The organism is Streptococcus salivarius (genome assembly GCF_002094975.1).
GTDB lineage: Bacteria > Bacillota > Bacilli > Lactobacillales > Streptococcaceae > Streptococcus > Streptococcus salivarius_D.
Window position 1 is genome coordinate 1,128,874 of record NZ_CP015283.1, and the last position, 115,343, is coordinate 1,244,216.

Below are 115,343 nucleotides of genomic sequence, written 5' to 3' on the forward strand. Positions count from 1 at the left end.
AGTTTAACAATACGGTGAAACCACCTGAAGAACCTAAGTTCAACCCAGAAAAATACGTTGTTTCTAAAGAAAAATTCGATATCACAGGCGACAAATTGCTTGATGATGATTCTGAATTGGCAGACAAGTATGGTGATACAAAAGTCAACCCATATGCGGATGGTACAGCTAACAATGAACCAGAAAACTTGAATACGAAGACAGTGAAACCAGGCTCTAAATTGGTTTACCAAGTATGGTTGGATACAACACAATTTAGCGCAACGAACACTGAGAATATTCAAACAGTCGGCATCACAGATAACTATGATGAAGATAAATTGGATGTGAACTCAATCAAGGTTTACGATAGCGTAACTGGTGCAGACGTTACTTCTAAGTTTGATATCGCAAACACTGGTGGCGTGATCACAGCGACCCTTAAAGCTGGCTTCACGAAATCACTAGGAGATGCCAACAACACTCAAATCATTGATACAACTAAGTTTGAGTTTGGCCGTTACTATAAAGTTGATATCGTAACAACTGTGAAAACAACTGTTGAGCCAGGTAAGGATATCGAAAATACAGCTGGTCAAATCGTACACTACTACAACCCAAGAACAAACAAGGTTGAGAAACCAGAAAAACCAACTCAAAAACGTGTAAACAGCGTTCCAGTTCCACTTGAGTTGAAATTCACGAAAGCTCTTGCTGGTCGTCAACTCAAAGCTAACGAATTTGAATTTGTTCTTGAAAAAGACGGCGTTGAAGTCGAACGTGTGAAGAACGACGCAGCTGGTAAAATCAACTTCAAGAAACTTGAGTTTGGTAACGATGATCTAGGTAAGACTTACAACTACACTGTACACGAAGTTACAGGTTCAGACGCAACGGTGACATACGATACCATGGTTGCGACTGTAAGGGTTTCAATCTCTCATGATGGTACAGCGAAAGCAATCGTGAAGAATGTTGTAGACGCACCAGATAAAGAGTTTAACAATAAGGTGAAACCACCTGAAGAACCTAAGTTCAATCCAGAAAAATACGTTGTTTCTACAGAAAAATTCGATATCACAGGCGACAAGTTGCTTGACGATGATTCTGAATTGACAGACAAGTATGGTGATACAAACGCCAACCCATATGTGGATGGTACAGCTAACAATGAACCAGAAAACTTGAATACGAAGACAGTGAAACCAGGCTCTAAATTGGTTTACCAAGTATGGTTGGATACAAAACAATTTAGCGCAACCAACACTGAAAATATTCAAACAGTCGGCATCACAGATAACTATGATGAAGCCAAGTTGGATGTGAACTCAATCAAGGTTTACGATAGTGTGACAGGTTCAGACGTTACTTCTAAGTTTGATATCGCAAACACTGGTGGCGTGATTACAGCGACCCTTAAAGCTGGCTTCACGAAATCACTTGGCGATGCCAACAACACTCAAATCATTGATACAACTAAGTTTGCATTTGGTCGTTACTATAAATTTGATATTGTGACAACCGTGAAAACGGATGCCCCAGCAGGAAAAGATATCGAAAATACAGCTGGTCAAATTGTTCACTACTACAACCCAAGAACCAACACAGTTGAAAAACCAGAAAAACCAACTGAAAAACGTGTAAATAGCGTTCCAGTTCCACTTGAGTTGAATTTCACTAAGAAACTTGATGGTCGTCAACTTAAAGCTAACGAATTTACATTTGTTCTTAAGAAAGATGGCGTTGAAGTAGAACGTGCGAAAAATGGTGCTCCTGATGCAACTACTGGTATCGCTAAGATTAACTTCACGAAACTTGAATTTGGTAAGGATGATATTGGCAAAACTTACAATTATACAGTGGAAGAAGTTAAAGGAACAGATTCAACAGTGTCTTACGATGGCATGGTTGCAACAGTAAGGGTTTCAATTTCTCATGATGGTACGGCAAAAGCAATCGTGAAGAATGTTGTAGACGCACCAGACAAAGAGTTCGATAACCGTGTGACACCACCAGAAGAACCTAAGTTTAACCCAGAGAAATATGTTGTTAGAGATGAAGACTTTGATTTAACTGGTAAGAAACTTTTGGATGATGATTCTGAGTTAGCTGATAAATACGGCGATACTAAGATTAATCCTTACGCAGATAAATCTAATAATAATGAAAAAGTTACTGTCCGTAATGATAAGGGCGAGTTGGAAGAAGTCTTTGAGAACCTCAATACTCAGCCTGTTAAACGTGGTCAGAAATTCTACTATCAAGTATGGCTTGATACAACTCAATTTAGTGCTAACAATAAGGAAAATATCCAAACTGTTGGTATCACAGACAATTATGATGAATCAAAATTGATTGTGACTAAAAACACTATTAAGGTTTATGATGGTGAGACTGGTGCAGATGTGACATCTAAGTTTGACGTTGCTGTTACTAACGGTATTATCACTGCAAACTTGAAATCAGGCTTTACGAAGTCACTAGGTGATGCAAATAATACTCAAGTTATTGATACAACTAAGTTTGAATTTGGTCGTTACTACAAAGTAGTTATACCTGCTACAGTTAGTCAAGATGCTTACGATGGTTCTGAAATCGAAAATACTGCGACACAAACGGTTCATTATTATAACCCAAGAACGCATAAAGTTGAGACTCCAGATAAGCCAACACAAAAACGTGTTAATAACATTCCAACAGCTATTCAGCTAATCTTTGGTAAGACACTCAATGGTCGCAAATTGCAAGCAGACGAATTTAGCTTTGTCTTGAAAGATAAAGAAACTAATAAGATTCTTGAGAAGGCTAAGAATGATGCAGATGGTAAAGTTACCTTCAAGACAATCAACTATTCAAAAGCTGATATTGGTCATACATTTAACTATATTGTTGAAGAAGAGAAAGGTGACAAACCAGGTATTACTTATGATGATATGAAGGTTAACGTGACTGTTCAAGTTATTCAGCCTTCTTCTGGTGATCAGTTGTCAACAGTTATCTCTTATGCTACTGAAGGTGGAGATGCCTTTACTGCGGATGATACAGTATTTGACAATAACGTAACACCAAACTTCAAACCAGAGAAGTATGTTGTTTCTAAAGAAAAATTTGATCTTAAGGGCACAAAACTTCTCGATGATGATGCGCCTAACGGTAAGGTTGAAGCTGAAAACTTGAATCACCATACACTTACTCGTGGTCAGAAATTCTACTACCAAGTATGGCTTGATACTCGTGAATTTACAGCTGAAAGCAATATCCAATCAGTAGGAATCACAGATGACTATGATGAAGCTAAACTTGATATTGATGAGTCAGCAATCAAGGTTTACGATGGTGAAACAGATGTTACTGATAAATTTGATATTTCAATCAAAAACGGTGTCATCTACGCAACTTCTAAACCAAGTTTGACTAAACCTATTAGTGCAACTGATGCGACTCCAGTTATTGATACGACTAAGTTTGCCTTTGGACGTTACTATAAATTTGATATCCCAGCAACTGTTAAAAATATTAAAGACAATGACGGTGTTGAGTTTAGTAATACGGCCAATGAAATTGTTCATCAATACAACCCTTACAATAAGCAAGTTACAACTCCTAAAAAACCAACTCAAACACGTGAAAATAACGTTCCAGTTCCACTTGAGTTTAACTATACTAAGAAACTTGAAGGACGTGAGTTGACTGCAGGTGAGTTCAGCTTCTTATTGAAAGACCAAGATGGAAAAGTCCTTCAAACTGTATCAAATGATAAAGACGGACATATCAAGTTTGAACAACTCTTGTTCAGCAAGGCTGATCTTGGTAAGACATTTACTTATACTGTAGAAGAAGTCAATGACAATAAACCTGGTATTTCTTACGATGCTATGAAAGCAACGGTGACAGTACAAGTAACTAAGGATGGTAAAATTCTTAAGACTGTCGTTAATCATGCTTCAGCAGGTGGAAATGCTACAGATGCTAACGACAAAGAGTTCAACAACAAGGTGGTTCCACCAGAAAAACCTAAGTTCCAACCAGAGAAATATGTTGTAAACCAAGAGAAATTTGACATTACTGGTGATAAACTCGTTGATGATGATAAAGAGTTGGCAGACAAGTATGCGGATACTAATGCGAACCCATACGTAGACAAGACAGACAACAACGAGAAAGAAAACTTGAATACTAAGACTGTGAAACGTGGCGATAAATTGGTTTACCAAGTATGGCTTGATACAACTAAATTTGACGCAAACAACAAGGATTATATTCAAACCGTTGGTATCACTGATAACTACGATGAGAAGAAACTTAATGTTAAGCAATCAGATATCAAAGCATACGATGGTAAAACTGGTAAAGATGTTACAGCAATGTTCGATATCAAGGTTGAAAACGGTGTGATTACAGCCAACCTTAAAGATGGCTTCACTAAGTCACTTGGTGATAAAGATAATACCCAAATTATCGATACAACTAAGTTTGCCTTTGGTCGTTACTATAAGTTTGACATTCCGGCAATTGTTAAAGACAGTAAGAATGAAAAAGGTGAGTTTGACGTACCTTCTGGTTCAGATATTGAAAACACAGCGGGACAAACAGTTCACTACTACGACCCAACAGTTAAGAAGGTCGTGAAAACACCTGAAAAACCAACTGAAAAACGTGTTGTTAACATTTCAGCTAGTGTTACGTTTGAATTCACTAAAAAACTAGAAGGTCGTGACCTTAAGGCTGGTGAGTTTAGCTTTGTACTTAAGGATAGAAAAGGTAAAGTGATTGAAACTGTAAGCAATGATGCTGACGGTAAGATTAAGTTCTCAGCACTTGAGTACAAACATGGTGAAGAAGGTATCCACTTCTACACGGTTGAAGAAGTGAAAGGTAATGATACTACAGTAACTTACGATAAGATGGTAGCTAAAGTTACTGTTTTGGTAGCTAAGGGTGGTAACGTTATGACAGTAACTTCTAAATTGCCAGAAGATACTGAGTTCAACAACATTGTAACGCCACCGACACCACCAACTCCAGTGGTGCCACCAGTTACACCACCGACACCACCAACTCCAGTGGTGCCACCAGTTACACCACCAACACCACCAACTCCAGTGGTGCCACCAGTTACACCGCCAACACCACCAACTCCAGTGGTACCACCGGTTACACCGCCAACACCACCAACTCCAGTGGTGCCACCGGTTACACCACCGACACCACCAACTCCAGTAGTACCACCAGTTACACCACCGACATCTCCAGAAGTATCTAGAGAACAGGGTCTTCCTAAGACTGGTGAGAACAAGTCTGTAGTAGCAATGGCATTCGGAGGACTCCTTGCGGCAGCTGGACTTGGTTTGGCAGGAAAACGAAAAAAAGAAGACTAAGATAATAATAGGCGTAAAAATAAGATAGTTAGTAAGATTATTTCAGTTTTCAAAAAGAGAGGCTTGACCGAATAAGGTCAGGCTTCTTTTTGTTCGGCACTTAAAAATATCGTAAGTGACCAATAATGAAGTCAATTAAGAAGTTCCAAAGTCTTTATGGGCTGTGGAACTTTTTTTATAATTAGCTAACTTATTACATGGACATGTGTGAGGAGGGTGATCTGATTGTTTCTCTCACAAGAGATGAGCAGATTCAAATTGATATTAACTTCTTCATGACAGTAGATTAGTACTTTCAAATAAAATATATTATGAATGATGTGGGTAATGGTAGAAGCTGATAAAAGACTTTGAGCTATTGTCTATTTAGTTATGGTGAATTTGATAATCTTGCAGTCACAATAGAAGCATCTTATCTAGGGGCTACACCATCATTTTTTGATTGAGAAATCAGAAAAAATCAAAGTTTAAGTTCTCTTATGAACTTTCAATAGACTATCATTACTCATTTTATGATTAAGATGATGGGAGGTAGAAGTTTCATAGAAGCAATAGGGAGCGACATTAAAGATAACATCTAGTAGTCCGATTAGTTAACAGTATTGGAAAGGGAGGAGACTTTCTGATAGTTGTTTTGTAATTGGGTACTCAAAGATCTCTTATAAGATAGAAATGTATTACTTGTACTATTTGAGTATTGAAATTATTTCGTAATATCGTTGGTTATTCTTTCATTTGTATTTGAATAAGATACTAGTAGGCATAATTTTTCTCACAGGTTTTGTTATCTTTTGATTTTTTGAAGTTAGAAAATACTAGGACTCACTCTCTATTAATCCTAACTTATGAGACTCTTTTTTAAGTTGAATATTAGTATGCTAAACAGGTGAGAGCAATTATGGATGTTGGATTGTTGCAAACTTTCTTTAAGATTTTACTAGTGTTAATGAAGAAATACTGTTAAACGAAGAAGATGTTAGTATTATTTTAGACGGATAAAGTTATTCTAAGGTTAGGACTAGATGTATATGCCATTTTCATTAAAGATAAAAATATCTATATGAGTGTAAAAGGGAAAGAAATGAGAGGTTGTGTGCGTATATTGCCATTATTATGGATCAAAGTGAGAATAATATAGTGTATATTATAAGATGTTAATTTATTTTTATAATATTATTTCTTTCGGATTATAGGTTTAAATTACTATTTTTAGAACTTACTTCTGTTTATATATGGTGATTCAAGTATTTATGGAACATGAGATGGGTTTGGAATCTTTGACGCTTTTATTAGAAAATAACAAATGTAATCCGAGTTAATTTATTTTAGAAAAGCGTAATTTATATAATGAAATATTAGAAAATAGTAGTTGTCGTCTTATTTTAGAAAACGCTTAACATATTATAAATAAAAGGTTTCTAACGTTTTTATGTTTTTTTGTAAATAACGTTACTCTTACAATTGTCAGACAACTAACTTTTTTTAAAAAACATTGTTTAATCACTTGACTCTAAATTGTCAGAATGTTAGAATGAAAAAGAATCATGGATATGAGGGGAATTAACTTATAATCATGTATCTATAACTAACTATTTTTTTAGAGGGAGACTTAAACATGAAAGACATTTTCAACAGGCGCCAGCGCTTTTCATTGCGTAAATATTCATTTGGTGTCGCTTCAGTCTTGTTGGGAACGGCACTCTTTGCTGCTCACACTGCACAGGCTGATGAAGTCGTAGCATCTGATGCTTCTTCATCAAACCCTGGTTCATCAGTTGAGGGCGAAAGTTCTTCAGAACTGGTTGAGACGAATACAGCATCAACAGCTCAAGCAGATCCTACTGCAGCTGTATCTTCAACTGAGGCAACTGCGTCAACATTTAACTTGACGCCAGAAGCTTCAACAACAGATAAGGTTGCCGCAGAGACAACTGACAAACAAGCTACAGAAACTGCGAAACCAGAAGCTTCTAAACCAGCTTCAGAGGCTGCAAAGCCAACAGAAAAAGCTACTTCAGAAGCAGCTAAGCCAGCTACAGTAGCATCAACAGCTACGGCCAGCAACAATGTTGAAACACCAGCTTCAACAAGAACAGCTTCAAACACTTCAGCTACAGCATCAACAACTGCTCCAGCAACTGAAAATACTGAATCAGCTGAAACCGCAGCAGAAGCTACAAGTGTTAGCCCACGTGTTACAGCAAATACTTACTCTGTAAGATCTGCTGCAGACCGTAGTGCAACACTTGACCGTGCTGCTAGTGATATCACAAATGCTGGTGCTTTGGCAACAGGTCGTAGCCGTCGTCGTAATACACGTGCTTTGACAGATCACAACTATGAGGCGGTCTCTGTAGAAACTCACCTTAAAGATGGTGAAAAAGCTACTCCAGACATGACGGATCCTAATGGTGCAACTGTTCGTTCTCAAACAGTGCCATCGGGCTACCAAGCTAAAGAAGGTGACTACTATACTTATAGTATCGTAGATCTTACTAATTTCAACAAACGTTACCATACAAATTACTATACACGTGCTTACAAGAGATTTGATGCTTCAACAGATACTACTGTTGAATTGGTTGACAAGAACACTGGTAATGTATTAGAAACAAGAACCGTATCAGCTTCTAGTGGTATTCAAAAATTTACGACTACAAAAGCAGCCTCTAATGGGGAGTTAACTTGGCAAGTAGATTACGATAAAGGTTTAGGTGCTGGACCAGGGAAGACAGATTCACCGTTTATCCAACTTGGATATGAAGTTGGTGCAAGTATCAAGGCTTTAGTTGCTCCAGGACACAATCTAACTCCTACAGAACAAGCTTTATATGATGCAGTTTATGCTGCGCGTAATTCAACGGATATCATCAACGTTGTAGAACCAGCATATAATGGTCGTACTATTACAGATACGAATGCTAAAATTCCATTATTTGTTCAAAAATCAACTTACTATAGAGTAGTCGATAGAAATAATGCTTCATTTAATGCGAATAAAACAGATAAAACTGTTCAAGATTATGTACCAAATGGTAATGAAGTAACATTAGCCAACTACACGCTGAAAGCGATGGAAGGACAACACTTTACAGCATCTGGTGAACGTCAATTTGATGGTTACAAACTTTATCAAACAGCTACTCCAGATTCAACAACTGGTTATGTTAGCCGTCCTTATACAGTTGGTACCAAGTTTATGGATGCTGATCGTGCTGGAATAAAACGTATCAAAGAAATTGTTGGAGAAGATGGATCTGTTGTCATTCGTGTTTACTTATTAGATCCAAGACAACAAAACAAACGTTCTGATGGTACATTGAACACTGATGGCTATATGTTGCTAGCAGAAACCAAGCCTATTAAACCAGGTGATTATAACAAAGAAGAGTTGGTTGTTAAGAAAACACCACTTAAAACGATTGCACACACTGTAACTGATCCAAGAACAGGGGCAAAAACGAACTATCCAAATGGTAAGGATGTTCCATTTGATTTCCAAAGAGATGCTTCTTACACTCCGTATAAGACAGTATTTGTACCATTCTTGGGAGATAATATCGGTCACCTTTCTCCAAACGCACAATTAGAGCGTGGAGTAGGAGGTATTGGTACTAACGTTGACTTGCTCAACTCTTTGACGCCATACAAGCCAACAGTCTACTACTATGTGAAGTCAGAACCTGTAACAGTGACTCCAGAAGTTGAAAAACAACTTGAAGGACGCACACTTGTTAATGGTGAATTTAGCTTTAAGATTAAAGAAGAGCAAGCTAACAAATCAGTTCCTTCATATGAAGAAACAGTAACTAACCAAAATGGTAAAGCTACATTTAGTAAATTAACATTTAACAAAGCTGGAGTATACACTTACACAATTACTGAGGTTAAAGGCTCAGATACAAACGTCGATTATGATGCAATGACTGTTACAATGACAGTTACTGTAACTGAGAAAAATGCTGCTGGTGATTTGCAAGCTTCAGTTAAATACAGTGCTGAAGGTGGATTCAAATCAAGTGCAGATGATAAAATTTTCAATAACTACGTTGTAGCTCCAGTTAAGACTAAGTTCGACTTTAGTAAGGCTCTTGCAGGTCGTACTCTTAAAGAAGGCGAATTTACATTTGCTCTTAAAGATTCAACTGGTAATGTTCTTCAGACCAAGAAAAACAGCGCTAATGGTGTTATTGCCTTTGATGACTTGACATTTGATAATACTCAAGTTGGTACTCACAAGTATACTGTAGAAGAAGTTATCCCAGATAATAAAGAAGCTGGTATGACTTACGATACAATGAAAGCTGAAGTAACAATCACTGTTACTAAGGAAGGCCACGTTCTTAAAGCAACTAACATTCTTCCAGCAGATACAGAATTCAATAACACATTCACACCAGGTGCGGTTAAAGTTAACCTTGACTTTGATAAATCACTTTCAAATGGTACTTTGAACGCAGGTGACTTTAGCTTCACGTTGACTGGTGATAACAATGTTAATGAAACTGTAACCAACAAAGCTAACGGTAAGATTAACTTTAGCGAATTGTCATTTGACCATGAAGGTGTCTACAACTACACTGTTAAAGAAGTGAAAGGCAACAATGCCGATGTAGACTACGATGAAATGACTATCGCAGTTAAAGTAACGGTTACTAAAGATGCTACTACAGGTCTTTTGGCTACTAAGACTGAAATGACTTCAACAGGTGGTGAAGCAACTGGTACTGATGACAAGATCTTCAACAACCACGTTGTAGCTCCTGTAACTGCTCAATTTGACTTCAGCAAAGCTCTTGCAGGTCGTAACTTGAAAGCTGGCGAATTTAGCTTCGTATTGAAAGACAAAGATGGTAAAGTCCTTCAAACAAAACAAAATGATGCCAACGGTAAAGTTAAATTTGATGCCTTGACATTTACAAATGCTCAAGTTGGTAACCATAAGTACACTGTAGAAGAAGTTCGAGGAACTGAAGCAGGTATGACTTATGACCCAATGAAAGCTAACGTAACAGTTACGGTTACTAAGTCAGGTCATGCGCTTACTGCTGTTGCAACTCTTCCAACTGATACAGAATTCAACAATACCTTCACATCAGCTCCTACTCAAGCTCAATTCAAGTTCACTAAACGTCTTGAAGGTAAAGCGCTTACAGCAGGTGCCTTCGAGTTTGAATTGCTTGAAAACGGCAACGTTATTCAAACTAAGAAAAATGCAGCAGATGGTTCAATCACATTTGATGCTATTGAATACAGTGCTGAAGGTGAACACACTTACACTGTGCGTGAAAAAGCTGGTAACGATACAAACATCGATTACGATACTATGAACGCAGAAGTGAAAGTTAAAGTTACTAAAGATGCTGCTACAGGTCTCTTGAGTACTGCTGTTACAATGCCTGAAGACACAGAGTTCAACAACTATGTAGTTTCTCCAGTTGTAACTAAGTTTGACTTCACTAAGAAATTGGCTGGTCGTGAACTTAAAGCTGGTGAATTTAGCTTCGTATTGAAAGATGCTGCTGGTAATGTCGTTGAAACAGTTAAAAATGATGCTGCTGGTAACGTAACCTTCTCAGAATTGTCATTCGACAATACTAAAGTTGGTACACACACTTACACTGTAGAAGAAGTGATTCCTGAAAACAAAGAATTCGGAATGACTTACGATAAGATGAAAGCTACAGTGACAGTTGAAGTTGCTAAGAACGGTCACACATTGACTACTGTTACAAACGTTACATCAACTGGTGGTGTAGACGCTAATGGTAACGCTACTGACGGTACTGCAGATAAAGAATTCAACAACAAAGTCACTCCTCCAGAAACTCCTGAATTCCAACCAGAAAAATTTGTCGTTTCTAAAGAGAAATTCGACATCACTGGTAACAAGTTGATGGATGACGACGATGATGTACCTGGTAACGAGTACACAGCAACAAATGCGAATCCATATGTTGATGGTGTTGCAAACAACGAACCAGAAAACTTGAATACTAAGACTGTTAAACGCGGTTCTAAATTGGTATACCAAGTATGGCTTGATACTACTAAATTCACAGAAGCTAACAACATCCAATACGTTGGTGTATCTGATACATACGACGCAGATAAATTGAACGTTAACGCATCTGATATCAAAGCCTACGATTCAGTAACTGGTGCAGATGTGACTGCTAAATTCGACATCAAAGTTGAAAACGGCACAATCACTGCAACTTCTAAAGAAGCATTTATCAAAGATAAAGTAAACAACCCTGTTATCGATACTACTAAGTTCGCCTTTGGACGTTACTATAAATTTGATATTCCAGCAACTGTGAAAGAATCTGTTAAAGCTGGTGCTGATATTGAAAATACAGCCAACCAAACAGTTCACGTTTACAACCCAGTGAGCAAGACAGTTGAAAAACCTGAAAAACCAACACAAAAACGTGTTAACAGCGTTCCAGTTCCAGTGGAAATGAACTTCACTAAACGTTTGGAAGGTCGTGAACTTCAAGCAAACGAATTCGAATTCGTATTGAAGAAAGACGGCGTTGAAGTTGAACGCGTGAAGAATGATGCTGCTGGTAAGATTGTCTTCAAGACTCTCGGGTTCGGTCGCGATGATCTTGGTAAGACTTACAACTACACAGTAGAAGAAACTCCTGGTACAGATGCAACTGTCAAATACGACACAATGGTTGCTACTGTTAAAGTTGTGGTTTCACATGACGGTACAGCTAAAGCAATCGTTGCCAACGTAACAGACGCTGCGGATAAAGAATTTAACAACCGTGTAACACCTCCTGAAGAACCTAAGTTCCAACCAGAGAAATACGTTGTTTCTAAAGCGAAATTCGATATCACTGGTACTAAGCTCGTTGATGATGATTCTGAATTGACAGATAAATATGGTGAAACAAATACAAACCCATATGTCGATAATACAAACAACAACGAAGAAGAAAACTTAAATACTAAATCAGTTGAACGTGGATCTAAACTTTACTACCAAGTTTGGTTGGATACAACTAAATTTGATGCAGCTAACAAAGACAATATCCAAACAGTAGGAATCACAGATAACTACGATAAGGATAAATTGATTGTTAATGCTTCAGAAATCAAGGTTTATGATTCAGTAACTGGTGCAGATGTTACTAACAAGTTCGAAATCACTGATAACAACGGTGTTCTTACAGCTAACCTTAAAGCTGGCTTCACTAAGTCACTTGGCGACGCTGAAAATACTCAAATCATTGATACAACTAAGTTCGAATTTGGACGCTACTATAAATTTGATATTCCAGCAACAGTGAAAGACGATGTCGTAGCTGGTGCAGATATCGAAAACAAAGCAGCTCAAGTTGTTAACTACTACAACCCAACAACTAAGAAAGTTGAAAAACCAGAAAAACCAACTGAAAAACGTGTTAACAGTGTTCCAATCTCAGTAGAATTTAACTTCACTAAGAAATTGGAAGGTCGTGACCTTAAAGCTGGCGAATTCACATTCGAGTTGAAAGATAGCGACAATGTTGTGATTGCAACTGCAACCAACGATGCAGCTGGTAAGATTAAATTCTCTCCAGTAGAGTACACAAATAAAGCTGGTGAAAAAGTTACAGCCCTTAAATACAAGAAGGGTCAAGAAGGTACTTACAAGTACACTGTAACAGAGGTTAAGGGTACAGACGCGACTGTCACTTACGATGAAATGGCTGCTGTTGTAACCGTTACTGTTTCTCATGATGGTACAGCTAAAGCATTGATCACAAACGTGACAGAACCTGCGGATAAAGAATTTAACAACCGTGTAACACCACCAGAAGAACCTAAGTTCCAACCAGAGAAATACGTTGTTTCTGAAGAGAAATACGATATCACAGGTGACAAGCTCGTTGATGATGATAAAGAGTTGGCAGACAAGTACGCAGATACCAATGCGAACCCATATGCGGACGATGCCTCAAACAACGAAGCAGAAAACTTGAATACTAAGACTGTTAAACGTGGTCAAAAATTGGTTTACCAAGTATGGTTGGATACAACTAAATTCGATGCAGCTAACAAGGACAACATCCAATCAGTAGGAATCTCAGATGACTACGATGAAACTAAATTGAATCTTGATGCTACTAAGATCAAAGCCTACGATTCAGTAACAGGTGCAGAAGTCACAGACAAATTTGATATCACAGTTAACAACGGTGTGATCACTGCAACCCTTAAAGCTGGCTTCACTAAGTCACTTGGCGACGCAGAAAACACTCAAGTTATCGATACAACTAAATTCGCCTTTGGACGTTACTACAAGTTCGACATCCCAACAACAGTGAAAGCTGATGTTGCAGGTGGTGTAGACATCGAAAACACTGCGGCTCAAGTAGTAAACTACTACAACCCAACTACTAAGAAAGTTGAAAAACCATCTAAACCAACTGAAAAACGTGTAAACAACGTTCCAGTTGAAGTGGAATTCAACTTCACTAAACGTTTGGAAGGTCGTGAGCTTAAAGCTAACGAATTCAGCTTTGTTCTTAAAGATTCAACAGGTAAAACTCTTGAAACTGTGAAGAACGATGCGGCTGGTAACGTTAAGTTCAAAGCTCTTGAATTCAAGAAAGGCCAAGAAGGCGTACACAACTACACAGTAGAAGAAGTTAAAGGAAGCGACGCAACCGTTACATACGACACAATGAAAGCGAATGTAACAGTCACAGTGAAACACGATGGTACAGCTAAAGTACTTATCGCGACTGTAGGCGACATTGCGGATAAAGAATTTAACAACCGTGTGACTCCTCCAGAAGAGCCTAAGTTCCAACCAGAGAAATACGTTGTTTCTGAAGAGAAATACGATATCACAGGTGACAAGCTCGTTGATGATGATAAAGAGTTGGCAGACAAGTACGCAGATACCAATGCGAACCCATATGCGGACGATGCCTCAAACAACGAAGCAGAAAACTTGAATACTAAGACTGTTAAACGTGGTCAAAAATTGGTTTACCAAGTATGGTTGGATACAACTAAATTCGATGCAGCTAACAAGGACAACATCCAATCAGTAGGAATCTCAGATGACTACGATGAAACTAACTTGAATCTTGATGCTACTAAGATCAAAGCCTACGATTCAGTAACAGGCGCAGAAGTCACAGATAAATTCAATATCACAGTTAACAACGGTGTGATCACTGCAACCCTTAAAGCTGGCTTCACTAAGTCACTTGGCGATGCAGAAAACACACAAGTTATCGACACAACTAAATTCGCCTTTGGACGTTACTACAAGTTCGACATCCCAACAACAGTGAAAGCTGATGTACCTGGTGGTGTAGACATCGAAAACACTGCGGCTCAAGTAGTAAACTACTACAACCCAACAACTAAGAAAGTTGAAAAACCAACTAAACCAACTGAAAAACGTGTAAACAACGTTCCAGTTGAAGTGGAATTCAACTTCACTAAACGTTTGGAAGGTCGTGAGCTTAAAGCTAACGAATTCAGCTTCGTCCTTAAAGATTCAGAAGGTAAAACTCTTGAAACTGTGAAGAACGATGCTTCTGGTAACGTTAAGTTCAAAGCTCTTGAATTCAAGAAAGGCCAAGAAGGCGTTCATAACTACACAGTAGAAGAAGTTAAAGGCACAGACGCAACCGTTACATACGACACAATGAAAGCGAATGTAACAGTTACAGTTAAACACGATGGAACAGCTAAAGTTCTTATCGCGACTGTAGGTGCAATTGCGGACAAAGAATTTAACAACCGTGTGACTCCTCCAGAAGAACCTAAGTTCCAACCAGAGAAATATGTTCTTAGCGATGGTAACGGTAAGTTTGATATCACTGGTACTAAGCTTCTTGATGATGATGCAGAGTTGACAGATAAGTACGCAGACACAAATGCGAACCCATACGCTGATAAAGCTGATAACAACGAAGCAGAAAACATCAATACGAAAGCCGTGAAACGTGGCGAAACTATTAACTACCAAGTATGGCTTGATACAACTAAATTTGATGCAAACAATAAGGATAACATCCAAACTGTTGGTATTACTGACAACTATGATGAAGCTAAATTGGATGTTAAGGTATCTGATATCAAGGCTTACGATGGTAAGACTGGTAAAGATGTTACTGATAAATTCAACATCTCAATTGCTAATGGTGTAATCACAGCTAACCTTAAAGATGGCTTCACTAAGTCACTTGGCGATGCAGAAAACACTCAAATCATCGATACTACTAAGTTCGAATTTGGACGTTACTACAAGTTTGTCATCCCAGCTAAAGTTTCTGACGGTGCTTACGATGGTGCTGAAATTGAAAATACAGCAGCTCAAGTAGTTAACTACTACAACCCAACTACTAAGAAGACCGAAAAACCAGAGAAACCAACTGAAAAGCGTGTCAACAATGTTCCAATGGCTATTCAGTTAATCTTCGGTAAGACACTTAATGGTCGTCAATTGAAAGATAAGGAATTTAACTTTGTCTTGAAAGACGAAGCAGGAAAAGTTCTTGAAACTGTTCAGAATGATGCTAAAGGCAAAGTAACTTTCTCTACTATTAATTATGGAAGAGACGATCTTGGTAAGACCTTTAACTACACTGTAGAAGAAGTTAAAGGAACTGATACAACAGTTACTTATGACAATATGAAAGTCAACGTTACTGTTAAAGTTATTCAACCTTCAGCAGGTAATCAATTATCAACAGTTATCTCTTATGCTACAGTTGGTGGAAATTCTTATGAATCAGACGACAGAATTTTCGATAACAACGTAACTCCTAACTTCAAACCAGAGAAATACGTTGTTTCAGAACCAAGCTTCGACATCATTGGCAACAAACTTGCTGATGACGACGATTCAGCTGATAAAGTTGAAATCCAAAACTTGAATGGTAAGACCCTCAAACGTGGTCAAAAGATCTACTATCAAGTATGGCTTGATACTCGTGACTTCACAGCAGAAAGCAATCTTCAAACAGTTGGTATCACAGATAACTACGAAGAAGATAAGCTTGACATCAACGCTGCTGATATCAAGGTTTACGATGGTATCACTGGTGCTGATGTTACTGATAAGTTCGACATCAAGGTTGAAAATGGTGTTCTCTACGGTACATCTAAAGCAAGCTTGACTAAAGCTATTAGTGCAACAGATGCTACTCCAGTCATCGATACAACTAAATTTGAGTTTGGTCGTTACTATAAATTTGATATCCCAGCTGTTGTTAAAGACATTGATGCTAACGACGGTGTAGATATTGAAAATACAGCCAACCAAACAATTCACCAATACAACCCATTCAATAAGAAAGTTACAACTCCTGAAAAGCCAACTCAAACACGTGAAAACAACGTTCCAGTTCCACTCGAGTTCAACTATACTAAACGACTTGAAGGACGTGAGTTGACTGCAGGTGAGTTCAGCTTCGTATTGAAAGACAAAGACAACAAAGTTCTTCAAACAGTAACCAACGATAAAGATGGTCACATCAAGTTTGAAAAACTCTTGTTCAATAAAGATGATCTTGGTAAGACATTCACTTACACAGTTGAAGAAGTAGCTGGTAAAGACGCTTCAATCACTTACGATGCTATGAAAGCGACTGTAACAGTGAAAGTTACTAAGGAAGGCAAAGTTCTTACAACTGTCGTTAACCACGCTTCAACAGGCGGATTTGCTTCAAGCGCTAACGATAAAGAGTTCAACAACAAAGTTCGTCCACCAGAAACACCAGAATTCAATCCAGAGAAATACATTCTTAATGAAACTAAGTTCGATTTGAAGGGAGTATCTCTTCTTGATGATGACAAAGAGTTGAAAGATAAGGTTGCAGAAACTAATGCAAATCCTTATGTTGATGGTGCTTCTAATAATGAAAAAGCTAACATCAATACTAAGACCGTATATCCTGGACAAAAAGTTGTTTACCAAGTATGGTTGGATACTACTAAATTCACTGAAAAGAATAATATCCAAACTGTTGGTGTATCAGATGACTATGAAGAAGATAAAGTTGATATCAATGTAGCTGATATTAAAGCATATGATGGCATCACAGGTGATGATGTAACAGCTAAGTTCGATATCAAGGTTGAAAATGGTGTGATTACAGCCAACCTCAAAGATGGCTTCACTAAGTCACTTGGCGATGCAGAAAACACTCAAGTTATCGACACAACTAAATTTGCCTTTGGACGTTACTACAAGTTTGATATTGTTGGTAAAGTCAAAGACGACGTTAAGGGTGGTGTAGACATTGAAAACACAGCTTCTCAAATCGTTCATTACTACAACCCAACAACTAAGTCTGTTGAAAAACCAAATAAACCAACAGAAAAACGTGTTGTTAACGTTCCAGTTAAAGTAGAATTCAACTTCACTAAACGTTTGGAAGGTCGTGAGCTTAAAGCTAACGAATTCAGCTTCCAATTGAAGGATGAAGCAGGAAATGTCATCGAAACTGTTAAGAACGATGCCAAAGGTAACGTTAAGTTCAAAGCTATTGAGTACAAGAAAGGCCAAGAAGGCGTTCACAAGTTTACAGTAGAAGAAGTTAAAGGAACAGACGCAACTGTTACATACGATACAATGAAAGCGAATGTAACAATCACTGTTTCTCATGATGGTACTGCTAAAGCTCTTGTAGCAACTGTCGGTCAAATTGCGGATAAAGAATTCAACAATGCGGTTCGTCCACCAGAAAAACCTAAGTTCCAACCAGAAAAATATGTTGTTTCTGAAGCGAAATTCGATGTAACAGGTACTAAACTCGTTGATGATGATAAAGAATTGGCTAACAAGGTTTCAGACACCAATGCAAACCCTTATGCTGATGACGCATCAAACAACGAATTGGAAAACTTGAATACGAAGTCAGTTAAACCTGGTCAAACACTTTACTACCAAGTATGGCTTGATACAACTCAATTTGACGCTAACAACAAGGATCATATCCAAACTGTTGGTATCACAGATGACTTTGATGAAACTAAGTTGGATGTAGATGCATCAGCAATCAAGGTTTACGATTCAGTAACTGGTAAAGATGTTACAGATAAATTCGACATCTCACTTGCTAACGGTGTGATTACAGCTAACCTTAAAGATGGATTCACTAAGTCACTTGGCGATGCAGAAAACACTCAAGTCATTGACACTACTAAGTTCGAGTTTGGTCGTTACTATAAATTTGATATTCCTGCAACAGTTAAGAAGGATATTAAAGCTGGTGTAGATATCGAAAATACAGCTACTCAAGTTGTTAACTACTACAACCCAACAACTAAGAAAGTTGAAAAACCAAACGTACCAACTGAAAAACGTGTTAACAGTGTTCCAGTTTCAGTAGAGTTTAACTTCACTAAGCGTTTGGAAGGCCGTGAACTTAAAGCGAACGAATTCACATTCGTACTTAAGGATTCTACAGGGAAAGAAATCGAAACTGTTAAGAACGATGCCAAAGGTAACGTTAAGTTCAAAGCTATTGAGTACAAGAAAGGCCAAGAAGGTACTTACAAGTACACAGTAGAAGAAGTTAAAGGTACTGACAGCACAGTTCAATACGACGGTATGAAAGCTCTTGTCACTGTTGAAGTATCACACGATGGTAAAGCGAAAGCTCTTATCACTAAGGTTACTGACCCAGCTGATAAAGAATTCAACAATACTGTTCGTCCACCAGAAAAACCTAAGTTCCAACCAGAGAAATACGTTGTTTCTAAAGAGAAATTCGATATCACTGGTATGAAACTTGTTGACGATGATGCTGAGTTGAAAGATAAAGTAGGCGATACTAACAAGGATCCTTACGCTGACAGCACAGCTAACAACGAAGCTGAAAATATCAATACTAAGACACTCAAGAAAGGTGATAAGTTTGTCTACCAAGTATGGCTTGACACAAACAACTTCACTGACGCTCACAATATCCAATCTGTTGGTGTTACAGATAAATATGACAGCGAAAACTTGAACATCAATGTTGCAGATATTAAAGCATACGACTCTGTAACAGGGGAAGATGTGACAGCTAAGTTTGATATCAAGGTTGAAAACGGTGTAATCACTGCAACGTCTAAGTCTGACCTTACTAAGTCACTTGGTGATGCAGAAAATACACAAGTGATTGATACTGCCAAATTGGCATTCGGACGCTACTACAAGTTCGATATTCCTGCAACTATCAAAGGCACTGCCAAAGATGGTGTAGATATCGAAAATACTGCGTCACAAATCGTTCACCAATACGACCCAACTAAGAAATCTGTTGAAAAACCAGAAAAACCAACAGAAAAACGTGTAGTCAATATCCCAACTAAGGTTGAGTTTGAATTCACTAAGAAACTTGAAGGTCGTCAACTTAAAGCTGGTGAGTTTAGCTTTGTACTTAAGGATAGCAAGGGTAATGTTATCGAAACTGTAAGCAACGATGCTAACGGTAAGATCAAGTTCTCTGCCCTTGAGTACAAACGTGGTGAAGAAGGTAATCACGTCTATACAGTAGAAGAAGTAAAAGGTAACGATGCAACTGTTACTTATGATAAGATGGTAGCCACAGTTGTTGTTTCTGTAACTAAAGATGGTAAAGTCTTGACAGCGATTTCTCAATTGCCAGAAGATACTGAGTTCAACAACACTGTTATCCCACCATATACACCACCAACAACTCCACCAAACACACCTCCTACTACACCACCAACTACGCCTCCAACACCACCGACTCCTCCAACTCCAGTGGTTCCACCAGTGACACCACCAACTACACCAGAAGCTCCTAAAGGACCAGCACTTCCTGAAACAGGTGATGATGCGTCTATGGCAGCTATGGCTCTTGGAGGAATCCTTGCGGCAGCTGGACTAGGTTTGGCAGGAAAACGCAAAAAAGAAGACTAAGATAGTTCATAGGTTAAATCCCTCAATATAGTTAGTTAGACTATTTCAGTTTTCGAAAAAGAGACTCATCCCGATAGGGGTGGGTCTCTTTTGTATCTATCTTAAAGATGATTTGGTGTTTTATTAAAATATTAGATATAAGGTTAAGTAATAGAGATTTTAGGATTTATTTTATGCAAAACAGATCAGTGGTTTAAATTTCAGGAAAAGATTATTATAAATATTGATATGTACTAAAATACTTATGTGAAAAGGTTTATTGGTTGTCATGAAGTCCTAGCTGCAAATCACAACTCGTTTTTTATATTGATTAAAAATTAGAGAAAATACTTGCTTAATGATTAAAAAAAAGATACGATAGACTTTGGAAGAAGGTTAATAAATGTATAGAGTGCGTATTTTTTCAATAATGTCTTTGTTTTTGACGCCCATTTGGGGTACAAGGATTAACTTATAGGAAGATTTTGAATGAAACAAGCAAATCATGTTTTTGAAAAAGTGACAAAATACGGCATTCGTAAGTTGTCGGTAGGTGTAGGACCAGTTGCTATCGGGACATTCTTGTTAGCAGGTGGTTTTTTCGTGTCTAAACCAGTCTCTGCAGATCAGGTTACTAAGGATGCAACGGTACACATGGCCTATGTCGCTGAAAATGAATTAACAGCTGAAGAGCAACAGCAAGTGGTCCATGCTATTCCTGAGGACTACCAGAATGAAGATACTTTTTATTTGGTCTACAAACGTAAGGGTGCTACGCAAACTAGTCTTCCTCAGACAGGAAGTTCTGACTGGGTAGCGTCAGGTTTAGGACTAGCAACGGCGACCATGGCTGTGTTGCTGTTTTCAAAAAAACATCGTAAAAAAATTATTGGTTTGGTCTTGATTGGGGCCGCAGGGCAAAGTCTCCTTGTGCCAATAGAGGTTCTTGCCTTGCAAAACAAGGAGTTGCAGGCCTATAATCAGACCCTTGCTGTTGTAGACGAGGCGGACCTAGCTAAAGGTGTTATTGCAATTGATGGTTATGAGTATGTTGGTTATCTGCGTTACTCAGCTAAGCCAGAGCTTGAACAACCTTTGGAGAATACTTTGCAGGGGCTTGAGTCTTCAATAAAAGAAGAGACTACAGTAAATCAGGGTACAGCTGATAAGGATAGTGAGGGAATCAGTTGGAAAAAGGGAACTCAGGAGTCAGGTCATGAGGGCGAAGCTCTAGTTCAACCTGCTAATCCAGAGTATACCGAACCAATTAGTGCTAAAGGCACACAAGAAGTTGGTCACGAAGGCGAAGCCCTTGTTCAACCAGTGGCTCCAGAATATACCGGCCCAATCAGTGCTAACGGCACACAAGAAGTTGGCAATGAAGGAGAGGCTGTGGTTCAACCAGCCAATCCAGCATATACTGGTTCAATCAGTAGCGATACTACAAGTGCCAATGGTACGCAAGAAGTTGGTCACGAAGGTGAAGCTGTGGTTCAGCCTGTCAATCCAGCGTACACTGGTTCAATCAATAGCGACACTACCAGTGCCAAAGGCACACAAGAATCAGGCCACGAAGGTGAGGCCCTTGTTCAACCTGTCGCCCCAGAATATACCGGCCCAATCAGTGCCAATGGTACGCAAGAATCAGGTCACGAAGGTGAAGCTATTGTTCAACCCGTAGCCCCAGAGTATACAGGTCCAATCAGTGCCAATGGCACCCAGGAAGCTGGTCACGAGGGTGAAGCTGTAGTTCAGCCTGTCAATCCAGCGTACACTGGTTCAATCAATAGCGACACTACCAGTGCCAAAGGCACACAAGAATCAGGCCACGAAGGTGAGGCCCTTGTTCAACCTGAGAATCCTGTTCATACCCCAGTTGTCGGTAGTATCACAGAGACTGAAACACAAGCCATCGATTATCCTATTGAAGTGATTACGGATGATAACAAATATGTGGATGAAGAAGTTGTCGAACAAGAGGGTAAAAAAGGTAGCCAAGAAATCCAGAAAATTTACCAAACCATTGATGGTGTCAAGGTTGGTGAGCCGACTATTGTGTCAGGTAAGGTTATTGAGGTGCCACAACCTAGAAAAATCCGTCGTGGAAGCAAGCCTCTAGATGGCACAACGACCGAAGAATCTATTGTAGAGCTTCCATTTAAAGAAATTGTCCAAGAAGATGACACACTTGAGAAAGGCACTTTACAGGTTGTCCAAGAAGGTCAAAAAGGCCAAAATAAAATCACCAAGGTTTATAAGACCTATAAGGGAAACAAGACTGCTGAAGAACCAACTGTTACTGAAACAGTGCTAGTGCCTGTCCAAGATCGTATCGTTCGCAAAGGAACTAAGGTATCTGAAAAACCAGTGCTTACGCTGACACAGATTGACAAGGATGACTTGGGTCGAAGTGCTAAACTTAGCTACAACTTGACTAATCCAGGTTCAGCAACTATCACGACTATTAAAGCGGTCCTTAAGCAAGATGGACAGGTTGTTCAAACGCTTGATATTCCTAGCACGACCTTGACTGCTGACCTAACCAACTTAGACTATTACAAGCCTTATACTCTTACAACAACCATGACCTTTGATCGTGGCAATGGTGAGGAGAGTCAGGTTTTGGCAGACCAAACTCTCCAACTGGATCTCAAGAAGGTTGAGCTTAAAGATTTTGCACGTACAGATTTGATCAAGTATGACAATCAAACAGAAGTGGATGAGACTCGTCTGACAGCTGTGCCTCAAGATCTCACGAATTACTACTTGAAACTGACTTCTGCGGATCAAAAGACGACTTACTTGGCAGTGAAAGCCATCGAAGAAACAACAGTTGATGGCAAGGCGGTTTATAAGGTAACTGCAGAAGCGGACAATTTGGTACAACGTGATGCCCAAAACCATTTTGCACAAACCTATAGCTATTACATTGAGAAACCTAAGGCTAGCCAAGCCAATGTCTACTATGATTTTGCTGACTTGGTCAATGCCATTCAAGCAAATCCATCTGGTGAATTTAGACTGGGCCAAAGCATGAGTGCTCGTCACGTCATTCCAAACGGCAAGTCATACATTACTTCAGAATTTACTGGTAAGTTGCTAAGTGATGGTGACAAACGCTATGCCATCTATGATTTAGAGCATCCATTGTTTAATGTTATCAATGGCGGAACTATCAAAAACATCAACTTTGAAAATGTAGATATCAATCGCCCTGGCCAAAATCAAATCGCGACGGTTGGATTTAACCTTAAAAATAAAGGTCTGATTGAAGATGTTAAGGTGACTGGTTCAGTTACTGGTAACAATGACGTGGCTGGTATCGTCAATAAGATTGATGAAGATGGCAAGATTGAGAATGTCGCCTTTGTCGGTAAGATTGACTCTGTCGGTAATAACTCGACAGTTGGTGGAATTGCTGGTTCAAACTACATGGGATTCGTTAACAGAGCCTATGTCGATGCGACTATTACAGCTCAAAATGCCAATGCAAGTATGTTAGTGCCATTTGTTACTTACATGCTTAACAGTTGGAAGTCAGGAACTAAGGCCAAGGTGACCAATTCAGTAGCCAAGGGTGTTCTTGATGTCAAAAACACACGAAATGTCGGTGGGATTGTTGCTAAGACATGGCCATACGGTGCTGTTCAAGACAACGTGACCTATGCCAAGGTTATTAAAGGTCAAGAAATCTTTGCTTCGAATGATGTCAATGATGAAGATGGTGGTCCTCATATCAAAGACCTCTTTGGTGTTGTTGGTTATAGCTCGGCCGAAGATGGCACGGGTAAAGATACCAAGAGTCCTAAAAAACTCAAACATTTGACTAAGGAAGAAGCCGACAAGCGTGTTGAAGGTTACAAGATCACAGCTGATACATTTGTCAGCGAGCCTTACGCGTTGAACACCCTTAACAACGTTTCTAGTCAAGCAGATTTTGCCAATATTCAAGACTATAATCCAGAATACAAACAGGCTTACAAGAATATTGAGAAATTCCAGCCATTCTATAACAAGGATTATATTGTCAACCAAGCCAACAAACTGGCTAAAGACCATAACTTGAATACCAAAGAGGTGCTCTCAGTGACACCAATGAAAGACAGTAATTTTGTTACTGACCTAAGCGCTGCTAACAAGATTATTGTTCACTACGCTGATGGTACCAAAGACTACTTCAAGCTTTCAGAGAGTTCAGAAGGGTTGAGCAATGTTAAGGAATATACTGTCACTGATTTGGGTATCAAGTATACTCCGAACATCGTTCAAAAAGACCATTCAAGCCTTATCAATGGAATCGTTGATATCTTGAAACCGATTGAGTTGCAGTCTGACCCAATTTACCAAAAACTTGGTCGTACAGGTCCAAATAAGGTCAATGCTATCAAGAACCTTTTCTTGGAAGAGAGCTTTGAGGCTGTTAAAACTAATTTGATCAACCTTGTGACTAAGCTGGTTCAAAATGAAGACCACCAGCTTAACCAATCACCAGCTGCTCAACAAATGATTCTTGACAAGGTTGAGAAGAATAAAGCAGCCCTCTTGCTAGGCTTGACCTACTTGAATCGTTATTACGGTGTGAAGTTTGATGATCTTAACATCAAAGAAATCATGCTCTTCAAACCAGATTTCTATGGTAAAAATGTGGATGTCCTTGACCGTTTGATTGAGATTGGCTCTAAGGAAAATAATATCAGTGGTTCAAGAACCTACGATGCTTTCGGTGAAGTTCTCGCTAAGAGTACCCTTTCTAGTGATCTTACCGACTTCCTCAACTACAACCGAAAACTCTTTACCACTATCGACAATATGAATGATTGGTTCATTGATGCCGCTAAGGATAAGGTTTACGTTGTAGAGAAGGCGTCTCAAAATGAAGGTGTTGGTGAGCACAAGTATCGTGTTTATGACAACCTCAGTCGTGGTCTCCACCGCAAGATGATTTTGCCATTGTTGAACCTTGATAAGACAGAAATGTTCCTGATTTCTACTTATGACACCATGTCTTATGGTACAGCTAACAAGTACAACACAACCCTAGAAAAGTTGAAACCTGAGATTGATCTAGCGGCTCAACGTCAAATCAACTACCTTGATTTCTGGCAAAGATTGGCCGCAGATAATGTCAAAAACAAATTGTTCAAAGACATTGTCAATCCAATCTGGGAAGGTTTCTACGTCTGGGGTCATGGTTGGCCAGGTTGGCCAGAGCGCTACGGCCAATTTAAGAACAGTACGGAAGTCTATGCGCCAATCCGTGAAATCTATGGACCAGTCGGTGAGTACTACGGTGATAACGGAGCTATGGCTGGTGCCTATGCTGCCATCTACGACAATCCATATGATAATCGTGCCAAGGTTACCTTCGTCATGTCTAACATGATTAGTGAGTACGGTGCATCAGCCTTCACTCATGAAACAACCCATATCAATGACCGTATTGCCTACTTTGGAGGTTTTGGTCGTCGTGAAGGAACAAATGTTGAAGCCTATGCCCAAGGAATGTTGCAATCACCAGCTACTCAAGGTCACCAAGGTGAATACGGTGCCTTAGGCCTTAACATGACCTTTGAAAGAGCCAACGATGGTAACCAGTGGTACAACACCAATCCAAACAAGTTGAACTCTCGTGAGGCCATCGACCGTTACATGAAGGGCTACAACGATACCCTTATGCTTCTAGATTCACTTGAAGGAGAAGCAGTCCTCAGTCAAGGCAAGCAAGAGCTCAATAACGCATGGTTCAAGAAGGTAGATAAACAGCTACGAGGCAATAGTAAAAACCAATACGACAAGGTGCGTGCTCTAAGTGATAGCGAAAAGGCTATTAGTTTGACCACTATTGATGACCTTGTGGATAATAACCTCATGACCAATCGTGGACCTGGAAATGGTGTTTATAAACCGGAGGACTTTTCTTCTGCCTATGTCAATGTGCCTATGATGTCTGCTATTTATGGTGGTAATACCAGTGAGGGCTCTCCAGGTGCTATGTCCTTCAAGCACAATACCTTCAGACTCTGGGGTTACTACGGCTATGAAAAAGGCTTCCTAGGTTATGCGACCAACAAGTATAAACAAGAAGCAAAAGCGGCTGGTAAGAGCACCCTAGGTGATGACTTTATCATTAACAAGATTTCTGAGGGTCAGTTCAACTCCCTAGAAGACTTCAAGAAGGCCTACTTTAAAGAAGTGAAAGAAAAAGCGTCACATGGTTTGACGACCGTTACGATTGATGGTACATCAGTAAGCTCTTACGATGATTTGTTAGCCTTGTTTAAAGCGGCAGTCGCCAAAGACGCTGCAAGTCTTAAAACAGATAATAATGGCAATAAATCTGTGTCAACAAGCCATACGACAAAACTCAAAGAAGCTGTCTATAAGAAACTCCTACAAGAGACAGATAGTTTCACAAGTTCTATTTTCAAATAATAGATGAAAGAAACCCTTTTGGTAACTGCCAAAGGGGTTTTTGATACTGTCGGGAATGCGGGTGGTAGGAGCCTTTAGGTCAGTGTTGGCAAGGGATTGAGAAAGATGTGAGTTAAGCCATTAAAAAAATTCCTTTTGAAGGGAGAGAATTTTGAATTTTAATAAATATCACTATAACTAAAAAATAAGGTTAGAGTGACGAACGTTTTTAATAAAAGATGGTTTGATATAAAAGTATTTTGAAAATTATAGAACTGACAAAATAGGGGATTGTGCTAAACAAAAGTACGAACGATTTGATGTTTCAAAGGACTTAGATAAAAGTTTTAAATTAATGTTTTTTAATAAAAGTTAAACTTTTACACGATTATTAGTATATATTTGACAATTTAATAATTATAGTATAAAATGGAAAACGTATATAAAGTAATTTGGATATTGAGGAAATTTATTATTATGAGAGATATGTTTAATAAACGCCAACGTTTTTCATTAAGAAAATATAGCTTTGGTGTGGCCTCTGTCCTTTTGGGAGTTTCAATCTTCTCAAATGCACAGGGTGCCCAAGCTGACGAAACGGTAGCACCAACTACCGCAGGTATGGAAACAACTGCTGAGCCAGATGTCGTCGTGGAGCAATCAACACCAACAACAGCATCAGTAGCTCCAGCAACAACAGAAAACACACCAAGTTCAGTCTCTACTGTGGCCTTGGCTAGTGAACAACCCCAATCAGTAGCTCAAAACAGCCAAGCAACTTCAACAACTAGTCAAACAGCAGCTAGTTCAGAAGTAGCTTCTCAGGCTGCATCGCAAGCGAGCTCTGAATCTGCAGCAGCGGCTGCTTCATCTGTAGTTACTAGTGCACAAGCTCTTAGCTCAGCAGCTGTAGCAGAAACTCCAGCTGCTGGTCAAGTATCAGCACAAACAAGTGCGGCTGCTTCAGTTGCGACTGTAGCAGAAACTGCCAGTGCAGAGTCTACGACTAACGCTGTAAATAGCGTCCTTAAAGTAGCGACTAGCGAGTTGGCTGTGACAAGCAGTGAATTGAATGCTGCTGAAGCAAGCCTTAACTCTGAAAATCTCATCAACGCTATGGGTCTTGCAGTATCAAACCGTAGCCTTCGTACAGCTGATGCGGTTGCTGTTTTGACAAATGCTGGAGCAGGCTCAACAAACCCTGACTTGACAAACCTCGGCTACAAACTTGACTATTTACCAGGGCGTCAACAATACTTTGTTAACATTGACTACATCAACCACCTCAAAGTCGGTCGTGATAACCGTGGGGGGGTGAGACCTTATGACTTTATTGAAAACGGTAATTTCTTTGTTACACCAAACTATGCTAACCTTGGTATTATTGACTATGTTGATGAAGCAGGAAACAAGATCCCTGGATCTTCAACCTACCGTATCAATAACTCAACTGAAACAATTACAGCAAACGGTAAGACTTACAATAAAATCTACGATGCTGGTGTAACAGAACTTCCACCAGTACCAGCAGGATACCGCATCAAGTATGCAACTGCTGACAAATCAAAAGCTAATGCTTACGTAGATGTCTTGAAGTCAGAACGTCAATACGACTATAACAACGGTGTTGCAACTATCCGTTCTGAACGTTCTTGGGACCGTAACCAAAGTCGTGTCGTTGACCTTGTTCAATTTGCTAACGGTTCACAAGGTTTGGATGCTTCAATTGATGCCAATGGTGGTGGTCAATACCTAGCTCCAGGATACCGTTACCACATTATCGTTGAAAAAGACACTAGAGATGTCACTAAAGCAACAAGTCAAACAGTGACTTACACTGGTGCTGATACGAAGACACCAGCTGCTAACACTCAAAATGACTTTAGCTTCAACGGTAAAGAAGACCCAACAACTAATACAACAACTTGGACTGAAACGACTCATACTTATGGAACAGTTAAGACTCCGGTTGTTACTGGTTACTATGCTGATAAAGCTGTAGCAGGTGGTAAGACAGTTACTCCAGATGCACCAAATGCAACAGACACAGTGACATACAAAGCCTTTGGTAAATTTATCGCTGTGGATGAAAATGGAAATCCAATTCCAGGTGTATCAACAACTGCCTACACAAACGATCCAAATGATGCGACTAAGATGATTGCCATCGACAAGACGCTTCCAAGCATTCCTGGCTACACTGTTAAGGTTGTACCTGCCACACCAGGTGACTTGTCTAGCGATACTAAGGTTGTTTACGTTAAGAACGATCAAAAAGCAAGTGTTACTTACCGTGATGAAACAAGCGGTTCAATCCTTGAAACAGTTGCTTTGGCTGGTAAGTCTGGCGAAGCGATTAACTACTCAACAGCTGAACGTATCAAACACTATCAAGACCTTGGCTATGCCCTTGTGACAGATGGTTACCCAGCTGGTGCAAGCTTTGACTTGGATAGCACAGTTGACCAAGCTTGGACAGTAAGCTTCAAACGTGTAGCACTTGACTTTAATCCAGACAATGCACACGAACCAGGAACTCCAATCTACCCTAACCAACCAAACGGTCCAAAATGGCCAGCTAAGGATGCTTACCTTAAAGATGTTACTTACACTGTTCACTATACAAGCAAGAACAGAAATGCTAAATTGCCAGCAGATAGTGTTCAAAAGGCACAATGGAAACGTTCATTGACCCTTGATTCTGTAACAGGTGACATTCTTACTGCAGGTGAATGGAAGGCTGATAAGACTAAGTTCGACCTCGTAATCACACCATTGGTTAACGGTTATTTCGCCGATAAAGGCCGTGTGGCTTCTCAAGATGTCACTATGGACAACAAGGTTGAAACTGTTACTTACACTAAATTTGGTAAGATTATTGCCGTTGACGAAAAAGGTAATCCAATCCCAGGTGTTGAAGCAGTTACTTACACAAATGATCCTAACGATCCAACTAAGGCTGCCATGACACTTGTTCCTGAAGTAAAGGGTTACAAGGCCGAGAAGACTGCTGTGACACCAAGCAACCCTGGTGCTGATACAAAGGTTATTTATAAGTTAACTAACGCAGAACCCGCTAAACCGACAACTAACAAAGACCTTGGTACTATCGTTGTCATCTACCGTGATGAATATGGCAACCAAATCAAGATGCCACTCGTTATCACTAACTCTGTTGGTTCTGAAGTTAACGTTCACGGTGACCGTTATATCTACCGGAATGGTGTGAAATACGAATTGATTCGTCAAGAAGGTAAATCTACAGACAAGATGACAAAAGGTCAAACAGTCGTGACCTATATTTATCGTAAGGTCGAAGATGGCTCAACACCTTCAAATGGTAATAATGGTCAATCTGGAAATGGTGGAAATTCAACTTCTAAAGCTGTAAAAGCGGCCTCAAACGGATCTAAAGGTTCTGGATCAGCAGCCGATGGCGCTTCAGATGGTAAAGGTTCAGATAAGAAGAAATCTGGAAACAAAGATGGTAAGAAGGCAGATGGTTCTGATAAAGCTAAAGAAGGCGACGAACAATTGCCAGTAACAGGTGAATCAGATAACAACCTCGCAGCAATGGGTGTTGTTGTTATGGGACTTATGTCAGGACTTGCGGCTATGAATCGTCGTAAAAACCAAGACTAAGATTTCCACACCTTATCTCTCATAAATTCCAAAAATAAAATCTCTCTCGAGTGAATTGCTCGGGAGAGATTTTTTGGGTCTTTGTAGATAAAACTCAGGAAAGCTCCAAATGTTTGTGAATCTTTTAAGCAGTATTTAGCTTGATAAGGTACAATAGAGTAAGACAAAACGAATGAGGAGACTGTCATGAAGTTTTTACATACGTCAGATTGGCATGTGGGGCGAACCCTCAATGGCTGGTCTTTGCTGGAGGAGCAGGAGTGGGCCTTCCAACAGATAGTGGATTTGGCAATTCGCGAACAGGTGGATGGGGTCATCATTGCTGGGGATCTCTATGACCGTGCGGTGCCGCCTGTGGATGCGATTAAACTTTTTAATAAGACTTTGGCACGTTTGGTCTTGGAGGAGCAGATTCCTGTTTATGCTATCAGTGGTAATCACGATGGGGCTGAACGTTTGCATTTTGGGCGAGACTTTTTTCAACCTCAGGGGCTTCATTTAAGCACACGTTTGGAGGAGGCTTTTGAGCCTATTGAGTTGGAGGGTTGCCAGATTTTTCTTCTTCCCTTTATCGATCCTATTGATGCTAGGATTTATTATAAGGATGATGAGGATAAGGAAATTCAGGGGATTGGTGATGCTTTAGCCTACATTCTTGAGGATATGGAGAAAGCTTTTGATCCCGACAAATCACGTATTTTGGTGACGCATTTTGCGGTTTCTAAGAAAGATGACCAAGATGGTCAAAGTTTACGAGAATTGATGCTGTCTGAAACCAGCAATACGGTGGGTGGGCTTACCAATGTGACCAGTGACCTTTTCAAGGCTTTCGATTATGTGGCCTTGGGGCATATCCATACCCGCTTTGCTAGTCCGAGCCAGCGCGTGCAATATTCAGGAAGTCCAGTCGCCTTTAATGTCAAAGAAGCCAAACGTAAGGAAGAGAAGGGTGTCTATATTCTTGAATTGGATGCGACTGGTAACTTGTCTCAGACCTTCCATCCTCTAGAGGTCAGACGGCCAATCGTGACCCTTCAGGAACCTTTTGAAACCTTGGTATCACCTGAATTTTATAAGGAACAGCCTTGTCAAAAGGCTTGGTTTGCCTTTGATATTCAACTGTCCAGCCGTAAGGAATTAGAGGGTATCAATGTGCGTGCCCGTCTGGAAGAAATTTATGGGGCAGACATTGTGGAAATCACCTTCAGTCGTTTGGGTGATGTCAAGGAAGAAAACGTGACTGTTGATCAGCACTTAAAAGATTTGGAAATGCAATCGCCGCAGGAAATTGTTTCTGATTTTTACCAGACAGTGACTGGGGGCGATGTCTTGTCTGAGAGACAAACAGCCCTTGTGGAAAGTATTTTTGAGGAGATTGGAGGGAGCCGACAATGAGACCAGTTCAGTTAGAATTGACCAATTTTGGACCTTATCGTAAGGAAGTCATCAATTTCACCCAGTTTGACCATGCTCCCCTCTTTTTGATTGGTGGAGACACGGGGGCTGGCAAGAGTACCCTCTTTGATGCCATGACGGTGGCCTTGTTTGCGACGACTAGTGGCGATCGCAACGTTGAGGAGATGCGGTCGACCTTCGCTGGTCCAGAGGATGATTTGACCAAGGTGACTTTTTACTTCCAACAGGGCAACCACCTTTATCGCATTGAGCGAGTTCTCCAGCAGGAAAGGGCCAAGCGAGGCGGTGGTACGACCATGCAAAAAGCAACGGCTTCCTTAGTCATTGTGGATAAGATTGGTGGTCAGGAGATTGAAAAGCTTGGGGATAAAATCAAGGAAGTGAGTGACCAGATTGAGCAGATTTTGGGTCTCAATGCCGAGCAGTTCAAACAGATTATCCTCCTTCCGCAAAATGATTTCAGTCGTTTTTTGAAAGAAGATTCCAAGACCAAGACTCAAATTTTGAAAAAAATCTTTGGAACAGGTATTTTTGACCGTTTTCAAAAGAGTTTGGAAGAGCGTCTTCGCCAGAGTAATAAGGATACGGAGAAGCGCCAGACTCAGCTAGATGGCCATTTTACTAGTCAGGTTTGGTCTGAGGAAGAATTAGCTGTTTTGGCCCAAACACCAGCTTCTGAAAAATTGGCACGTCTTGAAGACCTTTTGGCACAACGTCAAGAAAATCTTGGAGAGCAAAAAAGCATTTTGAAGGATGCCCATGAGGACTTGGCTAAACTGCAAAAGAGCTTACAAACCGCACAAGATGTAGCAAAGATTTTTCAAGAATTGGAGCAAGCCAAGGAGCGTTACCGTCTAGAAATTGAGGAAGGTGCTCAAGAGCAGGCAGAGGCTAAAGCGCATCTGGAGGAATTACAGTTTGCCCAAGGGTTACAAGAAACCATTAGTAACTTGAAGCAGTATCAGAAGCAGTTGTTGCAATTAGAACAGGACCTTGAGATTGCTCAGGAGAAATTAAAGGCTAAGGAGCAGGTTTTTGAGGAAGTCAAGGCTCAAAAAGAGGCACTTGCAGCCCAATCTGAGGATTTTCTTCAAAAAGAAAGGAAACTGGGTGCGTGGAAAGAGGCTATTATCTATGCCCAGAGTCTTGCCCAAGAGCAGGAGAAAATCAAACAGTCGAGTGGAAACTACAAGAGGTTAGAAGAAACCTATCAGCAGGCTTCGAAAGAGATTGAGCTCCTTTTCCAGTCCTTGTCAGATTTGGAGGCTAATCGTCTTAGTTTAGAGAGTTTACATGAGGCTGAAAAACTCCTCCAGTCTGTGGGCTACAGTGTGGATAAGCAACTGGCTCAGGACCTAAAAGAAATAGAGGACTTGAATCAGGAGTTGGCAAAGACGGAAAAACGTCATCAAACCTTATCTTTGGATAGTGACCAAGCTCAAGAAATTCTCAAAGGATTGGAAGAGAAGTTGAAAACGACTTTGGCTTCACGTCGTCAACTCATGATTGCCCAGTTGCAGGCAGAATTAGAGGATGGACAGCCCTGTATGGTCTGTGGTTCCTTAGAACATCCTCAGGTCGATGGGACACAGGCAGATGAAGCAGCCTTGAAGGATCTCATGGACCAGGTGGAGGAACTTCAAGCTCAAAAAGAAAAGCAAGTTGCTACCTTGTCAAATCGTCAGGCTAGATTGAGTGAAGTTGAGACTAAGCGCCAAGATCTGCTTGACCAAGTGGCTAAAGTTAAGTTATCTCTTCAAAAACACTATCAAGAACTGGAAGAACAAGTTAAGGGACAGTTTGATTTTGACTTTTCAGAGGACTATGGAGCTGACCGTGGGCAAGCCTTGTTGAGTGCTGTTGAGAAGCATTATCAAGAACTCCAAAAACGCTATGAGAAGGAAGAGGCAGACCGTGTCCATTATCAAGATGAGTTAGGACGAGCTCAGGAAAAAGCGACAGATTTGGCTAAGAGCTATCAAGAGGCCAAGGCAGCTCTCGACCAAGCTAAGGAGCGCCTAAAAGACTTGAAGGAAGCTCATCCAGAACTGGAGTCTGTTGAGGTCTATCAAGAACGAATTTCCTTTGCGAAGCAGGAGTTGGACCTCTACAATAGGCAAGTCAAGGAAAATGGTGAAGCCTACAACCAACTTCATGCCGACATTCAAGGCATCAAGGGGCAGCTTGAGAGCTTGACCAAGTCTAAAGAAAAGACCAGCCAAGAAATGAAACGTTTATCAGCTGAGTTAGACCAAAGACTTATGGCTGAAGGGGCGCTCACCAATGACCTAGAGCAAATCCAGCTTTGGCTGCTTGAGGTAAACAAGCAAGCTATTCCTAAGCTTCAGGCTCAATTGACGACCTATCAAACCCTTAAACAAGAATTGCAGACCCAGATTAGTAAGGGCCAAGGGCTTCTGCAAAATCAAGAAAAACCAGATTTGGTCGCTTTAACACAAGAGGTCCAAACCGGTCAGGAAAGTTACGATACACAATTGTCTCAGGTCTCTGTCCTGGAAAAGGGACTTAAGGATGCGACGGCTACCTACCAGGCAGCCAAAACTCTTCAAGACAGCAACCAAGAGGCCTTTAAGGCCCACCAAGAACTCAGTGATTTGGTTAAGGTGGTTAAGGGAGAAAATACTGCTCTGACTGGTCGTCTCAATCTTGAGGTCTACGTTATCCGTCAGTATTTCCAACAAATCTTGGACTATGCCAATGCTAACTACATCGGACTATTAACGGATAACCGCTATTCCTTTGTTCTAAGTGAGGAAGGACGCAGGGCGCGTGATCACTTCGGTTTGGATATCAACGTCTATGACCAGCTAACGGGTAGTGAACGCTCCGTTAAATCCTTGTCCGGTGGTGAAACCTTTATCGCCGCACTGGCCATTGCCCTATCCCTCTCAGAAGTTGTGCAAAATACCAGCAAGGGTGCCGTCGTTGAAGCCCTCTTCATCGACGAAGGTTTCGGTTCGCTAGATAAGGAAGCCCTCACCAAGGCTATCGCGGTCCTGGAACAAATTGGCGAAAACCGTATGGTCGGTGTCATCAGCCACGTGGACGACATGAAAGAAGGTATCGCTCAGCAATTGGCCATCATCAAGTCGCATGATGGTAGTAGCCGTATTAAAATTGTGGATAAGGGGTAAAATATAAAAACTATATTGCTGTCAATTAACGAGAACCAAAAGATATATCCTATAATAGGAGTCCATTTGAATTACTAACATTCATCCAATTTTACTATTAGGGTGAGAATAAGAGGAAAGTTAATAACCTTATTAGATTGTACTTGGATGCAGGTTTTATATGATATTGTGTTAAGCTTATCGATATAAAATCAGAAAGATTAATCGTAGGTAACGAAAATCAATAGCTAAAGACCGCTTTCACTGGGAGTTATGGCTGAACTTGAAATGTGATAATATTATAGTAAAGTACTGAGATGTTAAGAATTATACTGACTCCCAAAGTTAGACAGGAAAAATCTAACTCTTTGGGTGTAGTTCAAATTGAAGTAGCAACATTTTATGTGACGCTTCGTAAACCAGCAGTCCATCACACTATGGGAAGTCTTAAGATTGATACTCAAACACATGTTATTAATGAAGATGGGGATATTATAAAGGGATTTTATGTAGCAGGAGAAGTAGCTGGAGGTCTTCACGCTGGGAACCGCCTTGGTGGAAATTCTTTGCCGGATATCTTTACTTTTGGACGTATTGCTGGGAAAATATCTATAAACAAGAATTGTTAGTACAATAGGTATGTCGTAAATAGAAAGAAGAATTTTACAGTTTTTTAGCTAATAAATATTTTTAGACTGGAGACAATTTGTTCCAGTCTTTTTAATTTCTCAAAAAGATGAAATAAAAGGTTTTAAAAATTAAAATGAGATAATGGCTCTTTGACTAAAAATAAGTTATAATTAGAATAAGTGTAATATGTAATTTTTATGGTATTTTTTCTAAAAAGAGATAGTGTCTTTACAAGTTTTTTTTAATAAAGAAAGTAAGACTAGGGATAATTTTTGGAAAAAGACAAAAATATCATAATAATATCCGATAATGAATTGTGTTGACTAGTGAATGGTTGGGTGTACTTAGGTTATCATCACCTAGGTCATGGAGGAGAAGATAGAAGTGATGAATGTTTCAGGCCGATTTTGTGTTTTTTCGCATAAGGATAGACAGCATCAACGTTTTTTTCAATTATTACCTGATGGTAGCATTAGAGATATTGACAGTCCTGGTCATGATAATGAACGCTTTTGGGATTTTCAAAATAATCAGATCTGCTTATATTCTAATCAAAGGCAGTTAACTGCTACTTTTGATTGTTGCTATGAGGAAGAGGGACATTCATACTGGGAAGGTTGGCATCAACACTCTATTCCTTTGGAACTTCGTCTCTATGATATGAAATCTGATCTTTTTGATTTTAAGACGAAGTTTACCAGTAGGTTTTTGATTGATTATGGAGCATTGTCAGTTGGTCCACATACCTATGGTATCCCCTTTTTAGTTGACTATGATCATGGTGGAAAGGTAATTATAGGGGATTACTGTTCTATTGGTCAGAATGTTTATTTTGTGACGGCAAATCACAATTTGGAATTGGTGACTACCTATCCATTTAAAAGTTTAGAGCGGTTTTATTCAGATAAGACCTTAGATATAGAAGACGATCACACCCTTCAATCTCCTACTAGGGTTGGTAATGATGTCTGGATTGGGAATAATGTCCAGATTATGGCTGGTGTAACTATAGGTGACGGTGCGGTTATAGCTGCAGGATCTGTGGTTACTAAGGATGTATCCCCCTATGCTATTGTTGGAGGGAACCCAGCCAAGTTGATTCGCTATCGTATTGCAGATGCTAATGACCGATTCAACATGCAAAAGATTTCTTGGTGGGATTGGCCAGAGCATGTAATTTCAGAACGACTTGATAAAATTATGAGTAAGGATATTTCTGCCTTTATTGCAGAATATTTACCCGAAGATGACTAGGCTCAATATTGTATCCATTTATTTGGTTGATGATTCACTCACAGAAGTTCTTGTTAGAGTTCTTCGTATGTGTAAAAGCTTGGACAACTATAATGTGCTATAAATAATAAAAGAAGAAATAAATATGACAGAAAAAGTTAGTGTAATTGTACCCGTATTTAATGTTGAAAAATACCTTAGACAGTGTCTAGATAGTATCCTTCAACAAACCTATCAGAATCTCGAAATTATTATTATAAATGATGGCTCAACAGATGGAAGTGACGCCATATGCCGTGAGTATGCTGGTAAGGATTCACGAATATCTTACTTTGCAAAAGAAAATACTGGGATTTCTGATACAAGAAATGTCGGTATTCGTCAAGCAACGGGTGAGTATGTGACCTTTGTAGATTCGGATGATTGGGTAGAACATACTTATGTTGAAGAGCTTCATGATAAGCTTAAGGCTTATGATGCTGACATTGCTATTACCAATTATTATCTCTTTAATGAGGCCGATAGTCTTTTTTATTTTTATATTACTGATGAGGATTATTATGAACAAGTGTATTCTCCTGCTCAGTTGATTGAGGGTCTATATGAAACCAAGTTCAATAAAAGCTTTGCTCTGATTTCAGCTTGGGGGAAACTTTATAAACGCACTCTTTTTGAAGATCTACTTTTTCCAAAAGGACAGATTGGAGAGGATGGCTTTTTTAATCTTAAGGCCTATTTAATGAGTGAGCGCGTAATCTACCTCAACAAGGGGTTGTATGCTTACCGAGAAAGACCAGGAAGTTTATCTAGAACTTGGACTGAAGATTGGATGTCGGCATTGGTATATGCTATGGAAGAGCGTCTTGCCTTGTTAGCTAGCAGGGGTTATCCACTCGAGAAGCATATGACTGTTTATCGTATGATGTTAGAGTCTTGCTTGACAAATGGAGCATCTCAGGGCTTAGAAGGAACAGAAGCTTATCGTCGAATCAAGGAAAAATATCAGGTATTAAGTTTAGCACCACAGCACTATAATGAGAAAAAACGATCAATTGTACTTGCTGCAAACTATCCTTATGTTGAGCAGGTGGTAACTACAATCAAATCTATTCTCTATCACCATCGTAATATTCGTTTTTATATAATTAACAGTGATTTTCCACAAGAATGGTTTAAGGGGCTAAACCGTCACCTTGCACGATTTGGTAGTGAGATTGTTAATTGTCGAGTAAGTAGTGCACAGATTTCCCAATATCGCACGGATATTTCCTACACTGTTTTTTTACGCTATTTTATTTCTGATTTTGTCAAAGAGGACCGTGTAATTTATATGGATTGTGATATGGTAGTGACGGGGTCACTTGATGATCTATTTACAATGGATCTAAAGGGATATCCTGTTGCAGCAGTCCGAGATTATGGGGGACGTGTCTTTTACCACCGAGAAATCTTCAATGCAGGCTTTTTAGTTATTGATAATGCATACTGGAGACAGGAACAGATGAGTAGGCACCTTATCGAAATGACTAATGAGTGGCATGATAAGGTTGATCAAGCCGATCAGTCTATCTTGAATATGGTCTTTGAAAATAATTGGTATGAACTTCCATTTGACTTTAACCATGTTGTTTTGCATAGTCATTTTACAGATTATCAATTACCAGAAGGACAAGAATATCCCAAAGTTATTCATTATCTGTCCCATAGAAAACCATGGTTTCCTCTGGCAGCGCAAACTTATCGCGATGTGTGGTGGTTCTATGCACAGTTGGATTGGTCTGATGTAGCTGAGAATGTTAGCTTGGCTCCATTGCAGAGTAGGGCGCTTTATCCTAAAGGTAGACCATTTACCTGTCTAGTTTATACTAGCATTGCTGAAGTTCCTCACTTGGAGGATTTGATTCAAGCTCTTCCTCAAGTTCACTTTAATATTGCTGCCCGTGTCATTGTATCAGATAGCTTAGCGAGATTAATCACTTATCCTAATGTAACAGTCTATTCTGGTATTAATAATATGCGTAGCCTAGATTTGGAATTGGTATCAACAAGTGATTTGTTACTTGATATCAATCCAGGAGAGAAGACTTTAGAAATACTTGATGGTTTCAGATTTGAGGATAAACCTATTTTTGCTTTTGATGATTTAAAATCTCGGAAACACCACCAACGTACATTTCCAAGAGAGCATTGGCAAGAAATGGCGGAAGCAATCAGGAAAATGAGAAAGGCGCAAGATTAAGATGGCAGACTTTCATTTGAACGGTAATTTTCAACAGATTACCATTGACCCTACGGCTCACGTTGAATTGGGGCAGGATATCACCTTGCGTTCCTTTGTTTGTCTAGAGGTGGGTAATGGTGCAACCCTAAAGCTCGGGAATCGTGTTTTCTTCAATAATCACTGTTCTATTCGTTGTGAACATCATATTGAAATTGGTAAGGATACCATGTTTGGAGATGGGGTTCGTATTTTTGATCATAATCATCAATATTCTAACTATCACGTAGAAAAAATCGCCTTTAATTATGGAAAGATATCGATCGGAAAAAATTGTTGGATTGGTGCCAATGTTGTGATTCTTAAGGGAGTCACGATCGGTGACAACGTCATTATTGGTGCAGGAGCAGTCATTCATAAGGATATTCCAAGTAACTCCATTGTTGTAAGTAAAGAGGAACTCATCATAAAAGAGCGGCCACAATTAGAGCACCATGTGTTTACACTGACAGCTTCGGATACACTGGAAAACCTCACTTATTTGGTAGAGAATCTTCCAGAAGTTTCGTTTCATATTGCAGCCAAGACCAATGTTTCAGATCGCTTAGAAGCCTTTAAAAAGTATGACAACGTAACACTATACACAAATGTCCATCATGATGATATTATAGAGGATTTATTGGATCAATCAGAAATCTACCTGGATATTAATCATTGGGATCAGGTGGATTCTATTGTCGACCGGGCAGTTGAAAAGGGAAAACCAGTCTTTGCTTTTGATAATGTAGCTCACAGGGCAGAGTTGGGTGGTAGTATATTTTCTCATCAGAACCCTGAAATGATGGTGAAAGCAATTCAAAGACGATTGTTTGGACATGCTGTGGATAGTTTAAACTGAAAAAGGAAATCCGGTTTATGCTTTTGATGTCACAAACCATGATAATTGCGGTCGAAACAGGGTGTTTTCCGTTTCTGAGATGGATTTGATGATAAATGAGATCAAATTAGAATTAGATTTAAAAAAGCAAAGGTAAGCTAGATGAATAAAGTTATAGCGTTAGGTGCCGACAATGGCTACATGGACAAGGTAGAAACAACGATTAAATCAGTTTGTGTGCATAATGATAACATTAAATTTTACGTTTTTAATGATGACCTTCCTTCAGAATGGTTTCGTGTGATGAACAAACGTTTGGGAAAAATCAACTCACAAATTGTCAATGCGAAGATTTCAGATAACCACTTACGAAAGTATCATCTTCCAAGGCCTCATTTATCTTATGCAGCTTATTTCCGTTTTTTTATTCCTGAGGTAGTAGAGGAGGAAAGGGTTTTATACCTTGATTCAGATATTGTTGTAGATGGAAACTTGACGGATTTGTTTGAGATGGACCTTGGAGATTGTCCTTTAGCTGCTGTTCGAGACGATTTACAACAGACAAATTTTAATTCAGGAGTCATGTTGATTAATAATAAGTATTGGAGAGAACATGACATTTCCACTCAACTGTTTGAAGTAGCAGATCAATACCATGAATATGAATATGGTGATCAAGGTCTTTTAAACCGTTATTTTATTGGCCAGTGGAAAGAATTAGATATGAACTATAATTTCATGGTTGGTATGGATAGTGTGGCTACTTCTTCTCCTCAAAGTGATGAATGGTATATCAAAGCAAAACAGCATAAAAAGGTTTCTATTATCCATTATACGGCTGGTAAGCCTTGGCAGGCGGTGTTTAATAACCGTTTAGGTGATCGTTGGTGGTTCTATTATGCTCTGGATTGGTCAGATGTATTATTGCGTACAGAAATCATAAATCGCGATTTAGGAGCTTTAACCGTACAGGAACCCTACCATACAGCTATTTTCACAAATGCCTGCGAAATGGAACATTTGGAATACCTGATTCAAGCCCTGCCCAATGTGCATTTCCATATTCTAGCTCATACGGTCTTTGCGTCACAGGTGGTTGATTTGCAACGTTATCTAAATGTGACAATCTATCCTTGTTTTAATCAGTATAATTTTGAAACCGTTTTGGAGAAAATAGATTTTGCCCTATTGTAAAATGAAGTGCAACACAAAAGACATGTTCATCTGATATACTAGAGTTGCGAAAAACAGTATAAAGGAAGATGAACATGTCCACTAATTATTCTACCACAAATCAATCATACAAGCACTTATCTGAAGCTGAGCGAGGGGAAATTGAAGCTTATTTAAGCGTAGGACTCAAACCTGCTGAGATTGCTCGTAGACTAGGGAGAAATCGCTCTACTATTACTCGTGAAATTAATCGTGGTTCCATAACACAAGTGAAAAAAGTAAATGGGCAAAAGGTCTATTACCAACACTATTATGCAGATGCTGCTCATAACCGTTATCGTCATGCTAGAGAAGCCAGCTATTATTTGAAACTGGATTCCGTATCGGATGACTTTCTGAGAGCATTTACAGAAGCAATGAGAGAGAAACCAAGGGTGCATAGCGTGGATACCTTTGTTCATACCTATAGACTCCAACATGTAGATGCAGTTGTTCCTTCAACCAAGACGCTCTATAACTATATCCATCAAGGATTGTTAGAGATTAAGGTCATTGATTTGCCAAGAGCAGTGCGGATCCGTAAGAAATTTACCAAGCGCCCCTCTACCAAGAAACATCTAGGAAAGTCAATTGAAGAAAGGCCAGAAGAAATCAATAATCGTTCCCGTTTTGGAGATTGGGAAATCGATTCTGTTCTGGGTGGAAAGACAATAGGAGAACCTTCTATTCTAACCTTGGTAGAACGACAAACACGCTATGCTGTCACAAAGAAACTCGTGGAAAAGAAAGCAGAGTATGTCAATCAAGCAGTCTTAGAGTGTATGAAACTTTATCCCATTAAGTCCATAACTGCAGATAATGGAAACGAATTTTCATCATTGAGTAAGATAGAGGGATTAGATGTTTATTTTGCACATGCCTATTCATCTTATGAACGAGGTACAAATGAGAATTTCAATGGACTACTAAGAGAGTTCATTCCGAAGGGGTGTTCGTTAAAAGAACTAAATCAGAATCTTTTAGAGGACTATACAAAGGCTATCAATGAAAGACCTAGACGAATTCATGGCTATCAGTCCGCAAAAAAGCTGTTTGAGCTAACTCAAACAGCTTGAAAGATACTCACTTAATCAGAGGAACATCTTTGTTGCACTTGACTTGACAATTAGGGGAAAATAGATTTTTATCTTGATATCAATCATTTTAATGAAATTATGTCGATTACACAGGAAGTTCATAAACTTGGAAAACCAATCTACGCCTTTGACAATACTAGCAAGGACAAGTCTGGAGAAAGTCATGTTTATCCGGCTCAGAACCCTGAAATGATGGTGGAAGAAATTAAATCTTATCTGGCCACATTGGCTGATTAGACTTGTGGAGAGAGACAAAAATCGTTATCAGAGTACAACTGGAACTTGCTTGGAGGAGAGATGATTTACACTTTTAATCTGATGGTGGAATTAGAGCCTAACGGTGTCGATGTTGCCCAGGCTTACCGTGGACAAATCTTTAGGAAATTGGGGTGCCCAGCACGTTTTGTTTTTACGCAAGTTCCTCCTAGATATAAATGGGATTACTATTTATCTTTGGGATATGCGGAAGATGAAATTGTTCTAGCACATATGTTACTAACAGATCAGCGTGATATGACCTTGACAATGAGTGTGGAGGAAATGAAGCAAGGTTTGAATCTTCATTCCACTCCGATTGAACGAGATCAAGAGTTGATATTTCCAGAAGAGAATGGGATTTCACTTGTCTTTCATCGAAATACTCTTAAGTCAAATTATGTTGATTATGTCGATTATTATGTAGCTGGTCATCTTCTTCGTAGGGAACATTACGGGAGTGTAAAGCTTTTTACAGAATATTTTACAGCTGTTCCCACTGATGTGGGCTTAGAAGCAAGAGTCTTTCAGCGCCTTTTTTATAATTTGGATGGTTCTGTAGCTTTGGAGGAAATCAAAAAAACACCAGGTGATCTAACGGAATCGGTCTATCGGCAGGGAGATCATTGGTTTTATAATGAGTCGGAGCTTTTGAGCCAAGCGATCGGCACCTTACAGTTCTCGGCAAAAGACCATATCATTGTTGATCGTTTAGAGCGTCTCCCCTTTACACAGACTCTTTTAAAAATGAAGGGAGAAGCAACCTTATCGTGTGTCCTTCATTCGATACACCATTGGGGCGACTGTATCAATTCCGAATATTTCCTTCTTTTTCAGTATGCTAACTATTTCGACCATATCATTGTATCTACGGAAGCGCAAAAGGAAGAATTAGAACGGGATCTGTCGACTGTTAAGCCTATATCGGTCTTGCCAGTCGGAGGGCTTGAAAGGTTGCAATATTCTGATAATCGCAAGCCTTATAGCCTGATGATTGCAGCACGGTTTGAACGGAGAAAGAGATTGGACCTAGCGATTGATGCTGTAGTGGCCTTGCATGAAAAAATCCCAGAGGTTACATTGGACATTTATGGTCAAGGTATGCTTTGGCAAGAAATAGAAGAAAAAATTAAGCAGTTAAATGCTCAAAGTTATATTCATCTCAAGGGGGCACCAAGACCTTCAAACTCGTTTTAAGGCATATGAACTTTATTTGGCCACTTCCGAGTGGGAAACGTTTGGGTTAACTTTACTAGAGGCGATAGGGTCTGGCCTTGTTATGGTGGGAACAGACGTTCCCTATGGGAATCCCACTTTTATTAAAAATGATCGAAATGGTTTTCTCGTTCCCTTTGTAAATCAATCACATGAAGAAGTGGTTGCTGACTTGAAGAGAAGTATGCAGAAGGCTTTTGGAAACTTAAATTTTCTACGAGAAGGTTCTTATAAATTGGCTGAACGATATATGACAGATCAAATTATTGGACAATGGAGAGAGTTTTTGACGAATAGGGGAAAAAATTACGATGTATTATCTGGTAAATGAATGGACTTCAGATGATGAGAGGCTGAGAGATGACCTAGAACAAATTGGAATACCCATCCAGCCTCTACAGATAGAAAATATTCTGGATTTTATTTTTTCTAATCGAAAAGTAAATTCACCTCTGCATATGACTGGTCTTTCGTTACCCCCGTTTTGGGAAGTGTATGCGAATGGGGATATTGTTGCTGATGGAGTGAGGAGGGGGAGAATAGACTGTTATCAGGATTACCCTCAAAGGGTCAAAAAAGTAGAGTGGTATAATTCAGATGACAATTGTTCTACTTGTGATTATTATGATCTTTCTGGTAGCCTCTTTATGAAAGAAGTTTGGAGTGCAAATGAATGTCATCTATGTGTTTATATGAATGATAAAATGGGGAAACTCTATTTATTCCATCAACATGATCGTGCGCTCTATCAAACGACCGATGGTTTAGAACGGGGATTTTCCTCGATAGAAGAAGCGAAAAAAGCCCTTCTTCAAGAAGTTCTTTTGCAGGTTGAAACAGTATTTTTGTCTGATCCAGAATTGTTGAAGGTTTTACCTAAACTTGAGAAGGAGCAGATTATCTTCTATGATCGGTCAACTCTTCCTGAAGCAGAACTTGCTCTTCTATTGGACGAGGGTGTAAAAGTGTTCATTCGTGAGCCTAACACTGACATGTCGCATCATTCGCTAGTATTTTTCCCTACCTATTTGGGAGATTTGAAGGAATTTCAGCCACAGGTTCTCATTTTGACAAACACTCAAGAAATCGAACAGATTGAAGTTCTTGTGACCGCTCTTCCTCATTTTCAGTTTCATATTGCAGCCTTGACAGAGATGGGGGAACGATTAGTACGTCTCAATGATTATCCGAATGTTCACCTTTATCCAGGGATTTCAGGTGAGAATTATGATCGGCTATTAAATAAATGCCGTATTTACCTGGATATCGCATATGCGGATGAAATTTTAGACGGAAATCGGGCTGCTCTTAAAAAAGGTATGATTTTGTATGCATTTGAGGCAACTTGTCACCGACCGGATCTCTACATAAAAGATCACCTGTTTCAAAAAGATGCAATTACAGACTTGCTCGAAGAACTATCTCAGCTGGAAGATCCTAAAAGATATCAATCAGCTTATGATAAGCAAAAGATGCATCCAATGCTAGCAACAAAAGAAGAGTTGAAGATGATTTTTCGAATGTCAGAAAAATAAAGAAGGGAAACCATGACTAAAGTACATATTACAAATCTATATGGTATGGCAGGGGATAGCACTGTCATCTTAGCTCAGAATGCTGTGACGGATATTGCGCGTGCTTTGGGGTATCGAGAGATTGGAATCTATTTTTATAATATCTCTACAGATAGTCCGAGTGAGAGAAGCAAGCGTCTAGATGGGATCATGGCAAGTATCTCATTTGGTGATATTGTGATTTTTCAATCGCCAACTTGGAATGGTTGGGAGTTTGACGCGGAATTTGTAGCGAAGCTGAAGGATTTAAGAGTTAAACTAGTGATTTTTATCCATGACGTTATTCCACTAATGTTTCGTGATAATGCCTACCTAATGCCGACTTATATGGAGATGTTCAATCAAGCAGATGTCATTATTGCGCCTTCACAACAAATGGTTAACCGTCTGTGTGAAGCAGGTCTGACTGTGGAAAAAATCTTGATTCAAGAAATTTGGGATCATCCTCATAACCTCAGTTTGAACCAACCAGTATTTAAAAAAGAGATTTTCTTTGCAGGATCTTTGACACGTTTTCCAGAGTTGCAAAATTGGGTTTATGAAACCCCTTTGCGAGTTTTTGCGAATGAGCCAAAGAGCAATCCAGAAGCCAATTTGGTGATTGAAGGATGGAAGCGCAATGAAGAACTCCTGATGGAACTCTCAAAGGGAGGCTTTGGTCTTGTCTGGAATACCCAGTATAACGATGGGGAAAATGTTGACTACTACGAAATGAATATTTCACATAAGCTCAGCACCTATCTTGCAGCAGGAATTCCTGTGATTGTGCCCAACACCTTATCAAATAGTCATCTGATAGAAGAGCGAGGCTTAGGATTTGCTGTGAACAGTTTGGAAGAAGCTAATCAATTGGTTCAAAATATGGCTCCAGAATCCTATCAAGAAATTAGTAGTAGGGCTCAAGGCTTTGCTTTTCTCCTTAAAGAGGGGTATATCACTAAGAAGCTTTTAATAGATGCTATTAATTTCTTATTTACTTTATAAAAGGATAATTGAGAAAAAAGAGGGGGAAAATTCAGTGCAAAGGGCAATCGTACTTGCTGGTGATAATGGTTACATGGAAAAGCTAGAGGTAACTATAAAATCTATTGTTGCGACAAACAGTCAAATTATTTTTTATGTGATCAATGACAATCTCCCTCAGGAGTGGTTCTGGTTGATGGGGAGAAGATTAGAGTCTGTTCAATCACAAATTCGGAATATTAAGATTTCTTCTGATCAGATAAAAGGGTATTCGCTACCCATGGATCATTTAAGTTATGCTACCTTTTATCGTTATTTTATTGCAGATGTTGTTACAGAAGACCGAGCACTTTATCTAGATTCTGATATTGTTGTCACTGGAGATTTGACACCTCTCTTCGAAGAAGATATAGAAAATCATGCTTTGGCCGCAGTTACGGATGGCTTAGATGCTTCTAAGTTTAATGCAGGTGTGCTCCTTGTGAATACTGTGCTTTGGAGAGAAGAAAAAGCTAGCCATCAGTTGCTGGAATTGACGAATCGCTATCATCAAGAGGAGTTTGGAGATCAAGGAATCCTTAATCGTTATTTTAAAGGACGTTGGAAAAAACTACCAGAAGTCTACAATGTAATGGTTGGTATGGATACGTTTGCTCACACCTTTAACGTCCCTGAATGGTATGATAAGGCAGACCAGCTGGAGAAGGACGCAGTAATCATTCACTATGCGGGAGAGAAGCCTTGGTATCAGTGGAATTTGAATCGTTGTCGGGATATCTGGTGGTTTTATTATGGTCTGGAATGGTCTGAAATCTTGTTACGAAAGGATATTACCAAACGTCATTTCAAGGATTTGGTAGGAAGGCCCAAATTCCAAACAGCAGTATTTACGAATTCGGCAGCTATGGAACATATTGAAACATTGGTGGAAGCATTGCCAAATGTTCAATTTAATATCCTTGCTTACACAAATTTTGCTCCTAGTGTAATTGCTTTAGAAGCCTACTCCAATGTTTCGCTTTATCCTCGTTTTACACGGTACAATGCTCAAGCTGTGTTGGATAAATTGGATTTTTATTTGGATATCAATTATCATGAAGAGATTTATGATATTATTCAAAAGGTTACTGCGTTGAAAAAACCTATCTTTTCTTTTGATGTTACCAATCATTGTGAGATTGAAGGGGATAGTCACTGTTTTCATGTAGAGGATATTGATGATATGATTGGTGTTATTCAAGAATATTTAGCTCAATTGAGTTAAATCAGGTATGAATTAGGTTGAAATAAGTGAAGGAAAAAATTAGTGTCATCGTCCCTGTATATAATTCAGAGGCCTATCTTGAAAATTGCTTAAATAGTATCATCCAACAGACCTATCAAAATTTAGAAATTATCTTAGTCAACGATGGTTCAACGGATGGTTCTGCCGCTATTTGCCAACGCTACAAGATTCAGGACCCTCGAGTGAAGGTCTATCATAAGCCTAATGGAGGAGTTGGATCTAGTCGGAATCGTGCTTTAGAAGCGGTGACGGGAGACTACATTCTCTTTGTGGATAACGATGATTGGTTGGAACTGGATCATATCGAGAGTTTATATCATTTGCTGAAAAAAGCAGATGCAGATATTGCAATTGGAAATTTCACTCAATTTATGGAAGAAGAGGGGAACTTTTTAATCCATGTTGGGGGAAATGATTATTTTGAGCGTGTCTATTCTCCTTTTGAGTGGTTCCAACATCAATATGATGGGCAGTATAATCTGAGCCAATGTTTCACGGTCCCTTGGGCAAAGCTTTATAAGGCGGAATTGTTTAAAGAGATTGTTTATCCAACAGATAAAACGGTAGAGGATGATTATACGACCTACAAGGTCTATCTACAAGCTGATAAAATTGTCTATATGAACCGGGCCATCTATCTGCATCGTAAACGTGAGACAAGTGTGACCAAAACGGTTAATCTTGCAGATGTTTATCCGTTACAAAGTATCGAAGAACGCATGATGATTCTTCAATTGATCGGAGCTCCAAAGGGCTTAATAGATGCAGAAATTGCTGCTTACAAGTGGCGATTGGCCATTCATGAAGAAGAGACCTTAAAACATGGAGACATGGAAGCTTATCAGCAAGTACTGGTAAAAAAACGGATCAAGGAGAAGAGTTTTCATGCATGATACAAAAAGTCGGGCGATTGTTCTAGCAGGAAATCAGAACTTTACCGCTCAGTTATCGACGACTATAAAATCTATCTTTTATCACAATAAAAATGTGAAAATTTATGTTTTGAATCGAGATATCCTTCCAGACTGGTTTCGAAAACCACGGAAGATGGCTCAGCTCTTAGGGGGCGACCTCATTGATGTCAAATTGAATCCAGACGATGTGAAGGATACCTGGTGGACTCAGGAACATATTAGTCTGGATGCTTATTCCCGCTACTTTATTCCGAAGTATATCTCAGAGGAAAAGGTGCTGTATCTCGATGCGGATTTGCTGGTTCTAAAGAACTTAGAGGATATCTTTGAAATAGATATGAAGGGCCACCCGATTGCAGCCGTGATGGACACAGATAACCAAAGTTTTAATTCCGGTGTCTTATTAATTGACAATGGTTTGTGGAAACGAGAAAATATGACAGAGCAGTTGGTGAATGAGACGAATGGCTTACTCCAGCAAGCACTAGAAGGAAATATTCCTAAATTTAATGGGGATCAGACAATCTTTAATAAGGTCTTTCGTGATAGATGGTTAGCCTTGGATAAAAGGATGAACCTCCAAGTTGGTCATGACGTGACTGCTTTTATGAGTCATTGGCCAAATCACTTTAAAGATAGTGAAGATCCCTATGTTGTGCATTTTGTCTCACACCGAAAACCATGGGCGACACTAAGTGCCAATCGTTTCCGCCAATTATGGTGGGCTTTCCACGACATGGATTACAGTCAGGTCTTGTCTCACCATATGGGGGACTTCCAGATAGAGATGGATCCAGATTATGAGCTCCATCTGTTCAATTTGACCAATTCTCAATCCTTCAAAAACCTTGAGGAATTGATTCAGGGACATCCGAAGGCCTTGTTCCATATTGCTGCCTATACGGAAATGGGAGAGGAATTGATGTGTCTTGCAAAATATGAAAATGTGAGATTGTATCCAGAAGTCGTCCCTCCAGTATTGGAAGAACTTATCAATCGTTCTGCTGCCTATTTAGATATTAACTATGGTACTGCTGATCAAGCAACCTTGGCGGCTTATGCGAAAACAGGGAAACCGATCTTGTCCTTCCCAGAAACTAGACATAGTGAGCAAGCGCAGTTAGAGGTCAACACGATTGAACAAATGCATTCACTCATTAAAGAGCGTATAAAGACAGGTGAATGGGGAGAAGTTCACGAGCTTCCACGATTGCACTCCTTAACCATGACCCAAACGCAAGATCTCGAGTCGATCGAAGAACTGGTCTGTGCTCTTCCATTTGTGCAGTTTCATATCGGTGCTTGGACAGCTATGGGACCTAAGTTAGTCGAATTAAAGCAACATCCCAATGTTAGTTTGTATCCTGCGATCAATCAGGAGCAGTTGAGCCAGTTGATCCATAGTGCGGATATTTATTTGGATATTAATCATGGCGATGAAGCTGGTGATATTCTATCACAGGTAGAATTGGCGGGGATTCCTAGTTTTGGTTTTTATAAAACCCAACACGGGAACCATGGGCAGTTTCTTTTTTCAAGTGAGCGACCACAGGAGTTGATCACTGCTATTGAAAAGTTTGATAGTGAAGGAAGTTTGCCTCAAATTCTCCCTCTACCAACGGTTAAGTCCATTGATGAGAGTCTGGACTTCATTAGGGAAAATCATTCATCTGTCATTCGTTTTGGAGATGGTGAAATCAATCTAATAGCTGGCCATTCTATCGCCTACCAAGATTATCATCCTGAACTAGCACGAACTCTACGTGAGTTGGTTGGAATGAACAGTTCAGAAAAACTCTTAGTCTGTTTGCCAGATGCTTTCGAAGATCGCTTCAAATTTACGTGGTGGGCAGAAGATTTTTGGAAAAAGCATTTGGATCATTATGATGATTTTTATCGTCAAATTGCACCGGCACCATGGTATGGTTCAACCTTTATCTCACGTCCTTATATTGATTTTTTAGATAAAACAAAAGCCGAGTCGCAGTTTGAAAAGCTAAAAAGGTTATGGGAAAACAAAAATCTCTTAATAGTAGAAGGAGCAACATCTCGTTCCGGGGTTGGTAATGATTTATTCGATCAGGCCTTATCTATCAAACGTATTGTCTGCTCTTCTCATTGTGCTTATAAGGATGTGGATGCTATTGAGTCAACAATTCGTAAGTATGCGGATAATCATCTTATACTTATCATGTTGGGCCCAACGGCTAAAGTATTAGTTGCAAATCTAGCTAAAGATGGCTATCAAGCCTTGGATATTGGACATATTGACTCTGAATATGAATGGCTAAAAATGGGTGCGACAACAAAAGTTAAACTCAAACACAAACACACGGCGGAGTATAACTTTGACCAAGATATTGAATTCATCGAAGATGAAACCTACACCAAACAAATCGTGGCAGACTTATCTCGTTTGCCGGTAGAATAAGAAAGATATATGAATAATAAAAATGCAGTAGTATTGGCAGGAGATTATGCTTATATTCGTCAAATAGAGACCGCTTTAAAATCTCTTTGTTATCACAATCGTCAGCTTAAAATATACCTTTTTAATCAAGATATCCCAGTCGAGTGGTTCCGTGCCACGAGAGAGCATGTGGAGAGACTCGGAGGAGAGCTTCTTGATATTAAGTTGATTGGACCACAGTTCCAGATGAATTGGACGAACAAACTGGGACATATCAACCATATGACCTTTGCGCGTTATTTTATACCTGATTTCGTACATGAAGATAAGGTACTTTATCTTGATAGTGATTTGATAGTCACAGGTAATCTAGATAGTCTTTTTGAACAGGAATTGGGAGACAATTATGTCGGAGCTGTTCGTTCTTGTTTTGGTGCCGGTGTTGGTTTTAATGCAGGTGTATTGCTAATTAACAATCGTTTATGGAAAGAGGAACATATCCGTCAAAAACTAGTGGATATAACTGAACGGGAGCACGCAAATGTAGGAGAGGGTGATCAATCAATACTCAATATGGTATTTGAAGACCGCTACCTGAATTTACCTGATACTTATAATTTTCAAATTGGTTTTGATGCTGGTGCAGCCGAGGGAGGTCATCGTTTTGTTTTTGAAATTCCTCTTGAACCACTACCTTTGATTTTACATTATATTTCTCCGGATAAACCGTGGAATCAGTTTTCAGTAGTACGACTGCGTGAGGTTTGGTGGCGGTACTGTCTCATGGAATGGTCTCAAATTTTGAAAACATGGACAAATCGGGGCTTTGAGTTAGAATCTAACCGTGAATCTACCGTGTTGACGTGTTATACTTTGACGAACTCCTACTTATTGGAACAGATTGAATACTTAGTTCAGCATCTGCCTCAGGTTCATTTTATCATCGCTGCCTATACCTATATGGCTACAGAACTTTTAGTGTTATCTCGCCATCCAAATGTAACCCTTTATCAAAATACCTATCCTTTGCTTGTTGAATATGAGCTATCTAAAGTTGATTTCTATCTGGATATTAATCATTATGATAAATTACCAGAAATCTATGGGTACGTAACTCAAAATCAGCTTCCTTTACTAACTTTTGAGAATACACAAGCTCCAAATCAATCTTATCAAGCTATTTTTTTACATGAAAATCCTGAATTGATGGTGAATGCTATTAATCAATTGGTTGCTAAGCGTATTAGTGAGAAGGAGGAGAGTGGCTGCTAATGAAAAAAATATTACAATCTATTGTTTTTAAACGTTTATCTTGGACAGTTCTTTTCCTCTTTATTTATGTTTTGGGAAGCCATTTAGTCTTACCATTTATAGATTTGAAGTACCCAAAACTCTTAGGAGGGTTATCCAATTCGATAGCCTTCACAAGTGCTATGATGGGTGGTAATTTAAGTTCATTTTCACTTTTTTCTGTGGGCTTGTCCCCTTGGATGTCAGCCATGATTCTTTGGCAGATGTTTTCGTTTTCAAAAAAGTCTGGTTTAAGTAAGCTACCAATAGAAATACAGGATCGACGCAAAATGTATTTGACCTTTGCCATCGCTCTCATCCAGTCTTTAGCGGTGTCTCTAAGCCTTCCGATTGAAGTAGGAATTCCTAAAGGATTGGCTATCCTAACGAACACTATCCTTCTAATTGCGGGAACCTTCTTTTTAGTCTGGCTATCGGATTTGAATTCTTTCTTTGGTATAGGAGGTTCTATTGTCATTTTGATGGCCAGTATGGTTGCTAATCTACCTAGGCAAATTGGAGAGAGTATTACACGACTACATATAGGATTACCGATTATTCTCTCTCTGATTATCATGGGTTTGCTCTTCTTATATATTGCAGTTATTGTCCAAAGAGCACGGTATCGCATTCCCATCAATAAGGTTAATATTCATAATCGTTTTAGCCAGTATTCCTATCTTGATGTTATGCTTACCCCAGCAGGTGGGATGCCCTTCATGTACGCAATTTCTCTAGTCTCTATTCCTCAATATCTTCTTATCTTGATTCAGATTTTATTTCCTAAAAACAGTTGGACAAATACTTGGATTGAAGCTCTGACAGTGGGACATCCGATTTGGCTTGTTCTCTATCAAGTGGTCTTATTTGTTTTGGGGATTGCTTTTGCTTTCGTAAACGTTAGTGGTGAACAAATTGCAGAACGCATGCGAAAATCAGGAGAGTACATTTACAATGTTTATCCTGGCCCTGATACAAGCCGTTATATCAATAAAGTTGTCATGAAATTTGCTGTTATTGGGGCAATTTATACAGTTATCATGGCAGGTGGCCCTATGATGATTGTGCTTATTAATCCGCAGTACTTACAACTCAGTATGATTCCTGGAATGTTTTTGATTTACAGTGGAATGGTATACAATGTACGCGAAGAAATTGCGGCTATGACCCTAAATGAATCCTATAAAGGTTTATTTGACTAGATTAAAAGTTAAAATTATTTATATCACCTCAATTGTTCATTTGAGAGTGATAGGTAGTCTGGTGATCTTTTTGACCTGCCTACCTATCATCCTTAATATATCGTTAATTATTTTGAATTCATAAAAAATGGGAGAACATATGTATTATTTAATTCCGGCTTGGTACGGTCAAGGGGCAGAGTTTTGGCAACCTGACTTAACACCGTGGTATTTTAGAACCTCGAAAATAGAATTTGATGATACTTTACACCAAGCACGTATTTTTCAAGGCCAAGCGATGTCGCCTAGATTATTACTTTTAGCTTATCAACCACATTTACGTTATTTTCTGCACCGCTTTGATCTCTTAGAAGTGTCGCATTTTTCAGTGTTTGATGCTATTCAAGGAATCAAAGATCAGCCCATGCGTTGCCTACAAGTATCTGACTTGGATTGGGATGATGATTGTGACTTTATTTTTACCCCCTTCATTATTGTTGTTGAGAAACATCATCAGCGTTTTGCCGAAATAGAGTTGGGACCAGAAGGATATTTGAGTCTTATTCGATATTATCAGGATGGCCTGATTTTAAGAGAAGAAATTTATGATGACAGAGGATTTGTTTCCAGTATCCTTCATTTTGAAAATGGTCAGGCAACACACCGAGATTATTTGAATGAAGATGGCATTTGGCAACTTTGTCATTTCTTTGATGGACGAGGGATCGTAAGTAATCCAAGAACAGATCATCGTTTTAAGAAAAATTACTATATCAGTATGGAAGAAGTCATTTGGGAGTTTTTTGATGCTTATATTGCTCAAGAATTGACGCCTTCGGATTGCTTTGTCGTTGCGTCGAAAAGTAATCTGAATCAAACTCTTTATAGTCATCTACCAGAGGCTAATCAGAAAATCTTGACCTACTTCAAAGAACGCAATCAAAATGACTCTATAGAGGATTATGCTTCTTATTTGCAACTTGTTGATCTGATTATTAGTGATTCTCAGGACTTTTCTACAGAATTAAGAAAACTATTTCCAGAGCAAGCTGAGAAGATTCAGCATATGGCATCTTATGATACCCGTCTAGCACTTGGAAAGAGCCAACGTCTTAAGTCATCTAAACTCTATTATCAGGTAAATTTAGATGATATCAGTTGGGAAGCTATCTATCAGGTTTTAGATTTTGTAGCAAATCATCAGAATACTCATATTGTATTTGGAACTTTCAATGCGAATCCGCATGATTTTGATACATTTAAGGAAGAAGTAGAGCACCTTATCTCTGAAAAACTGAATAAGAAAAAATTCAAACACATAAAAGATAATCAAAGTGCAGAAAACTACCTCGCTGAAAATGAGGAAGTTGAGTATCGTTATGATTTTGTTAATTTGATTGATGAGACAGCCTTGATTAAAGAATTTGAGTATACCCGTCTTATTGTTGATCTCAGCTTGGAACCACATCGTTATACTCAAATTGCAGGCATTAGTGCTGGGATTCCACAGATAAATAGGGTCACTTCGGACTATGTAACACATTTGAAAAATGGTTATATCCTAGAAGAAGTAACACAATTTGAGGAGGCGGCATCTTATTATCTTGATCAGTTAAAGTACTGGAATCAAGCTTTAATTGAAGCGATTGAGAAAATCAGAGAAAATACAGGAGAGCGTTTTGTTGAAAAATGGGAGCACTATTTGAAGGAGGATAAGTATGTCTAAAATTAGCATTTTGCAGGTTGGACGAGATAATTGGTCAAATACTTATGAGCTCCCCGATAATGTTCGTTTTTTCTACCTTCGTGCTGGGCTTTCTAGTGATATTCTCCAATGTTTGAAACAAGCTAAACTAAGAAATTTTAATGCGGTCCTTGTTGATAGTCAGGAATCCTTACTCATGCTGATGGACTTGCGTAAGAGCTTAGTTCCTTATACCATCTTTTATGATGCTGACCTTTTGATAGAGGACCATCGAGTAGGTCGCTTTCTGAAAGAAATTTGTGCTATACCAGCAGATTTTTCAGATAAGCAAGATCTGCTAGATACCCTGTCTAAGGCACTTTTCGCTGGACAATATGGTGATAAATTGTTCCCTTATCAGATTCAGGTTCATCCTCGATTCGAAGGGAAAGTTATTTATAATGGTTTTGAAAGTATCTCTTTAGATGGGAATTACGGCGATTCCTTTAAGCCTATTCTTAACTGGAGTTTTAATATTCGAGTAGCTGAGGATTTCCCTGTTGAACTTTGGTTAGAATTTGAGAAGGCTCAGACCTGTCAATGCCGATTAGTGCTGCGCATTATTCCTGAAGGTTCAGTTTCAGAAATCGTGAGAACAATTGTAGTTAGCGAGGAAGAAATGCGTAAAGGTGCCATTGTTTTAGATCAGGGGAGAACTTATATTTTATCAGCAACTTTAGAAGCTAAAGGAAATGGTGCTCTAAGAGTTGGGAATTTCCATCAACGATGGACACGTTTTCAATTTGGAAAGTTTGTATTGGGTGGGGGGATTCTCCATGATAGTAAACGTCAGGAAATCAATTATTTCTTTTATCCTGGGGATTTCAAGCCACCGCTGTCCGTCTACTTTTCAGGTTTTCGTCCTGCCGAAGGTTTTGAAGGATTTGGTATGATGAGGGCTATGGAGACACCTTTCCTGCTATTTTCTGATCCTCGCCTAGAGGGGGGAGCTTTCTACATGGGAACTGAAGAGCTTGAAAATAGTATCAAGGATACTATCCAACATTATTTGGATTACCTAGGCTTTGACAGTGATCAACTTATTCTCTCTGGGATGTCCATGGGAACTTTCCCATCTATGTACTATGGTGCGGACTTTGAACCTCATGCCATTATCATGTCTAAACCTCTAGCCAATGTTGGTACCATCGGTAATCGTGCCAGACTTTTGGCACCAGAGGTTTTCCCGACAGGAATTGATGTCTTGCATTTGCAGACGGGACGTTTGGACAATGAAGGCGTCGAGGCCCTTAATCAGAAGTTCTGGGATAAGTTTGAAAAAGCAGACTTCTCAAACACGACCTTTGGGGTTTCTTACATGAAAGATGAGGATATGGACCCAACAGCCTTCGAGGATATTACTAAAGTCCTATATTCTTCGGGAGCACGAATTCTTAGCAAGGGAACTTCTGGACGACATAATGATGACCATTCAACTGCGACAGCTTGGTTTCTCAATTTTTATCGTATGATTTTAGAAAATGATTTTGGAAGAAAGGGATGAACATGATTCATAAGAATAACTCTCAGATTCAATGGGGAACGAATGTGAGATCCTATATGTTTGGTTCCCAAATTGAACATCATCCAGATGGCTCAGTCAATTTCAGTAACCCCTTGATAGCATCAGGAACTGAGATTCATTCCTGGCTGGCTATTCAAAATTATCAGGCGAGTCGAAAGCAACCTAGCTTACCTTTGTTAAAAAAGGGATATATTTATCGTCTCGAATCACAATTTACAACAGTTCCTGAAGGTACGGTTTATCTTAAATTAAGCTTCTTAAATCGTTATGGTGAGGAAGTTAAGCAGATGATTGAAAAAAAACAATCTTTCACCTTCGTCTATCCTCATGAAGCCTACAATTATTCCATCTCCCTCTTGAGTGCTGGAATGGTAGAATTGGATTTTAAGGGAATGACAATCACTGAAGTAGGAGAAGAAAATGTTTAATTCTTTAAATCCTTTAAAACCAGTAAAAAGTGTACTCAAGCAAGTTAATGGTTGGGCTGAGCAGATGGCACAACTGGATGACCAGTCATTAAAAGATAAAACTACTGAATTTAGAGAACGGCTAGACAAAGGCGAAAGTTTAGATGATTTATTACCAGAGGCTTACGCAGTAGTACGTGAAGCAGCTAAGCGTGTATTAGGTATGTTTCCCTATGATGTTCAGGTTATGGGAGCAATCGTTATGCATCAGGGAAATATTGCTGAGATGAGTACAGGAGAAGGTAAGACCTTAACAGCAACCATGCCAGTTTACTTAAATGCACTGACAGGACAAGGAGCAATACTTGTAACGACAAACGAATACTTAGCAAAACGTGATGCTGAAGAAATGGGACAGGTTTACGAGTTTCTAGGTCTAACCATTGGCGTTCCTTTTGCAGAGGATGGTGAAGAACTTGATACCTTTGAAAAAAGGGAGATTTACGCTTCTGATATTATCTATACGACAAATAGTGGTTTGGGCTTTGACTATCTTATTGACAATCTAGCTTCGAATAAAGACGGTAAATACATGCGTCCTTTTAACTTTGCTATTATTGATGAGGTTGATTCCGTCTTACTGGATAGTGCGCAAACTCCCTTGGTTATTTCAGGTTCTCCTCGTGTTCAATCCAACTATTATGCTATGATTAATACACTCATGACGACATTGGTTGAGGATCAGGACTATATTTTCAAGGAAGAAAAGGGTGAAGTTTGGCTGACAACTAAAGGTGCAAAGTTAGCTGAAAATTATCTAGGAATTAGTAACCTCTATGCCAAAGAGAATGCTACATTTGCGCGTCACCTTATTTATGCTCTCCGAGCTCATACCCTATTCAAAAAGGATAAAGATTATATTGTTCGTCAAGGAAAAGATGGACCAGAAGTTGTTCTTTTAGATAAAGCGACTGGACGCTTGATGGAATTGACCAAACTCCAAGGAGGCATGCATCAGGCAATTGAAGCCAAGGAGCTTGTAAAGTTATCTCCCGAAACACGTGCCATGGCTTCTGTCACCTATCAAAGCCTTTTTCGTAAGTTCAAAAAGATTTCAGGTATGACTGGGACTGGTAAGACCGCAGAAAAAGAATTTTTGGATACTTACGGAATGCAAGTTGTTCAAATTCCGACCAATCGTCCGAAACAAAGGATAGATTATCCAGACAATCTTTATGTAACTTTACCAGAAAAGATCTATGCTTCCCTAGAGTATGTAAAGCATTATCATCGAAAAGGGAATCCTCTCCTAATATTCGTTGGTTCGGTTGAAATGTCTGAATTATATTCTAACCTTCTCCTAAGGGAAGGAATTGCCCACAATCTTTTAAATGCTAATAATGCTCCTAGAGAAGCTGAGATGATAGCTGAATCAGGTCAGATGGGTGCTGTCACGGTAGCTACTTCTATGGCGGGACGAGGGACCGATATTAAGTTGGGACCTGGAGTCGCCGAATTAGGTGGTCTTGTTGTCATTGGGACTGAACGTATGGAAAGTCAGCGTATTGATTTACAAATCAGAGGACGTTCAGGACGTCAGGGAGATCCTGGAATGTCTAAATTTTTTGTTTCACTTGAAGATGATGTTATCAAAAAGTATGGCCCTAACTGGGTACATAAATATTATAAAGACTACACTATTGATGAGAAAACTGAGAGTATAGAATTAGTAGGGCGACGCTACAGACGTTTGGTTGAGAAGGCGCAAAGAGCTAGTGACAGTGCGGCACGTTTTTCACGTAAGCAAACACTAGAATATGCTGAGAGTATGAACATTCAACGGGAACTCATTTATGCCCAACGAAATCACCTTATTAATCAAGATCAGGATTTAACAGATACCATTGAGCAGGTTCTTGATGACTATATTGATATTGCCCTGGTTGAAGAAGATCTTAGCGAGAAGGAGAAGTTGTATCACTTTATTCTCAAAAACATTAGTTTTCATATTGAGAAAATTCCAGATGATCTGGATATTGATGATGTCGAAGCTGTGGCTGAACTTATCTATCAGTTTGCTTATAGGGAAATAGATGATAAAAAGAAACAATTAGACACCATCGATCTTTTTGGATATTTCCAATGTCTATCACTTCTTAAGGCTATTGATGATAATTGGATTGAACAGGTTGACTATTTACAACAACTCCAACAAGCTATTGGGAGTCAAACGGCTAGTCAGAAGAATCCAATTGTTGAATATTATCAGGAAGCATTTGCAGGTTTTGAAACCATGAAGAAGCAGATCAAAAAAGACATGGTTCGCAATCTTTTACTCAGTCAAGTGCTTGTTAGTGAGGATGGTAATATCGTGACCTACTTCCCATAGGAAAGAGAGAAATATGACAAATAAAGACTTATTTCATAATGCGGTTGAAGGCCGTATGGAGGAGCTAAAACAAAAGCCCATAGTGAAGGAAAAAGAAACTAGGGGCGAGAAAATAAATAAGATTTTCTTTTTTATGTTAGGCTTTGTTATTATAATTAGTTTAATTTTTACTTTAATAGGTATGTTGAGGTAGTCTATGCAAATATTCTTTATGATTTTACTCATCATTTTAAGTGTGTCACTTATTATTACTGTAACACTGCAGCCTAGGCAAATTCAGATTTTTTCGAGTGATGCCACGAGTAATATTGGTAGGACCAGTTACTGGGCGAGCCAAACTCTTCTAAAGGGCCTAACTCTGGGGCTTAGTTCTGCATTATTTGTTGTTCTATTGGTCATGATGGTTATCTCTTATCATTAGTTATAGTTGATTATCATAGATTAATGGGATTAAACTGACTATTTTTATAAAGTAATTTTCCCTCAAACATTAAGTTTCTGAGGGATTTTTTATGTTTCTTTGATTTACAAAAAAGTTGAGAATAATAAAGTTTGAAAAATAAGTTATAGTACTAATTTTTTGACTATTTTTATGATAAAATAGGATAATATGCTTATGAAAAAGATATAGAAATAAAAAATAAATGAAAAGGTTTATATATGTTTTTTAGAAGAAATGAGGGTCAGTACCGAGAAACTGATCGTGTGACACGTTTTAAATTGGTAAAGTCAGGGAAACATTGGTTACGTGCCGCAACCTCTCACTTTGGGCTTTTTAAGATAATAAGTGGTCGTGTGGATGCGTCATCTGTATCAGTTCATCAAGTTGAGGAAGAAGTACCTTTAATCACAAGTGACAGACTTTTAAAGGGAGTAGCCGCGACTGGAGCTCTACTAGGTGGAGGAGTAGCGACTTATGTGGTTCAAGCTGATGAAGCAACAAGTCCATCAGCGGTAGAGCATACGGTTAGTCCGACGACAGATGTTTTGGCAGCTTCTGATTCAGCGGTTTTGGGTCATTCTGGAGCTATTACAGAATCTGCAGTCAGAGGGGATGTTGTTAGCCAGTCAGCCTCAGCCACAGATTCAGTATCAAACTCAGTAGACTCAGTCTCGCTATCGCTATCAGCAAGTCATCAGGCTTCTGCGTCAGTATCAGTGAGCCTTTCGACCTCAGTCTCAACCTCTGCTAGTATGTCAGCTTCGACAAGTGCGAGTGAGTCAGCCAGCACCAGTGCTTCGGCTTCACAGAAAGCTTCGGAGTCTACTTCAGTTTCAATGAGTGGTTCAAAAGCGACAGGGCATGCCAGTGAGACATCAAGTAGTCATGTTACTGCTACGAGTCAGACGGGGTCTGAGAGTGGTGCAGTCTCAATGCGTTCAGAAGGCTTAGACACTAATGAGACATCACGTTTATCAGATTTAACAACAAGAGCGTCAGTACCGACAGTCTCAGCACAAGCAGCAGAAGTGGCCTCAGAAGCTACAGCAGTAGCTAATACTGCTGTGGTAGCGAGTATTGAGGCGGATAAGAAGCGTCAAGAGCAAGAAGCCAAGCTTACCTCACTGTCTACTGAAATTGGAACCTATCTTGGTCGATTAGCTCAGTTAGGTGATACGGAAAGTTATATTCTTTCGGTTAAGCCAAGTCTAGAAACTATGGAGTCTGCCTTATCTGCTTCAACATCAGATTTGACCAGTCTTGTTAGCCAAGCAAGTATTGTAAAAGATACCTTGTCTAATTTTGAATCTCAAGCGATTGGAAGTGCTTCGGAGTCTTTGAGTTTACATACATCAGAGATACTATCGCTTGCTTACAGTGAATCTACTAGTCTGTCTCTTGAAGACTTAGGATCAACTGAAGTAGCAAATAGGCTTTCAATGAGTAAGACTACTCTGGAACAAAATGCATCTGAAGCACAATTACTTGTCAGTTTGGCAGACCGTTATTTAAATAGTGTGACGGATGCCCAAGCTCGCGCAGATCTTAGTGAAGCCATCCAAACTGTTCGCACTGAGTTGACAAAAGCTAACACTTTGCTTTCTCAAAATGAGGGAGATTTTGAAGGGCAACGCAGTCGTTTAGGCTTGGCTGTTGAGCAAATGATGAGCACCATGCAACAGACTGGTTTCACAGGAAATGTGGTCAATTCAAATGGTTCTCAAAGCATCGCCATCAATTTAGCAGCAACAGCTAATGCTGTTCAAACTTATCTTGATTCAAATGGTCGTAGACAGTATATTTATTCAGGTACTTTGACAGGATCAGATGTTTCTGAGGGTGGGAAAAATACGATTATCCAATCGATGACCTATTCTTATGATACTGGAACCAACAAGACTACTTGGGTAGTAACGGTTAAGCCGTCCTTTAATACGAATAATGAATTTGGTATTTTAGTAACATCAGATGATACCATTAATTCTGTAACCATGACTTACCATGATAATGGGAATTTGATTACAACAGAAGATTGGACTTCAAAATTGACTAAAGCAAGTTCAATGCCCTATTCAAATTTGAAGGCAGTTCGTCAGCAGTGGAGAACCATTGGTGGTGGTGTTGCGGATAATATGAAATGGACAATTGTTACCGAAGGGTCAAATCGAAACCTTTATGTTCGAACTGCAACAGCAATCGTTGAATCAACACTGAGTGGAATTCTGACATCGGATGGGAATACGGCTTATCAACAACGTTATGATGAGTCGCCTCTAGCCGGTTTGGATATTGATGATAAAAATGATGCTATTCTGTCAGATTCCGCTAGCCAGTCTGCTTCGACAAGTGCGAGTATGTCAGCCAGTACGTCGGCCTTACAAAGTGCTTCAACAAGTGCTAGCGCATCAGCACGGACGTCTGCTTCGATGAGTGCCTCAATCAGTGCCTCACAAAGTGCTTTAACGAGTGCGAGTGAGTCGGCAAGTACGTCCGCGTCACAGAGTGCCTTAACTAGTGCCTCAGAATCAGCTAGCACCTCAGCGTCACAGAGTGCGTCAACCAGCGCAAGTGAATCTGCAAGTACGTCTGCATCCATGAGTGCATCGACAAGTGCATCAGAGTCTGCAAGTACGTCAGCTTCGATGAGTGCCTCAACAAGTGCTAGCGAGTCCGCCAGCACATCCGCATCGCAAAGTGCTTCAACCAGCGCCAGCGAATCAGCAAGTACGTCCGCGTCACAGAGCGCCTCAACAAGTGCATCTGAATCAGCAAGTACGTCCGCGTCAATGAGTGCTTCAACTAGCGCCAGTGAATCTGCAAGCACCAGTGCGTCGATGAGTGCCTCAACGAGTGCGTCTGAATCAGCAAGTACGTCCGCGTCAATGAGTGCCTCAACGAGTGCTTCAGAATCAGCAAGTACGTCGGCATCCATGAGTGCGTCAACCAGTGCCAGTGAGTCCGCAAGTACATCAGCGTCGCAAAGTGCGTCAACCAGCGCAAGTGAATCCGCAAGTACCAGTGCCTCACAGAGCGCTTCAACGAGTGCATCAGAGTCAGCAAGTACGTCAGCATCGATGAGTGCCTCAACCAGTGCTAGCGAATCTGCAAGTACATCTGCGTCAATGAGCGCCTCAACCAGTGCATCAGAATCAGCAAGTACGAGTGCCTCAATGAGTGCCTCAACCAGCGCCAGCGAGTCAGCAAGTACGTCGGCTTCCATGAGCGCCTCAACAAGTGCTTCAGAATCGGCAAGTACGTCCGCGTCAATGAGTGCGTCAACAAGTGCGAGCGAATCCGCAAGTACAAGCGCCTCACAAAGTGCCTCAACCAGCGCCAGTGAGTCCGCAAGTACGTCCGCGTCGATGAGTGCTTCAACAAGTGCTAGCGAGTCAGCAAGTACGTCGGCTTCCATGAGTGCGTCAACAAGTGCTAGTGAATCCGCAAGTACGTCAGCATCGCAAAGCGCCTCAACCAGTGCATCAGAATCAGCAAGTACGAGTGCCTCAATGAGTGCATCAACCAGCGCCAGCGAGTCAGCAAGTACGTCGGCTTCCATGAGCGCTTCAACAAGTGCGAGCGAATCCGCAAGCACGTCCGCTTCAATGAGTGCATCAACGAGTGCGTCTGAATCAGCAAGTACGTCAGCATCCATGAGCGCCTCAACAAGTGCCAGCGAATCAGCAAGTACATCTGCCTCACAGAGTGCATCAACGAGTGCGTCTGAATCAGCAAGTACGTCAGCATCGCAAAGTGCTTCAACAAGTGCTAGCGAATCTGCAAGTACGTCAGCCTCAATGAGTGCTTCAACAAGTGCTAGCGAATCTGCAAGTACGTCCGCGTCGATGAGCGCTTCAACGAGTGCGAGCGAGTCAGCAAGTACAAGTGCTTCGATGAGCGCCTCAACCAGCGCCAGTGAGTCCGCAAGTACGTCAGCGTCCATGAGTGCATCAACGAGTGCGTCAGAATCCGCAAGTACTTCAGCCTCAATGAGTGCATCAACAAGTGCTAGCGAATCCGCAAGTACATCTGCGTCCATGAGCGCATCAACAAGTGCGAGTGAGTCAGCAAGTACCAGTGCATCGCAAAGTGCTTCAACAAGTGCTAGCGAATCCGCAAGTACGTCAGCCTCAATGAGTGCTTCAACAAGTGCTAGCGAATCCGCAAGTACGTCTGCATCAATGAGTGCTTCAACAAGTGCATCAGAGTCCGCAAGTACGTCGGCATCCATGAGTGCTTCAACAAGTGCTAGCGAATCCGCAAGTACGTCTGCATCAATGAGCGCTTCAACAAGTGCGAGCGAGTCAGCAAGTACGTCAGCGTCGATGAGTGCCTCAACGAGCGCCAGTGAGTCCGCAAGTACGTCGGCATCCATGAGCGCTTCAACAAGTGCGAGCGAGTCAGCAAGTACGTCAGCGTCACAGAGTGCCTCAACCAGCGCTAGCGAATCAGCAAGTACGTCAGCGTCGATGAGTGCCTCAACAAGTGCAAGTGAGTCCGCAAGTACGTCGGCTTCCATGAGCGCTTTAACGAGTGCTTCAGAGTCTGCAAGTACTTCAGCGTCACAGAGTGCCTCAACAAGTGCGAGCGAATCCGCAAGTACGTCAGCGTCACAGAGCGCTTCAACAAGTGCATCAGAATCAGCCAGCACTTCAGCATCGCAAAGTGCCTCAACGAGCGCATCAGAGTCAGCAAGTACATCAGCATCGATGAGCGCTTCAACAAGTGCTTCAGAGTCCGCAAGTACCAGTGCGTCGATGAGCGCATCAACGAGTGCAAGTGAGTCAGCAAGTACGTCGGCTTCCATGAGCGCTTCAACGAGTACTTCAGAGTCTGCAAGTACTTCAGCGTCACAGAGTGCCTCAACAAGTGCATCAGAATCAGCCAGCACTTCAGCATCGCAAAGTGCCTCAACGAGCGCATCAGAATCCGCAAGCACGTCCGCGTCAATGAGTGCATCAACGAGTGCGTCTGAATCAGCAAGTACGTCCGCGTCAATGAGTGCCTCAACGAGTGCTTCAGAATCAGCAAGTACGTCTGCATCGATGAGTGCTTCAACAAGTGCGTCTGAATCAGCAAGTACGTCAGCATCCATGAGCGCCTCAACAAGTGCCAGCGAATCAGCAAGTACATCTGCCTCAATGAGCGCATCGACAAGTGCGAGTGAATCAGCAAGTACATCTGCCTCAATGAGCGCATCAACAAGTGCGAGTGAGTCAGCAAGTACATCTGCCTCACAGAGTGCATCAACGAGTGCGTCTGAATCAGCAAGTACGTCAGCATCCATGAGTGCCTCAACAAGTGCATCTGAATCAGCCAGCACTTCAGCATCGCAAAGTGCATCAACGAGCGCATCAGAGTCAGCAAGTACATCAGCATCGATGAGCGCTTCAACAAGTGCTAGCGAATCAGCCAGCACTTCAGCATCGCAAAGTGCATCAACGAGCGCATCAGAGTCAGCAAGTACGTCGGCTTCCATGAGCGCTTCAACGAGTGCTTCAGAGTCTGCAAGTACTTCAGCGTCACAGAGTGCCTCAACAAGTGCGAGCGAATCCGCAAGTACGTCGGCTTCCATGAGTGCCTCAACAAGTGCTAGTGAGTCCGCAAGTACGTCAGCGTCCATGAGCGCCTCAACAAGTGCGAGTGAATCTGCAAGTACTTCAGCATCGATGAGTGCGTCAACTAGCGCATCAGAATCGGCAAGTACGTCGGCTTCCATGAGTGCATCAACAAGTGCGAGCGAATCCGCAAGTACATCGGCCTCAATGAGCGCCTCAACAAGTGCATCAGAGTCCGCAAGTACGTCGGCTTCCATGAGCGCCTCAACGAGTGCCAGCGAGTCCGCAAGTACGTCCGCGTCAATGAGTGCCTCAACGAGCGCATCAGAATCGGCAAGTACCTCAGCATCGATGAGCGCTTCAACAAGTGCTAGCGAATCAGCCAGCACTTCAGCATCGCAAAGTGCATCAACGAGCGCATCAGAGTCAGCAAGTACATCTGCGTCAATGAGCGCGTCAACCAGTGCCAGTGAATCGGCAAGTACGTCGGCCTCAATGAGCGCATCGACAAGCGCTAGTGAGTCCGCCAGCACGTCAGCGTCCATGAGTGCGTCAACTAGCGCCAGTGAATCGGCAAGTACGTCGGCTTCCATGAGTGCCTCAACAAGTGCGAGCGAATCCGCAAGTACATCGGCCTCAATGAGCGCCTCAACAAGTGCATCAGAGTCCGCAAGTACGTCGGCTTCCATGAGCGCATCAACGAGTGCGAGTGAGTCCGCAAGTACTAGCGCATCGCAAAGTGCTTCAACAAGCGCCAGTGAATCGGCAAGTACTTCAGCGTCGATGAGTGCATCAACGAGTGCGAGTGAGTCAGCAAGTACGTCAGCATCGCAAAGTGCATCAACGAGCGCATCAGAGTCCGGAAGTACGTCAGCATCGATGAGTGCTTCAACAAGTGCGAGCGAATCTGCAAGTACGTCTGCCTCAATGAGTGCTTCAACTAGCGCCAGTGAGTCCGCAAGTACGTCTGCATCGCAAAGTGCTTCAACAAGTGCCAGTGAATCGGCAAGTACCTCAGCGTCACAGAGTGCCTCAACCAGCGCATCAGAATCCGCAAGTACCAGCGCATCGCAAAGTGCATCGACAAGCGCAAGTGAATCCGCAAGTACATCGGCCTCAATGAGCGCATCGACAAGTGCTTCAGAGTCCGCAAGTACGTCGGCATCAAGCTCAGTTATCACAAGTATGGGAGAGCCTGCGATTCACTCCCTTGACAGTGTTGATATTAATAGTGTTATTATTTCTGATTCGATTAGTGTGTCAGTATCGGCCTCGATTTCTCTATCAGTAAGTGCTTCAACTTCAGCTAGTATCAGTGCCTCAATGAGTGCCTCAACGAGTGCGTCTGAATCGGCAAGTACTAGTGCATCGCAGAGTGCTTCAACCAGTGCTAGCGAATCAGCAAGTACGTCAGCGTCCATGAGCGCCTCAACAAGTGCTTCAACTTCAGCAAGTATCAGTGCGTCACAGAGTGCCTCATCCAGCGCTAGTGAATCGGCAAGTACGTCAGCGTTACAGAGTGCTTCAACCAGTGCGAGCGAATCAGCCAGCACCAGTGCGTCACAGAGCGCCTCAACAAGTGCGAGTGAGTCAGCAAGTACGTCAGCGTCACAAAGTGCCTCAACGAGTGCAAGTATCTCTGCATCCCAAAGTGCGTCAATCAGTGCTAGTGATTCATCACCTACGTCTGTAGCTAGTGCTTCAAGGTCTGAAAGCATGTCTCCTAAGGATCATACTGAAGCCAAACAACTTCCTAAGACTGGAGAAACTGAATCATCGTTAGCTACCCTCTTCGGTGCTTTAGCGACGGCAACTGGTCTTGCCTTTCTTGCCAAACGCAAGAAGGACGACCCAGAAGATGACAGTTTATAATTTTAGTGTTAGGTAGTCATCGTCAATTTTTTAATAAAACACCACTCTTATTAGTACATTGTTAAATAAGAGTGGTGTTTTTTGCTGTCTAGTGATATTAGGATGAAAACTTTAGAAAGAGGTACTCATCAGATATAATTAGAAAATTCGGAATTCTGATTAATCTTACTAAGAGGAATTTTCCTTAATCATTTTTTTCGAGAGATGTCATATTCTATTGCTACCTTTTCATTGTTATCATTCTGGGGAAAACACCCTTTTTTAGACTTGTAAAAGCAATGTAAGGAAGGCTGATAAAAAAATTCAAAAAATAAGATACTATATTAGATTTTTGGGTTAAGGATATGATAAAATAAATAGTAATATACTAATAAACTAGCTAAAAATGAAAAGGTTTATATATGTTTTTTAGAAGAAATGAGGGTCAGTACCGAGAAACTGATCGTGTGACACGTTTTAAATTGGTAAAGTCAGGGAAACACTGGTTACGTGCCGCAACTTCTCACTTTGGGCTTTTTAAGATAATAAGTGGTCGTGTGGATGAGTCATCTGTATCAGTTCATCAAGTTGAGGAAGAAGTACCTTTAATCACAAGTGACAGACTTTTAAAGGGAGTAGCCGCGACAGGAGCTCTACTAGGTGGAGGAGTAGCGACTTATGTGGTTCAAGCTGATGAAGTAACAAGTCCATCAGCGGTAGAGCATACGGTTAGTCCGACGACAGATGTTTTGGCAGCTTCTGATTCAGCGGTTTTGGGTCATTCGGGAGCTATTACAGAATCTGCAGTCAGAGGGGATGTTGTTAGCCAGTCAGCCTCAGCCACAGATTCAGTATCAAACTCAGTAGACTCAGTCTCACTATCAGCCAGTCAGCAGGCTTCTGCGTCAGTATCAACAAGCCTTTCGACCTCAGTCTCAACCTCTGCTAGTACGTCAGCTTCGACAAGTGCGAGTGAGTCAGCCAGCACCAGTGCTTCGGCTTCACAGAAAGCTTCGGAGTCTACTTCAGTTTCAATGAGTGGTTCAAAAGCGACAGGGCATGCCAGTGAGACATCAAGTAGTCATGTTACTGCTACGAGTCAGACGGGGTCTGAGAGTGGTGCAGACTCAATGCGTTCAGAAGACTTAGATACCAATGAGACATCACGTTCATCAGATTTAACAACAAGAGCGTCAGTACCGACAGTCTCAGTACAAGCAGCAGAGGTTACCTCAGAAGCTACAGCAGTAGCTAATACTGCTCTGGCGGTGAGTATTGAGGCGGATAAGAAGCGTCAAGAGCAAGAGGCAAAGCTTACCTCACTGTCTACTGAAATTGGAACCTATCTAGGGAAACTAGGCAATCGTGAAGGAGCGGAAAGTGCCCTTCTAAAAGGAAATGCTACGATTGAAGCGATTCAAAATGCTTTGACAGATCCAAATGCTGACCTCAACGCACTTATCTCTGAAGCTACTAGAACCCGTAATACTGTGGTCAATACGGTGTTGCGTGCAAATTCTGGACTTCGAGACAGCCGTAATGGGAGAGCACTTCCGACAGGAACAGGTTTCAGAGCAGCAACAAATATTGGAAATGCTACTTACACGCCAAAAGCAGCACTTCATGTTACGCCGGAAGATCAAATGGATTACTTCCAGACTAACGGTTCGGCAACCTTTAATAATGGTACTGTGACCCTAACCACTGCGAGTGGTGGTCAAGCAGGTTCCTATACGCTTAAGAATAAGATTGATATGACCGAGAGTTTTGTGCTCAAAGGAAAAATCAATCTAGGTGATGCTTATGAAAGGTTTAGAAATAATGGTCATGACGGTGGTGACGGTGTTGCAGCTATTTTCTCTACGGGTAACGTTGGTGAAATAGGGAATGCCAACAGCAATGGATCAGGTGCGAGTCTTGGGATGGGGGGAACCAACCTTAAAGGATCCTTTGGTTTTAAACTTGATACATGGCATAATACGAGTGCTCCACTTCCCCAAAATATGGCTTCAGCAGATCCCTCACGTGTTGGTGGTGGCGGAGCATTCGGAGGATTTATTTATAGTTATAATGGGACGAAATATATTAATGCACAAGGACGAGTGTATCCTGTTATCTCGACTTTTTCTAAACTTCAAACGAATCCAACAAATAATTCTTTCCAAAATTACACTGTAAATTATGATGGTAAGACTAAAGTTATGACCGTAAATTATGCTGGACAGACTTGGTCTTATAATTTAGCGAATCAGAATATTGGTCAACAAAGTGATTATCAGGTTGATGATAAAGTTAGAACTACAAATGTTCTTTGGAACGATACAAAGAATATGACACTGTTGTCAAATGCAGGAAATCCTAGTGAATTGGCTTTTGCATTATTTGCTTCAACTGGTTCAGGTGTTAACTTACAACAATTTCGACTTGAATCCTTCGATTACACCACAGGTGGATCTTACATTACGATCAAGTATGTAGATGATATTACAGGAGTGGAGCTCAAACCATCTAAAACCATTTCTGGTCTAGGAGGAAATATCCAAGATTTAACAAGTTACCTGGATATTCCTGGTTACAAAGTTCAACGAAATAATGCCAACACATATAATCTCTATAGAGGCGGAAACAAGATTGAATTTAAGAAAGGAAAGGTAACAGTTACCTATACCTACTCTCCTACAGTAGAGAAAAAGGTGGATCGTATCTATACCTATGTTGGTGAAAATGCTTCTGATTTAACTGTCGCTCAAAATTTTGTAAAGACTCAAACAGGTGTGACCCTACCAAGTGATACCAAGTACGAATTTGCAACACCTTTTGATACGTCTGATCAAGGTGATAAACAGGCTACTGTAAAAGTCACCATGCCGAATGGCTATGTTCAAACAGTTGATATCCCCTACACTGTTTATCCATCTCTTAGCGCCAAAAGTCCAATCTACGACTTTAAAGGACAATCACTGACAAATGGTTCAGCTTCAGGTGGTGGTTATTACAGTTACCTTACGAAATTAGGTACGGGTGCTTGGTATCCTTCAGGAATGTCTTGGGGACTTTATGATGGAACCACGAAGATTGATGATATCAATACCGATACGGTAGGTTATAAAGACTATACGTTAAAAGCAGTTTTTCCAAAGGGTCGGTATGGTGAAACGGAATCTAGCAAGTTACTGACGGTTTCATCTACTTTCCGACACATTGTTTATGATCTTGTTGCCAACCCGACACCAAACCCTACGAGATCTTGGGTCTTTACTCAAGGTGACAATGTTACAATTAATGCAATCAGCGCAGTGCAGTATGCATCTGGTTCGAATGCAATCACTCCTGTGGCCAATGATACCTTCACCTGGAAAAACAATGATGCTCCGAGCATGGATCAAATCGGAAAATTCACGAAAACAGTTATTGTAAAAACTGGTGAGGATGGAGCAGGACATAGAGCCACTAAAGAGATTGATGTTGTCGTAACGGTCAATCCAAAAGTAGCAACGATTACGACTGATTTGACCGGTAAAGCTGGTATGAAGAATCAGCAGATTGCAGTAACAGCTTCACCAGGTGCAACCGTTACGTTGAGCAATTCAGCAGGGAGGGCTATTGGAACTGCAGTAGCTGATGCATCTGGGAATGCAACTGTCACAGTCACAACAGCTTTGCCATATGGAAATATCCAAGCAAGTACATCTAAGACAGGGCCGACAGAAACAGGTGGCACAGCGACTTACACAGCTTCTGGAAATTCAAAATTAGCGACTTATGCTGCACCTAAAGCGAAGGCGGATAGGCTCTATGCTCTTTATCATGAAGGTTCTCCAGAATTAAGTATTCCAAGTAATTTTGTAAAATTAGCCAATGATTTAGCTTTGCCTTCAGGAAGTTCGGTACGTTGGAAGACTTCAAAAGATCTAATCAATACCAATACGGTAGGGAATCGAGTTGCGGAGGTTACTGTTCAACTTCCAGGGGATTCTCAAACTTACACGGTTTCAGTTCCTTACACCATTTTACCGACGATTGAAGCTAAGAGTCCTATTTATGATCTTAAAGGCCAAGGTCTTCATAATGGAAAAGATGAGAGTAATTATATTAAATCAGACACTACAGATGTTTCTTATACAACACAATGGACAGATGCGTCTGGAGTCAGCTTTACCACTATCCCATTAACAGTTGATAACACAGGAACATTTACCTATGCCATTAAGCGGATTTATGATGTGGGGCGTTATGGAGCAACGACAGATACTTCTAAATTGCTTACGACTTCAACGACACTCGAACACCGTGTTATTGAACTCACAACCAAACACAAAGTTTTCCATCAAAATGTAGAAGATGAAAATTATAGAACTAGTAAAGATCCGGCTAGTTGGGTGACTATTACGGGAAATCCTAAGTTTATAGGGGAATTCAGAGATGGCTTAGGACCAGACATTACAACTGCTGGGAAAGCTACATTAGACATTGCTTATACGATCACAGATGATAAGTCAGATATCCCTCTGACGATTCCAATAACTGCCGAATATACGGTTATCCCTACTCCAGTGATCTCTGAGGACTCAGTGACAGAGACAGGTGGCTTACCAGGTAAATCTATTCAAGTCACGAACGTTCTACCTAGTTCCACGGTCACTTTGACCTTGAATGGGCATCAGTTTACCAAGGAGGCAGGAGCTAGTGATGAAAGTGTTACTTTTACGGCACAGGATCTGAAGCAAGCCTATGATGATAACAATGGCTTATTGCCTGTAGGTACTGTTACGGCTACAAGCACATTTGAAGGGGAAACTTCAGAAAAGGCTACAGCGACGATTACGGCAGAAACAGTGAAACCAACTGTTGAGTATAAGGTTAAGGTAAACGGCAAAGATCCTCAGATAGGAATAAATGGTGACTATGTTTTCTATGCTGGAGATGTCATCCAAGTGACCGTTACTGGTAAAGACAATAGCGGTAAGCTTGCTACCTTACGAGTAACTGGGAATGCGACTGTCCTTTCAGATTTCTTCCAGGGAAATACAAACTGGGGAACGGGTGCTATTCCAAATATTATCAATACCGTTATGAGCGATGACCAGACAACCTTTACCTTTACCGTTGTTCCAAAGAGTGACTTGATTTGGGGAGCAGGTAACCGTTGGGGACGTCGTGTAGAAGCAGTCGACCTAAGTGGAAATAAGACTTTATCTGATGAATTTGGTGTTAGACAAGGTCAATTAAAAGATCTATTTAACAAGCCTTCGATAACTGTTACACAAGTAAAGGATATCGGTCACTTAACAGAGACAGATAAAGCTAAAGTTCGTGAAGAAATCATGAAGGCGCATGATAGAGTGATTGCTAATGGCCGAGATCGTATTGCAAGTATTGAAATCAGTAACGATGGTGTTGCAACAGTCTATTACAAAGATTTCGATAAGAATCAAACAAATCAATCTCAATACCCACTAACAACATATACACAAAGTGAAACGGTATCAGATACTGTGTACAAGTCAGAATCAACAAGTACAAGTACATCTGCCAGTGAATCAGCAAGTACGTCCGCAAGAGAAAGCGAATCTGTAAGTACAAGCGCAAGTGAATCAGCAAGTACGTCCGCATCGCAAAGTGCTTTTACGAGTGCGAGTGAGTCGGCAAGTACATCGGCATCAATGAGTGCCTTAACTAGTGCATCAGAATCCGCAAGTACATCCGCGTCACAGAGTGCATCGACAAGTGCATCAGAGTCAGCAAGTACCTCGGCCTCAATGAGCGCCTCAACGAGTGCTTCAGAATCGGCAAGTACGTCAGCCTCAATGAGTGCTTCAACGAGTGCGTCTGAATCCGCAAGTACAAGCGCATCGCAAAGTGCATCGACAAGTGCATCAGAGTCAGCAAGTACCTCGGCCTCCATGAGCGCCTCAACGAGTGCTTCAGAATCGGCAAGTACGTCAGCGTCCATGAGCGCTTCAACAAGTGCTTCAGAATCGGCAAGTACGTCAGCATCGCAAAGCGCTTCAACAAGTGCGAGCGAGTCAGCCAGTACTTCAGCATCGATGAGCGCCTCAACGAGTGCTTCAGAATCGGCAAGTACGTCAGCCTCAATGAGTGCTTCAACAAGTGCGAGCGAGTCAGCCAGTACTTCAGCGTCCATGAGCGCTTCAACGAGTGCCAGTGAGTCAGCCAGTACGTCAGCATCCATGAGCGCTTCAACGAGTGCCAGTGAATCAGCCAGTACGTCAGCATCCATGAGTGCCTCAACGAGTGCTTCAGAATCGGCAAGTACGTCGGCCTCAATGAGTGCTTCAACGAGTGCATCTGAATCAGCCAGCACTTCAGCATCGCAAAGTGCTTCAACCAGTGCGAGCGAGTCAGCAAGTACAAGTGCCTCACAGAGTGCTTCGACAAGTGTTTCAGAATCCGCAAGTACGTCGGCCTCAATGAGTGCTTCAACCAGCGCCAGTGAGTCCGCAAGTACCAGTGCATTGATGAGCGCTTCAACAAGTGCTTCAGAATCAGCCAGTACGTCTGCCTCAATGAGTGCCTCAACGAGTGCGTCAGAATCAGCCAGCACGTCCGCGTCAATGAGTGCCTCAACCAGCGCTAGCGAATCGGCAAGTACGTCCGCATCCATGAGCGCTTCAACGAGTGCCAGTGAATCAGCCAGTACGTCAGCATCTATGAGTGCGTCAACGAGCGCATCAGAATCCGCAAGTACGTCAGCGTCCATGAGTGCTTCAACAAGTGCGAGCGAATCCGCAAGTACGTCCGCGTCCATGAGTGCCTCAACCAGCGCTAGCGAATCGGCAAGTACTTCAGCGTCACAGAGCGCTTCAACGAGTGCCAGCGAGTCAGCAAGTACGTCCGCGTCCATGAGTGCCTCAACAAGTGCGAGCGAGTCAGCAAGCACAAGTGCTTCACAAAGCGCATCAACGAGCGCATCAGAGTCAGCAAGTACGTCGGCGTCGATGAGCGCTTCAACAAGTGCTTCAGAATCGGCAAGTACTTCAGCGTCGATGAGTGCGTCAACAAGCGCTAGCGAATCAGCAAGTACGTCTGCCTCAATGAGTGCGTCAACAAGCGCCAGTGAATCAGCAAGTACGTCTGCATCGATGAGCGCTTCAACCAGTGCATCAGAGTCAGCAAGTACCTCAGCATCACAGAGTGCATCGACAAGTGCGAGTGAATCAGCAAGTACGTCTGCGTCACAGAGCGCTTCAACAAGTGCTTCAGAATCGGCAAGTACTTCAGCGTCAATGAGTGCCTCAACAAGTGCCAGCGAGTCAGCAAGTACTTCAGCGTCACAGAGCGCTTCAACGAGTGCCAGCGAGTCAGCAAGTACGTCCGCATCGATGAGCGCTTCAACAAGTGCCAGTGAATCGGCAAGTACGTCCGCGTCCATGAGTGCCTCAACAAGTGCGAGCGAGTCAGCAAGCACAAGTGCTTCACAAAGCGCATCAACGAGCGCATCAGAGTCAGCAAGTACGTCGGCGTCGATGAGCGCTTCAACAAGTGCTTCAGAATCGGCAAGTACGTCGGCTTCCATGAGTGCCTCAACCAGCGCCTCAGAATCGGCAAGTACGTCCGCGTCCATGAGCGCTTCAACAAGTGCGAGCGAATCAGCAAGTACGTCAGCATCGATGAGCGCTTCAACAAGTGCTTCAGAATCCGCAAGTACATCTGCCTCAATGAGTGCCTCAACAAGTGCATCTGAATCAGCCAGCACTTCAGCATCGATGAGCGCTTCAACAAGTGCGAGCGAATCAGCAAGTACGTCGGCTTCCATGAGCGCTTCAACAAGTGCGAGTGAATCCGCAAGTACAAGTGCGAGTGAGTCAGCAAGTACGTCCGCGTCACAGAGCGCCTCAACCAGTGCATCAGAATCGGCAAGTACGTCGGCTTCCATGAGTGCATCAACCAGCGCCTCAGAATCGGCAAGTACGTCCGCGTCCATGAGCGCTTCAACAAGTGCGAGCGAATCAGCAAGTACGTCAGCATCAATGAGCGCTTCAACAAGTGCTTCAGAATCCGCAAGTACATCTGCCTCAATGAGTGCCTCAACAAGTGCATCTGAATCAGCCAGCACTTCAGCATCGATGAGTGCGTCAACGAGCGCATCAGAGTCAGCAAGTACCTCGGCATCAATGAGTGCCTCAACAAGTGCATCAGAGTCCGCAAGTACCAGTGCCTCACAGAGTGCCTCAACAAGTGCAAGCGAATCCGCAAGTACAAGCGCTTCACAAAGTGCCTCAACCAGCGCCAGTGAGTCCGCAAGTACAAGTGCATCGATGAGTGCATCAACAAGTGCGAGCGAGTCAGCAAGCACAAGTGCTTCACAAAGCGCATCAACGAGTGCCAGCGAATCCGCAAGTACGTCAGCATCGATGAGTGCATCAACCAGTGCCAGTGAGTCCGCAAGTACCAGTGCTTCCATGAGTGCTTCAACAAGTGCATCTGAATCAGCAAGTACGTCCGCGTCGATGAGTGCGTCAACTAGCGCCAGTGAGTCAGCAAGTACAAGTGCATCGATGAGCGCCTCAACGAGTGCGAGCGAGTCAGCAAGTACAAGTGCTTCCATGAGCGCTTCAACGAGTGCCAGTGAGTCAGCAAGTACAAGTGCTTCCATGAGCGCTTCAACAAGTGCGAGTGAATCCGCAAGTACAAGTGCATCGCAAAGTGCCTCAACAAGCGCTAGCGAATCCGCAAGTACGTCTGCATCAATGAGTGCGTCAACAAGTGCTAGCGAGTCAGCAAGTACTTCAGCGTCCATGAGCGCTTCAACCAGTGCGAGCGAGTCAGCAAGTACCTCAGCGTCACAGAGCGCTTCAACAAGTGCAAGTGAGTCCGCAAGTACTTCAGCGTCCATGAGCGCTTCAACAAGTGCCAGCGAATCAGCAAGTACATCGGCATCAATGAGTGCATCGACAAGTGCGAGTGAATCGGCAAGTACGTCAGCATCGCAAAGTGCTTCAACAAGTGCGAGTGAATCGGCAAGTACGTCAGCGTCACAAAGTGCCTCAACAAGTGCAAGTGAGTCCGCAAGTACGTCGGCTTCCATGAGCGCCTCAACAAGTGCTTCAGAGTCCGCAAGTACGTCAGCATCGCAAAGCGCTTCAACGAGTGCCAGTGAGTCCGCAAGCACTTCAGCATCGATGAGCGCCTCAACGAGTGCGAGCGAGTCAGCAAGTACAAGTGCATCGATGAGCGCATCAACGAGTGCCAGCGAATCCGCAAGTACGTCAGCATCGATGAGTGCCTCAACAAGTGCGAGTGAATCCGCAAGTACAAGTGCGAGTGAATCCGCAAGTACAAGTGCGAGTGAGTCCGCAAGTACGTCGGCTTCCATGAGTGCCTCAACCAGCGCCAGTGAATCCGCAAGTACGTCCGCGTCACAGAGCGCCTCAACCAGTGCATCAGAATCGGCAAGTACGTCGGCTTCCATGAGTGCCTCAACCAGCGCCTCAGAATCGGCAAGTACGTCCGCGTCCATGAGCGCTTCAACAAGTGCGAGCGAATCAGCAAGTACGTCAGCATCGATGAGCGCTTCAACAAGTGCTTCAGAATCCGCAAGTACATCTGCCTCAATGAGTGCCTCAACAAGTGCATCTGAATCAGCCAGCACTTCAGCATCGATGAGCGCTTCAACAAGTGCTAGCGAATCAGCAAGTACGTCGGCTTCCATGAGCGCTTCAACAAGTGCGAGTGAATCCGCAAGTACAAGTGCGAGTGAGTCCGCAAGTACCAGTGCCTCACAGAGTGCATCAACGAGTGCAAGCGAATCAGCAAGTACAAGTGCATCGATGAGCGCCTCAACAAGTGCTAGCGAATCCGCAAGTACTTCAGCGTCGATGAGTGCCTCAACCAGCGCCAGTGAGTCAGCAAGTACCAGTGCATCGATGAGCGCATCGACAAGTGCTTCAGAATCTGCAAGTACGTCAGCGTCACAAAGTGCCTCAACAAGTGCGAGTGAATCCGCAAGTACTTCAGCATCGCAAAGTGCTTCAACCAGTGCATCAGAGTCAGCAAGTACGTCAGCATCGATGAGTGCCTCAACGAGTGCGTCTGAATCTGCAAGTACAAGTGCTTCCATGAGTGCTTCAACTAGCGCATCAGAATCGGCAAGTACTAGCGCATCAATGAGCGCCTCAACAAGTGCGAGTGAATCCGCAAGTACATCTGCCTCAATGAGTGCCTCAACAAGTGCATCTGAATCAGCCAGCACCTCAGCGTCGATGAGCGCTTCAACCAGTGCGTCTGAATCTGCAAGTACGTCAGCATCCATGAGCGCTTCAACAAGTGCCAGTGAATCGGCAAGTACGTCCGCGTCAATGAGTGCATCAACAAGTGCGAGCGAATCAGCCAGCACATCAGCGTCGATGAGCGCTTCAACCAGTGCTTCAGAATCTGCAAGTACTTCAGCGTCACAGAGTGCCTCAACAAGTGCGAGCGAATCGGCAAGTACGTCAGCGTCGATGAGCGCTTCAACCAGTGCAAGTGAATCTGCAAGTACTTCAGCGTCACAGAGTGCTTCAACAAGTGCATCAGAATCAGCAAGTACGTCAGCGTCCATGAGCGCTTCAACCAGCGCCAGTGAATCCGCAAGTACCAGTGCTTCCATGAGTGCATCAACAAGTGCGAGTGAGTCAGCAAGTACCAGTGCGTCGATGAGCGCTTCAACGAGTGCATCAGAGTCAGCAAGTACGTCAGCATCCATGAGCGCCTCAACAAGTGCAAGCGAATCAGCAAGCACAAGTGCATCCATGAGTGCCTCAACAAGTGCGAGTGAGTCAGCAAGTACCAGTGCATCCATGAGCGCCTCAACAAGTGCTAGCGAATCAGCAAGCACAAGTGCTTCCATGAGCGCTTCAACGAGTGCGTCTGAATCAGCAAGTACGTCAGCGTCGATGAGTGCATCAACGAGTGCTTCAGAATCCGCAAGTACCTCGGCTTCCATGAGTGCCTCAACAAGTGCGAGCGAGTCAGCAAGTACGTCCGCGTCCATGAGCGCTTCAACGAGCGCCAGTGAGTCAGCAAGTACAAGTGCATCGATGAGCGCTTCAACAAGTGCGAGTGAATCTGCAAGTACGTCTGCATCAATGAGCGCTTCAACGAGTGCGAGCGAGTCAGCAAGTACGTCTGCATCAATGAGCGCTTCAACGAGTGCGAGCGAGTCCGCAAGTACCAGTGCTTCCATGAGCGCTTCAACGAGTGCGAGCGAATCCGCAAGTACTTCAGCATCAATGAGCGCTTCAACAAGTGCGAGCGAGTCAGCAAGTACATCGGCATCAATGAGCGCTTCAACAAGTGCGAGTGAGTCCGCAAGTACCAGTGCTTCCATGAGCGCTTCAACGAGTGCGAGTGAGTCAGCAAGTACGTCCGCGTCAATGAGCGCTTCAACAAGTGCTAGCGAATCCGCAAGTACTTCAGCGTCGATGAGTGCGTCAACAAGCGCTAGCGAATCCGCAAGTATGTCAGCCTCAATGAGCGCATCGACAAGTGCATCTGAATCTGCAAGTACGTCCGCGTCAATGAGTGCTTCAACTAGCGCCAGTGAATCCGCAAGTATGTCAGCCTCAACGAGCGCATCAGAGTCAGCAAGTACATCTGCCTCAATGAGCGCTTCAACCAGTGCCAGCGAATCCGCAAGTACGTCCGCGTCACAGAGTGCATCGACAAGTGCGAGTGAATCCGCAAGTACCAGTGCTTCCATGAGCGCTTCAACGAGTGCGAGTGAGTCAGCAAGTACGTCCGCGTCAATGAGCGCTTCAACAAGTGCTAGCGAATCCGCAAGTACTTCAGCGTCGATGAGTGCGTCAACAAGCGCTAGCGAATCCGCAAGTACGTCAGCCTCAATGAGCGCATCGACAAGTGCCAGCGAATCCGCAAGTACATCCGCGTCCATGAGCGCTTCAACGAGTGCGTCTGAATCAGCAAGTACGTCAGCGTCACAGAGCGCCTCAACAAGTGCATCTGAATCAGCAAGTACGTCCGCGTCAATGAGTGCTTCAACTAGCGCCAGTGAATCTGCAAGCACCAGTGCGTCGATGAGTGCCTCAACGAGTGCGTCTGAATCAGCAAGTACGTCCGCGTCAATGAGTGCTTCAACTAGCGCCAGTGAATCTGCAAGCACCAGTGCGTCGATGAGTGCCTCAACCAGCGCGAGTGAATCAGCCAGCACCTCAGCGTCGATGAGCGCTTCAACCAGTGCGTCTGAATCAGCAAGTACGTCAGCGTCACAGAGTGCCTCAACTAGCGCATCAGAATCCGCAAGTACGTCAGCATCGATGAGTGCGTCAACGAGCGCATCAGAGTCAGCAAGTACCTCGGCATCAATGAGTGCATCAACGAGCGCATCAGAGTCAGCAAGTACCTCGGCATCAATGAGTGCATCAACAAGTGCATCAGAGTCCGCAAGTACCAGTGCCTCACAGAGTGCCTCAACAAGTGCAAGCGAATCCGCAAGTACGTCGGCTTCCATGAGCGCTTCAACAAGTGCGAGTGAATCCGCAAGTACAAGTGCATCGCAAAGTGCTTCAACAAGTGCAAGTGAGTCGGCAAGTACGTCGGCTTCCATGAGTGCCTCAACAAGTGCATCAGAATCAGCCAGCACTTCAGCATCCATGAGTGCCTCAACAAGTGCGAGCGAGTCCGCAAGTACCAGTGCCTCACAGAGTGCATCAACGAGTGCAAGCGAATCAGCAAGTACAAGTGCATCGATGAGCGCCTCAACAAGTGCTAGCGAATCCGCAAGTACTTCAGCGTCGATGAGTGCCTCAACCAGCGCCAGTGAGTCAGCAAGTACCAGTGCATCGATGAGCGCATCGACAAGTGCCAGCGAATCCGCAAGTACAAGCGCATCCCAAAGTGCCTCAACCAGCGCCAGTGAGTCAGCAAGTACCAGTGCATCGATGAGCGCCTCAACGAGTGCGTCTGAATCTGCAAGTACCAGTGCGTCACAGAGCGCTTCAACAAGTGCTTCAGAATCGGCAAGTACGTCCGCGTCGATGAGTGCTTCAACAAGTGCATCAGAGTCAGCAAGTACCAGTGCGTCACAGAGCGCTTCAACCAGCGCCAGTGAGTCAGCCAGCACGTCCGCGTCGATGAGCGCTTCAACAAGTGCTTCAGAATCTGCAAGTACAAGCGCCTCGATGAGTGCGTCAACAAGTGCGAGCGAGTCAGCAAGTACGTCCGCGTCGATGAGTGCGTCAACGAGTGCGAGCGAGTCGGCAAGTACGTCGGCCTCAATGAGCGCCTCAACAAGTGCAAGTGAGTCCGCAAGTACGTCGGCTTCGATGAGCGCCTCAACAAGTGCTAGCGAATCCGCAAGTACGTCGGCATCAATGAGTGCTTCAACAAGTGCTTCAGAATCGGCAAGTACAAGTGCATCGATGAGTGCGTCAACAAGCGCTAGCGAATCCGCAAGTACGTCTGCATCAATGAGCGCTTCAACGAGTGCGAGCGAGTCCGCAAGTACAAGTGCATCGATGAGCGCCTCAACAAGTGCTAGCGAATCAGCAAGTACAAGCGCCTCAATGAGTGCTTCAACAAGTGCTAGCGAGTCAGCAAGTACTAGCGCATCGCAAAGTGCCTCAACCAGCGCCAGTGAGTCAGCAAGTACAAGTGCATCGCAAAGTGCTTCAACCAGCGCCAGCGAGTCAGCAAGTACAAGCGCCTCACAAAGTGCTTCAACAAGTGCGAGCGAGTCAGCAAGTACGTCAGCATCCATGAGCGCTTCAACGAGTGCTTCAGAGTCAGCAAGTACGTCAGCATCGATGAGCGCTTCAACCAGTGCTAGCGAATCAGCAAGTACAAGCGCCTCAATGAGTGCTTCAACAAGTGCGAGTGAGTCCGCAAGTACTTCAGCGTCACAAAGTGCCTCAACAAGTGCTTCAGAATCGGCAAGTACTTCAGCGTCGATGAGTGCGTCAACAAGCGCTAGCGAATCCGCAAGTACGTCTGCATCAATGAGCGCTTCAACGAGTGCGAGCGAGTCAGCAAGTACGTCGGCTTCCATGAGCGCTTCAACAAGTGCGAGTGAATCCGCAAGTACCAGTGCTTCGCAAAGTGCCTCAACAAGCGCTAGCGAATCCGCAAGTACGTCTGCATCAATGAGTGCTTCAACAAGTGCCAGCGAATCAGCAAGTACAAGTGCTTCCATGAGCGCTTCAACAAGTGCGAGCGAGTCAGCAAGTACGTCTGCATCAATGAGTGCTTCAACAAGTGCGAGCGAATCCGCAAGTACATCGGCATCAATGAGTGCATCGACAAGTGCGAGCGAATCCGCAAGTACTTCAGCGTCACAAAGTGCCTCAACAAGTGCGAGCGAATCCGCAAGTACTTCAGCATCAATGAGCGCTTCAACGAGTGCGAGCGAGTCAGCAAGTACAAGTGCTTCCATGAGCGCTTCAACAAGTGCGAGTGAATCCGCAAGTACCAGTGCATCGCAAAGTGCGTCAACAAGCGCTAGCGAATCCGCAAGTACGTCTGCATCAATGAGTGCGTCAACCAGCGCCAGTGAGTCAGCAAGTACGTCCGCGTCAATGAGCGCTTCAACAAGTGCGAGTGAGTCCGCAAGTACCTCGGCCTCAATGAGTGCTTCAACAAGTGCTAGCGAATCCGCAAGTACGTCTGCATCAATGAGCGCTTCAACAAGTGCATCAGAGTCCGCAAGTACGTCGGCATCGATGAGTGCTTCAACAAGTGCGAGCGAATCCGCAAGTACGTCTGCATCAATGAGCGCTTCAACAAGTGCATCAGAATCAGCCAGCACTTCAGCATCCATGAGTGCCTCAACAAGTGCATCAGAATCGGCAAGTACTTCAGCGTCGATGAGTGCGTCAACAAGCGCTAGCGAATCCGCAAGTACGTCTGCATCAATGAGCGCTTCAACGAGTGCGAGCGAGTCAGCAAGTACAAGTGCATCGATGAGTGCTTCAACAAGTGCTTCATCAAACTCACAGATATCTTCAATGAGTTCAGAGCAATTGACAAACACTTCACTGATAATTAACACATCAGAAAGAACTAGTCTTTCTGTTAATGATCGCAATTCTGACAGTTTCATTCTTAAGGCTAAGGCTGATAGACTTTTGGTACAACCAGAATCTAGGATGCTTCCTAAGTTTATTGAGAGAAGTAATCCACTTGCAGCGGTGTTAGGAGTTCTATCTACTGCAACTGGTCTTGCCTTTCTTGCTAAACGCAAGAAGGATGACCCAGAAGATGACAGTTTATAATTTTAGTGTTAGGTAGTCATCGTCAATTTTTTAATAAAACACCACTCTTATTAATACATTGTTAAATAAGGGCGGTGTTTTTTGCTGTCTAGTGATATTAAGATGAAAACTTTAGAAAGAGGTACTCATCAGATATAATTAGAAAATTCGGAATTCTGATTAATCTTACTAAGAGGAATTTTCCTTAATCATTTTTTTCGAGAGATGTCATATTCTATTTCTACCTTTTCATTGTTATCATTCTGGGGAAATCACCCTTTTTTAGACTTGTAAAAGCAATGTAGGAAAGGGCGATAAAAAAATTCAAAAAATAAGATACTATATTAGATTTTTGGGTTAATGATATGATAAAATAAATAGTAATATACTAATAAACTAGCTAAAAATGAAAAGGTGTATATATGTTTTTTAGAAGAAATGAGGGTCAGTACCGAGAAACTGATCGTGTGACACGTTTTAAATTGGTAAAGTCAGGGAAACATTGGTTACGTGCCGCAACTTCTCACTTCGGACTTTTTAAGATAATAAGTGGTCGAGTGGATGCGTCATCTGTATCAGTTCATCAAGTTGAGGAAGAAGTACCTTTAATCACAAGTGACAGACTTTTAAAGGGAGTAGCCGCGACTGGAGCTCTACTAGGTGGAGGAGTAGCGACTTATGTGGTTCAAGCTGATGAAGCAACAAGTCCATCAGCGGTAGAGCATACGGTTAGTCCGACGACAGATGTTTTGGCAGCTTCTGATTCAGCGGTTTTGGGTCATTCTGGAGCTATTACAGAATCTGCAGTCAGAGGGGATGTTGTTAGTCAGTCAGCCTCAGCCACAGATTCAGTATCAAACTCAGTAGACTCAGTCTCACTATCGCTATCGGCAAGTCATCAGGCTTCTGCGTCAGTATCAACAAGCCTTTCGACCTCAGTCTCAACCTCTGCTAGTACGTCAGCTTCGACAAGTGCGAGTGAGTCAGCCAGCACCAGTGCTTCGGCTTCACAGAAAGCTTCGGAATCCACTTCAGTTTCAATGAGTGGTTCAAAGGCGACAGGGCATGCCAGTGAGACATCAAGTAGTCAAGTTACTGCTACGAGTCAGACGGGGTCTGAGAGTGGTGCAGTCTCAATGCGTTCAGAAGGCTTAGATACCAATGAGACCTCACGTTCATCAGATTTAACAACAAGAGCGTCAGTACCGACAGTCTCAGCACAAGCAGCAGAGGTTACCTCAGAAGCTACAGCAGTAGCTAATACTGCTGTGGCGGTGAGTATTGAGGCGGATAAGAAGCGTCAAGAGCAAGAAGCCAAGCTTACCTCACTGTCTACTGAAATTGGAACTTATCTAGGAAGACTAGGCAATCGTGAAGGGGCGGAAAGTGCCCTTCTAAAAGGAAATGCTACGATTGAAGCGATTCAAAATGCTTTGACAGATCCAAACGCTGACCTCAACGCCCTTATCTCTGAAGCTACTAGAACACGTAATACTGTGGTCAATACGGTGTTACGCGCAAGTTCTGGTGCTCGTGATTACCGGAATGGAGCACGGATTACTGCTGCCAATACCTTACGTGCATCCTACGATACGAATGCTTCACTGGGAAATGCAACCTATGATCCTAAGGCGCATTTGATTGTAACCAATAAGAATCAATCCACTTACTTTAAAACAACTGGAGATGCCTCTTTAAGTAATGGGATTTTGACCTTGACGCCAAGTGCGCCAAGTCAGGCAGGTGCCTATACTCTAAACACGAAGATTGATATGAACGAAAGTTTCACTCTCACAGGGAAGATCAATCTTGGGGAGGCTTACGAGGGGTTTATTAACAATGGTCACAAAGGTGGTGATGGGATTGCTGCGGTATTCTCAACAGGTGCTATCGGAGAAATTGGAAATGCCAACGGTAATGGATCAGGTGCCAGTCTTGGGATGGGAGGAGATAACCTCAAAGGTTCTTTCGGTTTCAAACTAGATACTTGGCACAATACTGGTGCGCCTAAACCTGAAAATAAGGCCTCTGCTGATCCTAAGTATTCGGGTTATCTAAAAGGAGCTTTTGGAGGCTTTACTTATAACTATAATGGATCAAATAGTACGGCACGTGGAAGTGTTTACCCTGTTATCCGCACCATTAAGAAGCTAAATGGGGAAGGCCCAACAGATAATTCATTGAAGGACTATAAGGTTGTCTATGATGGGGATACCAAGGTGATGACGGTCACCTATATGGACAAACTTGGTCTATGAATCTAAACTATGATTCCATAGCTGTTAATGGTGACATGGAAGTTCTTGGACATCCAAATGCAAGTGTCATAAAAAACGAGAATAAGAGCAGAAGCCTGTTACAAAATGCTGGCTATCCTGATGAAATGGCCTTTGCGCTCTTTGGCTCGACGGGTTCCGGTTATAATTTACAGCAATTCCAATTGGAGAAGTTTGACTATTCAGCTCAGGGTGCCTACATTACGGTGAAATTCATTGATGCAGACACTGGGGAAGAGATTCCTGGAAAAAATGAAGTGTTGATTCAGAAAACTCCTGGAACGAATGTAGATTTGGGAGAATACCTTGCTATTAGTGGTTATACGCTAAAAGCAACAAACGTTTCTACGGCTAAGGGCTATGTTTTTGGTAATACTGTGAAAGTTGTTACGGGTAACCAAGGAATTACCTATGCTTTCCATAAAATCAGACAAAACGAAATTTACACAGCCTCTGCCAAATCAACAACTGTGTACACATTGCAGGGTGAAACAGCTTCGGATCTTTCCGATGTAAGTAAATTTGTGACGGTCGCTTCAAATGAAAGTACAACACCTGCAGCTTCTGGTTATAGTCTTGTTTGGTCAACGCCGATTTCAACGACTACTTCGGGGAATCAAACAGCTGTTGCAAAAGTAACCTATTCAGACGGTTCTGTGCAAACCGTTAATGTGAATTATAAGGTTTTACCTAAGATTGAGGCTAAAACACCTATTTATGATTTTAAAGGTCAAAATCTTCACAATGGTTCAAATGCAGATGCGTATCTCACATCTGATGTGACAGACCAATCTTACACAACCAAATGGACCAATAACTCTACATCTTCAACAACGACAACTCTGCCATTGTCAACGGCAACGGCAGGTGAATTTAACTATACGATTACCCGAACCTATGATGTTGGTCGTTATGGGACAACTTCAAATAGTTCAGAGTTGTTGGTGAGTACAACTACTCTGAAACATAAAGTTATCGAGGTGAAGGGTGTTTCTCATACATTTGAACAAGATGTTGATGATGAGGATTATTATAATAGCTATACGCCAAGTGAATGGTATAGTGCAGATTCGGTTTCACAATCGGCCATCTTATCTGCAAATTTTGTCAGCTCAGACTTACCAGATATTAGTACTCCTGGACGATTCACTTATTCTGTTAGATTTACAACCTTACCTGACGGAACAGGCCTTAGTAGCACTTATGAATTGGAGGTACCCTATACAGTTACCCCTAATAGGGATAGTATGTCAGCCTCAACCAGCGCCAGTGAATCCGCAAAAACATCAGCGTCAATGAGTGCCTTAGCGAGTGCCTCGGAATCTGCAAGTACCAGTGCTTCGGAAAGTATGTCGACAAGTGAATCTGAAAAAACCTCTGAAAGTGTTTCAGCTTCACACAGCGCATTAACGAGTGCCAGTGAGTCAGCCAGCACGTCGGCGTCACAAAGTGCGTCAACCAGCGCCAGCGAATCCTCAAGTACGTCAGCGTCCATGAGCGCGTCAACAAGTGCGAGCGAATCCGCAAGTACCTCGGCTTCCATGAGTGCCTCAACGAGTGCGTCAGAATCCGCAAGTACAAGCGCATCGCAAAGTGCATCAACCAGCGCCTCAGAATCGGCAAGTACGTCAGCGTCCATGAGCGCCTCAACGAGTGCGAGTGAATCAGCAAGTACTTCAGCCTCATTGAGTGCATCAACCAGTGCATCAGAGTCAGCAAGTACCTCGGCCTCAATGAGCGCCTCAACGAGCGCCAGTGAATCCGCAAGTACAAGTGCATCGATGAGCGCTTCAACAAGTGCGAGTGAGTCCGCAAGTACGTCAGCATCGATGAGCGCCTCAACAAGTGCATCTGAATCCGCAAGTACAAGTGCTTCCATGAGTGCATCAACGAGCGCATCAGAGTCCGCAAGTACGTCCGCATCTATGAGTGCCTCAACCAGCGCCAGCGAATCAGCAAGTACATCGGCATCAATGAGTGCATCAACAAGTGCTTCAGAATCGGCAAGTACGTCCGCATCGATGAGTGCATCAACCAGCGCCAGTGAGTCAGCAAGTACGTCAGCATCGATGAGCGCCTCAACAAGTGCGAGCGAATCAGCCAGCACATCAGCGTCGATGAGCGCTTCAACAAGTGCAAGTGAATCGGCAAGTACTTCAGCGTCACAGAGTGCCTCAACAAGTGCGAGCGAATCCGCAAGTACGTCGGCTTCCATGAGTGCTTCAACCAGCGCCAGTGAGTCCGCAAGTACGTCAGCGTCACAGAGCGCCTCAACCAGTGCATCAGAATCAGCCAGCACGTCAGCGTCCATGAGTGCCTCAACAAGTGCGAGTGAATCGGCAAGTACCAGTGCATCGCAAAGTGCTTCAACCAGCGCCAGTGAATCCGCAAGTACGTCGGCTTCCATGAGCGCTTCAACAAGTGCTTCAGAGTCAGCAAGTACAAGCGCATCGCAAAGTGCTTCAACAAGTGCCAGTGAATCGGCAAGTACGTCAGCGTCACAGAGTGCTTCAACGAGCGCATCAGAGTCCGCAAGTACGTCGGCATCCATGAGCGCTTCAACAAGTGCGAGCGAATCCGCAAGTACGTCAGCATCCATGAGTGCCTCAACAAGTGCGAGCGAATCGGCAAGTACAAGCGCATCGCAAAGTGCTTCAACAAGTGCCAGTGAATCGGCAAGTACGTCAGCGTCACAGAGTGCTTCAACGAGCGCATCAGAGTCCGCAAGTACGTCAGCATCCATGAGTGCCTCAACAAGTGCTTCAGAGTCAGCAAGTACGTCGGCATCAAGCTCAGTTATCACAAGTATGGGAGAACCTGCGATTCACTCCCTTGACAGTGTTGATATTAATAGTGTTATTGTTTCTGATTCGATTAGTGTGTCAGTATCGGCCTCGATTTCTCTATCAGTAAGTGCTTCAACTTCAGCAAGTACCAGTGCTTCCATGAGTGCATCAACCAGCGCCAGTGAGTCCGCAAGTACTTCAGCGTCACAGAGTGCCTCAACGAGTGCAAGTATCTCTGCATCTCAAAGTGTGTCAATCAGTGCTAGTGATTCATCACCTACGTCTGTAGCTAGTGCTTCAAGCTCTGAAAGTATGTCTCCTAAGGATCATACTGAAGTCAAACAACTTCCGAAGACTGGAGAAACTGAATCGTCGTTAGCTACACTCTTCAGTGCCTTAGCGACGGCAACTGGTCTTGTCTTTCTTGCCAAACGGAAGAAAGATGAAGAAGAGGACGAAGATTATTAGTATTTTAGGATTGTAATAGTCTTTACAATGCTCAGATAAGCACAGTAAAAAACACCTTCATGTTAGATATGCAGTCTAGCTAGGAGGTGTTTTTTGATTTGGAGATGTTGTGAAAGTTTCAAAAACAAACAGCAACAATAAAATAGAAAAAGGAGGTCAGCTTTAACTGACCTCCTAATTTAGTATTACATTTTACCTGGATGAGCGACGTTGTTGCTCTGTTAGAATGACTTCAAATAACAAGTTTCCAACCAAATTGAACATCAAATGCGAACGCAGATTTTCACGTTTTTTGGGGCATCATAGACAAAAATCATGTGATCACTGATTTTAGAAAGTAGGTGATTGCCTAAAGTAGTAATAGTTAAGACAGTTGCCCCATGTCTTTTGGCTTGTAAGATACTGTTATTGACATCCTTGCTTTTTCCACCGAGTGAGAAGACGATAATGACGTCCTGAGGTGTCACAATAACTTTAATACGTTCAATACTGAATTGTTCAAAATAATCGTTGGTCCAAATGTTGATCAGTTTCAATTTGCGGTTGAAGTCGGTCATAGGCATGTAACTAGATCCCACGCCGATACAGAAAATACGTCTAGCCTCAAGAATCTTATCTGCAAAGCTTTGGAAATCTTGCTCTGAGAGGATGGATAAGGTATGTTCGAACTCGACGTGGAGTTGTTCTTTGAGTTGTTCAAAGGAGTTATGTTCTAATTTGGCTTGATTCTTCTTAAGTTCTTTTGATAAACGCAGGTCATACCGTAGTTCATTATAGGTCTGGTAACCTAGTTTCTTGCAAGCACGGATAACAGTATAAGAAGAAATAAAGAGTTCATTGGCAATAGCCTTGAGGGTAATATTTTCAACCTCTTCCTGACGCATGAGATAATCTATAACTTCCTCTTACAGCTCAGTAAGTAGTGAATGGCTTAGATAGTTAGAATTTATTTTCAGTATGAGAAATTATCCTAAAAAAGACATCATCTCTACAGCCTGATATATTGCTTAAGTTAGTGTTTTTAAGTGTTTCAAGAGGAGAAGTCTTAAGAATCTGGTCTTTTTCCATTAGATTCTCTTGGATTAAGGTTAAAAGCAAAAAAGCTTATCAAGAATAATTCTAAATAGCTATAGTTTCCCAATTCTCTTTCCCTCAACGATAAAAAATGAATATTTTATATTTCTAAATACTCATCAAAAACTAATATTATTAAAACAACAAAAGGACTTTTCTAAAAAATATGAAAATTTATCGAATCTTATTGAAAAAAAGCTTTCAATGATTTAGAATGAAGCTATAAATGGGAAAAAGGAGTCTTTTTATTATGGACAAAAAAGTACATTATAAAATGCACAAAGTTAAGAAACAATGGGTAACCATCGCAGTGACAGGTTTGTCTCTCGGTGCAGTCTCAGCGGTTTCTTTAGGAACTAACGACGGTGTCGTTCAGGCAGACGAACATACGGATGCTACTGTAGCCATCCCCGATATTACTGTTGATACGGGTACTGTATCTAACGATACAACGGCTGCTCAGGATCCAACTACAGCAGTTGCAGCGACAAACGATGTCGCAACTGACCAAGCAACTCCAACAGCAACTTTCGATTTGACAACTGATACAACAAATACAGTTGCAGCGAATGCTGTTGATACGGTAGCGACTGTCGGTACTGATCGTGCGGCAACTACAAACGATACAACAGCAACCAATGATACAGCTGTTGATACAACAAATAACAATACTACAACTGACACAACAACAGTTACTGATCGCGCAGCGACAACTGAACGTCGTGCGACTGGTGCTCGCCGTGGTCCTACAGGAGGCCGTCGTGCTACCCCAGTTAACGGCAATACAAATAATGCCAACAATACTGTCACAGTAGTAAATAACGACCTTCCAGCAACTAATAATGTCGTAACTGATGGTCCAAGCCACATCAAAACTATTAATGGAAAACAATACTACGTTGAAGATGATGGCACTATTCGTAAGAACTATGTTCTTGAACGTATCGGTGGAAGCCAATACTTTAACGCTGAAACTGGTGAATTGTCTAACCAAAAAGAATACCGTTTCGATAAGAACGGTGGAACAGGTTCATCAGCTGACAGCACAAACACAAACGTTACTGTAAATGGTGATAAAAATGCCTTTTACGGTACAACTGATAAAGATATCGAACTTGTTGATGGTTACTTCACTGCCAACACATGGTACCGTCCAAAAGAAATCTTGAAAGATGGTAAAGAGTGGACTGCCTCAACTGAAAATGACAAACGTCCATTGCTTACAGTTTGGTGGCCAAGCAAGGCTATCCAAGCGAGCTACCTCAACTACATGAAGGAGCAAGGTCTCGGTACCAATCAGACCTATACGTCATTCAGCTCACAAACCCAAATGGACCAAGCAGCACTTGAAGTTCAAAAGCGTATTGAAGAACGTATTGCGCGTGAAGGTAACACTGACTGGTTGCGTACAACTATCAAAAATTTCGTGAAGACCCAACCAGGTTGGAATTCAACTTCTGAAAACCTTGATAATAATGACCACTTGCAAGGTGGTGCCCTTCTCTATAACAACGATAGTCGTACAAGCCATGCTAACTCAGATTATCGTCTTTTGAACCGCACACCAACTAGTCAAACAGGTAAACACAATCCTAAGTATACTAAGGATACAAGTAACGGTGGTTTCGAGTTCTTGTTGGCAAATGATATTGACAACTCAAATCCAGCGGTTCAGGCTGAGCAGTTGAACTGGCTCCACTACATCATGAACATCGGTACTATTACTGGTGGTTCTGAAGATGAAAACTTCGATGGTGTTCGTGTCGATGCCGTGGATAATGTCAATGCTGACCTTCTCCAAATTGCTTCAGATTATTTCAAAGCTAAATATGGTGCTGATCAAAGTCAAGATCAAGCCATTAAACACTTGTCTATCTTGGAAGCATGGTCTCACAACGATGCCTATTACAATGAAGACACTAAAGGTGCCCAATTGCCAATGGATGACCCTATGCACTTAGCATTGGTATATTCACTCTTGCGTCCAATTGGTAACCGCTCAGGGGTTGAACCACTCATTTCAAATAGTTTGAATGACCGTTCTGAAAGTGGTAAAAACTCTAAACGCATGGCTAACTACGCCTTTGTTCGTGCTCACGATTCAGAGGTACAATCAATCATTGGTCAAATCATCAAAAATGAAATCAACCCTCAATCAACAGGGAATACCTTCACGCTTGATGAAATGAAGAAAGCCTTTGAAATCTACAACAAAGACATGCGTAGTGCTAACAAGCAATACACACAATATAACATCCCATCAGCATATGCCTTGATGCTTACGCATAAGGACACTGTGCCACGTGTTTACTATGGAGACATGTACACAGATGATGGTCAATATATGGCTCAAAAATCACCATATTATGATGCTATCGAAACCCTCTTGAAAGGCCGTATCCGCTATGCAGCCGGTGGTCAAGATATGAAGGTTAACTACATCGGTTATGGTAATACTAATGGTTGGGATGCTGCAGGTGTCTTGACATCTGTACGTTATGGTACAGGGGCTAACAGTGCTTCTGATACTGGTACGGCAGAGACACGTAACCAAGGTATGGCAGTTATCGTTTCAAACCAACCTGCCCTTCGTTTGACAAGCAACTTGACAATTAACATGGGTGCGGCTCACCGTAACCAAGCTTATCGTCCATTGCTTTTGACAACAAACGATGGTGTGGCTACTTACTTGAATGACAGCGATGCTAACGGTATTGTTAAATACACTGATGGCAACGGTAATTTGACATTTAGTGCAAATGAAATTCGTGGTATCCGTAACCCTCAAGTTGATGGTTACCTTGCCGTTTGGGTACCAGTAGGTGCTTCTGAAAATCAAGACGTGCGTGTAGCACCAAGTAAAGAAAAGAACAGCAGTGGTTTGGTTTACGAATCAAATGCTGCCCTTGATTCACAAGTTATCTACGAAGGTTTCTCTAACTTCCAAGACTTCGTTCAAAATCCATCACAATACACTAATAAGAAGATTGCTGAAAATGCAAACCTCTTCAAATCATGGGGTATCACATCATTCGAATTTGCACCACAGTACGTTTCAAGTGATGACGGTAGCTTCCTTGACTCAGTAATCCAAAATGGTTATGCCTTTACAGACCGTTATGATATTGGTATGAGTAAGGACAATAAGTACGGTTCATTGGCTGACTTGAAAGCAGCTCTTAAATCACTCCACGCTGTAGGTATCTCAGCGATTGCTGACTGGGTTCCAGACCAAATCTACAACCTTCCAGGTGACGAAGTGGTTACTGCAACTCGTGTTAATAACTATGGTGAAACTAAAGATGGTGCAATCATCGATCATAGCCTCTACGCTGCTAAAACACGTACCTTTGGTAATGACTACCAAGGTAAATATGGTGGTGCCTTCCTTGATGAATTGAAACGTCTCTACCCACAAATCTTTGACCGTGTTCAAATCTCTACTGGTAAACGTATGACTACTGACGAGAAGATTACACAGTGGTCTGCTAAATACATGAATGGTACTAACATTCTTGACCGTGGCTCAGAGTACGTACTTAAGAATGGCCTCAACGGTTACTACGGTACAAATGGCGGTAAGGTTAGCCTTCCAAAAGTAGTAGGAAGCAACCAATCAACAAATGGAGATAATCAAAATGGTGACGGCAGTGGTAAGTTTGAAAAACGTCTCTTCTCTGTAAGATACCGTTATAACAATGGCCAATATGCTAAGAATGCCTTCATCAAAGATAACGACGGAAATGTTTACTACTTTGATAACTCAGGTCGCATGGCAGTCGGAGAAAAGACTATCGATGGTAAACAATACTTCTTCCTCGCTAATGGTGTGCAATTGCGTGATGGTTATCGTCAAAACCGTAGAGGTCAAGTATTCTACTACGACCAAAACGGTGTCTTGAATGCAAATGGTAAACAAGATCCAAAACCAGATAACAATAATAATGCATCAGGCCGTAACCAATTCGTACAAATTGGTAATAACGTTTGGGCATACTATGATGGTAATGGTAAACGTGTGACAGGTCACCAAAACATCAATGGTCAAGAACTCTTCTTCGACAACAATGGTGTCCAAGTTAAAGGGCGCACTGTTAACGAGAATGGTGCTATCCGTTACTATGATGCTAACTCAGGTGAGATGGCTCGTAACCGATTCGCAGAAATCGAACCAGGTGTTTGGGCTTACTTCAATAATGATGGTACGGCTGTAAAAGGTTCACAAAACATCAATGGTCAAGACCTCTACTTTGATCAAAATGGCCGTCAGGTCAAAGGTGCTTTGGCAAACGTAGATGGCAACCTTCGTTACTATGATGTAAACTCAGGTGAGCTTTACCGTAATCGATTCCACGAAATTGATGGTAGCTGGTATTACTTCGATGGTAATGGTAATGCTGTCAAAGGCATGGTTAATATCAATGGTCAAAACCTCCTCTTTGATAACAATGGTAAACAAATCAAAGGTCATTTGGTTCGCGTGAACGGTGTTGTTCGTTACTTTGATCCAAATTCAGGTGAAATGGCTGTCAACCGTTGGGTTGAAGTGAGTCCAGGATGGTGGGTTTACTTTGACGGTGAAGGCCGAGGTCAAATTTAATCGTTTCTAAACTGTATGAACCGAGACAGTAGTCTCGGTTTTTATGGCATGTTTGGATTTCGTTAAGGATTTGGTGATGACTGAAACTAGTGATTTTAAAACTATTTTGAGTTAGTCATAATAGTCTGACAGTGGTCGTTACATCTGCAATCCCTTGAATAAGTCATCATGCAAAAAAAGTTATTAATTATTTACAACTTAATACGTGAAAGTTGAGAAACTAGGGAGTCTCATTAAATGGTTCCAATCTATTGATGAAGCATCAAAGTCATTCTATACTAAAAGCAATGCTAGTTAACTCTTAGCATTTCATAGTTGAGGGCCAGGCACAGACTTTTTCTGTGCCATTCTCTTAGGTTCTTTCCTTATAATCTAAGGTAAGGTTCTAGCCTTTCAAAGATGAGAAGTAGTTGTGATAGTTTATAGTGTATTTCTTAAGAGAGTGTCTTTAGGTAGAAAAAACTCCATTAAAGATTCGTCATTTATCATATCGGTGTAATCTCATTTTGATGTCACTTTCATAAAACATTTGATAGATATTACACATTAAAACGCTATTTTTTCACTTGGGGGTTAAAATGATTAAAGTTCTTACACCTTACTTGTAAAAATTCGATTCTCGTATTATAGTATATATAAGAGATATCAAAAAATTTAATTTTTTGATAAAAGCTTGTTAGCTTCTCTGAGGGAAAATGAAATCTTAATAGAAAAGATTTCCATGAGAACTTGGCAAGTATAGGATTTTATTTCTCATAAAAAGAAGAAAGGGGGAGTATTTTTGAGAGCCTATAGGGAAGATGCGACTGAAGCAGCAGCAAGAACTGCCGAAGAGCATGTCGCACACGGATCAGGGAACACTGATTTAGTTGATACTATAGATCTTTCTAAATTATTGACTAGCCCAAAACGTCACTCTGACCACCGTGCCCCCTCTCCATTAGATTTTGCTAGAGCTGACGAAGCTCTCTTTGATAGTCATGCCCAATCGGAAACCGTGAGGATTCCATCTAAGCAAGAGATTATTTTTCAAGGAGCGGATTCGCAAACTCCAGATTCTGAAGTCATGGAAAACCATGTCTTTACGGGAACTAGAGATAGGAAGACTGGTTTAATCGAATGGGACAAGGACAGTTATACCTATCCTAAGATACCGGTACCAGTTGTCCAGGGCTATTTCGCTGACCAAAAGGAAGCGGGTTTTAACGTTGTCACACCCTATGTGCCAACGGTAACGGAACATGTGACCTATAGGAAATTGGGACGCATTATCCCTGTGACAGAAGATGGGGAATATATTCCAGGTGCTTTGACTAAGCAGTATAACAATAACAAAAAAGATCCACGAAAGGCGGGTGAGACAGCAACACCAGCTGTTCAAGATTATATGACAGATATTAAAAGTGTAGTACCGAACAAACCAGGAGGGGATACTCCGGTTGTGTATCGTAAAATTTTCAAGAAAGCCAGCATCACTTATATTGATGAAACTACCGGAGCTTACTTGGTTAGTGACCAGTTGACCGGTGAATTGGGTGAAGCGATTGAATACGGAACAGCAACACGTATCAAGACTTTCAAGGACATGGGATATGACTTGATTCAGGACGAATTCCCTAAAGATGCCATTTTTGATGATAAGGATATTGATGATCAAGAGTGGTTTGTTCTCTTGCAACACGATGTTGCCAAGGTAGGGCCTGACAATGAACAAGTCCCAGATGCTCCAATCAATCCTAATAATCCAGATGGACCTAAGTGGCCATCTAAGTATGCTTACGAGAAAGAAGTAAGCTTTACAGTCTTTTACAAGAGTACAGATGGCAATGCGGATTTGCCGGATGCCGATGTGCAAAAGGCTTATTGGGTCCGTACCCTTACTTTTGACAAGGTCACAGGTGACCTTGTTGATGAGACAGAATGGTCACCAAACAAGACCAAGTATTATGACATCTATGCACCAGTTGTTTTAGGCTATTTTGCAGATAGAGTAGAGGTTAAAGGTAGAGAGGTTACTGAAGATAACATCGAAGAAACCATTATCTACGTTCCACTTGGTAAGATCATTCCTATTGATGCGAATGGACGCTTGATTCCAAACGTTCCAACGCCAACCTTCAACAACGATGCTAATAACCCAACTAAGGTTAGTGAGACACTTGTTCCTCACATTCCGGGTTACCGTCCAATGCAACAAAGTGTCATGCCTGAGAGCTTGACAGACGATATTCTTGTTGAGTACACTCCAATCCTTGAAGATGTAACGCAACCAACCTTGCAAACTGTCTTCTTCAAAGGAGCTGGCGAAGCAACACCGTCTGTTAATATTCAGTCTGACTTTACCTTCACTGGTAAATACAACCAAGCAGAAGACACTTACACTTGGGATCAAGACAGCCATACCTATGCTAAGGTTAATGTCCCAGTTATCGAAGGTTACTATGCGGACAAGGCTGTGGCTGGTATGCAGGTTGTTACACCTGATAAACCAGAAGCCACAGACAGTGTTGTCTATAAAGAACTCGGTAAGATTATCCCTGTTGATACCTTTGGTAATCCAATAGCGGATGCAGAGCCAGTTCATTATGCTAATGATCCTCAAGATGCTACGCAAGTTATTGAAACACCAGCACCACAAGTTGCTGGCTACCAAGCTGAAAGTGAATTGGTATTGCCAATTGACCTCAGCCTGGACCAAACTTTGGTTTACGAACCAATCTTGGATGATATCACACAAGATACGAAACAAATGGTTACCTTCCAAGGTGCAGGCTACAAAGATCCAGTTATCAACATTCAAGATAGCTTCAGCTTCCACGGTAAGTTTAACCAAGTGGAACAAACAAGCACTTGGGATCAAGAAAGCTTCACTTATGATGTTGTAGAAGTTCCAGTTGTTGAAGGATTCTATGCGGATAAACGTCAAGCTGGTGGTCTTGAAGTTCGCCCAGACCTTCCAGAAGTGGAAGATACAGTTACTTACACAGAACTTGGTAAGATTATTCCAGTAGATGAGTATGGTACACCTATTGAAAATGCACCTACTCCAAGCTACAACAACGATCCAGAAGATCCAACCATGGCTATGGAAACAGTCGTTCCAGATGTTCTTGGTTACATTTCTGAAAAGGCCTTTATTACTCCAGAACACCCAGGTCAAGATACCAACGTGGTTTATGCTAAGGATGAGCAAAAAGCTATTATCCTTTACATGAATGAGCTTGATAAGTCAGAATTGACTCGTGATGTTGTTGTCGGAAGCTCAGGTGAGAAGATTGACTACTCTACTGATGAACAAATCGCAAACTTGCTCAAACAAGGTTATGAACTTGTTAACGATGGTTATGCAGAAGCCTTTGACCACACTTACAATGGTGATTCTGACTTTGATCAAGTCTTCGAAGTAGTTCTTCGTGAACGTTTGGTTCTTATCGACCCAGATATGCCAGCACCAGTTGCAGGTGAAGTCGTAGATCCAAATGATGTGAATAGCCCAGTTTGGCCAAATAGCGTAGAAATGCTTGAAAACCGTGCCGATGTGACACGTACCATCCAGTATGTCTTCGAAGAAGGTGGCTTGGCTAGCGACGACTACGTTGAAGTTCTTGATTTCAAACGTTTGGCTAATGTTAACCTTGTGACAGGCGCTATCAATTATGAAGCATGGTCAAGTACTCAAGCTGGCTTCTCAGCTGTGCCTTCACCTGAGGTTGTCGGATTTACACCAGACCGTATAGAAGTCGCTGAAATGACAGAGGTTTCTGTGGAAACACCTGAAATCATGGAAGTGGTTACTTACCTCAAGGATGCTCAGAAAGCTACAGTCACTTATGTTGACGGTACAACTCGTAAGAAACTTGAAGTGGTCGACTTGCTTGGTAAATCAGGTGAAGTGATTGAATACTCAACAATCGAACGTATCAAGTACTATAGCGACCGTGGTTATACCCTTCTTGCTGATGGCTTCACAAACGGTGTGATCTTTGATGGCGATTCACATGTTGACCAAAACTTCATGGTTACCCTTCGTCATGGTACCGTTCAAGTAGGTCCAGATAACATTCAAGAAGCTGGTACACCAATCAACCCAGCAAATCCTGATGGTGCTAAATGGCCAGAACGCGAAAGCTACATCAAAGACGTAACCTTCACAGTTCTCTACACATCTAGCGATGGACAAGCAGAACTTCCTGCCAATAACATCCAAACTGCTCAATGGACACGTAGCTTGACTATTGATAAGGTTACAGGTGAAGAGCTTGGTTCAAGCTACTGGACTTCAAATAAAGGTCAGTTTGAAACAGTCATCACTCCTGAAGTAGAAGGCTACAGCGCTGATAAGGACAAGGTTGAAGGCAAGACAGTAGGTCAACGTAACCTTGAGGAAACCGTTATTTATATCCCGCTTACAGGCGATATTAACGGTAAACCTAAGGAAGACAAGGCAGACGATATCCTTGTTGAAGAAATCCAAGACCTAGAAGTTCTCGACCAAGTCGAAGAGCAAGTGGAAGCTCATGACGGACCAGTCACTTATGGACCAGGCGATGACTTTGAAGCACCTGTTTCAAGCCAAGCCGAGGGTAAAGGCTCTAAACACAAGATGCCAATTAATCTCTCAAATGAGGAAGAAGCAAGCAAAGGTAAGATTGAAGAAACCATCAATATCGCAGGCTTCACCGTATCGGTAACAGGTCTAGGACTTGGCCGCAACGGACGTAAAAAGAAAAATAAAAAAGATCACAAAGATCAAAAGGACAAATAATATAAAGCCCTGAAAGACTCAGGCATGCCCAGACAGAAAGAAAATCTCAAGTTGCGTTGTGCACTTGGGATTTTTTTGTGGATTATTTCTTATCTAAAATCAGATGTTTAAAGACTATCTCAGAATATTTTTTAATTAAAAATATGTAAAACTATTAACTCTGATTTTTTTCCGAATATATATTGATAAACTACAATTATAGTGAAAGGTACCTTCGCTATAACAAGACGTTCTCCAGATTGGGTTTCAGATTTTAAAACTTCCTCTTTTAATGCATATGCATGGGTGGAACTTGATGGTAAACCTATTGGTGAGAGCATTAGTTTGTCAAAATTTCAAAAGGTTCTATTCGTCAAAGGAAAGCAAAATGATTAATATTACTAATTTAAATAAAACATATGATGACAAAGTTGTATTATCAAATATAACTTTTCATGCTAATAAAGGTGAGATTACTGGTTTGATAGGACCTAATGGTTCTGGAAAATCAACCCTAATAAAAATACTATTAGGATTGGAGTCAGCTGATAGTGGAAAGGCAACTATTTTGGGAACAACATATAGTGAGTTAGGAGCTGAGCCAATCTCTATAGTAGGAACTTTTTTAGATAGTTATCAACCTTATCCAAGTAGAACTGGTTATGAGCAATTAAGATGGATTGCACTTTCTTGTGGACTCAGTAAGCAACGTTGTATTGAATGTTTAGAAATTGTTGGATTAAAAGATGTTGGTAAGAAAAAAATCAAAGATTATTCTTTAGGAATGAAGCAGAGATTAGGTTTAGCAACAGCAATACTTGCAGACCCAGATATTTTGATTTTAGACGAACCTATTAATGGTTTAGACCCAGAGGGAATCCGTTGGTTAAGAGAGTTTCTCAAAGACTTTGTGAAACAAGAAAAAACAGTATTATTAACTAGCCATTATATGAGCGAACTTGAATTAACCGTAGATAGAGTTGTAGGTATTTCAAATGGTCACGTTGTTCTAAATGATAAACGTGAGCAAGTATTGAAGCAATATGATAGTTTTGAAAACGCCTATTTTAGCTCTATACACGAAAGGAGTAGTGTAAAATGTTAAGTCAAGTTATAAAGGGGTATTTATATAAATATAGCCATCTAACTTTATTTAAAATGGGATTATTTATCTTAGTTGTAGTTAGTTTGTTTTTTACTTATCAAAATATTCAAGTCATTAATGCACTACACACCGGTGCTGCAAACTCAGTAAATATTGATCCAAATGTAATTGAAACTCCCTATAGAACGGTGAGAGATGCTATATTATCATCTCCGTATCAAGCAACAGTATTATTTTTGCCTATATTGTCAGCATTAATTCTAGCAACTGATTATCAATTTGGTGAGGATGAGTTTTCATCACTAATTTGTGCTAACTGGAAAATAAGATTGTTTTCACAGATATTTAGTATAATTGCTATTTCAATAACGACGACTTTTACGTTGTTTTTATTAAATGCATTACTTCTAAAATTCATGTTAGTTAGTAAGTTACAAAGTATTCTGTCTATAGGCTTAATGCTTGATGTTTTTATTAGAATAGTAGCTTTTACAATTACACTAAATTTACTCTCTCTATTACTTGTAAAAATAACAAAAAGATCAATTCCTTCTTTGATTGTGATAGTTCTGTTGTTAGTTTTCTCTTTATCAGGCATACTTAGGGCAATTTCTCCTATTTTAGGTAATTTATTACCTTTAATTGGAGCTAAGTCTTTTGCTTTTAGTAGGATCGAAGCCGGTCAGACAACTCAAGTATATGGAGCGATTCTTTTACTATTTGAAACTTTCCTTACGACGATTTGTTTATTTTATTTAGAAAAAATAAAATGGGGGAAGAAGAATGAAAAGCCAATTGCATAGCTTGTTTTATAAAAAATATAGTTTATTACCTGTACAGGTTTATTTATTATTTCAGTTAGTATTTGTTATTATAATAAGTTTATTAAGATACCTAAAATTCGAAGTTAATGGTGATTCTATCACTTTTAGCAGTTCTGTCTTATTAACTATAATATCGTTCTCTTTTTTAGGGAATGGAGTTTTAAATGCAAGTGTAGAATTGAAAACACAAAGTTATAAGCAAGTTTACCTGAACAACGGAAGTAGGGTGAAAGCTACATTATATATATTATTAATAGACCTACTAGAATGTCTAACACAGTCATTATTAGCAGGTTTAATAGTAATGATATTTAGTCAGGGTACTCATAGTGAAGTAAATTTTTATTACTACTTGTTTGGTTCAGTTATATACTTTTTAGCGGGTTACTCTTTTTCCTTTTTATGTGGTAATTCAATGATCGCACTTGCAATTTTGCTATTATTTCCTATACTGGTGTTGCCTTTTATAGATAGGGTTATACCAATAGCTTCAAGTGTAATAATATATGATTTAGTTTTTCAGCTAATACATACAAACTATTCTATAATGCGTTTTATTGTATTCATAATTTGGCTTGTTGGATTATTCTTTACGAGTTATTGCCTTATTAGGAAGGAATTTTTAAAGTAAGTCAAATAAAGATTGTTTTATTAGATGAGACAACATCAAATTTAGATAGATTGATTGAAAAAGAGATACAAGACTTTGGAACACATATTCTGTTACTTAAAAATAAGCACTATTGAGATTTGCTAGAAGCTCAATTTATTGAACTATAAATTATATGCTAATTTTGAAATGTATTTTCGATTTTTAATTATGTTACAATATATTCAAAACGTACGAGGAAAAAAATGGTAAAGTCTAAAATTCTAGTTATTGACGATGATTTAAAAATTTTAAGATTGATTAAGAATATTCTGGAGAAAAACTCCTATGTAGTTGAAACTAGAAATTCTGTTGAAGATATTAACCTCTGTGACTTCATAGGATTTGATTTGATTTTACTGGATATAATGATGCCAGTGAGTGGTATTGATATTTGTAGTAGTATCAGAAGTCAGATTCAAACACCTATAATTTTTATTACTGCTAAAAACCTTGAAGAAGATATTGTTGAAGCTATTGGAATAGGAGCAGATGATTTTATTACCAAACCATTCGGTATGAAGGAGTTGGTTGCAAGAGTCAAAATGCATATTCGACGAGATAGAAGGCTACTTTCTGTCGGAGATACTGAGACTAGTGGTTTACTTCAATTTGATAGGGTAGGAAAGGAATTAATAGTAGACGGTAATAGTATTTCTCTTTCGAGAAGGGAATTTAATTTATTATATTTGTTGTTTACCTATCAAACTAAAATCTTTAGTGTAGAGGAGCTTTATGAATATTTGTACCCTCAAAGTTCAGAAGTTCAGTACCGAAGTATCACAGAGTATATCTATCAGATTCGACAAAAATTAAAACCTTATGGTATTGATCCAATTAAAACTCTTTGGGGTGGGGGATATAAATGGCAAAATCAATAACATTAAAGCAGTTGATAAGAGCAACTTATTTGAAAATTATTTTTCAATTTCTGATATGCATTTGTTTTTTTTATATCATTCCTGCCCTATTTACAGCAGTTGAAGGAATTAATGCTAACAATGTGAATAGCTTTACTATGTTTTTTAGTGTTAGTTCGTGGATTTATCTTTGTGTCATTTTAGTTGTTATAATTGTAAGAAATGTACAAAAACTTCTATATGAAATTAAGATAGAGATGAAGACAGTATATGAACAAAGCTTATATTCAGACAATAACAAATACTCTAAGCCACTAAGGTTATTTGAATTTATTGAGACAAAAGAACATATTATGAAGATGCAGGATAAAATTCAGAAGATGCTTGAAAAAGAGAAGAAACAAAAGCAAGAGCTAATGTTCAGAGTGTCTTCCGCAGCACATGATTTAAAGACACCTCTAACAATAATTTCAGGTAATGCTGAGTATCTTCAGACATTTGATTTGTCTCCTGAGTTAACTCAATGCTTATTAGATATCGAATCTTCAAGTCAACAGCTAGATAATTATTTTAATCAATTTATTCAATATTCAAAAACATTTTATAAAGATAATATCAATAAAGAGCATATTACTTCGGAGCAGCTTGCGTCATGTTTGATTAGAGAATTAACTCCTCTGACAACTGGGACCTGTGTCTTAAAAGTATTGAATGAAACCCCATCTGATACTACTATTCATATTGACTTAGTATTATTCTTAAGAGCACTTACTAATCTTGTGAATAATGCAATGTCCTATAGTCAATCAATGATGCCAAGGATAGTTATAAAATTATCATCTGAGCAAAATAAGATTGTTTTATCGGTTTGGAATGATGGCTCAAGGTTCTCGGCTAATATGATTGATAATGTAGGATCGCTCTTTTACCAAGATAATCAATCAGGAAACGACTCTCAGAATCACCATTTTGGAATAGGGTTATCTTTTGTAAAAAGAGTCGTAGAACTTCATGATTGGGAACTGAAACTTTCTAATGAAAATAATGGAGCTATGGTTACAATTTATATTTAGTAATGGTTTTTTAGTTGAGATTATTAGCTAGTTTATATCCATTCGCTTGTGGTTACATCACTTCTATACTACAATATAGGAGAATAAGCAAAAAAGGAGTATGCCATGCCAACTGAATATGAAAAGATGATTGCAGGTGACTTTTATAAACCTAGCGATCCTAAGTTACGTGCCCTAGCAGCCAGCTCAAGAGAAAAACAATGGGCCTTCAATGCTGAGCCTGACCGTCTCAAAAGGGCAGAGATTGTCAAATCTTGGTTTGGTTCGACTGGTGAAAATGTTGCCATGAATCCTCAGTTCGTTACGGATTACGGTGTTAATATCCATATCGGTGAAAATTTTTACTCTAACTGGAATTTGACCATGCTGGATATCTGTCCTATCACGATTGGTGACAATGCCATGATTGGCCCTAATTGTCAGTTTTTGACGCCCTTGCATCCGCTTGATCCAACCGAGCGTAATTCAGGCATTGAATATGGTGCTCCAATTACGATCGGTGATAATTTCTGGGCCGGTGGAGGCGTGACTATCCTCCCAGGAGTGACCTTAGGGGATAATGTAGTTGCTGGAGCAGGAGCCGTTGTGACCAAGTCCTTCGGTGACAATGTTGTTCTAGGCGGGAATCCGGCGCGTGTGATTAAGGAAATTCCTGTAAAGAAAGACTAAATATAGCAACTCAAGGATTCTAGGTCCTTGAGTTTTCTATTTTTTGAAAGAATCTATTGACTTGAGGTAATAATTCTTCTATACTGCTAGTTAGCTAACAATATAGTTAAGGAGTCATTTTTTTGTACCATTTTGGACGCTTGTTAAAACAAGCCAATAATAATATGATGCGTCATTTTGACCAGTTTGCTAGGCAGTATGACTTGACTGGAAATCAAATGGCTGTCATTGATTTTATAACCAATCATGCGGATCAAGAAGTCTTTCAACGGGACATTGAGCGCGAATTTGAAATTCAGCGTTCGACAACGACAGTGCTCTTACAGCGAATGGAGAAGAAAGGCCTGATTGAACGCCACACATCTTCAAAAGATGCAAGGCAAAAGGCGGTTGTTCTCACGGATAAAGCTCTCAGTATCGCTTCTGCCTGTCAATCTTATCTTCGAAAAGAGGAAGAAGAGTTTGCCCAGCAATTTTCAGCTAAAGAGAGAGAAGTCTTTCTCAAGATTTTACAACACTACCGTAATATTTAAGTTTATTTAGGAGGAACAAATACTTATGTCAGACGAAAAAATCTCCACCAAGGTCCTGTGTGCCATCTTTGCGACAGGAATCCTTTCATTTTGTGGAGTAGCTGGTGAAACAGCTATGAACATCACCTTTCCTGTATTGATGAAGGCATTCTCAGTCAATACGTCAACCGTACAGTGGGTTACAACCATTTATCTCCTAGTGGTCGCTTGAGTGGTTCCCTTATCTGCCTATCTCAAGCGCTCGTTTAAGATGAAAACCATCTTTCTGGTCGCAAACCTTTTGTCTATTTTAGGTGTCCTCATCGACTTTATAGCGCCTAGTTTCGGCTTTGTTGTTTTGGGACGATTGGTTCAAGGGATGGGTGTTGGTTTTGCTCTACCTCTCATGTTTAACATCATTTTGGAGCAGGTACCAAGTCGTAAGATTGGTCTCATGATGGGAGTTGGGACACTGATTACAGCCGTTGCTCCAGCCATTGGACCAACTGTTGGTGGTCTCTTGACAGCACACTTTGGTTGGCGTTCTATCTTCCTCGTCCAGTTTCCTATTCTCTTGGCTTCACTGATTGCAGGGATTCGTTCAATTGAGCAAAAGAGTGAGGTGCAACGTGAATCTTTAGATATCCTCAGTCTACTGGCTACCATCTTTCTTTTCTTGGGCTTGATTTTAGGCCTTCATGGGGTTGCTGATCATGCCTTCTTCAGTTTCTCAGTACTTGGTTGGCTTTTGATTGGTATCTTAGGACTTGTCCTTTTGATTTGGCGTTCAACAACATTGGACAACCCTATTATCAACCTCTCTATTTTAAAAAATCATAAACTGACAGGTCATATCATCGCTTTCTTCTCCTTCCAATTGGGATCCCTTGCGATGAGTTTCCTCTTGCCAAACTATGTGCAATTGGTTAACCACTCGAATACAACTTCTGCAGCCTTAATGTTGCTTCCAGGTGCTATTATCGGTGCAGGATTCGCTCCGTTCTCAGGTATCATTTTAGATAAGATGGGAGCACGTAAACCGATTCTGATTGGAGCAATCCTAATCGTAATCGCTCAGTTATTATTTAGCTTGTTTGGTCTCTCTCTTTCCAATACGTTGATCCTCGTCTTTTACATGATTTTCATGACGGGGCTTGGCGTTTCCTTTGGTAATGTCATGACCAATGGACAGAAACAACTGTCGCTAGATCAACGTGCTGATGCCAATGCCATCTTTAACACGCTCCAACAATTTGCAGGAGCAGTGGGAACAACGTTAGCATCTCTAATTGTTGCCATGAGTCAAGCTAATCACAAGATTGGCTTTGCGCAAGCAACAGCTCAAGGTAGTCGAAATGGCTTTATGGTCTTATTTGCTCTAGCCATTTTCCAACTCCTTGTCTTAGTTAGCGTTGTCAAAAAGAACGATTAATAACATGTTTAAAGCAAAGGAAACATGCTTTCCCTTGCTTTTTCTTTCCTTAAATGAAATACTAATCTTACTGCAAATTTTAGTGTTACTTTAAGGTTTATGACTTATAATAACCTTAAAAAATAAACCAGTCTTCGATGAAGATACTAGAAGGAAGGGAAGGCCCATGTCTTTACTTAAGAAAATTCATCCTGAGCAGCCGCTCAAGGAACTGAGATGGTTTGATATCGCTATTGTTACGCTGATTATGTTTGGTCAGTTTATTGTTCGTTCGACACAAATGTATTTGGCCAGTTTGTCTCCAAACCTTTCCACGGCAGTTAGTGAGACAGCAACGAATACAGCTAGTGAAGGAGCAGCTTACTCTAGCAATTTCACCTTGCAGATTATCCTCCTAGCCTTAGCGATTATTTATCTCTGGATACGCCATTTTGAGTTTAAACAACTGCCAATCCGTCTAAAGTGGTCTGTTCTCTTTTGGGTACCCTTTATTTTCGCTATCATGGGCTTATTTGCTGATATGGTAAGTACTTTGTCAGGACAATATAATTATTTTAGTCCTCAGGTTCTAGCCTTTATTAGCCCTATGGCTGTGATTGATAAGTTTATGGCTTTGTCACCTATGGCGATTGCTTATGGGTTGCTCAATGGTTTCTACGAGGAATTTTTCTTCCTAGGACTCTTGACCTCGGTTAAGGACAAGTATAAGTGGTTGGTCTTGCTCTTCTCAACCATTGTCCGTGTGTCCTTCCATACCTATCAGGGCATGCTATGGGCTCTGGTTATCGGTGTGGCCTTTGGTCTCCTCTATTATTTCCTTTATAAATACAAGGTTAAAAACTTGCTTCCATTTTTCCTCGTTCATGCCTTAGCAGATATGTTTGGCTCGAGCTTAATATATCTCTTGGTAAACTGGAATTATTAGTCAAACAACTCCCTTCGTTTAAGTACGAGGGGAGTTTTTGTAATCAATTAATCCAAGAAAAATTCTAAACGACTAGCTGATTGTAATGATTATTGATTAGGGAATGATTTGATTTTTATTAAAAATATGAGATAATAGATTCGGACTAATTTTAAAACAGCAATTTTAGAGGGAGACAATGATGTCAAAACGACTATTTTCGGATGAGCCGAATGCCCCCAAACCCCTTAAGGAGCTATTCTGGGAAAATGCAGAAAAAGCTCGTATGGGGGAATTTTGGAAAGACAAAAAGAGTTACAGAGAGCTCTCAGAAGCCACGGGGATTCCGTCAGGAAGCCTTCGGATGCTCTTTATGAACAAGCCTAAGGGAAATATTCCAAAGATTGTGACCATTACTAACGGTCTGGCCAAGGTGACTGGGAAAAACATTACACTTGGGAAGCTCTTAGCTCGAGACAATCAGCATGAGGTTTTTGAGTTTCCAAGAGATCCTGATCAGGTTACCCAAAACTTGTGGCACAACATTCGCAAGAAGCTGGAAATCACGGAAGATATGGATGAGGGGGAAGTCAGAGAACGCATGACAGTCTTTGTAGTCTCATCTGGTATGGCTCAAACCAACTATAACCTGATCAATCAAAGAGGAACGGTTTCGCTTGATACTTTAGAAAAATTTTCAAAAAGACTTAGAGTTGAGCCTTATGAATTGTTGGCTACCATCAGACGAAGGGAGATTATTGATAGGGATGACTTCCCTATTCCTAAGGAAAATGTTAGCGACTACCACATCGATATTGGTAAGCTTAATACTTTCATTAAGCTACAACCCTACTCGCCCAACGGTCAAGAGGTAGCCTCTGCAGACTTAAGCCCACAGAATCTTTATCATTATTATTCAAAAGGAACTATCGGAGATATGCCCATAAAAACGGCCTATAAGTTTAAAAGACTTGTAGATATTTATGAAGCAGAATATGGTCCCCTTGAACCTTCAAGTCGAGTTTTAGATGTCAAGGAACTAGAAAGATTCCTTTATAGCGGTATGATTACTGGTTATGCCATTGCTAAGACAGGGTTGATGAATGCGACCAATGGAAATCTCTATATTAAGGGCAAACGTCCTATCGAATCCATGCAACTGGATCGTGCCTTCGGTCTCTATAAACACCTAAAAAGACTGAAAAAGGACCAATAAATTCTTTACCTAACAAAAAGCCAAAATCAGAATGCTGATTTTGGCTTTTTGTTTGTTTTTTTATCTGTAAGACTAGTAAGAATAATTTTAGTCAATTTTCGGACTTATTTTACAATTGTTTCGCACGTCCATTTTCATCAAAGTGATAAGTCACACCATTGATGGTACGTGTTTGGTTGGTGACGAGCTCACCAGAGTTTTCATCGTAATAACGAGTCCCCTTATAGTCTGTAACGAAATTGCCTTTAATTTGCTTACCTTGATAATCAAAGTAGAGGTGTTGACCATTGATGACTTGATCAAAGATAAGAGCCTTTCCATCGTTACCGAAGTAGTACCAATTGCCCTTCCAATTGAAGAATTGATTGGTTACAGCAGCCCCAGTCTCAGCGTCGAAGTAGTAGACAGGATTGTCATAGGGTGAACGGTTATAGTTGAAGAAATTATAAGGTTTCACCAGCTCTCCTTTAACTTGTTCGCCCATTCGGTATTTTGTTGCGACGGGATTACTGAAATAGTAGAGATTACCATCTATTTTGGCAAGTCCTAATACTTTATTTCCTTCATCATCTAGGTAGTACCAGTTACGTCCAGATTTAACAAAACCTCTTTGTCGTACAGCAGCCCCAGTCTCACTATCATAGTATGGTTCGTAACCGTAAGGTCCGAATTCTCCTCTTAAAACTTCCCCATATCCTGTAATAAAATAATCCTTACCGTCAATTTTTTTATAACCAGAACTTATCTTATTATCATCGTCAAGATAGTATAATTTACCACCAGCCTTTATAAATTGCTTACGAGGGGCTTCGTGACGAGCACCAGAGTCTTTATCGTAGTAGTAGCCTTCTGCGATTGCGTCTTTAGCTTGTACTCCATAAGAGTCAAAGTAAACGTGCACCCCATCAATGGTTTGTTCACCTTTAAGGATATTCCCCTCCGCATTAGCGTAGTACCAGTTTCCATTGTGGTTAAAGTATTGACCTTTTACAAGAGCTCCAGAATTTTTATCATAGTACTTAACTGGGCTAGTATAGGAGTTTGCTTTAACCGCATGCCCATTACTATCGGTAAATTCTCCTTTAATTTGATTGCCATAATATGGATCAAAGTGAACCTGTACCCCGTCGATGGTTTGATCGCCTTTAAGGATTTTTCCTTCTCCATTAAGATAGTACCAGTTATCGTTGATGTAAACGTAGCGATTGGTACCAAGGTCTATTTTAGCACCAGAATCTTTGTCGTAGAAGTAGCCGTCATTACCAAAGACACCTTTGGCTTGTTTACCATCATAAGTGTCAAAGTATACAGGAACATTGTTAATGGTTTGAGAACCTTTAAGCCGTTTACCGTCATTGCCTACGTAGTACCAGTCTTTGTCGACTTGGACATAACTATTGATTACGAGAGCACCAGTAGTACTGTTATAATATTTTTTGTTACTTGCGAAATTTCCCTTAACCTGAGCGCCAGTTTTTTCGTCAAAGAAGTATTCAATGTTGTCGATGACGGTCGCTCCTTTAATAGCTTTACTATCTGCTCCAATAAAGTAGTTTTTGTCTTTAACTGTTACGAAACGATTAGTAACTAAATTTCCAGAGTCTTTATCGTGAAATTGATTTTTATAGTCAAAATTTCCTTTAACCTGTTTACCTCCATATTCAAAATAAACGTGAGCTCCATCAATAATGTGTTCACCGGTTAAAATTTTTCCATCGTTACCGACATAGTACCAATTGTCTCTGATTTGAACATAACGATTGGCACCAAGATCAACACGATTACCGTCCTGATCGTAAAAGTAACCATCATCACCAAAATTGTCGAAAACTTGGCATCCCTCGTATTTATCAAAGTAGACTTGTTTACCATCAATTGTTTGAGGACCAGTTAACCGGATTCCTTGGTCGTTAACATAATAACGTTCATTTCGATGTCTGTAGGGGTTGTAGGCGATGATATATTGGTTGGTAGCTAGAGCACCAGAATCTTTATCATAATAGCGTTCATTATTGTCAGTACTATCTTTAACAAAATAGCCTTTAACTTGAACACCTCCTCGGTCGAAGTAAACCTTAACGCCATCGATGGTTTGTGGTCCCTTTAAAATAGCACCATCATTTCCAGCATAGTACCATTCCCCGTTTAATTCGAAATAGCGGTTTGTCCCAAAATCAACTTGTTTTCCGTTTTCGTCGTAATAACGGTCATCAGAAGCAAATCTACCCTTAACTTGTTCACCATACTGATCAAAATAATACCACGCTCCATTAACTTCTTTGGAACCAATTGTCTTATTACCATTTTCATCTAAGTAATAGGTTCTACCATAATTTTCAACGAATTTATTAGTAACAAGAGCACCAGAATCTTTGTCATAATAGTGACCGTCCCAGGTAAATTCTCCTTTAACCTGAACACCACCTTGGTCGAAGTAAACCTTAATGCCATCAACAGTTTGTGGTCCAGTCAGGTCTTTACCGCTAGCATCTTTGTAATGCCAATAGCCGTATTCGTCTCTATAGTATTGACCACCTGTGATATTAGTTTCACTGTTCGAAGTTTCGTTAACTGAAGCTGTCTCACTGGCAGCTCGGTCTGTAGATACAGCTTCGCGTGTTTGGCCAGAGGCTGATTCTGAAGGAGCTTGGCTTTCACTTACAGTTGTTGAAGCTGTTTCACTGGTAGTTTCAGAGCTTGCAACAGAAGTTGTGGCTTGTTCTGAGTCATTTGTAGTGCTTTCAGTGCTAGCAACTTTTTCAGTAGTAGCAGGAGCTTCAACAACCTTAGTTTCTACGAGGTCTGCTGTGGTTTCTACATTGGCAGTGGTAGCAGCAGTCACATCAAGGTTTGATGCGTTGTCAGCTTTAGCTTCTTCAGCGAAGGCAGGCTTTGCGATGAAGGCAAAACCTGCAAGAGCAGTTGCACATGAGAATGCAATCAGACGTTTTTTGGGCTTAGATCCAGTAAAAGTAGAATGTACTTTCATAATTTTTCCTCCATTTCCTAAGTCCTATTATAGTGCTATTTTAGAGACTTTCAAGAAAATATAAGAAATTTAGGCAAAAATAAGAAAACGATTACATTCAAAAGTGACTAACAAGGTAAAATTCACAATTTTAGCAGTCATAAGAGTTTAAAAAAATCCAGGACTTGAGTCCTGGATTTTAGGAGATTATGAAAAAGAAAAGTTCTAGGATGATTATAGTATATAGAGGAAATCCTAAAGTTTTCTTAAAGTAAGGGATACCTTAAACTTTAGTCGCATTACCATTTTCATCAAAATGATAAGTTACACCTTTGATAGTACGTGTTTGGTTGGTGACTAGTTCACCAGAGTTTTCATCGTAGTAGTGACCATCTGGTGCAAAAGCGCCTTTAACTTGTCTACCATGATTTGTATCGAAGTAAAGTTTTTGCCCATTAATTTGAACGGCACCGGTAGCTGCTGTACCATCACCGTAGAAATAGTGCCAAGCTCCTTCCGTAAAGACAAAGCGATTTTTGGCAGCCTTACCAAATTGATCGAAGTAGTAGATTTTACCATCGATGTAATTAATACTATCCTGCCACATGTCACCTAGTTGGGTGTATTTATAGGCACCTCCTTGACGGAAGTAATATAAATCACCATTGATTTCATGAAGTCCAAGGACTTTTTCACCTTTCTCGTCAAGATAGTAAGTTAAGCCTCTGTTATCTTTAACAAACCCAGCTTTGGTTACTTTGCGACCATTATCTTTATCGTAGTAGTACTCAGGCATATATACGCCATCTCGACCAAAATCACCTTTGGCTTGTACCCCTCGATAGTTGAAGAAGACATCTTGTCCATCGATATTTCGAGGTCCCTTGACTGGTTTACCATCTTTACCTACATAAAACCAATTACCCATGTATTCAACATAACGATTGGTTACAAGGTTTCCTGAATTAACATCGTAGAATGCGTATAAATCACCGTAAGAATTACCATAAGCCCCTTTGACCTGTTGACCGTTGTCACGGAAGAACACTTTTTGTCCATTGATAATTTGAGCTCCAGTAAGGTTGTCTCCATTTGCGTTTTTATAATACCAGTTTCCGTTATCATCACTATAATAACCATTTGGGTTAGGAGCATCCGTACCGACACCATTTTCATCAAATCGATAGGTCATACCATTAATTGTTAGAGTGGTGTTAGTGACGCGTGCTCCAGAATTAGGATCATAGTAGCGAAGAATACCATTGTCGAGAACAAGCTCTCCTTTAGCCTGACGACCATTGGCATAGAGGTAAACGATTTGACCATCTATATTGGCTTCACCATTCTGAGGACGAATAGCATTTCCATCTTCACCATAGTAGTACCAGCCATCATTTTCTTGGACATAGCGGTTTTTAACGGCTTGACCAGTAACTGAGTCAAAATAATAGCGACGTGTAATATTAATAGGAGTACCATAACCGTAAGAACGTGGTGAATTTTGACCTTCTTCTAGTAAAATACTGATTCCCTTTTGTAGGACGCCGGTATCAACAGGAGAGGCAGCTTCACGTGCTTTGAAATAGTAGATGTTACCATCAATTTCACGTATTCCTGTAAATTTAGAACCATCGTTCTTGATGTAGAAAGTTTGGCCTTTTTTATTCTGAACTAGACCTTCTTTTCGGACCCTTGCACCAGAGTTAGGGTCGTAATAGAAGGTTTGATCTGGATAACTATAAGATTCTCCACTAAAGTCACCTTTGATTTGAATACCATCATTATTAAAATAAACTTCTTGACCATTGATAGTTTGTTCGCCTGTTAGTGGTCGTCCAGTAGCATCTAAATAATACCAATTACCTTTGTATTCTAGGTAACGATCGGTTTGAAGTTGACCAGAATTATCATCGAAATAACGACGGAGATCACCAGACCAATAGAAATCTGGCCCTTTAATTTGTTTACCATCTTCGCGGAAAGAGACACGTACACCATCAATGGTTTGGTCTCCAGTAAGGTTTTTACCACTGGCATCTTTATAGTACCAGTTGCCTTGGTCATCACTATAGTACTGACCACCAGTGACGTTTGTTTCATTAGGTACTGAAGCAGTTTCACTGGCAGCTCGGTCTGTAGTTACAGCTTCTCGTGTTTGGCCTGTGGCCGATTTTGCAGGTGCTTGGCTTTCGCTTGCAGTTGTTAAAGCCATTTCACTTGCAGTTTCAGAGCTTGTAGCAGAAGTTGTAGCTTGTTCTGAAACATTTGTGGTACTTTCAGTGCTAGCTACATTTTCAGTAGTAGGAGGAGCTTCAACAACCTTTGTTTCTACGAGGTCTGCTGTGGTTTGCACATTTGCAGTGGTAGCAGTAGTCACATCAAGGTTTGATGAGCTTTCAGCTTTAGCTTCCTCAGCGAAGGCAGGTCTTGCGATGAGGGCAAAACCTGCAAGGGCAGTTGCACATGAGAATGCAATCAGACGTTTTTTGGACTTTTGTCCAGTAAAATTAGAATGTACTTTCATACTTTTTCCTCCATTTCCTAAGTTCTATTATAGCGCTATTTTAGAGAGTTTCAAGAAAAAATAAGAAATTTAGATAAAAATAAGAAAACGATTACATAAAAAGAGAGTGAATGGCAAATGTCATAATTTTAGCAGTCACAAGAGTTTAAAAAACAAAAAAATCCAGGGCATAGGCCCTGAATTTAGGAGATTATGAAAAAGAAAAGTTTTAGGATGGTTATAGTATATAAATTAAATCCTAAAGTTTTCTTAAAGTGGTAGAAATATTTTGTCTTTCCTTTTTAATTCACTTTCTCAGTAGCCACACCATTTTCATCGATGATATAAGTCTTGCCGTCTTTTTCGAGAGTGGTATTCGTCCACATAGCCCCACTATCTTTGTCAAAGTAGTAAGTTTTACCATCAATCTCTACTAGACTACCTTTGACTTGCTTACCATTTTTATCAAAGTAGAGTTGAACACCATCAATGGTTTGACGGCCTGTTAGGAGTTTGCCCTCTTTGTCGTAGTAGTACCAGTTCCAGAAATCATCACGAACAAATTGGTTTTTAGCCGTAAATTCAGTCACAACTCCCTCATTATCAATTGTGTAGGTCTTATCATCGACTTTCAAAGTGTCGTTAGTAAGGATAATAGTGGTGTACATACCAGCATATCTTTCTGTTCGATATGATTTTGTTAGACGATAGCGCTTGCCATCGATTTCTTTCCATGTAGGCTTATCAACACTTTTTACCTCAGGTTGGAAGTAGTGCAGTTGACCATCAGAGCCTCGTTGGATGCCCTCGAGGAGGACACCGTTTTTATCAGTTCCATAGATTCCAGAGAAACTAGGCCCGCCCCAAAATGTTTTTTTTGAAAAAAGGGCTCCAAAATAGTTTTTTTCTATTTTACTATCTGTGACTAGATAAAGTTTGCTGTCATAACCTATGATACCATCAACAACTTGACCCTTTGAAGCAAAGATATATTCTTTTCCATCGATAATTTGTTTACCAGTTAAGACTTCGCCGTTAGCATTGGTACGGTAGGTAGAAGTGTTTGCATGGAACATTGAAGGAGTTTCAACAATGCCATATTTGTTCTTGACCAATTGTCCTTGGTAATCAAAAAGATAAATCTTCCCATCAATTGTGACAGTATCATTTTTAGCCAAAAGTCCATCAGGTTTGAAATAATAACGTTTACTGTCAATGGTATGCCATCCAATAAATGCAGCACCATCTTCGCCTAAGTAATTAGTATAAGTTGTATATTGAGGTTCTGTCCTATAGCCATTGAAAATTGAAGTGTGATGCCACTGATTCGTTAATAGAGAACCATCATTCTCATCGAATCGATAGTATTTTCCACCAATCTCTCGTTCTTGTCCTTTGACTTGTTTCCCATCTTTATCAAAATAAAGGATAACACCATCAACATTTTGCCAACCAGTCAATTTTTCACCGTTGGCAGTGTAGTAATACCAATCTTTTTGGTTGTCAGATTGGAAATGACCACCCGTCACGACCTGAGTAGGTAGTTGTGTTTTTTCGGTTAGGATGCCATCAGCATCTGCTAGATAGGTTTTACCGTCTACTTCAATGCTTGTATCAGTTACCTTACGCCCATTATCTTTATCGTAGTAGTAGTCCTTGCCATCAATAGTGACTTTTTCACCTTTTGCTTGGATGCCATTGTCATGGAAGTAGAGGTTGAAGCTGTCGATGGTTTGTGGGCCAGTTAGTTTGTGGCCCTCGTTGTCTAGGTAATACCAGTTACCCTGATCATCGGATGTGAACTTGCCACCTTGGGAGGGTGTTTCCTGTGAAGTAGTTACGTTGTCGCTTGTTTCAGATGAGACTTCAGCACCCCTACCAGCAATAGTTGTTTCACTAGATTGAGCGGTTTCAACCTTTTTATCAGTCTCGATAGTAGGCTGTGTAGCAGTTGTTTCTGTTGGCTGAGTAGCGACATTAGTAGGTGTAGTGTCAGTAGATACTGCTGCATTAGAAGTATTCTCGACAACTGTACTCGTTGGAGCTACTTCGGTTCTTGTTATAAGGCTAGCACTTGTCTCAAGATTGCTGTCAGAGACGACATTTTCAGGACTGTTAACAGCAGTCGTTTCTGGTTTGACTTCATCAGCTCCGACCTGTCCTAGTCCAATTAGTGAAGCTCCGATAGCCAAACTTGAGGCAGCGATTGTGATCCAATGTTTCTTAACTTTATGAAGTTTGAAACGAACTTTGTTTTCCATAATTTTCCCCCTTATATGGTGACTTGGTAAATTCATGCTGTGACATTTAAAACAAGATGAATACCAAAAATTAATTTACGATTATATTTTAATCCTATTTTCTAA

At 41.2% G+C, this 115,343-nt stretch carries 50 protein-coding genes and 7 pseudogenes (1 of these 57 running past the window's edge); 49 read left to right on the forward strand and 8 right to left on the reverse strand.

What is annotated here, in order from left to right:
• The 30 genes and pseudogenes from V471_RS05725 to V471_RS11460 all read left to right on the forward strand — a co-directional run.
• Window positions 1-5,357, forward strand: the 3' portion of a protein-coding gene (locus V471_RS05725) for a Spy0128 family protein (RefSeq protein WP_084871202.1). The gene continues 4,948 nt to the left of window position 1, outside the view; only the last 5,357 of its 10,305 coding nucleotides appear in the window; the start codon falls outside the window, past its left edge; its stop codon occupies window positions 5,355-5,357.
• 1,615 nt (window positions 5,358-6,972) lie between these two features.
• Window positions 6,973-20,259 (forward strand): Spy0128 family protein, encoded by a 13,287-nt coding sequence (locus V471_RS05730; RefSeq protein ID WP_084871203.1) that lies wholly within the window; start codon window positions 6,973-6,975, stop codon window positions 20,257-20,259.
• 468 nt (window positions 20,260-20,727) lie between these two features.
• A complete protein-coding gene (locus V471_RS05735; protein ID WP_084871204.1) occupies window positions 20,728-26,670 on the forward strand; it encodes a ZmpA/ZmpB/ZmpC family metallo-endopeptidase in 5,943 nt (1,980 codons plus the stop codon).
• A 456-nt stretch (window positions 26,671-27,126) separates the two neighbouring features.
• Window positions 27,127-30,291 (forward strand): mucin-binding protein, encoded by a 3,165-nt coding sequence (locus V471_RS05740; protein ID WP_084871205.1) that lies wholly within the window; start codon window positions 27,127-27,129, stop codon window positions 30,289-30,291.
• A gap of 186 nt (window positions 30,292-30,477) precedes the next feature.
• Complete coding sequence (locus V471_RS05745; protein WP_084871206.1) at window positions 30,478-31,686, forward strand: exonuclease SbcCD subunit D; 1,209 nt, start codon at window positions 30,478-30,480, stop codon at window positions 31,684-31,686.
• Window positions 31,683-34,862 carry an AAA family ATPase gene (locus V471_RS05750; protein ID WP_084871207.1) on the forward strand — a complete coding sequence of 1,060 codons (3,180 nt, stop codon included), beginning with the start codon at window positions 31,683-31,685 and terminating at the stop codon, window positions 34,860-34,862. The genes V471_RS05745 and V471_RS05750 overlap by 4 nt, the downstream gene beginning before the upstream one ends.
• A 356-nt stretch (window positions 34,863-35,218) precedes the next feature.
• Window positions 35,219-35,470: pseudogene (locus V471_RS05755) on the forward strand (FAD-binding protein); the annotation flags it as partial.
• Between the two features lie 388 nt (window positions 35,471-35,858).
• The gene (locus V471_RS05760) at window positions 35,859-36,725 is read left to right on the forward strand and encodes a CatB-related O-acetyltransferase (RefSeq protein ID WP_004182191.1); all 867 of its coding nucleotides are present in this window, start codon (window positions 35,859-35,861) and stop codon (window positions 36,723-36,725) included.
• Window positions 36,726-36,849: 124 nt separating this feature from the next.
• Window positions 36,850-38,943 (forward strand): glycosyltransferase, encoded by a 2,094-nt coding sequence (locus V471_RS05765; RefSeq protein ID WP_004182192.1) that lies wholly within the window; start codon window positions 36,850-36,852, stop codon window positions 38,941-38,943.
• 1 nt (window position 38,944) lies between these two features.
• On the forward strand, window positions 38,945-39,820 hold the full coding sequence (locus V471_RS05770; RefSeq protein ID WP_084871209.1) for an acyltransferase: 876 nt from the start codon (window positions 38,945-38,947) through the stop codon (window positions 39,818-39,820).
• Window positions 39,821-39,961: 141 nt separating this feature from the next.
• Window positions 39,962-40,993, forward strand: coding sequence for a glycosyltransferase family 8 protein (locus V471_RS05775; RefSeq protein ID WP_232326825.1), 1,032 nt, complete (start codon window positions 39,962-39,964; stop codon window positions 40,991-40,993).
• A 74-nt stretch (window positions 40,994-41,067) separates the two neighbouring features.
• Window positions 41,068-42,087: an IS30-like element IS1139 family transposase gene (locus tag V471_RS05780; protein ID WP_171021848.1), complete on the forward strand. Its 1,020-nt coding sequence runs from the start codon at window positions 41,068-41,070 to the stop codon at window positions 42,085-42,087.
• Window positions 42,088-42,186: 99 nt separating this feature from the next.
• Window positions 42,187-42,345 carry a hypothetical protein gene (locus V471_RS10935; protein ID WP_232326826.1) on the forward strand — a complete coding sequence of 53 codons (159 nt, stop codon included), beginning with the start codon at window positions 42,187-42,189 and terminating at the stop codon, window positions 42,343-42,345.
• A gap of 60 nt (window positions 42,346-42,405) precedes the next feature.
• A complete protein-coding gene (locus tag V471_RS05785; protein ID WP_232326827.1) occupies window positions 42,406-43,560 on the forward strand; it encodes a glycosyltransferase family protein in 1,155 nt (384 codons plus the stop codon).
• Entirely contained in the window at window positions 43,505-43,909 is a 405-nt protein-coding gene (locus V471_RS11200; protein WP_232326828.1) for a glycosyltransferase, read from the forward strand. The genes V471_RS05785 and V471_RS11200 overlap by 56 nt, the downstream gene beginning before the upstream one ends.
• The gene (locus V471_RS05790) at window positions 43,890-45,113 is read left to right on the forward strand and encodes a glycosyltransferase family protein (RefSeq protein ID WP_084871210.1); all 1,224 of its coding nucleotides are present in this window, start codon (window positions 43,890-43,892) and stop codon (window positions 45,111-45,113) included. The genes V471_RS11200 and V471_RS05790 overlap by 20 nt, the downstream gene beginning before the upstream one ends.
• Window positions 45,114-45,125: 12 nt before the next feature.
• A complete protein-coding gene (locus V471_RS05795; RefSeq protein WP_073687071.1) occupies window positions 45,126-46,136 on the forward strand; it encodes a sugar transferase in 1,011 nt (336 codons plus the stop codon).
• A 34-nt stretch (window positions 46,137-46,170) separates the two neighbouring features.
• Window positions 46,171-47,379: a glycosyltransferase gene (locus V471_RS05800; RefSeq protein WP_073687073.1), complete on the forward strand. Its 1,209-nt coding sequence runs from the start codon at window positions 46,171-46,173 to the stop codon at window positions 47,377-47,379.
• A gap of 26 nt (window positions 47,380-47,405) precedes the next feature.
• Complete coding sequence (locus tag V471_RS05805; protein WP_084871211.1) at window positions 47,406-48,293, forward strand: glycosyltransferase family 2 protein; 888 nt, start codon at window positions 47,406-47,408, stop codon at window positions 48,291-48,293.
• On the forward strand, window positions 48,286-50,745 hold the full coding sequence (locus tag V471_RS05810; protein ID WP_073687070.1) for an SP_1767 family glycosyltransferase: 2,460 nt from the start codon (window positions 48,286-48,288) through the stop codon (window positions 50,743-50,745). Before V471_RS05805 ends, V471_RS05810 begins: the two co-directional genes overlap by 8 nt.
• 9 nt (window positions 50,746-50,754) lie before the next feature.
• A complete protein-coding gene (locus V471_RS05815; RefSeq protein ID WP_084871212.1) occupies window positions 50,755-51,996 on the forward strand; it encodes a glycosyltransferase family 8 protein in 1,242 nt (413 codons plus the stop codon).
• Window positions 51,996-53,216, forward strand: a complete 1,221-nt coding sequence (secY2, locus tag V471_RS05820; RefSeq protein WP_084871213.1) for an accessory Sec system protein translocase subunit SecY2 — start codon at window positions 51,996-51,998, stop codon at window positions 53,214-53,216. Before V471_RS05815 ends, secY2 begins: the two co-directional genes overlap by 1 nt.
• A 139-nt stretch (window positions 53,217-53,355) precedes the next feature.
• Window positions 53,356-54,921, forward strand: coding sequence for an accessory Sec system protein Asp1 (asp1, locus tag V471_RS05825; protein WP_084871214.1), 1,566 nt, complete (start codon window positions 53,356-53,358; stop codon window positions 54,919-54,921).
• Entirely contained in the window at window positions 54,914-56,443 is a 1,530-nt protein-coding gene (gene asp2, locus V471_RS05830; protein WP_045772254.1) for an accessory Sec system protein Asp2, read from the forward strand. Before asp1 ends, asp2 begins: the two co-directional genes overlap by 8 nt.
• Before the next feature lie 2 nt (window positions 56,444-56,445).
• Entirely contained in the window at window positions 56,446-56,892 is a 447-nt protein-coding gene (gene asp3, locus V471_RS05835) for an accessory Sec system protein Asp3 (RefSeq protein ID WP_013990277.1), read from the forward strand.
• Window positions 56,885-59,260 (forward strand): accessory Sec system translocase SecA2, encoded by a 2,376-nt coding sequence (gene secA2, locus V471_RS05840; protein ID WP_013990278.1) that lies wholly within the window; start codon window positions 56,885-56,887, stop codon window positions 59,258-59,260. The genes asp3 and secA2 overlap by 8 nt, the downstream gene beginning before the upstream one ends.
• Before the next feature lie 13 nt (window positions 59,261-59,273).
• Window positions 59,274-59,453, forward strand: a complete 180-nt coding sequence (asp4, locus tag V471_RS05845; protein WP_045772255.1) for an accessory Sec system protein Asp4 — start codon at window positions 59,274-59,276, stop codon at window positions 59,451-59,453.
• Window positions 59,454-59,471: 18 nt separating this feature from the next.
• The gene (gene asp5 / locus V471_RS05850) at window positions 59,472-59,681 is read left to right on the forward strand and encodes an accessory Sec system protein Asp5 (protein WP_013990279.1); all 210 of its coding nucleotides are present in this window, start codon (window positions 59,472-59,474) and stop codon (window positions 59,679-59,681) included.
• A gap of 239 nt (window positions 59,682-59,920) precedes the next feature.
• Window positions 59,921-60,112 (forward strand): annotated as a pseudogene (locus tag V471_RS11415) (accessory Sec-dependent serine-rich glycoprotein adhesin); the annotation flags it as partial.
• 2,610 nt (window positions 60,113-62,722) lie between these two features.
• Window positions 62,723-65,554: pseudogene (locus V471_RS11460) on the forward strand (hypothetical protein); the annotation flags it as partial.
• Between the two features lie 905 nt (window positions 65,555-66,459).
• Here the strand turns inward: V471_RS11460 and V471_RS11465 are convergent.
• Window positions 66,460-66,975, reverse strand: a complete 516-nt coding sequence (locus V471_RS11465; RefSeq protein ID WP_270617313.1) for a hypothetical protein — start codon at window positions 66,973-66,975, stop codon at window positions 66,460-66,462.
• Here V471_RS11465 and V471_RS11470 point away from each other — a divergent pair.
• Window positions 66,974-67,129, forward strand: coding sequence for an LPXTG cell wall anchor domain-containing protein (locus V471_RS11470; protein WP_264478581.1), 156 nt, complete (start codon window positions 66,974-66,976; stop codon window positions 67,127-67,129). The genes V471_RS11465 and V471_RS11470 overlap by 2 nt on opposite strands.
• Window positions 67,130-67,530: 401 nt before the next feature.
• Window positions 67,531-70,005: pseudogene (locus V471_RS11385) on the forward strand (accessory Sec-dependent serine-rich glycoprotein adhesin); the annotation flags it as partial.
• Between the two features lie 638 nt (window positions 70,006-70,643).
• Here V471_RS11385 and V471_RS10940 read toward each other — a convergent pair.
• Window positions 70,644-70,829 carry a hypothetical protein gene (locus V471_RS10940; RefSeq protein ID WP_041817198.1) on the reverse strand — a complete coding sequence of 62 codons (186 nt, stop codon included), beginning with the start codon at window positions 70,827-70,829 and terminating at the stop codon, window positions 70,644-70,646.
• Between the two features lie 1,351 nt (window positions 70,830-72,180).
• Here V471_RS10940 and V471_RS11420 point away from each other — a divergent pair.
• Window positions 72,181-72,498: pseudogene (locus V471_RS11420) on the forward strand (hypothetical protein); the annotation flags it as partial.
• Window positions 72,499-72,554: 56 nt separating this feature from the next.
• Here the strand turns inward: V471_RS11420 and V471_RS11310 are convergent.
• Complete coding sequence (locus V471_RS11310) at window positions 72,555-82,148, reverse strand: hypothetical protein (RefSeq protein WP_269747125.1); 9,594 nt, start codon at window positions 82,146-82,148, stop codon at window positions 72,555-72,557.
• A gap of 40 nt (window positions 82,149-82,188) precedes the next feature.
• Here V471_RS11310 and V471_RS11315 point away from each other — a divergent pair, with 40 nt between their 5' ends.
• The 3 genes and pseudogenes from V471_RS11315 to V471_RS11320 all read left to right on the forward strand — a co-directional run.
• Window positions 82,189-82,335, forward strand: coding sequence for an LPXTG cell wall anchor domain-containing protein (locus V471_RS11315; protein ID WP_228382812.1), 147 nt, complete (start codon window positions 82,189-82,191; stop codon window positions 82,333-82,335).
• Window positions 82,336-82,736: 401 nt separating this feature from the next.
• Entirely contained in the window at window positions 82,737-84,572 is a 1,836-nt protein-coding gene (locus V471_RS05870) for an accessory Sec-dependent serine-rich glycoprotein adhesin (RefSeq protein WP_084871215.1), read from the forward strand.
• A gap of 125 nt (window positions 84,573-84,697) precedes the next feature.
• A pseudogene (locus tag V471_RS11320) lies at window positions 84,698-85,216 on the forward strand (hypothetical protein); the annotation flags it as partial.
• Window positions 85,217-85,809: 593 nt separating this feature from the next.
• On the opposite strand, the gene V471_RS11475 reads toward V471_RS11320, so the two are convergent.
• Window positions 85,810-87,393 carry a hypothetical protein gene (locus V471_RS11475; protein WP_269747126.1) on the reverse strand — a complete coding sequence of 528 codons (1,584 nt, stop codon included), beginning with the start codon at window positions 87,391-87,393 and terminating at the stop codon, window positions 85,810-85,812.
• A gap of 4 nt (window positions 87,394-87,397) precedes the next feature.
• Here V471_RS11475 and V471_RS11480 point away from each other — a divergent pair, with 4 nt between their 5' ends.
• Window positions 87,398-87,844 carry an LPXTG cell wall anchor domain-containing protein gene (locus V471_RS11480; protein WP_269747140.1) on the forward strand — a complete coding sequence of 149 codons (447 nt, stop codon included), beginning with the start codon at window positions 87,398-87,400 and terminating at the stop codon, window positions 87,842-87,844.
• A 263-nt stretch (window positions 87,845-88,107) separates the two neighbouring features.
• On the opposite strand, the gene V471_RS05880 is transcribed toward V471_RS11480, so the two are convergent.
• A complete protein-coding gene (locus tag V471_RS05880; RefSeq protein ID WP_232326829.1) occupies window positions 88,108-88,728 on the reverse strand; it encodes a MurR/RpiR family transcriptional regulator in 621 nt (206 codons plus the stop codon).
• A 440-nt stretch (window positions 88,729-89,168) separates the two neighbouring features.
• On the opposite strand from V471_RS05880, the gene V471_RS05885 reads away from it, so the two are divergent.
• From V471_RS05885 to V471_RS05940, 12 genes and pseudogenes are all read left to right on the forward strand, one after another.
• Complete coding sequence (locus V471_RS05885) at window positions 89,169-93,518, forward strand: glycoside hydrolase family 70 protein (RefSeq protein WP_084871217.1); 4,350 nt, start codon at window positions 89,169-89,171, stop codon at window positions 93,516-93,518.
• A 781-nt stretch (window positions 93,519-94,299) separates the two neighbouring features.
• Window positions 94,300-98,283, forward strand: coding sequence for a mucin-binding protein (locus tag V471_RS05890; protein ID WP_084871218.1), 3,984 nt, complete (start codon window positions 94,300-94,302; stop codon window positions 98,281-98,283).
• 367 nt (window positions 98,284-98,650) lie between these two features.
• Window positions 98,651-99,367: an ABC transporter ATP-binding protein gene (locus tag V471_RS05895; protein WP_002886924.1), complete on the forward strand. Its 717-nt coding sequence runs from the start codon at window positions 98,651-98,653 to the stop codon at window positions 99,365-99,367.
• Window positions 99,361-100,170, forward strand: a complete 810-nt coding sequence (locus V471_RS05900) for a hypothetical protein (RefSeq protein ID WP_045772123.1) — start codon at window positions 99,361-99,363, stop codon at window positions 100,168-100,170. The genes V471_RS05895 and V471_RS05900 overlap by 7 nt, the downstream gene beginning before the upstream one ends.
• On the forward strand, window positions 100,151-100,822 hold the full coding sequence (locus tag V471_RS05905; protein ID WP_045772124.1) for a hypothetical protein: 672 nt from the start codon (window positions 100,151-100,153) through the stop codon (window positions 100,820-100,822). Before V471_RS05900 ends, V471_RS05905 begins: the two co-directional genes overlap by 20 nt.
• Before the next feature lie 224 nt (window positions 100,823-101,046).
• Complete coding sequence (locus tag V471_RS05910; protein WP_045772125.1) at window positions 101,047-101,721, forward strand: response regulator transcription factor; 675 nt, start codon at window positions 101,047-101,049, stop codon at window positions 101,719-101,721.
• The gene (locus V471_RS05915; RefSeq protein ID WP_084871219.1) at window positions 101,706-102,773 is read left to right on the forward strand and encodes a sensor histidine kinase; all 1,068 of its coding nucleotides are present in this window, start codon (window positions 101,706-101,708) and stop codon (window positions 102,771-102,773) included. The genes V471_RS05910 and V471_RS05915 overlap by 16 nt, the downstream gene beginning before the upstream one ends.
• A 105-nt stretch (window positions 102,774-102,878) precedes the next feature.
• Window positions 102,879-103,442: a sugar O-acetyltransferase gene (locus V471_RS05920; protein WP_061652433.1), complete on the forward strand. Its 564-nt coding sequence runs from the start codon at window positions 102,879-102,881 to the stop codon at window positions 103,440-103,442.
• A 122-nt stretch (window positions 103,443-103,564) separates the two neighbouring features.
• Entirely contained in the window at window positions 103,565-103,975 is a 411-nt protein-coding gene (locus tag V471_RS05925) for a MarR family winged helix-turn-helix transcriptional regulator (RefSeq protein ID WP_084871220.1), read from the forward strand.
• A gap of 25 nt (window positions 103,976-104,000) precedes the next feature.
• A pseudogene (locus V471_RS05930) lies at window positions 104,001-105,386 on the forward strand (MFS transporter).
• A gap of 166 nt (window positions 105,387-105,552) precedes the next feature.
• Window positions 105,553-106,311 (forward strand): CPBP family intramembrane glutamic endopeptidase, encoded by a 759-nt coding sequence (locus V471_RS05935; protein ID WP_084871221.1) that lies wholly within the window; start codon window positions 105,553-105,555, stop codon window positions 106,309-106,311.
• A 181-nt stretch (window positions 106,312-106,492) separates the two neighbouring features.
• Window positions 106,493-107,506 carry a hypothetical protein gene (locus V471_RS05940; RefSeq protein WP_084871222.1) on the forward strand — a complete coding sequence of 338 codons (1,014 nt, stop codon included), beginning with the start codon at window positions 106,493-106,495 and terminating at the stop codon, window positions 107,504-107,506.
• A 109-nt stretch (window positions 107,507-107,615) separates the two neighbouring features.
• Here V471_RS05940 and V471_RS05945 read toward each other — a convergent pair whose 3' ends face one another.
• The 3 genes from V471_RS05945 to V471_RS05955 all read right to left on the reverse strand — a co-directional run bounded on the left by V471_RS05945 (window position 107,616) and on the right by V471_RS05955 (window position 115,238).
• Entirely contained in the window at window positions 107,616-110,495 is a 2,880-nt protein-coding gene (locus V471_RS05945) for a glucosyl transferase (RefSeq protein WP_084871223.1), read from the reverse strand.
• A 262-nt stretch (window positions 110,496-110,757) separates the two neighbouring features.
• Window positions 110,758-112,998, reverse strand: a complete 2,241-nt coding sequence (locus V471_RS05950; RefSeq protein ID WP_084871224.1) for an N-acetylmuramoyl-L-alanine amidase family protein — start codon at window positions 112,996-112,998, stop codon at window positions 110,758-110,760.
• Window positions 112,999-113,279: 281 nt separating this feature from the next.
• Complete coding sequence (locus tag V471_RS05955) at window positions 113,280-115,238, reverse strand: KxYKxGKxW signal peptide domain-containing protein (RefSeq protein WP_084871225.1); 1,959 nt, start codon at window positions 115,236-115,238, stop codon at window positions 113,280-113,282.
• Window positions 115,239-115,343: the final 105 nt, after the last annotated feature.

What these genes read in the sequence shown, in the direction of transcription:
- asp5 (WP_013990279.1), top strand. Translation starts at nt 59,472, where the DNA reads ATGATTTTACTCATCATTTTAAGTGTGTCACTTATTATTACTGTAACA.
- V471_RS05935 (WP_084871221.1), top strand. Translation starts at nt 105,553, where the DNA reads ATGTCTTTACTTAAGAAAATTCATCCTGAGCAGCCGCTCAAGGAACTG.
- asp3 (WP_013990277.1), top strand. Translation starts at nt 56,446, where the DNA reads ATGATTCATAAGAATAACTCTCAGATTCAATGGGGAACGAATGTGAGA.
- V471_RS05940 (WP_084871222.1), top strand. Translation starts at nt 106,493, where the DNA reads ATGTCAAAACGACTATTTTCGGATGAGCCGAATGCCCCCAAACCCCTT.
- V471_RS05895 (WP_002886924.1), top strand. Translation starts at nt 98,651, where the DNA reads ATGATTAATATTACTAATTTAAATAAAACATATGATGACAAAGTTGTA.
- asp4 (WP_045772255.1), top strand. Translation starts at nt 59,274, where the DNA reads ATGACAAATAAAGACTTATTTCATAATGCGGTTGAAGGCCGTATGGAG.
- V471_RS05945 (WP_084871223.1), bottom strand. Translation starts at nt 110,495, where the DNA reads ATGAAAGTACATTCTACTTTTACTGGATCTAAGCCCAAAAAACGTCTG.
- V471_RS05905 (WP_045772124.1), top strand. Translation starts at nt 100,151, where the DNA reads ATGAAAAGCCAATTGCATAGCTTGTTTTATAAAAAATATAGTTTATTA.
- V471_RS05765 (WP_004182192.1), top strand. Translation starts at nt 36,850, where the DNA reads ATGACAGAAAAAGTTAGTGTAATTGTACCCGTATTTAATGTTGAAAAA.
- V471_RS05915 (WP_084871219.1), top strand. Translation starts at nt 101,706, where the DNA reads ATGGCAAAATCAATAACATTAAAGCAGTTGATAAGAGCAACTTATTTG.
- V471_RS11480 (WP_269747140.1), top strand. Translation starts at nt 87,398, where the DNA reads ATGGGAGAACCTGCGATTCACTCCCTTGACAGTGTTGATATTAATAGT.
- V471_RS05815 (WP_084871212.1), top strand. Translation starts at nt 50,755, where the DNA reads ATGAATAATAAAAATGCAGTAGTATTGGCAGGAGATTATGCTTATATT.
- V471_RS11200 (WP_232326828.1), top strand. Translation starts at nt 43,505, where the DNA reads ATGCTCAAAGTTATATTCATCTCAAGGGGGCACCAAGACCTTCAAACT.
- secY2 (WP_084871213.1), top strand. Translation starts at nt 51,996, where the DNA reads ATGAAAAAAATATTACAATCTATTGTTTTTAAACGTTTATCTTGGACA.
- V471_RS05735 (WP_084871204.1), top strand. Translation starts at nt 20,728, where the DNA reads ATGAAACAAGCAAATCATGTTTTTGAAAAAGTGACAAAATACGGCATT.
- V471_RS10935 (WP_232326826.1), top strand. Translation starts at nt 42,187, where the DNA reads ATGTCGATTACACAGGAAGTTCATAAACTTGGAAAACCAATCTACGCC.
- V471_RS05880 (WP_232326829.1), bottom strand. Translation starts at nt 88,728, where the DNA reads ATGCGTCAGGAAGAGGTTGAAAATATTACCCTCAAGGCTATTGCCAAT.
- V471_RS05920 (WP_061652433.1), top strand. Translation starts at nt 102,879, where the DNA reads ATGCCAACTGAATATGAAAAGATGATTGCAGGTGACTTTTATAAACCT.
- V471_RS05775 (WP_232326825.1), top strand. Translation starts at nt 39,962, where the DNA reads ATGAATAAAGTTATAGCGTTAGGTGCCGACAATGGCTACATGGACAAG.
- V471_RS05730 (WP_084871203.1), top strand. Translation starts at nt 6,973, where the DNA reads ATGAAAGACATTTTCAACAGGCGCCAGCGCTTTTCATTGCGTAAATAT.
- V471_RS05885 (WP_084871217.1), top strand. Translation starts at nt 89,169, where the DNA reads ATGGACAAAAAAGTACATTATAAAATGCACAAAGTTAAGAAACAATGG.
- asp1 (WP_084871214.1), top strand. Translation starts at nt 53,356, where the DNA reads ATGTATTATTTAATTCCGGCTTGGTACGGTCAAGGGGCAGAGTTTTGG.
- V471_RS05810 (WP_073687070.1), top strand. Translation starts at nt 48,286, where the DNA reads ATGCATGATACAAAAAGTCGGGCGATTGTTCTAGCAGGAAATCAGAAC.
- V471_RS05785 (WP_232326827.1), top strand. Translation starts at nt 42,406, where the DNA reads ATGATTTACACTTTTAATCTGATGGTGGAATTAGAGCCTAACGGTGTC.
- V471_RS05900 (WP_045772123.1), top strand. Translation starts at nt 99,361, where the DNA reads ATGTTAAGTCAAGTTATAAAGGGGTATTTATATAAATATAGCCATCTA.
- V471_RS05870 (WP_084871215.1), top strand. Translation starts at nt 82,737, where the DNA reads ATGTTTTTTAGAAGAAATGAGGGTCAGTACCGAGAAACTGATCGTGTG.
- V471_RS05950 (WP_084871224.1), bottom strand. Translation starts at nt 112,998, where the DNA reads ATGAAAGTACATTCTAATTTTACTGGACAAAAGTCCAAAAAACGTCTG.
- V471_RS11465 (WP_270617313.1), bottom strand. Translation starts at nt 66,975, where the DNA reads ATGCTTTCAGACCTTGAAGCACTAGCTACAGACGTAGGTGATGAATCA.
- V471_RS05750 (WP_084871207.1), top strand. Translation starts at nt 31,683, where the DNA reads ATGAGACCAGTTCAGTTAGAATTGACCAATTTTGGACCTTATCGTAAG.
- secA2 (WP_013990278.1), top strand. Translation starts at nt 56,885, where the DNA reads ATGTTTAATTCTTTAAATCCTTTAAAACCAGTAAAAAGTGTACTCAAG.
- V471_RS05795 (WP_073687071.1), top strand. Translation starts at nt 45,126, where the DNA reads ATGACTAAAGTACATATTACAAATCTATATGGTATGGCAGGGGATAGC.
- V471_RS05955 (WP_084871225.1), bottom strand. Translation starts at nt 115,238, where the DNA reads ATGGAAAACAAAGTTCGTTTCAAACTTCATAAAGTTAAGAAACATTGG.
- V471_RS05780 (WP_171021848.1), top strand. Translation starts at nt 41,068, where the DNA reads ATGTCCACTAATTATTCTACCACAAATCAATCATACAAGCACTTATCT.
- V471_RS05790 (WP_084871210.1), top strand. Translation starts at nt 43,890, where the DNA reads ATGTATTATCTGGTAAATGAATGGACTTCAGATGATGAGAGGCTGAGA.
- asp2 (WP_045772254.1), top strand. Translation starts at nt 54,914, where the DNA reads ATGTCTAAAATTAGCATTTTGCAGGTTGGACGAGATAATTGGTCAAAT.
- V471_RS05760 (WP_004182191.1), top strand. Translation starts at nt 35,859, where the DNA reads ATGAATGTTTCAGGCCGATTTTGTGTTTTTTCGCATAAGGATAGACAG.
- V471_RS05745 (WP_084871206.1), top strand. Translation starts at nt 30,478, where the DNA reads ATGAAGTTTTTACATACGTCAGATTGGCATGTGGGGCGAACCCTCAAT.
- V471_RS05910 (WP_045772125.1), top strand. Translation starts at nt 101,047, where the DNA reads ATGGTAAAGTCTAAAATTCTAGTTATTGACGATGATTTAAAAATTTTA.
- V471_RS11470 (WP_264478581.1), top strand. Translation starts at nt 66,974, where the DNA reads ATGTCTCCTAAGGATCATACTGAAGCCAAACAACTTCCTAAGACTGGA.
- V471_RS05770 (WP_084871209.1), top strand. Translation starts at nt 38,945, where the DNA reads ATGGCAGACTTTCATTTGAACGGTAATTTTCAACAGATTACCATTGAC.
- V471_RS05740 (WP_084871205.1), top strand. Translation starts at nt 27,127, where the DNA reads ATGAGAGATATGTTTAATAAACGCCAACGTTTTTCATTAAGAAAATAT.